The organism is Sphingobacterium sp. SGG-5 (genome assembly GCF_011043525.1).
In the GTDB taxonomy this organism is placed as follows: Bacteria; Bacteroidota; Bacteroidia; order Sphingobacteriales; family Sphingobacteriaceae; genus Sphingobacterium.
In genome coordinates this window covers 288,357-403,699 of record NZ_JAAKGO010000001.1, presented here as the reverse complement: position 1 = coordinate 403,699, position 115,343 = coordinate 288,357, and the positions used below count along the sequence as shown (strand labels likewise).

General features: G+C 42.7%; 96 protein-coding genes (1 of these 96 only partly in view). 49 read left to right on the top strand and 47 right to left on the bottom strand.

The genetic code is table 11. The features are described 5' to 3' along the window. The 20 genes from G5B30_RS01700 to G5B30_RS01605 form a co-directional block, all read right to left on the bottom strand. Positions 1-57, bottom strand: the 5' end (the start) of a protein-coding gene (locus G5B30_RS01700; RefSeq protein WP_165318219.1) for a branched-chain amino acid transaminase. It extends 834 nt beyond the left edge of the window; only the first 57 of its 891 coding nucleotides appear in the window; its start codon is at positions 55-57; its stop codon lies off the left edge, out of view. A gap of 328 nt (positions 58-385) precedes the next feature. Beyond that, positions 386-634 carry an ATP synthase F1 subunit epsilon gene (gene atpC / locus G5B30_RS01695; protein ID WP_165318218.1) on the bottom strand — a complete coding sequence of 83 codons (249 nt, stop codon included), beginning with the start codon at positions 632-634 and terminating at the stop codon, positions 386-388. 96 nt (positions 635-730) lie between these two features. Then, positions 731-2,233: a F0F1 ATP synthase subunit beta gene (gene atpD / locus G5B30_RS01690; protein WP_165318217.1), complete on the bottom strand. Its 1,503-nt coding sequence runs from the start codon at positions 2,231-2,233 to the stop codon at positions 731-733. A gap of 133 nt (positions 2,234-2,366) precedes the next feature. Then, positions 2,367-2,963 (bottom strand): hypothetical protein, encoded by a 597-nt coding sequence (locus G5B30_RS01685; RefSeq protein ID WP_165318216.1) that lies wholly within the window; start codon positions 2,961-2,963, stop codon positions 2,367-2,369. 85 nt (positions 2,964-3,048) lie between these two features. Beyond that, complete coding sequence (locus G5B30_RS01680) at positions 3,049-5,571, bottom strand: phosphocholine-specific phospholipase C (protein ID WP_165318215.1); 2,523 nt, start codon at positions 5,569-5,571, stop codon at positions 3,049-3,051. Between the two features lie 139 nt (positions 5,572-5,710). After that, entirely contained in the window at positions 5,711-6,259 is a 549-nt protein-coding gene (locus G5B30_RS01675) for a DUF488 family protein (RefSeq protein ID WP_165318214.1), read from the bottom strand. 51 nt (positions 6,260-6,310) lie between these two features. Beyond that, positions 6,311-7,507: an exo-alpha-sialidase gene (locus tag G5B30_RS01670; RefSeq protein WP_165318213.1), complete on the bottom strand. Its 1,197-nt coding sequence runs from the start codon at positions 7,505-7,507 to the stop codon at positions 6,311-6,313. Then, on the bottom strand, positions 7,504-8,748 hold the full coding sequence (locus tag G5B30_RS01665; RefSeq protein ID WP_410528437.1) for a TonB-dependent receptor domain-containing protein: 1,245 nt from the start codon (positions 8,746-8,748) through the stop codon (positions 7,504-7,506). Before G5B30_RS01665 ends, G5B30_RS01670 begins: the two co-directional genes overlap by 4 nt. A gap of 67 nt (positions 8,749-8,815) precedes the next feature. Continuing rightward, a complete protein-coding gene (locus G5B30_RS01660; protein ID WP_165318211.1) occupies positions 8,816-9,634 on the bottom strand; it encodes an endonuclease/exonuclease/phosphatase family protein in 819 nt (272 codons plus the stop codon). Positions 9,635-9,650: 16 nt separating this feature from the next. Further along, the gene (locus G5B30_RS01655; protein ID WP_165318210.1) at positions 9,651-10,523 is read right to left on the bottom strand and encodes an endonuclease/exonuclease/phosphatase family protein; all 873 of its coding nucleotides are present in this window, start codon (positions 10,521-10,523) and stop codon (positions 9,651-9,653) included. Between the two features lie 17 nt (positions 10,524-10,540). Next, positions 10,541-12,118 carry a DUF5689 domain-containing protein gene (locus tag G5B30_RS01650; RefSeq protein ID WP_165318209.1) on the bottom strand — a complete coding sequence of 526 codons (1,578 nt, stop codon included), beginning with the start codon at positions 12,116-12,118 and terminating at the stop codon, positions 10,541-10,543. A 34-nt stretch (positions 12,119-12,152) separates the two neighbouring features. Continuing rightward, entirely contained in the window at positions 12,153-13,712 is a 1,560-nt protein-coding gene (locus G5B30_RS01645) for a SusD/RagB family nutrient-binding outer membrane lipoprotein (protein ID WP_165318208.1), read from the bottom strand. Between the two features lie 8 nt (positions 13,713-13,720). Next, a complete protein-coding gene (locus tag G5B30_RS01640) occupies positions 13,721-17,173 on the bottom strand; it encodes a SusC/RagA family TonB-linked outer membrane protein (RefSeq protein ID WP_240903063.1) in 3,453 nt (1,150 codons plus the stop codon). Positions 17,174-17,340: 167 nt separating this feature from the next. Next, on the bottom strand, positions 17,341-18,537 hold the full coding sequence (locus G5B30_RS01635) for a FecR family protein (protein ID WP_165318206.1): 1,197 nt from the start codon (positions 18,535-18,537) through the stop codon (positions 17,341-17,343). A gap of 87 nt (positions 18,538-18,624) precedes the next feature. Beyond that, entirely contained in the window at positions 18,625-19,209 is a 585-nt protein-coding gene (locus G5B30_RS01630) for an RNA polymerase sigma factor (RefSeq protein WP_165318205.1), read from the bottom strand. 139 nt (positions 19,210-19,348) lie between these two features. After that, complete coding sequence (locus G5B30_RS01625) at positions 19,349-20,368, bottom strand: asparaginase (protein WP_165318204.1); 1,020 nt, start codon at positions 20,366-20,368, stop codon at positions 19,349-19,351. A gap of 4 nt (positions 20,369-20,372) precedes the next feature. Beyond that, a complete protein-coding gene (locus tag G5B30_RS01620; protein ID WP_165318203.1) occupies positions 20,373-21,152 on the bottom strand; it encodes a TatD family hydrolase in 780 nt (259 codons plus the stop codon). Between the two features lie 92 nt (positions 21,153-21,244). After that, entirely contained in the window at positions 21,245-22,225 is a 981-nt protein-coding gene (locus G5B30_RS01615) for an FKBP-type peptidyl-prolyl cis-trans isomerase (protein WP_165318202.1), read from the bottom strand. A gap of 20 nt (positions 22,226-22,245) precedes the next feature. After that, entirely contained in the window at positions 22,246-23,256 is a 1,011-nt protein-coding gene (locus tag G5B30_RS01610; protein ID WP_165318201.1) for a DHH family phosphoesterase, read from the bottom strand. 28 nt (positions 23,257-23,284) lie between these two features. Continuing rightward, entirely contained in the window at positions 23,285-25,894 is a 2,610-nt protein-coding gene (locus G5B30_RS01605; protein WP_165318200.1) for a hypothetical protein, read from the bottom strand. A gap of 132 nt (positions 25,895-26,026) precedes the next feature. Between G5B30_RS01605 and G5B30_RS01600 the strand changes: the two genes are divergently transcribed. Next, positions 26,027-26,419 carry a DUF423 domain-containing protein gene (locus G5B30_RS01600; RefSeq protein ID WP_165318199.1) on the top strand — a complete coding sequence of 131 codons (393 nt, stop codon included), beginning with the start codon at positions 26,027-26,029 and terminating at the stop codon, positions 26,417-26,419. Between the two features lie 17 nt (positions 26,420-26,436). Here G5B30_RS01600 and G5B30_RS01595 read toward each other — a convergent pair whose 3' ends face one another. From G5B30_RS01595 to G5B30_RS01585, 3 genes are all read right to left on the bottom strand, one after another. Beyond that, the gene (locus G5B30_RS01595) at positions 26,437-27,021 is read right to left on the bottom strand and encodes a DUF4136 domain-containing protein (protein WP_165318198.1); all 585 of its coding nucleotides are present in this window, start codon (positions 27,019-27,021) and stop codon (positions 26,437-26,439) included. Positions 27,022-27,098: 77 nt separating this feature from the next. Next, on the bottom strand, positions 27,099-28,748 hold the full coding sequence (locus G5B30_RS01590; protein WP_165318197.1) for an NAD+ synthase: 1,650 nt from the start codon (positions 28,746-28,748) through the stop codon (positions 27,099-27,101). A 26-nt stretch (positions 28,749-28,774) separates the two neighbouring features. Further along, complete coding sequence (locus tag G5B30_RS01585; RefSeq protein WP_165318196.1) at positions 28,775-29,446, bottom strand: porin family protein; 672 nt, start codon at positions 29,444-29,446, stop codon at positions 28,775-28,777. Positions 29,447-29,545: 99 nt separating this feature from the next. On the opposite strand from G5B30_RS01585, the gene G5B30_RS01580 reads away from it, so the two are divergent. After that, a complete protein-coding gene (locus G5B30_RS01580; RefSeq protein ID WP_317164301.1) occupies positions 29,546-30,538 on the top strand; it encodes a gliding motility lipoprotein GldB in 993 nt (330 codons plus the stop codon). A 1-nt stretch (position 30,539) separates the two neighbouring features. On the opposite strand, the gene G5B30_RS01575 is transcribed toward G5B30_RS01580, so the two are convergent. The 7 genes from G5B30_RS01575 to panC all read right to left on the bottom strand — a co-directional run bounded on the left by G5B30_RS01575 (position 30,540) and on the right by panC (position 36,847). Beyond that, entirely contained in the window at positions 30,540-31,163 is a 624-nt protein-coding gene (locus G5B30_RS01575) for an FKBP-type peptidyl-prolyl cis-trans isomerase (protein ID WP_165318194.1), read from the bottom strand. Positions 31,164-31,339: 176 nt separating this feature from the next. After that, complete coding sequence (locus G5B30_RS01570; protein WP_165318193.1) at positions 31,340-31,996, bottom strand: FKBP-type peptidyl-prolyl cis-trans isomerase; 657 nt, start codon at positions 31,994-31,996, stop codon at positions 31,340-31,342. A 94-nt stretch (positions 31,997-32,090) separates the two neighbouring features. Then, entirely contained in the window at positions 32,091-32,573 is a 483-nt protein-coding gene (locus G5B30_RS01565) for a thioredoxin family protein (RefSeq protein WP_165318192.1), read from the bottom strand. Between the two features lie 293 nt (positions 32,574-32,866). After that, on the bottom strand, positions 32,867-35,134 hold the full coding sequence (locus G5B30_RS01560) for a TonB-dependent receptor (protein WP_165318191.1): 2,268 nt from the start codon (positions 35,132-35,134) through the stop codon (positions 32,867-32,869). Between the two features lie 66 nt (positions 35,135-35,200). Then, positions 35,201-35,566 (bottom strand): hypothetical protein, encoded by a 366-nt coding sequence (locus tag G5B30_RS01555; RefSeq protein WP_165318190.1) that lies wholly within the window; start codon positions 35,564-35,566, stop codon positions 35,201-35,203. Positions 35,567-35,598: 32 nt separating this feature from the next. Further along, entirely contained in the window at positions 35,599-35,946 is a 348-nt protein-coding gene (panD, locus tag G5B30_RS01550) for an aspartate 1-decarboxylase (RefSeq protein ID WP_165318189.1), read from the bottom strand. Positions 35,947-36,001: 55 nt separating this feature from the next. Beyond that, on the bottom strand, positions 36,002-36,847 hold the full coding sequence (gene panC / locus G5B30_RS01545; protein WP_165318188.1) for a pantoate--beta-alanine ligase: 846 nt from the start codon (positions 36,845-36,847) through the stop codon (positions 36,002-36,004). A gap of 150 nt (positions 36,848-36,997) precedes the next feature. Between panC and G5B30_RS01540 the strand changes: the two genes are divergently transcribed. Beyond that, the gene (locus tag G5B30_RS01540) at positions 36,998-37,819 is read left to right on the top strand and encodes a glycogen/starch synthase (RefSeq protein ID WP_165318187.1); all 822 of its coding nucleotides are present in this window, start codon (positions 36,998-37,000) and stop codon (positions 37,817-37,819) included. 57 nt (positions 37,820-37,876) lie between these two features. Here the strand turns inward: G5B30_RS01540 and G5B30_RS01535 are convergent, their stop codons facing one another. Continuing rightward, positions 37,877-38,197: a DUF493 family protein gene (locus G5B30_RS01535; RefSeq protein ID WP_165318186.1), complete on the bottom strand. Its 321-nt coding sequence runs from the start codon at positions 38,195-38,197 to the stop codon at positions 37,877-37,879. A gap of 154 nt (positions 38,198-38,351) precedes the next feature. Here G5B30_RS01535 and G5B30_RS01530 point away from each other — a divergent pair, with 154 nt between their 5' ends. Continuing rightward, positions 38,352-39,224 (top strand): LacI family DNA-binding transcriptional regulator, encoded by an 873-nt coding sequence (locus G5B30_RS01530; RefSeq protein ID WP_165318185.1) that lies wholly within the window; start codon positions 38,352-38,354, stop codon positions 39,222-39,224. Positions 39,225-39,234: 10 nt separating this feature from the next. Here G5B30_RS01530 and G5B30_RS01525 read toward each other — a convergent pair whose 3' ends face one another. Further along, on the bottom strand, positions 39,235-39,696 hold the full coding sequence (locus G5B30_RS01525; protein WP_165318184.1) for a methionine-R-sulfoxide reductase: 462 nt from the start codon (positions 39,694-39,696) through the stop codon (positions 39,235-39,237). Positions 39,697-40,020: 324 nt separating this feature from the next. On the opposite strand from G5B30_RS01525, the gene G5B30_RS01520 reads away from it, so the two are divergent. The 16 genes from G5B30_RS01520 to G5B30_RS01445 all read left to right on the top strand — a co-directional run bounded on the left by G5B30_RS01520 (position 40,021) and on the right by G5B30_RS01445 (position 57,202). Continuing rightward, positions 40,021-41,307, top strand: a complete 1,287-nt coding sequence (locus G5B30_RS01520; protein ID WP_165318183.1) for a cytochrome c3 family protein — start codon at positions 40,021-40,023, stop codon at positions 41,305-41,307. 40 nt (positions 41,308-41,347) lie between these two features. Then, complete coding sequence (locus G5B30_RS01515; protein WP_165318182.1) at positions 41,348-44,353, top strand: TAT-variant-translocated molybdopterin oxidoreductase; 3,006 nt, start codon at positions 41,348-41,350, stop codon at positions 44,351-44,353. Between the two features lie 27 nt (positions 44,354-44,380). Beyond that, complete coding sequence (gene nrfD / locus G5B30_RS01510) at positions 44,381-45,865, top strand: NrfD/PsrC family molybdoenzyme membrane anchor subunit (protein WP_165318181.1); 1,485 nt, start codon at positions 44,381-44,383, stop codon at positions 45,863-45,865. 2 nt (positions 45,866-45,867) lie between these two features. After that, entirely contained in the window at positions 45,868-46,404 is a 537-nt protein-coding gene (locus tag G5B30_RS01505) for a DUF3341 domain-containing protein (RefSeq protein ID WP_165318180.1), read from the top strand. Beyond that, positions 46,397-47,026 carry a cytochrome c gene (locus tag G5B30_RS01500; protein WP_317164300.1) on the top strand — a complete coding sequence of 210 codons (630 nt, stop codon included), beginning with the start codon at positions 46,397-46,399 and terminating at the stop codon, positions 47,024-47,026. The genes G5B30_RS01505 and G5B30_RS01500 overlap by 8 nt, the downstream gene beginning before the upstream one ends. A gap of 20 nt (positions 47,027-47,046) precedes the next feature. Beyond that, complete coding sequence (locus tag G5B30_RS01495; RefSeq protein ID WP_165318178.1) at positions 47,047-48,282, top strand: quinol:cytochrome C oxidoreductase; 1,236 nt, start codon at positions 47,047-47,049, stop codon at positions 48,280-48,282. 41 nt (positions 48,283-48,323) lie between these two features. After that, positions 48,324-49,646 carry a cytochrome c oxidase subunit II gene (locus G5B30_RS01490; RefSeq protein WP_240903062.1) on the top strand — a complete coding sequence of 441 codons (1,323 nt, stop codon included), beginning with the start codon at positions 48,324-48,326 and terminating at the stop codon, positions 49,644-49,646. Between the two features lie 29 nt (positions 49,647-49,675). Continuing rightward, positions 49,676-51,544: a cbb3-type cytochrome c oxidase subunit I gene (locus tag G5B30_RS01485; protein ID WP_165318177.1), complete on the top strand. Its 1,869-nt coding sequence runs from the start codon at positions 49,676-49,678 to the stop codon at positions 51,542-51,544. Positions 51,545-51,556: 12 nt separating this feature from the next. Beyond that, positions 51,557-52,600 (top strand): COX15/CtaA family protein, encoded by a 1,044-nt coding sequence (locus tag G5B30_RS01480; RefSeq protein WP_165318176.1) that lies wholly within the window; start codon positions 51,557-51,559, stop codon positions 52,598-52,600. A 37-nt stretch (positions 52,601-52,637) separates the two neighbouring features. Further along, on the top strand, positions 52,638-53,549 hold the full coding sequence (cyoE, locus tag G5B30_RS01475; RefSeq protein ID WP_165318175.1) for a heme o synthase: 912 nt from the start codon (positions 52,638-52,640) through the stop codon (positions 53,547-53,549). A 45-nt stretch (positions 53,550-53,594) separates the two neighbouring features. After that, on the top strand, positions 53,595-54,197 hold the full coding sequence (locus G5B30_RS01470; protein ID WP_240903061.1) for a heme-copper oxidase subunit III: 603 nt from the start codon (positions 53,595-53,597) through the stop codon (positions 54,195-54,197). Between the two features lie 6 nt (positions 54,198-54,203). Next, positions 54,204-54,944 (top strand): cytochrome c oxidase subunit 3, encoded by a 741-nt coding sequence (locus G5B30_RS01465; RefSeq protein WP_165318174.1) that lies wholly within the window; start codon positions 54,204-54,206, stop codon positions 54,942-54,944. Between the two features lie 98 nt (positions 54,945-55,042). Continuing rightward, a complete protein-coding gene (locus G5B30_RS01460) occupies positions 55,043-55,423 on the top strand; it encodes a cytochrome C oxidase subunit IV family protein (protein WP_165318173.1) in 381 nt (126 codons plus the stop codon). Positions 55,424-55,425: 2 nt separating this feature from the next. Then, positions 55,426-56,148, top strand: a complete 723-nt coding sequence (locus tag G5B30_RS01455; RefSeq protein WP_165318172.1) for an SCO family protein — start codon at positions 55,426-55,428, stop codon at positions 56,146-56,148. After that, a complete protein-coding gene (locus tag G5B30_RS01450; RefSeq protein ID WP_165318171.1) occupies positions 56,149-56,688 on the top strand; it encodes a DUF420 domain-containing protein in 540 nt (179 codons plus the stop codon). 58 nt (positions 56,689-56,746) lie between these two features. Next, positions 56,747-57,202: an ABC transporter ATPase gene (locus G5B30_RS01445; RefSeq protein ID WP_165318170.1), complete on the top strand. Its 456-nt coding sequence runs from the start codon at positions 56,747-56,749 to the stop codon at positions 57,200-57,202. A gap of 60 nt (positions 57,203-57,262) precedes the next feature. Here G5B30_RS01445 and pckA read toward each other — a convergent pair whose 3' ends face one another. Both pckA and G5B30_RS01435 read right to left on the bottom strand, forming a co-directional pair. Continuing rightward, positions 57,263-58,876 (bottom strand): phosphoenolpyruvate carboxykinase (ATP), encoded by a 1,614-nt coding sequence (gene pckA / locus G5B30_RS01440; RefSeq protein WP_165318169.1) that lies wholly within the window; start codon positions 58,874-58,876, stop codon positions 57,263-57,265. Positions 58,877-59,121: 245 nt separating this feature from the next. Further along, complete coding sequence (locus tag G5B30_RS01435; RefSeq protein ID WP_165318168.1) at positions 59,122-60,024, bottom strand: LD-carboxypeptidase; 903 nt, start codon at positions 60,022-60,024, stop codon at positions 59,122-59,124. Between the two features lie 113 nt (positions 60,025-60,137). On the opposite strand from G5B30_RS01435, the gene metG reads away from it, so the two are divergent. Beyond that, positions 60,138-62,207, top strand: coding sequence for a methionine--tRNA ligase (gene metG / locus G5B30_RS01430; RefSeq protein WP_165318167.1), 2,070 nt, complete (start codon positions 60,138-60,140; stop codon positions 62,205-62,207). A gap of 5 nt (positions 62,208-62,212) precedes the next feature. Here metG and folP read toward each other — a convergent pair whose 3' ends face one another. From folP to G5B30_RS01415, 3 genes are read right to left on the bottom strand one after another with little or no spacing between them, the layout of a single operon-like run. Next, the gene (folP, locus tag G5B30_RS01425) at positions 62,213-63,052 is read right to left on the bottom strand and encodes a dihydropteroate synthase (RefSeq protein WP_165318166.1); all 840 of its coding nucleotides are present in this window, start codon (positions 63,050-63,052) and stop codon (positions 62,213-62,215) included. Positions 63,053-63,059: 7 nt separating this feature from the next. Then, positions 63,060-63,638 carry an L-threonylcarbamoyladenylate synthase gene (locus G5B30_RS01420; protein ID WP_165318165.1) on the bottom strand — a complete coding sequence of 193 codons (579 nt, stop codon included), beginning with the start codon at positions 63,636-63,638 and terminating at the stop codon, positions 63,060-63,062. Between the two features lie 4 nt (positions 63,639-63,642). Further along, positions 63,643-64,464 carry a 2,3,4,5-tetrahydropyridine-2,6-dicarboxylate N-succinyltransferase gene (locus tag G5B30_RS01415; protein WP_165318164.1) on the bottom strand — a complete coding sequence of 274 codons (822 nt, stop codon included), beginning with the start codon at positions 64,462-64,464 and terminating at the stop codon, positions 63,643-63,645. A 74-nt stretch (positions 64,465-64,538) separates the two neighbouring features. Between G5B30_RS01415 and G5B30_RS01410 the strand changes: the two genes are divergently transcribed. Then, complete coding sequence (locus G5B30_RS01410) at positions 64,539-64,943, top strand: RNA-binding S4 domain-containing protein (RefSeq protein ID WP_165318163.1); 405 nt, start codon at positions 64,539-64,541, stop codon at positions 64,941-64,943. A gap of 37 nt (positions 64,944-64,980) precedes the next feature. Here the strand turns inward: G5B30_RS01410 and G5B30_RS01405 are convergent, their stop codons facing one another. The 3 genes from G5B30_RS01405 to G5B30_RS01395 all read right to left on the bottom strand — a co-directional run bounded on the left by G5B30_RS01405 (position 64,981) and on the right by G5B30_RS01395 (position 67,831). After that, entirely contained in the window at positions 64,981-66,267 is a 1,287-nt protein-coding gene (locus tag G5B30_RS01405; protein ID WP_165318162.1) for a citrate synthase, read from the bottom strand. 324 nt (positions 66,268-66,591) lie between these two features. Beyond that, positions 66,592-67,155 (bottom strand): aminoacyl-tRNA hydrolase, encoded by a 564-nt coding sequence (pth, locus tag G5B30_RS01400; RefSeq protein ID WP_165318161.1) that lies wholly within the window; start codon positions 67,153-67,155, stop codon positions 66,592-66,594. A gap of 85 nt (positions 67,156-67,240) precedes the next feature. Beyond that, positions 67,241-67,831 carry a 50S ribosomal protein L25/general stress protein Ctc gene (locus G5B30_RS01395; RefSeq protein WP_165318160.1) on the bottom strand — a complete coding sequence of 197 codons (591 nt, stop codon included), beginning with the start codon at positions 67,829-67,831 and terminating at the stop codon, positions 67,241-67,243. A 315-nt stretch (positions 67,832-68,146) separates the two neighbouring features. Here G5B30_RS01395 and G5B30_RS01390 point away from each other — a divergent pair, with 315 nt between their 5' ends. From G5B30_RS01390 to G5B30_RS01365, 6 genes are all read left to right on the top strand, one after another. Continuing rightward, positions 68,147-69,394, top strand: a complete 1,248-nt coding sequence (locus tag G5B30_RS01390) for an ROK family transcriptional regulator (protein ID WP_165318159.1) — start codon at positions 68,147-68,149, stop codon at positions 69,392-69,394. 12 nt (positions 69,395-69,406) lie between these two features. Further along, positions 69,407-70,675 (top strand): Gfo/Idh/MocA family oxidoreductase, encoded by a 1,269-nt coding sequence (locus G5B30_RS01385; RefSeq protein ID WP_165318158.1) that lies wholly within the window; start codon positions 69,407-69,409, stop codon positions 70,673-70,675. A gap of 12 nt (positions 70,676-70,687) precedes the next feature. Next, the gene (locus tag G5B30_RS01380) at positions 70,688-74,092 is read left to right on the top strand and encodes a DUF1080 domain-containing protein (RefSeq protein ID WP_165318157.1); all 3,405 of its coding nucleotides are present in this window, start codon (positions 70,688-70,690) and stop codon (positions 74,090-74,092) included. A gap of 150 nt (positions 74,093-74,242) precedes the next feature. Further along, complete coding sequence (der, locus tag G5B30_RS01375) at positions 74,243-75,547, top strand: ribosome biogenesis GTPase Der (RefSeq protein ID WP_165318156.1); 1,305 nt, start codon at positions 74,243-74,245, stop codon at positions 75,545-75,547. A 48-nt stretch (positions 75,548-75,595) separates the two neighbouring features. Then, complete coding sequence (cysS, locus tag G5B30_RS01370) at positions 75,596-77,068, top strand: cysteine--tRNA ligase (protein ID WP_165318155.1); 1,473 nt, start codon at positions 75,596-75,598, stop codon at positions 77,066-77,068. A gap of 25 nt (positions 77,069-77,093) precedes the next feature. Then, complete coding sequence (locus tag G5B30_RS01365; protein ID WP_165318154.1) at positions 77,094-77,963, top strand: DUF4440 domain-containing protein; 870 nt, start codon at positions 77,094-77,096, stop codon at positions 77,961-77,963. Positions 77,964-77,970: 7 nt separating this feature from the next. Here the strand turns inward: G5B30_RS01365 and G5B30_RS01360 are convergent, their stop codons facing one another. Further along, on the bottom strand, positions 77,971-79,338 hold the full coding sequence (locus G5B30_RS01360; RefSeq protein WP_165318153.1) for a peptidylprolyl isomerase: 1,368 nt from the start codon (positions 79,336-79,338) through the stop codon (positions 77,971-77,973). Between the two features lie 325 nt (positions 79,339-79,663). Here G5B30_RS01360 and G5B30_RS01355 point away from each other — a divergent pair, with 325 nt between their 5' ends. From G5B30_RS01355 to G5B30_RS01330, 6 genes are all read left to right on the top strand, one after another. Continuing rightward, positions 79,664-80,200: an RNA polymerase sigma-70 factor gene (locus tag G5B30_RS01355; RefSeq protein WP_165318152.1), complete on the top strand. Its 537-nt coding sequence runs from the start codon at positions 79,664-79,666 to the stop codon at positions 80,198-80,200. A 47-nt stretch (positions 80,201-80,247) separates the two neighbouring features. Continuing rightward, positions 80,248-81,426: a FecR family protein gene (locus G5B30_RS01350; RefSeq protein ID WP_165318151.1), complete on the top strand. Its 1,179-nt coding sequence runs from the start codon at positions 80,248-80,250 to the stop codon at positions 81,424-81,426. A gap of 102 nt (positions 81,427-81,528) precedes the next feature. Then, the gene (locus tag G5B30_RS01345; RefSeq protein ID WP_206366972.1) at positions 81,529-85,221 is read left to right on the top strand and encodes a SusC/RagA family TonB-linked outer membrane protein; all 3,693 of its coding nucleotides are present in this window, start codon (positions 81,529-81,531) and stop codon (positions 85,219-85,221) included. Positions 85,222-85,234: 13 nt separating this feature from the next. Further along, a complete protein-coding gene (locus tag G5B30_RS01340; protein ID WP_165318150.1) occupies positions 85,235-86,731 on the top strand; it encodes a RagB/SusD family nutrient uptake outer membrane protein in 1,497 nt (498 codons plus the stop codon). Positions 86,732-86,739: 8 nt separating this feature from the next. Next, positions 86,740-88,149: a substrate import-associated zinc metallohydrolase lipoprotein gene (locus G5B30_RS01335; RefSeq protein WP_165318149.1), complete on the top strand. Its 1,410-nt coding sequence runs from the start codon at positions 86,740-86,742 to the stop codon at positions 88,147-88,149. An 11-nt stretch (positions 88,150-88,160) separates the two neighbouring features. After that, the gene (locus G5B30_RS01330) at positions 88,161-89,498 is read left to right on the top strand and encodes a DUF4302 domain-containing protein (protein ID WP_165318148.1); all 1,338 of its coding nucleotides are present in this window, start codon (positions 88,161-88,163) and stop codon (positions 89,496-89,498) included. Between the two features lie 90 nt (positions 89,499-89,588). Here the strand turns inward: G5B30_RS01330 and G5B30_RS01325 are convergent, their stop codons facing one another. The 3 genes from G5B30_RS01325 to mtgA form a co-directional block, all read right to left on the bottom strand. After that, positions 89,589-90,038 carry an RES family NAD+ phosphorylase gene (locus G5B30_RS01325; RefSeq protein WP_165318147.1) on the bottom strand — a complete coding sequence of 150 codons (450 nt, stop codon included), beginning with the start codon at positions 90,036-90,038 and terminating at the stop codon, positions 89,589-89,591. Positions 90,039-90,044: 6 nt separating this feature from the next. Beyond that, a complete protein-coding gene (locus G5B30_RS01320; RefSeq protein WP_165318146.1) occupies positions 90,045-90,518 on the bottom strand; it encodes an antitoxin Xre/MbcA/ParS toxin-binding domain-containing protein in 474 nt (157 codons plus the stop codon). A gap of 83 nt (positions 90,519-90,601) precedes the next feature. Continuing rightward, positions 90,602-91,327, bottom strand: coding sequence for a monofunctional biosynthetic peptidoglycan transglycosylase (mtgA, locus tag G5B30_RS01315; RefSeq protein ID WP_165318145.1), 726 nt, complete (start codon positions 91,325-91,327; stop codon positions 90,602-90,604). A 113-nt stretch (positions 91,328-91,440) separates the two neighbouring features. On the opposite strand from mtgA, the gene G5B30_RS01310 reads away from it, so the two are divergent. After that, the gene (locus G5B30_RS01310) at positions 91,441-92,475 is read left to right on the top strand and encodes an isoaspartyl peptidase/L-asparaginase family protein (protein WP_206366971.1); all 1,035 of its coding nucleotides are present in this window, start codon (positions 91,441-91,443) and stop codon (positions 92,473-92,475) included. Positions 92,476-92,539: 64 nt separating this feature from the next. Then, positions 92,540-95,146: a DNA mismatch repair protein MutS gene (gene mutS, locus G5B30_RS01305; protein ID WP_165318144.1), complete on the top strand. Its 2,607-nt coding sequence runs from the start codon at positions 92,540-92,542 to the stop codon at positions 95,144-95,146. 8 nt (positions 95,147-95,154) lie between these two features. Here the strand turns inward: mutS and G5B30_RS01300 are convergent, their stop codons facing one another. Both G5B30_RS01300 and G5B30_RS01295 read right to left on the bottom strand, forming a co-directional pair. Then, positions 95,155-95,592 (bottom strand): RrF2 family transcriptional regulator, encoded by a 438-nt coding sequence (locus tag G5B30_RS01300; protein WP_165318143.1) that lies wholly within the window; start codon positions 95,590-95,592, stop codon positions 95,155-95,157. Positions 95,593-95,633: 41 nt separating this feature from the next. After that, the gene (locus G5B30_RS01295) at positions 95,634-96,002 is read right to left on the bottom strand and encodes a DUF488 domain-containing protein (RefSeq protein WP_165318142.1); all 369 of its coding nucleotides are present in this window, start codon (positions 96,000-96,002) and stop codon (positions 95,634-95,636) included. Positions 96,003-96,208: 206 nt separating this feature from the next. Here G5B30_RS01295 and G5B30_RS01290 point away from each other — a divergent pair, with 206 nt between their 5' ends. Next, on the top strand, positions 96,209-96,895 hold the full coding sequence (locus G5B30_RS01290; protein WP_165318141.1) for a zinc metallopeptidase: 687 nt from the start codon (positions 96,209-96,211) through the stop codon (positions 96,893-96,895). A gap of 51 nt (positions 96,896-96,946) precedes the next feature. Here the strand turns inward: G5B30_RS01290 and G5B30_RS01285 are convergent, their stop codons facing one another. Continuing rightward, complete coding sequence (locus tag G5B30_RS01285; RefSeq protein ID WP_165318140.1) at positions 96,947-98,014, bottom strand: branched-chain amino acid aminotransferase; 1,068 nt, start codon at positions 98,012-98,014, stop codon at positions 96,947-96,949. Positions 98,015-98,328: 314 nt separating this feature from the next. On the opposite strand from G5B30_RS01285, the gene G5B30_RS01280 reads away from it, so the two are divergent. The 12 genes from G5B30_RS01280 to G5B30_RS01225 all read left to right on the top strand — a co-directional run bounded on the left by G5B30_RS01280 (position 98,329) and on the right by G5B30_RS01225 (position 115,164). Continuing rightward, positions 98,329-98,904 (top strand): RNA polymerase sigma factor, encoded by a 576-nt coding sequence (locus G5B30_RS01280; protein WP_165318139.1) that lies wholly within the window; start codon positions 98,329-98,331, stop codon positions 98,902-98,904. Between the two features lie 72 nt (positions 98,905-98,976). Beyond that, positions 98,977-100,047 (top strand): FecR family protein, encoded by a 1,071-nt coding sequence (locus tag G5B30_RS01275; RefSeq protein ID WP_165318138.1) that lies wholly within the window; start codon positions 98,977-98,979, stop codon positions 100,045-100,047. 242 nt (positions 100,048-100,289) lie between these two features. Continuing rightward, complete coding sequence (locus tag G5B30_RS01270; protein WP_165318137.1) at positions 100,290-103,685, top strand: TonB-dependent receptor; 3,396 nt, start codon at positions 100,290-100,292, stop codon at positions 103,683-103,685. Positions 103,686-103,689: 4 nt separating this feature from the next. Next, entirely contained in the window at positions 103,690-105,324 is a 1,635-nt protein-coding gene (locus G5B30_RS01265) for a RagB/SusD family nutrient uptake outer membrane protein (RefSeq protein WP_165318136.1), read from the top strand. A 10-nt stretch (positions 105,325-105,334) separates the two neighbouring features. Next, positions 105,335-106,846, top strand: coding sequence for an arylsulfatase (locus G5B30_RS01260; protein WP_165318135.1), 1,512 nt, complete (start codon positions 105,335-105,337; stop codon positions 106,844-106,846). Next, positions 106,839-108,554: a hypothetical protein gene (locus tag G5B30_RS01255; RefSeq protein WP_165318134.1), complete on the top strand. Its 1,716-nt coding sequence runs from the start codon at positions 106,839-106,841 to the stop codon at positions 108,552-108,554. Before G5B30_RS01260 ends, G5B30_RS01255 begins: the two co-directional genes overlap by 8 nt. 33 nt (positions 108,555-108,587) lie before the next feature. Continuing rightward, the gene (locus G5B30_RS01250; protein ID WP_165318133.1) at positions 108,588-108,908 is read left to right on the top strand and encodes a hypothetical protein; all 321 of its coding nucleotides are present in this window, start codon (positions 108,588-108,590) and stop codon (positions 108,906-108,908) included. Positions 108,909-108,914: 6 nt separating this feature from the next. After that, on the top strand, positions 108,915-110,366 hold the full coding sequence (locus tag G5B30_RS01245; RefSeq protein WP_165318132.1) for a Gfo/Idh/MocA family protein: 1,452 nt from the start codon (positions 108,915-108,917) through the stop codon (positions 110,364-110,366). Between the two features lie 28 nt (positions 110,367-110,394). Beyond that, a complete protein-coding gene (locus G5B30_RS01240) occupies positions 110,395-111,804 on the top strand; it encodes a sialate O-acetylesterase (protein WP_165318131.1) in 1,410 nt (469 codons plus the stop codon). Positions 111,805-111,817: 13 nt separating this feature from the next. Then, on the top strand, positions 111,818-112,375 hold the full coding sequence (locus G5B30_RS01235; RefSeq protein ID WP_165318130.1) for a hypothetical protein: 558 nt from the start codon (positions 111,818-111,820) through the stop codon (positions 112,373-112,375). Between the two features lie 32 nt (positions 112,376-112,407). After that, complete coding sequence (locus tag G5B30_RS01230; RefSeq protein ID WP_165318129.1) at positions 112,408-113,526, top strand: hypothetical protein; 1,119 nt, start codon at positions 112,408-112,410, stop codon at positions 113,524-113,526. Positions 113,527-113,556: 30 nt separating this feature from the next. After that, positions 113,557-115,164 (top strand): sulfatase family protein, encoded by a 1,608-nt coding sequence (locus tag G5B30_RS01225; RefSeq protein WP_165318128.1) that lies wholly within the window; start codon positions 113,557-113,559, stop codon positions 115,162-115,164. Positions 115,165-115,343: the final 179 nt, after the last annotated feature.

The window sequence follows — 115,343 nt, the reverse complement described above, 5'->3', positions numbered from 1 at the left end:
TGCTTTCACAAACTCGCCATTCAAGTAGATCAATGTATCCTGATTATAGTATTGCATACCTCTCCCTTTGTGGTAATAAATTATTACTTTGTTAAGTTAGCTCGATTTGCAATTCTTTACAATAGACAAACAGACTATTTTGAAAAAGTTTTTTATTTCTTTTTTGTTCGTTTAATTAGAATAATATTCTATTTTATCAAGTGTATTCGTAATATATATTTGTTGTACGTGAACTATATTTAAAATCGGTATATTTTTTCAAAAAGACTGTTTTTTGTTTTGATGCCAAAATTCTGCCTAAAAATTGATTTTTGCTTCACAAAGTTGCAAAAAAAAGCCCCTAAAACACACTGGTTTTAAGGGCTCTAAAATTTGTAATGTACTATTAGTTTGTCAGTACTCCTTCAGCCAAAACAACAATATTATTGTCTTTTGCTTCTACGACACCCCCTTTGATTCGAATAATCTCTTCGGCGTTATTTACTTTAATAATGACTTTGCCATCATCTAGCGTAGAAACAATAGCCGCGTGATCTTTCAAGATTTGAAAAGACCCTACACTTCCGGGAACAGTGACCGCAGTCACATCCCCCTCGTAGGCCAATTTATCGGGAGTAATAATTGTTAATTTCATTGTAAGTAGTATTGCGTATTGCGTATTGCGTATTGAGATATGTGTAACGTTTTCTCTTGTCGCACATCGCAATACGCATGTCGCAGATCTATCTAATTAAACAGCTTCCGCCAATAGTTTCTTGCCTTTCTCGATTGCTTCTTCAATGGTACCTACCAAGTTGAAAGCTGCTTCCGGATACTCATCTACTTCACCGTCGATGATCATATTAAATCCTTTGATGGTATCTTTGATATCCACTAGTACACCTTTCAAACCTGTAAACTGCTCCGCTACGTGGAATGGCTGTGATAAGAAACGTTGTACACGACGTGCGCGGTGTACAGTCAATTTATCTTCTTCAGAAAGTTCATCCATACCTAAAATGGCGATGATATCCTGAAGTTCTTTATAACGTTGTAAAATTTCTTTCACCCGCTGAGCTGTATTATAATGCTCGTCACCTAAGACAGCAGGCGAAAGAATACGTGATGTCGAATCCAATGGGTCCACAGCAGGGTAGATACCCAACTCTGCAATTTTACGGGACAATACGGTTGTTGCATCCAAGTGTGCGAAAGTGGTCGCAGGAGCAGGGTCAGTCAAGTCATCCGCAGGTACATATACTGCCTGTACGGAAGTGATAGAACCGTTTTTCGTGGATGTAATACGCTCTTGCATCAAACCCATCTCTGTCGCTAACGTCGGTTGGTAACCCACAGCAGAAGGCATACGTCCTAAGAGGGCGGATACTTCAGAACCAGCTTGGGTAAAACGGAAGATATTGTCGATGAAGAAGAGCACGTCACGGCCTTTTCCTTCACCATCACCATCACGGAAATATTCGGCTACAGTAAGACCTGACAAAGCTACACGTGCACGCGCCCCGGGAGGTTCGTTCATCTGTCCGAACACGAAGGTACATTTCGATTCTTTCAAGAGCTCTTGGTCAACACTTTCAGTAGGCCATTCGCCTTTTTCCATGCCTTCCATAAAATGCTCACCGTATTTGATGATACCCGATTCCAACATCTCGCGAAGCAAATCATTTCCTTCACGTGTACGCTCACCCACACCGGCAAATACAGAAAGACCACCATGCCCTTTTGCAATATTGTTGATCAATTCCTGAATCAATACAGTTTTACCTACACCAGCACCACCAAATAACCCGATCTTACCACCCTTTGCGTAGGGCTCCAACAAGTCAATAACTTTGATCCCGGTGAATAGTACTTCCGATTCAGTCGAAAGATCCTCGAATTTTGGAGGTACATTGTGGATAGGACGTCCATTTGTCGTGTCCAAAGCAGGAATACCATCAATAGGGGCACCCACTACATTGAATACACGACCTTTAATCTCTTCACCAACAGGCATTTTAATCGGAGCACCTGTATCCACTACTTGCATGCCGCGTACCAAACCTTCGGTAGCGTCCATTGCTATTGTACGAACACGTTCTTCACCTAAATGTTGTTGAACCTCTAAAACAATGCGCTGTCCATTTTCTTTCTCAATGTACAAAGCATCATAAATCTTAGGAAGACTTTCATTTTCGGCAAAGTTGACGTCAACTACTGGGCCGATAATCTGCGCTATTTTACCAATATTGGGCATATTATAAGGACTAAATTTATTATACTATTCCGCCGCCGCTTTTACCCGGTCGTATTTCGGAATGCAAAAATAAACTTTATCCATTTAAAACCAAAACATTAAAAGAAATAAATAAAAGAGGGATGCTCGGTTTTTAAGAGTTCTTCTTTAATTGTTCATCCAGTAGCTGTCTTCGAAGCAGTTGTTCCTTTTCCATTGCTTTCTTTTTAAAGGTCTGGAAATCGTTTTGCACTTCTTCCGCAGTCTTTTGATGCTCGATAGCATCTACCCGAGCTTTTTTAAATGAAATGGCCAAAATAAATAAGGCAATGGCTAATGTACATATGATCGCCCATACTATGGTGTGATAAACTCCCTTATCCATATCCGTGCCTAGAAATCCTATCGTCTGGGTCTTCGTTTTTTCCTCGGCCAGCTGTTGTTGTAAGGACGTGATCGTATCCTGCAGGTTACTAATAGTCCCCGAAGCATTGCCCGTTTTTGCCTTCAATTCGGCTATTTCTTTTTTATAGGTATGCAAACTGTCATTTACATTTTTTCGAATGATTTCCACATTGGATCTGCGAATCAGTTTGAAGTCGGCATCCTGCGATTTGGATTGCGAGAGCAGCGTAGAAAATTGTGTGTTAATATCGGACTCTGCCTGAAGCTGTTGTTGCAAGGTTAATTGCCCCTGAGAAGTAAACGTACATAGAATGAAAAAAAGAAAGAATAAAAATCTTGACATCATGGAATAGCGTAATATTAGAAATTAAAGTTCATAAATAAACTCCAAATCATCAAATATTGCGCCATTAATTTACTAACTATTTACTCTACCCGATCAAAGGATCTGTAAAGCTTTCTTTACCGGTTTCTATTCGGCCGGCAAAATGTTGTTTGAAAGCTACCTGATCGGGAGAAGTAATTGTGAAATCATACCAACCGAAAGTGTCTTCCAATGGAATAACAAACTCTTCCTTACTGTGCGCTGCAATTTCCTTGATGAACGCTTTTTGTTTTTTGTAGCCAACATCATGAAAGGCAATATGTACTGGCTTATTGCCTTTATTTCGAACTATCACCTTGGCATTACCGGTTGCCAATTTTGTGAGCCGTTTCAATTCTGGTTCTACCTCAATATGCAGCTGAGGGTCTTGAGCAGTACCCTCAAACTCCCGATAAAACCCGTTAGGCCCATGTACGCGCAGTTGGTATGTGCCATTATCAAAAGCCTTTATCGGCCACTCGTAATGAATTTCATCCCCTGCTTTTACTGCGAATGCCCAATTCCTACAAACGTCAGTGTGCCCTTTTTCGTCTGCATATCTACCCGGTGTATATACCGTAAAAGGCGATCCTGCAGCCTCGTTGCCGAATAATGATCGGTCGGCCCGCATGCGTATACGGAATTTATCAGCCTGAAGACTACCGGACACGCCCAGCTGATAAGGTAATGCACAGGAGCGCCGCTTTCCTGGTTCCTGCCGGGACATCAGTGTGGCAAAGGAGTCTGCTTTTACTGCGTTTTGGATTTCCGTGTCATTGATGGCCTTAAAATTTCCGGGTTCTTCCTTAAATTTAGCGTTGTAGATGGTTTCGACAACCTGATTACGATCTAAAAAAGGTAATTTTTCGTTCTTGGGATTGAAAGGAGCAAAGGCGGACGTTAAGTCACCGCAGATGGTTCGTCGCCAGGTACTGATATTATCCAGATGAATGTTCTTCTTATACTTTTTGTTGATAAATGTTTCCAGAAACTGCAATGTAGAAGTGTGGTCGAAAACCTGTGAACAGACTTTTCCGCCGCGGCTCCAAGGGGAAGCAATGAGCATAGGCACACGGAACCCTAGCCCGATGGGTGCTTCACGGGCCTGCTTTTTTGGTACACCATGTTGGAGTTCGTGTTTGAGGCGTACATGCTCCACTTCGGTTTCAATGCCGACAGAGCATTTACCTGTTTCAGGCTTATTGTTGTCCGGAATAGAGAAAGGAGGGATGTGATCATAGTAGCCGTCATTTTCATCGTAGGTCACGATAAAGATGGTTTTTTTCCATACTTCGGGATTTTTGGTCAGGATATCCAATACTTCGGATACATACCACGCGCCATACCAAGGGGCACTGGGATGATCGGAGAAGTTTTGAGGGCTCGCCAGCCAGGAAACGGTCGGAAGTTTTCCGTTTTGTACGTCTTCACGAAACTGATATAACAGGTCGCCTTTAGGTACAGCCAAGGTGCGTTCTGTACCTTGATTCCCATAGGTCAGCTGGTCCAGATTGCGGTAGTCAGGATCCGCTTGGTTGGTGACAAAAGCGCGTTGATATAAGTTTTTATCCGTAGCGCTTAGCTTGTCAAAGTTCGTTTTGTTCCATTTCTGCAATTCTGCCCGCGCATTGTCGAGTACGTGTTGTTTACTCCGGATGCTCTCCTGAACCTTTTTCGCCCGTTCTTCGCTGGAAGGACTTTCTTCCTGCAGTTTATTAATCTGATCGGGAAGTGTATCTACCCGCTTTTGTAAACTAGCGATGTAGCGATCTCTAAACTTGACCTGGTAAGCTGCGAAAAACTCCAACAGGTTACAGCCGAAATTGGCCAGCCACGAGCGTTCCTCCTTTTTAAAGCCACCGCCGCAACTCAATTCATTTTGATAGAAGTTCCAACTGATGCCATTGGCCTCCAACAGCTCGGGAAAAGTTTTCCAGGTCTGTTTGGCATAGGCAAAATCTGGGTTACGGATATTGGCTTTTGGTATGCCGTCTACCGTGTTTGTAATTTTTCCGGTCCAGAAAAAAGAACGGTTTGGCGTCGTGCTTGTCATGGCTGAGCAGAAATTCTGATCACATATCGTAAAGGCATCCGCCATCGCATAGTTGAAAGGGAGATCCTCCCGGCTGTAGTGCCCTAAGGTAAGAGGCATGTGGGCATATTTTTTATTACCCGATTTTTTGGCATGTAGCCACTTATCGTATTTGCCGTCGTGGTATGCATCCACTTGGCTGGCACGTGAATGTGGAAGTGATCCCATCCACGTGATTTTACTGTCTTTAATATTTAGTCGGAAAGGTGCATAGGTATTACCTGAAGCGTCGGTCTGGAACCATACCGGTTTTTTATCGGGTAGCGTGAATACACGTGGGTCGTTAAACCCCCGAACCCCAGATAGCGTTCCAAAGGCATGGTCAAACGATCTGTTTTCCTGCATCAGGATAACAACGTGCTCCGCATCTAAATAGGTGCTCCCCGGATCGGGATCGATAGCCATAGCCTTTTTTATTGATGCGGGGACGACGTTGACCATTCCGGTAGCACCGGATAGAAGGATGGTCTTCCTGATGAAATCTCTGCGGGTATCCATTTGTTTGTAATAAAAGTTGTACCCAACAAGTTAAATTTTTTGAATGGATTTTGCGTAGGATGCCGCTTAACTTTTTGTTTTGTATTGGAATTTTTACTTGTCGCCTATTTTAAATTTCTTGCTCATGATGATTTACGTTTTATGGCTTAAACAGATCTTCTTCAGCATACGATACCCCGTCGCTGGTCACGATTGCCGGCGATGTATAAGGATGTTCTTCCGCTTTACCTATCCCCATGATATGCAGCACCGTCCATCCTTTGGCTTTCAGGTAGTCGGATATTAACGCACGGTGGCAACGCCACCATACAGCTTCGGAACACATATATGCTGTTGGTGATTTCACGGCGGAGGCTTCTAACAAAGTGATACCATGCACAAATTCTTCGGTTTCCATATAATCGGCATAACCGCGGAAAGAAGCATTGCGCCAGCGGGTATTTTTAGAGTCTTTTTGCACATTTCTTCGACCACCAAGTTCTCTCAAGTGTAGATACTGTATGCCGCTTTCTTGTAATGCTGCTTCCAGATTTTCTTTATCAAACTGTGGAAACTTTCGTGAACCCGGAAACCTCCGTATATCTGCTACTGTTTTGATTCCGAAAGATTGTAGCATAGCGATAAATTCATCCAAACGATGCGTAGAATGGCCTATGGTATATAAGGTATGTTCGTTGGGTATATGCATGTACCGCGAGGATATACGTGTCAATATACAATTTTTTACGATAGGGGTCAATTAATATTTCAAATACCACACCTTCCCTTGATCTGTCCACGCCACAATGATTGTATCCCTTCCTAAAGCTGTGACTACAGGATAGGCAGCCTGTGCCTTTGAAGAGGTAACATCCCAGGTGGACTCCTGTGTATCTCCGATTTTGCGGACGACGATTTTGCTATGCAAAGAGTTGTCGCCCGACACCGTTTCGTTGTACACCAGTACGCGATCACCATTTGGCAATAACGCCAACTGTATGTGACGACCATCGGCACTGATACGTTCGCGATGAGTGGCTTGATCGCTGGCATCCAATGTACCATAATATACACCACTTTCTGCCCCGCCGGTAAACCAGGTGGCATAGGTTGCACCGGCGGTTTGTGCCACTGAAGGGCCATTATGGGGACAGCCACTCACTTGCCATCCGTCGTTACTGAAAGCGATAGGGGTAGCGAAAGACTGGCCATTGTCGATCGACCGGCTAACGGCGATATCCCGGATATTGTCGACCGTGATGTCTCGGTATAGGACAGCGATATGTCCATCGGCATCGCTGCTGATCGCTGTCCGGCAACATTCACAGGCGGAGGAGTCAATCAGGACTTCGTTCTGGAAGCCCTGATCTCCCGACGTTGCTGCAAATTTGACTGGCCTGCCCATCGAGTGGACACCTACCGGAGTGTCGAGCCAACAGGCCCCAATTTCCCCATTGCTCAGCCGTGTCAATGCTGTAAAGGACCGTTCTTTGCCAGCACTTGTATCGGCATGGACATAATGGGGCTCCGACCAGGTTTCTCCACGGTCCACAGATTGTATATAGCACACTGCCCCCGCCCACTGATTTGTGGGAGTGGGGACAGTAGTTTCATAGAGCGCCAGAAGGGTGCCGTTGCGTTTGACAGCAATCTTGGGCATACCTTCCTCGTGTATGTTGGTGTTTTGCGGAATGGGAACAGGGATAGGAGTAGAGAATTGTCCTGCCAAAGTATCAAAAAAAGCGAGATAGAACGATTTTTTTCCTTCCCGACTGGTTTCGCACCAGCTGGCAATAGGACTGTTGTTTTCATCCGCGGTCAGGTAGACGCAGGATGCTTTTTGATCCGCCGAAGAAAGCAGTGTAGGAGTAATATGTTGATCTTCCGAACGGTTGTTGTGGCATCCTTGTAGCAGAGTAATACTCAATGCGTATATAAAAAGTGTTTTTGTCATCATTTAAGATTATAAGTCAAGGACAATCCCCCATAATAATTGACACCGGCAGATGGGTTGTAAAATTGAGGGGATCCGTTAGCATCGGCATTATAGAGCAGCAGCGAACTGTAATTCGTGTCTGTCATATTGTTTATGCCGCCGAAAATATCGACCCGACAGCGTTTGATATCCTTTCTGCAACCTAACTTCATATTCAATAAGGTATAGCTATCGGAATAATAGGTGTTGGCATCGTTCAAAGGTATCCTGTCGTAGTAATACAAAAGCGTATTGAAATAAAGGCCATAGCGGGTGTGCAGGTCAACGCCGGCCGAAAGGCTATGGGGTACTACGCCGGTCACGTGATTGCCAGAATGATCGACAGTGATTACCGAAGAGGAACCCCAGTCGAAAGATTGTGTCTCGTAATCCTTGAAGATATAATTGTTGTACGTATAACTTACCCAGGGTTTTAGCAATGAAATGGCTTTTTCGGGATGGTTGAGGACAAGGAAAGAGAGAAAGGCTTCTATGCCCTGCTGACTGGTTAATCCTGCATTTTTATAGGCCATGGTGCCGTTGGGCTGTGCAACGGGGACAATAGCGTTTTTCAAATACATCTGATAGGCAGTAATATCAAAATTGAATCGCTTGTGTAGAAAATCGCCACGGATGCCGGCTTCGTAATTCAGCCCATCTTCGGGTTTGATATCCTTATTGAGTGTGCCGTCGTAATTGTTGATTTCCCAAACAGGTGGGGGAGAATAGCCGGAACTCAAACTACCGTGTACTGCGATATGATCATTGATAAGTTTAACTAACCCGATGCGGGGGGAGATTTTGTCGGGAAATTGAAGAAGTCCAGAATAATCGACATGAGCAGGATCTTTATATAGATCGAGGATATCGTATTTTAAACGCATATAGCTTGCGCCTATTGTTAAGAAGGTTTTGGCCGGTAGGTCAAACTCAGCTTGTGCAAAGAGCATATTCGAGGTGGATTTTACGATATCATTCTGATAGAGGTCGCCGGGCTCCGGCCATGTTCCGGGCTGATCGTTAATAATGGTAAAGGTATTTCCCAGCTGGTTTTGGTATTGGTATTCTCCACCTAAACTAAAGCGGCTCTTGATTGTCCCCAAAGTCGGTGCAAAGACAAACTTTGTCCGGCCTCCATACCCGGAAAGGTTTTCTTGGAGATAGCCGTTGTAATATATGCTGGACCCAAAAGGGTGATCATAGGTTTGGAAATTGCCATAGATGCTGCTGGTATTGGAGAATATGGTACAGCTGTATAAGCAACAGTTTGGATAGAGGTGGACACCGCACCTATTTTATGCACTTAAAGGTGATCTTTACTGGCCGGTGGTCGGAAGCATATGTTTCGGGGATGACTTCTATACTTTTCTGTTCCCATGGAAAATGTTTTGTTGCGATATAATCAATGGTTGACCTCGGTTTGTGTTGAGGAACAGTGGGTAGGCAGTCGTCTATACAAGTACGTTTGAAATACTTATCTAAGATTCGAATAGCTTCGGAGGTCGGCTTACTATTGAGGTCGCCACAGAGTATAATCGGCTGATGTATGGACGCCGTTTTATCCATAATGAACTGCATCTGAGCAATCCTGTTATTGTGTGATCGCGTAGCATCTAAATGAGTGTTAGCGATAGTGATCCATGTATTGTTGATTTTTACTTGTAGCAGGGCGAGGATGCGGTCTTCTGCTTTTTCGACCTGGGGCAGAGGTATAGTTTCCGGATTTCGGATAGGGAGTCGGCTCAGAATAGCTAATCCATATTCGCCTCCGTCATGGTCTATGGCTTTAAAAAAATGGTAATGCATATCGACCTTTTGAGCGATGACTTTAGCTTGGTCGATATGTCCACTTCGGTTTGTTCGTACATCCACTTCCTGAAGGGCAACAACATCGGCGTCTGATTGACGGATAACTTCGCAAATCGCGTCGATGTCAATTACATCTGGCTTTGAAGGAGGGTTGGCGTGGTGGATGTTGTAGGTCAGTATATTGAATTCCTGATTTTTAGCAGCATAGCTGCTACTTTTTTGTGTGCCACATGCTGTGTTCAATAGTAAGAACAGGATGCCAATCAAGCGGAATAGGGGTGTGATAATAGATTTTGTCATTTTATCAAGATAGAATTTAAAATTCAACGGTGGCCATTTGTGGATTATGATCTGACGGATAGACGTTGCCTCGTTGTTCCGAAATATTCACAAAATGGGTAACCCTTATTTTTTTATTGGTAAAGATATAATCAATTTTTGGTCTTTTTTCTATGGACATCAAGCCAAAATCATGGAGTGTCCAGGATGGACCGTAATATTTTTCGGCAAGCTTATTAGTGTCATAAAACCTCCGATCAGTTCCATTTCCTGAAGAGAGTATCTTATAATAGATACTCTCTTCACGGAAGTTAAAGTCTCCAACGATAAAGGCCTGAGTATCCCCAGCGATTTCGTGGACTTTTTGTAACAGAAGTTTGGCACTTTCTTCTCTTGCTGTTTTGCCTTTATGGTCGAAGTGTGTTACGAAGAGATAGACCTTACGATCACTGCCCTTTATCTCAAATGCACCCCAGGTGACCGTACGTCGTAAATTTGCATCCCAACCTACACTTTGTTGATCTGGGGTTTGTGAAAGCCAGAATGTTCCCGAATCAATGCATGTCAGCCGACTTTTTAGATAAAAGACAGCAACAGACTCTGCACCTTGCCTCCCTTCTATAGGGCCGAATGCGCCATAATCTGTGAGCAAACGCGTCATATCGCTGTATTGCGGGTAATAGGCCTCTTCGGCGCCGAGTAGATCGGGTTGATACCATTTAATCAGATCCGTCATATACTCCCGCCGAAATTGCCAATTGTTGACGCCATCGTCCTGGTAATTCATCCGTATATTGAATGTCATAATATCCAACGTTACAGCGTCATCCAGTTTTTTCTGAGCATAAGTTTCAGAAACGAGAAGATTAGTCAGGAGAATGATCAGCAAAGAAAAAAGACAGTATTTCATGAATTTTTTAAAAATTGCTACTCTACTACTTTTGTAGGGACTAGTCCCTCTGTCTCTCCGCCTCCAACGGGATACTCTGTCTCCAATTCGCTCCGTGTGGAGGTCAATGTTAGGAGTATAACCTTATCCTGTCGGGCTTTGACCCATCGACCCAAACGTATATTGTATTCTCCCCCCAGCTTATAAAAATGACCTGCTCCTCTACCTGTCCGTGTCAAGCAGATAGTATTGGATCCTTGTTTATAAAAAGGCTGCTCTTCCAATGTGACTGGATTGATAATATCATACCAGTCTGTATTAGCTATACGCAATCCTGCTTGTTGTGCAGCATTCCAAATGGATCCCCCACTGCCGTTGACGATAACATCTATAGGAATGGAAAATTTATCTACTACGGTCCCTTCGAATACGGCGATTGCATCAGTATAAGCAGTGACTCCATTGAGGAATACGTCGGTGGTTACAGCTCCAATCCCATCGCCAGGTACCGAACCTGTTTTTCGGGATACAATCCATTTGCCATCGGCGATCGAAGTAGAACCTACGCCATTGATGAGCTTAGCCGAATTTCCGACATAAAAATATTCTCCTTTACTGACCGTACCGCTAGTCAGGTCAAATTTGTAGGCGCGTTTTCCCGTTGTGCCTCCTGTTGCCCAACTATCTAAAGGTGGCCCTGTTGGTGAATAGCCGGAACTTGTATTGTGTGTAACGACCGAGAACGGCGTCACCGAGAAATCGATATCCTGTGTTGCCAAAAATTGCATATACTCACCGTCCAAATCGGTACCTTGTACATCACCGATATACCCCGAAATGACAATAGGTGCCCGGATAATAGTAGAACTTAGCACTGTAATGTCCTCTGCCTTACGGATTCGCAAATGTGGTTTATAATTCTCGTCATTGTCCATGGTATAGGCCACTACTCCAAAGAAGTTGGCCATACCGGGCAGAGGTTCATTGGCAAAAGTTGCTCCTGATTCCGTATGCAGTATGAAATTGCCAAAACCATCGTTGACAACTCTTTCACCGCTGTAGGTGTCAGTCGGCGCTGGTATAGGGTCAAATCCTCCTTTTACAATAACTAACTCGGTACTTTCATATTTGTCGGGATCTGCCAGGATATAGCTACTTGGGATTCTATTGACAGCTATCGGTCTTCCCGAAGCTATTTTGGTTACCACAGTGCCATTCAAGCCTGTTACCTGCAGAAGTCCGTCCACACGTTTTAATATTCCTCCTACCAAATTCACTGTGACCGAGTCTCCGGGAACATACTTTGTGGCATCGGCTCCGATATCAATAGCTATCCCGCGCAGTTCGTTAAGGCGCATTTTGTCTTGTACCATCAGCAAACCGGCGGGTAAATTCTTGCCGCTATGATCAGAGATGACTAATCCGGTTATTCCTCTTGCTCCTAACATGGACTCTACTGTCAATGGAAAGTCCGTTCCTCTGTAGAAGCTTCGCAAATCGTAGATAGCTATATTTGGGTTAACTTCTGCTCCGGGAAAATTCCCTGTTTGGTCGCACGAGCCTAAAATTAATAAGGCGAAAAACAGCGACATCATATTTACTATTAACCTATTCATATATCAATATTTTGTACTTATAAAATTCGATTCATTAAGGTTTCTGCCACCAAACCAAGGTGTTAATATTGTCGGCTCCCATATTGGCTACGGCTTTTTTGTAGTTAACTGAATTGGCTGACTGCACATAGATCGGATAATTAAGCCGTACAGGAAGTTTTTTGCCATTTTGTAACCCATCTCCTTTCGGCAATATCGGATGGCCAGTACGTCTGTGCTCAAACCATTGCTGAAAGTCTGTCATAAAAAGACAATAGTACTTTTGTATGTGTAGACGCTCCATCTGACTGTCACCCGTAGGAGCATCCAATGGCAGTGCATCGTTCCATTCAATATTGGCATAATCAATATAATCGGTAAACTCGTTGTCGGCAATATCTGTCGTGAATGCAGGCACCCAATAATGGATCGCATTGGCTATTCCCCGATAATAATGATCGGAAGCTGAACTGTTTATCCAATCCTTTGCCGCGGCTTCGGCCTTGATAAACTCAACCTCGGCATACGTCATAAGGATACCCGTAAGCGGGCTCTTATGGAGGGAAAAATCCGAAGTGCCAAAGGCGTAGAAATAAGCTTGTTTCTGTTCGGCCATACCAGGCTCATAGCCGCTCTCTATACCAATAAAACCACCCGAACCGGGAGCAACTCCAAGTCTATTGCGTGTGCCATTCCCGTAAGGTGCCAACATCTCGATCCGGGGGTCATGCCAATTGCTCAGTTTCAGAATGAAAAAATTGCATAGTGACGGAATGGTGAAATCTATTTCCCGTAATAGTATCGCATAAGGACTAGTAAAGGGATTAGTTGTCACCGTACCTCCTGCCCATTTTAGGACAGCAGATTCATCATTGGAAGCAAAAGTCGGATATTTAGTCGGATTGCTTTCTATGATCTCTTCGATCTTGGCAATGACATCTGTCGAGACTTCAGCCTTGCCCGATACTCTGAGCAGTAGCCTCAAGTATAAGCTATTGCCAAACTTGCGCCACAAAGACACATCCCCCTTATAGATTGGGTCACTGGATTCCACCACGCTTGCAGTACTGCCGGTCAACAGCGTATTGGCTTCTTCCAGTTTGTCGAACAAGCCCATATAAATGTCTTTTTGAGCATCAAAAGCAGGTTCAACTATCCCCTCGTTTCCTTTATTGGCTTGAGAAAAAGGTACATCTCCATAAGTATCTGTCAGCAACGAGAATCCCCAGGCCTCACATATTAAAGCGATGCCCTTATAAGAGTCATTTTGGTACTCTTCGGTAGAAGCTACTGCATAGATATCTCTAAAATTGGTTAATTGAGAATACCAACCATTCCAGGTATAATCGGCTATATTGGGTCGAAAATCGTATCTGAACACCGCATTTTCATCTTCGCTCATGGTCACTGTGACCTGCATAAGTTCATTATTGAAATTACGATTGCGTACCATATTGGTGGTTAACATATTCACCAATGCCGGAGCTAGCAATTTCTCTGGTGCGGCACTCGTGATGCTGATAGGATCGGTATTTATTTTCTCAAAATCTTTTGTGCAGGACGTGAAATACAAAGCAGTCCATACAGCTAATGTAACAGTGAATATATTTTTCATTTTTTGGATCATTTAAAACCTACTACTAAATTAAAACCATATGTACGCGTAGAAGGGAACTGTCCCACTTCAAGCCCTTGTACAATGTCTGTACCGCTCAATGTCCCAAATTCTGGATCAAACATCGGCCATGTAGACCAGATAAAGAGATTACGTCCATATATACCGATAGTTGCTCTTGACAGTTTGAGAGGAGCCAAGACTGATTTTGGTAAAGAATAATCTAACCTTGCTTCCCTGAATTTGATGAAATCAGTTTTATAGGTAGCCCCCTCGCCATTGGCAGTTCCCATCGTATAATTGTAAAAAGGAGTAATATCTTTGGTAATAGTCGTGTTTGGACTGAAAGTGCCGTCCAGATTTCGTACGACCCCATTTCCGATAATACCACTATACCTTCCGGGTAATGTAGCTGTCAGTTTGCCAAAATCTGCCAAACGACCGTGGGTATAGGAGTGTCCCACAGCGCCTTGCTGTCCGTCAAACAAAACATTTAGGCGGAATTGTTTGAATGTGAATTCACTCCCGATACTGGCTCTGTATCTGGGAACGGTATTACCTAGATAGATAGGTTCTGTAGTCATCTGCGCTAGACCAGATGTGGCATCGTAGATGACCTGTCCATCCGGTGAACGTTGGAAACCGATACCGTACATATCACCCATACTTCCGCCAACCTTAGCAACGATCTGCATTCCACCGACTGCACCTGTGCGGAGAATAACCGTGCTGTCCTGATCGGCCATAGATACGATTTTGTTCTTATTGGTAGAAAATGTGGAGAACGCTTTCCACCTGAAATTTTTGGTTTTGACCAAAGTCCCGTTCAACGCAATTTCCAATCCGGTGTTATCTATCTGTCCTGCATTGATTATCTGTCGTGTATAACCGGACGAACGATCTATAATCCTGTTCAGTATCTGGTTTTTGGTGTTGCCACTGTACCAGGCAATATCCAATCCCAAGCGGTTTTTAAACATCCGTATATCCGTTCCGATTTCAAAAGTGGTTGTTTTTAAGGGTTTTAGATCAGGGTTGGGCAAAATTGTCGGATTCTGTAAAGAGCCGTCCGGGTAAATGCCATTGGCTGCTAAGGGATAAGCATAAGCTGTCAGATAGGGAGTCGTACCACCACTACCCGTCTGTGACAAGGACAACCGTAGTTTGGCCAGATTAAATGCCTCCGGCATTTTGAAATAATCCGATGCCACAAAACTCAAACTTGCTGAAGGATAAAAGAAGCCTACATTATCTTTACGTGTAGGTGTAGCAAGGATACTGCTCCAATCCTGTCTACTTGTTATATCCAAGTAGAGGTAATCTTTATAGCCAGCGGAGAACAACCCGTACAGACTGTTGATATTGAAGCGGGCAGTGTCTGGAATGACAACAAGATCATAAGCGGCATTGTCAAAGCTATAGACATTCGGTTCGGTCAGACCATCTGCTCTTTTTTCGTCCTTATAATAACGATTGCTCAACATACTTCCTCCAATAGAGGCCGTCACCCGTATATCTTCGTTGATCTGTTTATCGTATCTCAGTAAGAAATCTCCACTAATCTCACGTATATTGATGTCTTGTGTACGATATGAGCCTAAGGGTAGACGAGCTGCTGTCCATGGACGTTTCTGATGTCTGTCATCATTAGATTTGTCTAAGGTAGCTCGTAGTTGCAGATTCCACTCTTTTGAGAAAGCGTAGTTTGCCTGTACATTACCCGTGATACCATTGCGGTTAGATCCGTTGATAAACTCATACGATATAGCATAAGGATTTTCTGGTGCCGTTGTAAAGATATCATGCAGTTCCTCATATTCCTTATCTTTTACCCAATAGTTCCGTAGCCAATTGATATCTCCATTCGGTACCCAGAATACGTACCAATACATGACGGATTGGTTGCCGTAACCCATTCCGGGCAAATTGTTGCTGAATTTATTGGTGTAATTTGCTTTCACGGACACATCCAGCTTGGACGTAACTTTACTATTGGCAGACAAAGATATATGCGTCCGCTCATAACCTGTATTGGGAATAATCCAACTGTTTTTGCCATGTGTTGCCGACAGTCTATAGTTTGTATTCTTAACGTTGCCATTTATACTCAACGAGTTGGTAAATGTCTGTCCTGTTTCAAAAAAATCACGGATCTGATTGGTATAAGGTATCCATGCTGTGGGCTCTGTTCCTGCTTTTTGCGTTTCGGGATCATATTGGATAAAAGATTGCCCATTAAATCGTGGTCCCCAGGTCAAGCTGGTGCCACTGTTGGTACCATATGTATAGGTGGCTGCACCATTCAGTCCCTGTCCATACTCGTATTGTAAATCCGGCCAGCGATTAGCTTCTTCAAACGAAAGGTTGGACGTATAAGTAATGCTCGGTATGGTGGTTTTACGCTTACTGCTACCGGATTTGGTCGTGACGATAATTGCTCCATTGGCTCCACGTTGTCCATATAGTGCCGAAGCACCTGGACCTCTTAGAACAGTGACGCTCTCGATATCTTCCGGGTTCAGATCGTTTATCCCGCTACCAAAATCTGTAGGCTGCACCCCATCTGTGGGGCCTGCTGCATCACCCCCCGTAGCTGTTCTGCGACCGCTGCTCGTATTCAGTACCACACCATCCACGACGATCAGAGCTTCATTTTCTCCAGTGAGATTATTTTCGCCACGTAAGATAACTTTATTTGATCCTGTCGGCCCACCGTTGGAGCGGATCATATTCAATCCAGGAACTTTTCCTGATAATGCATCCAGCCAGTTGCCTGAAGGAGCGTCCGTCAATTGGGTACTGTCAATCTTGGTAATAGCATAACCCAATGCCTTTTCTTCTCTTTTGATTCCTAAAGCTGTTACCACTACTTCATGAAGCTCCTGTACATCTTCCTGTAAGACAATTTGGATGGTTCTGCGATTTTTGACTGCTATAGTTATGCTTTGGAAACCCAAAGCACGAAATACAAGTTCCACATCTCGATTGCTGACATTGACCGTATATTCTCCATCTGCATTAGTTGTCGTCAATACAGATCCCCCTTTTTCGCTAATGGAGACCCCATATAAAGGTGTATTATTTTTGTCCACTACTTTACCGGAGACTTGTGTTTGTTGTACGGCGTTCGATGGTGTCGTGGATGGACGATGTGTTTTTTTTGATGGCGTTATCTCATATACCACTACCGTTTTGTCTTCGATCTGATAGGTGAGTCCCAGCGGTGGGAGGATAACATCCAATGCTTCCCGTAAGGTTTTCTGCTTCAGATTGACACGTAAGTTAGGGACGCTATTCAGCAAATCAGAATTACATAAAATCGTGTAGCTGGACTGTTTCTTCAATTCTCTGAATACGTCGACAAGTGTTATTTTTTGTCGGACAAGGTTGATACTCTGTGCATTTGTTTTGGAATGAACCTGCAGACTAGCTATAAGAATAATGAGTGTGATGAGTTTCATAATAACTAGGCTTCTACTCCATGGAAATCGTCTCGCATTTCCAAATTGAATAATGTAATTTTTCATTAACTTTGGATGGGTTAAGTTTGTAATAAAGATTAGTACACTTTGTGAAAATTTACCTTCGATCGGGGGAGCGCCAACTTCCTCGATTTTTTTATTGTCGTTTATTTGTCTTCCATAATGATTACTTTTTTTCCTTTAATATTTAGTTTTATCTTTTTATCGGTTATTTTGATGATTCGTAAAACCTTATCAAAATTTTCATATTTCGAGATACTTCCCCATATTTTTAGATCCTGAAGAGCGGGAGCAATGGAGTAATCAAAATCATACCAGCGGGATAGCTTCTGTAAGACGCTGGATAAAGATTCATTGTTGAACATGAATTCGCCATTTTTCCAAGCGATATATTCGTCCGCATTGACAGTTATTTTTTCAATCGTATTACCTTTTATAACAGCTTGACTATTTGGTGTCAGAATCTGTGTGTTTGTACGGTTACCCAGTGGGGCTACCCTTACTTTGCCCTCAGATAGTGTAACACGGGAAAGATCGACATCAGAATACGAGTTGATATTAAAATGCGTGCCTAGCACTTGGACCCGTTCTGTATTTGTGGTGACGATAAATGGTTTTTTTGCATTTGACTTTACTTCAAAGTAAGCTTCTCCGACGAGTTTCACCTCGCGTGTAGGACCTGAAAACTCTGCCGGATATTGGAGGCTACTTTCGGCATTTAGCCATACCTTACTACCGTCAGATAGCTCGACGAAATATTGTCCTCCGCGCGGTGTAGTCAGCAACATGCTTCTGTCTGTTATCTTCTCCTGTTGATCGGATAAAACTATAGTGCCATCTTGATAGGAAATGTCATTGTTGATTTTTATTCCCGACTTATCACCTTGCAGTACTATGGTTTTGCCGTCGGAGAAAGTCAGTGTTGCCCGATTAGAGCCGGGTGCTATGGTGTGCATTTCTGAGGTATGCTCCCTGTTGGAAGAAGGAGACGTATTCCACAGCCAGTAGCCTGTAAGAAGTACAAAAATAATCGCGGCAGCTGCGGTAAGTAGTGGTTTCCATAAGCTTTTATGTACAGTCTGTCTATATGAAGCTGGAGACGGATGTCGAGCGTGTATCTGTGCGATAATGCTGTCTTCGAATTGGAGAAGTTCTTTTTGAGTATATAAGATATAGTTAGAAAGAGATTTTCGAAGAGATTCCTCATCTTTAACTTCTTTCATGATATCGATAATAACGGGGTATTGTTCTATTAAGCGCTGCAATTCGGGACTGTTGGCGGGACTGATTTCGCCTCCCATATACTGTTTGAGCAAGGTTACAATAGAATCAATATTCTTCATGTTTATTCGTTTGTGGTACAAAACATGATAGAAACAGTATTTTTCCGAAAACCTTACAGAGAATTTTTTCTTTTTTAGAAGAATTGACTATTTCAGGAGGAGCAGCAAGATAATAGTGGAAATGCTGAGATCAGGATCATAAACCCGCAGTGCATTTTTTAATGCAGTCAATGCCCTTGACTTATTCGCATAGACCGCATTTGGGTGAAGGGCAAGTTTTTGACATATCTCCTCTACCGTATAGTCTTCTACATAGGTCATATAAAATATTTCGCGTTGCCGGGCGGGCAATTTTGAGACTTCTTGAAGAATTTTTTCAAATAGTTCTGCTTTTATGATTGTTTTGAAGATATCCTGATCTTGGTAAATAAGATCAAATTGATCTTCGATATTCTCCATACGAAGCTGTTGGATGGGTTTTTTGAGGAAGTTATAACATGCATTTTTTGTTGCGATGTAGAGGAATGCCTGTAATTTAGATTGTGTTTCGAAGTTGGCTCGCAGATCCCATACTTTTAAAAAAATGTCATTGACGATCTCTTCTGCAGTCTGCTTATTTTTGGTGAGTTGGTGGGCAAGGTACAGCAATGAATTTCCGTACAATTTGAAAACTGTCCGCAAAGCAATTTCGTTGCCCTGTTGTAGTTCATATATCAAATGAGGATCTTTCATCCGAACTTTTGTTTTACAAAGCTACTGTAATCGGTATAAATTGTATACAACCAATTGCATTCTTAACAATAATATAATCTATAAGGTATATCATTCTTTAGGTTCTTAAGATTATACCTTTAAAGGTAGTTAAAAAAAATCAATCATTAATAGTCAATTCGCCACGAATATCTTTTTCGACCCAGAAGGCGACAGAGTCCTGGTCTCCGAATTCGCCTTGTAAGTACATCAATTTGGTAATCGCTGCTTCGAAAGTCATATCGTAGCCATTACAGACTCCTATGGCCTTCAGTCCCTGACTGGTTTCGTAGCGGCCTAATTCTACCGAGCCGACTTTGCATTGGGAAATATTCAAGATAATCTTTCCCTTATCAATGGCTTGCTTAAGCAGGGCTAAGAAATTCGGATCTGTCGTTGTATTGCCCGACCCGAAAGTCTCCATGACAATGGAACGCACGTCCGATTCCAATATCGCTTGAATAGTCTCTAGGCGCATACCAGGGAATAATCTCAGAACCCCTACGCGATTGTCCAACTTATCATGGAAAACAAGCTCCTCCTGTTGGTTATTCAATAATGCATCAAAGTTATATTTAATATGAATACCGGCTTCGGCCAATACCGGATAATTCGGGGAACGGAAAGCTTCGAACTTGGCAGAATTGTATTTGAAAGAACGGTTGCCCCGGAAGAGCTTATTGTCAAACAAAATACAGACTTCCTGAATAACGGAGACGCCATTGTGTTTTGTAGAGGCAATTTCGAGGGCTGTCATCAAATTCTCGCGTGCATCTGTACGGAATTCACCGATAGGAAGCTGGGAGCCGGAGAGAATGACTGGTTTTTGCAGACCTTCCAATAGAAAGCTTAAAGCGGAAGCGGTGAAGGCCATGGTGTCGGAGCCGTGTAAGATGAGAAATCCATCACAACGGTCATAATTATCCCGGATGAGCTGCGCCATTTGAAGCCAAATGGCCGGTGTCATATTGGAAGAATCGATGATCGGTTCGAAGGAGTGTACCGTCAACTGATAATCTACACGGCTTAAATCGGGGATGTTTTTCTGAATCAGATCAAAATCAAAAGGTACAAAAGTGCCGTTTTCGTCTTGTACCATGCCTATGGTACCGCCGGTGTATATGATGAAAATATTCTTCATAAATCTATATACCAAATATTTCTTTTGAATTTTGAGTTGTTATTCGGGCGACCTCTTCGATACTGATCTCGTGGAGATCCGCTACTTTTTGGGCGACGTAGTGGAGATACGAGCTTTCATTCTCTTTGCCACGGAAGGGACTTGGTGCAAGATATGGGGCGTCGGTTTCTAATACAAGATGCTCTAAAGCGATCTGCCGGACGACCTCGTCCAAACCTGCTTTTTTGAATGTCACTACACCTCCGATGCCTAATTTAAACCCAAGGGCAATGGCATGTTGTGCTTGAGCCAGATTGCCCGTGAAGCAGTGGAAAATGCCAAACAGCTTGTCATCCTGTACGGAATCTAACAAGGCAAATATTTCATCAAATGCTTCCCGACAATGGATGTCGATAGGCAATCCCAGTTCTTTCGCCCAGTTGATTTGCGTGATAAATGCATCTTTTTGCCAATCCAACGTACTTTTATCCCAATAGAGATCCAGACCAATCTCGCCAATGGCATAAATTTTATTCGTCGAAATAGCCTTCTCGATATGACGAAGCTCCTCTTTGTAATTTTCTTTTACGCTGCAAGGATGTAATCCAAGCATAGGGAAACAATATTCGGGGTAGGTATCTACGGTGTCGATAACTTGTTGTATCGAATCGCTGTCGACGTTGGGAAGAAATAGGCGGTATACATGGTTGTCGTGGCACCGTTGCATCTGTTCCGCTATCTTCGGGGTGTGGACATTGTAGTAAAAATGCGTATGTGTATCCGTTAATATATAGGGAGGATTCATGACGAAGCAAATAAGTGGCTCAAAAATAAAGAAAACGCGGCCTTTTTCAAAGAGCCGCGTTTTTAATCATAGTCTTGTATGCTTTATCCGTCTTATTGCTGAGGCGTAGCAGGCTGAGGCAAAGATGGTACCGTATCTGCTGGTGCCTGAGGTTTAACAATGTCCACCAATTCAACGTCAAATATCAATGGTGCATAAGGAGGGATTTTATTTCCCGCCGGGCGATCACCATATCCAAGTGAAGAAGGGATGATGAACGTAGCCTTACCACCTTTGTTCAGTAGCTGAAGACCTTCGGTCCAACCTGCAATCACCGGATCGTTGCCAATGCTGAAACGAATAGGTTCATACGTACGCATAGGGTTAGCCAGATTGTGCTTTTTGGCCAATTCCTCGTTGTTGGTGTCGAAGATTGTACCATTTGTCAGTTTACCGGTATAGTTAACTACCACAGTGTCCCCTACGGCCGGTTTTTCGCCTTTACCTTCATCGGAGATGATGTATTGCAAGCCACTTTCTGTTTTTTGAGGTTCTAATTTGTTAGAAGAGATATAGCTTGTAATCTTGCCTTCTTCCGCATTTTTTAACCCTTCCAACTCGCCTTTAAAATAATTATCCACTTCTGCATAAAGTGCCGAGTCTGTCAACTGACCTTTCTTGAAGTGTTTTCTCACTTTGATGGTAAATGTCACGTACTTATCGCCGATTTCTGGTTTAGGCTGACTTGTTTTGGCGGCCATCGTGTCCAAGTTGAGACGGAAAACTGCACTGTCACCTTCTCCTAAAAATTTAAACATCGAGTTGTAGTCGCCGGGATAAATACCAGGTAAAGAATCCGGAGCGATGTTAACGATCTGGGGCAAGCCTAAATCATAGGTGCTGTTCAGCAAAGAGTCGTTCCGATCGGATTTGATGACCATATCCACAGACAGCAGATCACCAGCGACAGCCTTTTCAGCTCCTGCATCCTTCACGATTTTGTATTCAAGACCGCCTTCACCTTTCTGGAATTTCTGGCATGATGCAGCGACCATAAGTGTTGCTGCAGATAAAAATAGAATTGATTTCTTCATTGTTATTTGTTGCTTCTTTTTTACGTTGTTAATAGCTCTTTATATTCTGGTAATATAGATTTAAATTTATTGACTACCGTGCTTAAATCATCTGATGAGCTACCCCCCGATGCATTCAAGTGTCCTCCGCCGTTGAAATACTTCCTACATATCTCATTGCAAGGGATTTCGCCGACAGAACGCAAAGATAACTTAATTAATTCGGTTCTGTCAACTATTAATGCAGCTAATCGTATACCTTTTATCGAAAGGGCATAATTGACCAAACCTTCGGTATCTCCCGTAGTAATATCAAATTGTGTTAAATCCTCTTTGCTCACGGCAAAAACAGCGGTATTATAGTCCGGAATAACTTCAAGACAGTTGAGTAAACAGTATCCGAGGAACTTTAATCTTTTTTCTGTCGAGCTGTTGTAGATATGTTCGTGTATCTCCCAATTACGGGCTCCTGCGTCAATGAGGCTGGCTATGATATGATGTACAGCAGAGGTTGTAGACCGGAACCGGAACGAACCCGTATCGGTCATAATACCCGCATACAGGCAGGTGGCGATATCCGCATCGATTGGCTCCTCATGAGGTAATACTTCGGTAAGAAAGGTATAAACCAGCTGAGCGGTAGCCGCTGCATTGGAATCCCAATACACGAAATCCGCAAAGTCCTCCGGATCCAGGTGGTGGTCGATCATCCATTTTTGCCCTTTGGCATCGCGGATGACAGCCTCCAAGATATTGGTGCGCGATAAGGCGCTATAGTCCAGACAAAAGATAATTTCAGCCTGATCGAATAAGGTTTGACCGGCATCAGGATGTTTGGGATAGAAAATAACATCTTCCCGGCCCGGCATCCAGTCTAAAAAAGTGGGGAAATCGGAGGAAAGTATAACAGATACCGTATGACCTTGCTTTTTCAACCAATGATATAGTCCTAAAGATGATCCCAGAGCATCACCATCCGGTTTATGATGTGTGGTAATGACGATGCGCCTTGGCTGATCCAGTAGCTGTAAATTCTCTTCTCCTTTAAGCATAAAATATATAAGGGTACAAACCTACAAATTATTTTTGATGCCTAAAAGCATATAATTTGTGATCTCTTCGCATGGTGAGCAGATAATTACCACTGTTGTAATTTATTCGTCCATAGTAAAATAGCGGTAACCCCTCTACCGGAAAGCCGTCCATCACGGAGCCATCCTCTTCAAATAGGTAAATCAGATTCGTTGCCTTCGACCCTACACCCAAAACGGTTTGATTTTTCGTTGCCGTAGATGGGAAATATTGCGGCTGCTCGGTAATGTTTTTGGTGAAATTATATTCAAATCGTGATTTTATATCATCACCTATAGTGAAGACCTGAAGACGGCTATCCCCCAATACGATCATTTCCGGTTCTTGTCCGCCTGTCAACGGTTGGAAATCTACCCGATAGTCCTGACTATTGCTTTCAAAAGATTGCGCAACGGGTGTGCTCTCGGGATCTATCCGATAGACGTTATGCATCGTGTCGGTAGCGAGTACAGCAGGTTGCCCGGACAGGTTATAGACGGCTAATGGGTTTTGCGTGGCCATTCCCGGGATGACAACTTCCCGTTGGATTTTGCCTTCGAAATTGATATAGTAAATTTTACCGGAGGTGGAGGCTATAGCCAAAAGTTTTCCCGCCTGTACGATGGGGCCAACAAGGCGATCTGTAGTTTCGAAAAATGAACCGTCTTTAAGTGCTTTACCATTGAGATCAAAGGCCAGTACAGACTTGGCTGTCGGAACGAGGATGATCTTTTTGCTGTCGAAAGTCGCTAAAGTCGGGGTAGCAATAGGCTCTTCCGATAAGCCCAAAGAGAAACCCGGCAGCGGTTCCCCCGCAGTGTCGAAGCGATAGAGCCTATTTTTATCTGTTACCAACAGGATCGATCGGTCTTCGAGTTGCTGTATCTCACCGACAACCCGCCCCGAGAATACAGTAGACCACATTTTGGTGCCGGTGGGATGGATGGCGTGGACAGTATGATCCAACTCCTGTAGGAGAATAAACTGAGAGGTATCGGAATGTTCAAAAACATAGGGTGCTGTGATAGCTTTGTTGTCCAGGCTATACGTCCATTCGGGCGTTACCCCCAATGCGGATTTACTTTTGTAGACCGCATAGAGCTGCGAGGTAAATTTCCCATCGTTGCCAGACAATTGGACCGACCAGGAATAAAAGTCGGAGAAACCATAGTTGGTCGTGTTCTTATAGTTATCCTGAAACGGACGGGTGAGTGCGTTTACAATTTTTTGCTGTGCATTTTTACTGTGTATGAAAAGGGTGACATTTGCCTCATAGCTCTGTAGTTTTTCAAAATTTTTGAAACCCAGCGTTCCAATGAGCAGATTTTTCCTGTTCCAATCGTCACGGTAAGCTTTTAAGATATTGCTACTGTTGGCCAAAATAAGCACGTCACCGATGACGGTCAGATAAGGGCGTTGGAAGGGCTGAAAGACATCCCCCAGTTTTTTATAGAGCAAATCTGAAGTTTTAAAACGGAAAATCGTGTCATTCGTTTTTTCCAGGTAAGTCTGCGCGAAATCTTTCCACGTGACGGTATCTGTGAGCTGAATAAAGCCGATAGTGTTTTGATTTGCGGTCTCGATACAGGCGAACGCGTTTCCCAGAAGAAGATCGAGCTGCCGCCCCAGTTGGGTGGTGTCTACTTCTTGTGCAATGGCCTCTTTCCTCCTTTTGAACAGATCCCTGAGATCCTTTTGGAACTTTGGACGATCACTTATACTGTATTCCATATACACAGCCGTATTAGCGGGGAAGTAGTTGTAGAGCGATTGTGCTGTCTTTTGTTGGTTTTTAAACAAAGAGACATAGTTTTCCGAATACTGGTCGAGCTCGCTTTCCCCCGTTAACATAAGGGCGTCCTGTTTGAAGTTGATGTTCCATGCCGATTGCCCCTGCATGTTTTTGAACAGATCCAGAAATGTACCGCTACTACGACGCTGATAGTGGTCCACGATACGATCGTATTGCTGATGAGGAAAATATACACTTAAAGGTGTGTTGCGGGAGCTGTTCTCAATGAAAAAGTCGATCTGTTCCTCCGGAAGATGCCTTGTGCTTTTGTCTGCTATTTGCAATAGAAGCGATTGAGAAAAGGAGGAAAACAGAATATTTTGATAATAGAGCACATGCAATATGGAATCACGCGCTCCATAATTGATGTTGTAAATGGTCTGACCCAGTGTATCTATGCTCGATATTTTATATTTCTGCGGAATATGTTGTAGCAGCGTCGGAAAGACCTCAGCTGGAATGGCAGTGGATGTGGGAATAGTAAATATGGTCTCGGTTCCTTTTGCTGTAGGGTGGAATGATATATAAATTTCAGTATCTTGAAAAAAACTCCCGATTTCGTCTGCACGTAGGAGTTGATTTTTGAACTGGCCTAATAGCTGTATCTCCTCATGGCCAAGCAAGGCATCGAAAATATCAAAATCTTTGAAAATATTATCGGACACCTCATTATTATGTAGAGCGACGATAAGTATGGCATTATCCGGGAGATGTTGTAATGGTTTTGCAGCCTGATTACGGCTGTGGTCCAAGCTGCGGAAATAAAAAAGCGACGCAGCAATGACTGCTATAAACAAGATGATCGTGAATAATATCGTATTACGCATGGTACAAACCTCGGTATTTCTGTCCTAATATAAGACGAGGATAATAAAAAAGATAAAAATCCCCTTTCTTTACAGGATATTTTTTACATTTATAAACGATTCGTTGACTTAAATTATTTTTGTGTATAGTTTATGAATAAGCAGATTATTTTAACGGCTTCTTTTTTTGGACTCTTGGCCGTGATATTTGGTGCCTTCGGTGCGCATGGCTTGGAAGGTAAAATCAGTGCAGAGCATTTGGATACCTGGAAGACGGCTAATCAATATCATTTCTACCATACCTTTGCCCTATTATTTATCTCCACCTTTTCCCGGGCAAAGAGCCAATCTATACGGGTGTCGTTTATTGCCTTTACAGCAGGCATATTTCTTTTTTCGGGGTCGTTATATCTGCTCAGCGTACGTGAACTTCTCGGTCTGGGTAGCTTTACGGGCATATTAGGGCCTGTCACACCGTTGGGAGGATTGAGCTTTATGGTCGGCTGGATAGGACTATTTGTGGCCGCCGTCAAGCACAGAGCCTGATAATTGACGAATTTAATTTAGCGTTTTCTCTGCACCGGCACCGGATACTCTTTCATAATACCAGTTACGATCTCGGGCAAATCATTGATCGCCTTTTCAGGAATATCGACTTGTCCTGTTCCACGTGCCTGCCATATAACGGCATCCGTCCGGCGGTCTATCGCTTCAATGATAATGTGTCCGTAGCGGAGACGTTCCTTGCCGACAGGGTAGGAGCCACCATAGTAGCCGTAATACCCCCAAGGTCGGTACCAGCCCCAGGGACCGCCCCACCCGAATCCCCCGTAATAGGGTGAACTGTAAACTAATCGACTTTTGTTATTTACAATAGCGATATAGCGAAATAAAATATCCGGGTTTTCCTTCACATACGAAAGCCCTCTCGCTTCCAACTCTCTATTTGCGGTAGAAATAATGTTCCCTTTCGCAATATCGTTGCTAAAATAATCTTTAGATAGGGAATCTATAGGGGGCAACCATCCATACGTTCTATATTGACTAAAATCTGTTGATTGCTGACGCGTGGTGTGGTAATTGTAGGATGCACAGGATCCGAATACCAACAACGCCGTGATCGAAAGAAAAAATAATGCCCTTTTCATGACAACTCCTAAATTTAGTAAGTATTGGACTACGGATGTGTCGGATGGTTTAAAAAAAATATTTTCTCGAAATGACGTCAGAACGGAAATTTGGCAACCAGAGGAATAGATCGGCCTGGTCCGAAGGCTTTGGGACTGATGCGCAGTGTCGGGGGGGCTTGAAAACGTTTGAATTCGGCCCGGTTTACCAAGTTTACAATCCGTTGTACAAGGGCCTCTTCAAAGCCGTAATGAATAATCTCCTGGCCAGATTTCTCCATTTCGATATGCTGGTAAAGCACGGCGTCGAGTATTTCATAAGGAGGGAGTGAATCCGAATCCTTCTGGTCGGGGCGCAATTCGGCGGAAGGGGGTTTGATAATGGTATTTATCGGTATGATTTCTTTATCCCTATTGATGTATTCCGCTAACTGGAATACCTGTGTTTTGTACACATCACCGATGACACTCAGCGCCCCCGCCATATCACCATATAACGTGCCGTAGCCTACCGCGGCCTCGCTTTTGTTGGAGGTATTCAATAGAATAGGACCGAGTTTGTTCGAAACCGCCATCAATAACGTGCCCCGTATTCTTGCCTGTATATTTTCTTCCGTGGTATCGGGAGCCAGACCGGCAAATGGAATATCCAGCATTTGTTCAAAAGCAATTGCAGCTTCATGAATGGGTATGACCAAATGTTCGCACCCCGTGTTCTGCACCAGGTCCAATGCATCTTGTACGGAATGGTCACTGGAATAGACAGAGGGCATAAGTACCGCTAACACGTTTTCTGCACCTAATGCTTCAATCGCTAATGCGGCGACTACTGCTGAATCTATCCCTCCTGAAAGCCCTAATACTGCTTTTTTGAAGCCAGACTTCGCAAAATAATCTTTTAAACCTAAAGTAAGGGCCTGATGGATTAAGGCAATATCCGTGTCTTTAGGAGAGGGACCGGCAGGGAATGCCTTCGTTGCTGTGATGTCTCCGCCCGTAAATTCAACGCACCGGAAATCCTCCTCAAATTTGCTTAACTCCATAACAATATTTCCGGATCGGTCCAATGCGAGCGAACGTCCGTCGAAAATAAGATCCGTATGCGCGCCGACCTGGTTCACATAGACCAACGGTGCATTGGCTTTCAGTACACTCCGACGCAACACATTCACTCTATTGTCAAAATGGAGATAGGAGAATGGCGAAGCTGCAATATTGATAATAAGATCAGGCTTTTCAAGAGCAAGCTCTTGTATCAGGTCGCCGACGTATGAATTTTCCTGGTCATCATCCCACAGGTCTTCGCAAATGGTCAACGCCACTTTCCATTCACCGACCGTTATACAATGCAGGTTTTTGTTCGGCTCGAAATAACGATACTCATCAAAAACGTCGTAATCCGGCAATAAAGATTTGTAATAGGAGGTAACAATCTCTCCCTTTGAAATATAGGCCGCAGCATTAAAGAGCGATTTTCCCTCTTGTTGTGTATTGGGAAGAGGTACGCCGATGATGCAGTCTATGTCCGTGCAATGGGCCGCAATCTCTTCTACGGCCCGTTGACATTCTTGAATGAAAATAGTATTTCGGAGCAGGTCTTTCGCAGGGTAGCCTCCTATGGCCAGCTCTGCAAAAACAATCAGATCGGCTTTTTCAAGCACCGCTTTCTCGATAGCGGCAATCATTTTTTGTTGGTTTGCCGCAAAATTGCCGATATGATAATTTAACTGCGCTAATGCTATTTTCATGGTTGGATGTGGAATATGTTTATTCTTTAGAAGAATACGCCGACATTAAGGGCAACAAACGAAGTTTTCGGTTTGCCATCTTTAATTGCGCGTGTGAAACCATTGTTAAAGGATAAACCCGTAAGTAAAGAAAGATTATCACTTAGCCGCCACTCTGCACCACCTCCGAGCTGTAAGCCCAAACGGAACAAATCGTCCCCGTCAATATCTTCTTTTTTGGTCGATCCTTCAAATTTCTCCTTGCCCGAAACTTTAAAACCAGTAGTAAAGCCGAATTGACCATAAAAACGTCCAAGTTCGTTCTCTTCACTTTTTAGCTTAACCGTTAGTGGGATGTCCACGTATTGCAATCTGATCAAATCTCTGGGACCCGATTTAGTCGCATCAGCAGGATAGGTAGCTTTAGAAGAGATGGAGTTGATCAATAATCCCGTAGAGAAATAATAGTTTTTCGCAAAACCCAGGTCAGCTAACAATCCGTAGGAGAAGCCCATTTTTGAACTGGACTCGTAACTGTCATCGTTGTATCGATACCAGCCGATATTCGGATTGACGGATAAGCCCAAGCGGAAATTCTTTTCATCCAGGCTGTTGCCACGCTGATTGGTATAGTAATCCTGAGCAGATACCGTATTGCCGAAAAGAACGGCAGCGATCAGCACCGCCGGAGCAAATAATTTTTTAGTAAAGTTGGCCATAGTCATTTTGTTTATTAAATTATACTTTTGTACGGATAATCGAAAATAAGTATTATGCTGTACTCTTCGCTACAAAAATACCTCTTTTTTTTAATACTCGTGATAAGCGCCTGTCAACGTTCAGCTACAATTTCGAGACCAAATGTCTCCGCTATCCAGGTAAATGTAAAAATCGAACGCTTTGATCAGGAACTTGCTGCTACCCGACCTCAGGATATCCTGGAGAATAATAGGGTCTGGCAGGCGGAGTATACCTACTTTTATCCGGACTACATGACCAAAATTCTGGAAATCGGTTCGCCGAAGGACAGCCTTTACGTGCAGCACGTGCTTACCCAGGTCCTTCAAAAAAAAGACTTTCAGGATCTATCCGCTGCGGTTGCAAAAGTCTATCCGGATATGGATAAATACGAGGCAGCGTTGGAGCGGGCTATGCAATATGTCAAATATCACTTTCCCGAATATGTTGTTCCCCGATTTATCACTTTCGTGGGCGGTTTTGCGGTTCAGACCTCTGTGGGCAACGATTATGTCGGTATAGGTTTAGATATGTTTTTGGGTGCTGATTCGGAGTTTTATCCCGCATTAATCAAATCGATACCACGTTATATCTCCCGCCGTTTTACCCCGGATAATATCGTACCACGCGTGTTGGAGGCCATTTTGCGGGAAGATATTTATCCGCAGCAACATGGCGATGTCAACACCCTGGCGCACATGATTTACAATGGTAAAATCCTGTATGCGATGGATTGTGTGTTGGAGGATGTCCCCGATGAAAACAAGATAGGCTATACCGAAGCACAATTGAAATGGGCAAAGCGCTATCAAGCTGATGTTTGGGCTTGGTTTATACAGGAGAATTTACTCTACAATACCGATTACCTACGTATTCAGAAATATTTTACGGAAGCCCCTTTTACGCCGGAATTGGGAGAGAATAATGAATCCGCCCCCAAACTGGGTTCTTATATCGGGTGGATGATCGTCCGGAAATACATGGAGAAACATCCCGAGATGAGTCTTCAAGCGTTGTTTGCACACGAAGATGCACAAGAGATACTCGAAGGATCGAAGTTTAAAGGGAAATGATCTATTCTTCTTCTACAACCGTTTTGTTATCCTGAATATCCAACACGTCGATGATGAACTCTAACGGTGAGTTTGCTGGAATAGGTCCATTTGCGGTGTTCTGATAGCCCCAGTACGAAGGGGTTATGATGCGGATTTTCGCTCCCTTTTGCAGTCCTTCGGCAAATAGCCCGTTCAATTCATAGTCACCGATCGAATTGGGTGCGAATGTGTAGACCCAAGCCGGGATTATATTACTGTTAAAAGGATAGAAGTTCGTTAAAGCTGAAGTAATCTGCATATTCACACCGGTGTCGGCCTCAAATTTATCAAATACAGTTCCGCTAAGCAGTTTGCCCTGATATTTCACGCGGGTGTGGAACCAAATCTGTTTGTAGCCTAAGGTGTCTTTAAGTTTATAGGTGTAGCTTTCTGGTTCGCCCGCTTCCATAATCTCGTACCAGATACCGGTTGTTTCATCACGCGTCGCCGGTATGCCGTTTGCTGTGACATACTCGCGGATCGCAATAGAGTCAAGCCTGAATTGCTCATTGGGATCGAAGTTATCAAAATCATTATCCATACAGGACGCCAACATCAACGCGCCTATACTACCCATCAATAATGTTTGTATTAAATTTTTCATAATGTCCTCTCTTTTCTATACCGGACTAAACGCAAAAACTATGCAAATGCTACATTTCTTTTGAAAAATGTCCGAAGCTTTTCAGTTTATGTCCAATGAGCAATGTATAGGACAAAAAAAGAGATGCCCGAGGACATCTCTATAAATCATATGCTGTTATATTAGATAACGTGCATTTATTCAATTTCCAATACCTCAAACTCGTACACTAACGGAGAGTCTGCTGGGATATCAGCCTCACCGCCGGTCTTTTTGACCGAGCCGTAGGCCAGTACAGAAGGGGTAACTACTGTAATCTTATCGCCTGCTTGGAGACCATTTTCCGTAAGACCACCTACAACATAATCTTGTGCGTTGTAACGGATCGAATAGGGGAAAAACGAAAGAAACCAAGCATCGTTGAAGGCACTAAACCCTACGCTAAAATTAAACGTTCCAGCCTCCTCCGATTCGACCGGCGTGCCGTCTAATAATTTTGCAGTATATGTCAATTTTACTGTTGGAAAAACATAATTTGTTGCAGTGGAGTTGATGGTATACTTGTAATCCTCCTCCTCATTGTCTCCCGGTTCGTAGAGATACCAGATACCCCGTTTAGTCCTTTTGTCTATATAGCTGAAAGGATAATAAATAGAATCTGGTTCAGCTTCACTCAGGTTCGTAGTGACATATGCTTCAATTTCAGCTTTCTGAGCGTTCAAGATAGAATCTATGCGTAATTCTTGTTGTCTGTACTGTTCGTATAAATCATCATTATTGTCATCTTTTGCACATGAGGCGAATGTAAGAGCCGCTACTAAGCAAATTGTTCCAGTTGTAAATAGATTTTTCATAAAATATAATAAAGTGATAAAGTATAGTATACGTTAAAAAATAAGCAACGCTACATATTATTGTCCAAAGTTATCAAAAAATATATTATCTGTTCTAATCGTCTGCCTTTTTAATGATCTTGATGACTTCTGATAACTGTTTATTGCTTAATACACCTTGATGCCGGAAAAGTAGCTGATAATCTTTATCCAATACGACCCATGTCGGAAAGCTCAGCTGTTTCGAGCCATTCAGGACGAGCGCAAGTTCGTGCACACCCGTGGATACCCCCGTTGGCTTAAAAGAATATTCCTGACCACGTAGCGAAACCTTTTCTTTGCTTTCCGCATCGAACGGTACGTAATAAAACTGGTCACCCGCATGTTGGAAATCTTTATTTTTGCGGATCTGGTTTTTCTGCATTTGGCAGTATTTACACCAATCGGTAGAAAGGAGTAGGAGCACCGGCTTAGGTTCCGCAGCCATACAGCTATCCAATTGTGCTATGGCGATAGTTTGTGTTTGCGCATGAGATACAGGCGTAAGAAATAATCCCATAATGAAGACTGTACTGAAATATTTTAGGAACTTTTTCATATGTACTCTTTAATTGACAATTATAATTTCTGCCATACGCGATTACAACTAACATTACTATTGATAACTTTTCTCTTTAAGAAGAGTTAGTTAGGTATTTACAGGGAGTTCATAAGGGGCATAACCCTGTTATACCCCTATAAAACCCCTACTAACCCCCTATAAAACCTATGTCAAACTACTATTTATAATACAGTTATACATTGGTGTTATCGTCCTTTCTGCCGCTAAGCACTATGAACATCGACCAATCGCAATACCTGCCCACCGCAGGCAGGCGCCTATTGCAATACTCAATACGTATATCGCAAACCGAGGAAAGCATGTATACCTTGATTCGGGCCGTATACATAAGAAGGATCAAACGTCAGCCCATAAGGGTTTGTAGGAGAAACTATAGGTTCACCTGTTACGTCATCAAAACTACCATCCTCCCGGTCAAAGGGGTCATGTGACCGCGCAATAATGAACGGATTCCCTTTGTTTGGTGTCCAATTCAGCAGGTTTTTTATTCCTCCATAGACCTCGATCTTATCGCCGATGCTCTTGGTCAATTGGATATTCTGTATACTCCACCATGGCGAGTATTCGTTTCGTGGATCCCACTCACTCAGCAACGGCAAACGCATAGGGCCATATACGTTCCCTGTATAATCGACAGACAGTCCCAGGTTTTTGAAAGTATAACCTGCATTCCAGGTGCCTGAAAACTTCTCTGTAAATAGCTGATTTACTTTTTCTCCTTCTTCCTCACTATAGACATCTAAAAATGTTCCTCCAGCCAGGATTTTCAAGCCATTAGCAAATACCACATCAATATTTAAGGAGACACCTTGCGATATGGCGTGACCGTTTAGGTTGCCGAAACCGATCTCATTGGGATTAGTATCGTAGTCAGCGATAATTTTATTCATAAAATACGTATAAAATGCGGTGGCGTCCAAACCGATAAAGGAGCTGCCAGCAGGGATTTTTTTTACGAAGTTGATGTTTCCGTTCCACGAAGTTTCGGGTTTCAAATCCTCTTCAAATACGACTTTACGTGACCCGGTAAGCGCGGAATGATCTTCGGTAAACACATTGGCTACACGGTAGCCGTTGCCTATGCTAAGACGAAGGACATTGTTTTTGTCGATCGAATTCCACTTGTAATTTAAGCGCGGGGTAAAGATGCTTCCGTGAATAGAATTGTAGTCGTAGCGCATACCCAGAAGGAGTTTGTGTTGTGGATGAAGTGTGATCTCATCCTGCACAAACAGGGCAGGTAAGTGCGTATGGGAAGCATTCACCGTAGCCCCCGTGTCGTCATTGTAATAGGTGTAGCGATAAGCCAGCCCTGTCAAGAGGTCATGCTTGCCCAGTGTCTTGAACCAGTTCAGTTGCCCGAACCCGATGTATTGATCGGCCATAAAGGGCATATCACCGTAGTAACTGTTCTGGTCGTGCCCATTGGCGCTAAATTGGAACAAGATTTTTTCTTTGACCGGCAATTCGTAGGTTCCGAAAAACTCCCATCGGCTGGTGTATATACTCTCGCCATACACTTCATCGCTGCCGCGATGTGCTTTGCTCCAGTCCATCTCGCCACCCCATCGGTCCTCGTAAACATATCGCCCTGCTAAAGAAAATACACGGTTGTCTTTTCGGTCGAAATTCCATTTGTTGAAAATCGATATCCGGTTTTGCAGCGTTACGTCGGTGAAGTTATCGCTGTTGTTGTCTATAGGGTTTTGATAATTGAAATAATTTGCCCCAAATAAAGACTGTGCCCTTTTGCCGACGTTGAATTTAGCAGCTACATCGGTGCTGACTTCCCCCCAACTGGTTCCGTAGACATCCGCAGAAAGGACAGGTGCGTTGTTAGGCTTTTTGGTAATAATATTGATCAATCCACCCACAGCTTCACTGCCATATAAAGTGGATGCCGGGCCCTTTACGATCTCCACGCGTTCGATGAGCGCTTGTGGGATGCCGCTCAAGCCATATACGGTAGACAGGCCGCTGACGATAGGCATGCCGTCGATCAGCACCATGGTATAAGGACCTTCAAGGCCATTGATATGAATGTCACCGGTATTGCAGATGTTACAGTTCAATTGCGGACGTACGCCATTGATATTTTGTAAGGCATCAAAAATAGAAGGAGTGGGATTGGCTTTAAAGAATTTAGCTGTATATACTTCGACCGGAACCGGGCTATCCAGTTTGGACATTTCTTTCATGGTTCCGGAGACAACAACCTCTTCCAGGTTGCGGTTATCCTCCTGCAGAGCAAATGTATGCTGTTTGCTGAAATCTTCCTTGCTCAGTTTCTTTTGTAACGGTTGATAACCGACTGCGCGGATGAATAAGTTAGCTTTATCGGCGTTATAAGCAAGTGTAAATTTGCCCCATGCATCTGAAGAGGTTTTTAATGTGGTTCCTTCAATGGATATGGTGGCCGATTCGATAGGATTTCCTTTGGGGTTCTGTACAATACCCGTTATTTCCTGGGCGTACGTAGTATGGACCCCGCTTATTATATATAGGGATATAGCAATGCTATAGAATAATCTTAACATGTTGTTTTTGCGTTAAACTGTTATAAATGAGAATGTCTCCACGGCTCGTGAAGAAAAGGATAGTTACTACGCAAAAACCGGAGGCCCCCGCAGATAATAATGCTGAGGGGTGTGGGAATGATAACTGGAGTAATACGGTTTATAGAAGATGTAAGGAAACTCTTGAAATAGCGGAGTTTCAAAAACGACAAAGCTTGTTTCTATAAATGAACCGTGAAAAAGGACATTGAGATATTGTATCTCCGCATCACTCTTATGGTGATGCTTGGGTGTTTTTTGTGTAAAATCGTACGGGTGGGTGTGAACAACAATTTCCCCTGCCGACGTGACTTCCTTATGGATAAATACAATCCCACTGATAATAATGAGTGTCATCCATCCGGCGAGGAAGGAAGCAATCAATCTGCGGTATGTGGTAAATGTGTGTATCACGGTTGTCACCTATTAAAGTAGGCTATAGTCTATTAGATTAATTTATTGTTGTTGTCGGGAAAAACCAGTTTGGGCTGATAGCTTTTGGCTTCCGTTCTGTCCATAAGTGCATAGGAAATAATGATAACGATATCACCCACCTGTACTAAGCGTGCGGCAGCACCATTCAGGCAAATCGTTCCCGAGCCCCGTTGACCCGGAATGACATAAGTCTCCAGACGTGCACCGTTGTTGTTGTTAACAATCTGTACCCTTTCGTTGGCTATGATATCGGCTGCATCCATCAGATCCTCGTCAATGGTGATACTCCCCACATAATTCAGTTCGGCTTCGGTAACCCGAGCGCGGTGAATTTTCGATTTCATTACTTCGATCATCATCGTGCAAAATTAAGGCATTTTTAGGATATACTTTACATGAAAATGTAAAAGTATACTATACATACAACAGCATGTTGTCTATCAGTCGTACTCCTTCTACCCAAGCGGCAGCTATGGCAATGTATTGTTTTCCGTGCGCTATAGTGGTAGCTTTTGCCAAAGTTTGGGTTTCACAAATTGCAAAATATTCTAATTTTACATCCGGCTCTTCTTGAATGATCTGTGTGCCCTTTTGTTGCAGTACCTCAGGTGTGCTTTCCGAAAAATCATTCTTTACAGCTCGCAGAGCCTTTGAAATCACCAAGGCGCTCTTTTTCCCAGCGGGGGACAAACGTGCATTGCGGGAGCTCAAAGCTAAGCCCTCTTCATCGCGGACAATAGGGCAGATAAGGAGTTGAACGGGAAGCCTGGTTAGGTCCAGCATCCGCTGTACCACCATGATCTGTTGGAAATCTTTTTGGCCGAAGCAGGCGATGTGCGGTTTTACCGCCTGAAAGAGTTTGTAAACCACTTGTGTCACACCTTGAAAATGGCCGGGACGATGCAGACCTTCCCAGATTTTGTCCAGCTGACCTAAGTCAATGTGCCACGATTCGTTTGGATCAGGATATATTTCTTCCACATGAGGCATAAAAAGAACGTCGCAGGCTATCGACTGGAGTAATGAGATATCCTGTTCTATAGGTCGGGGGTACTTTTCCAGGTCGTTGGGATCATTAAACTGTGTAGGGTTGACAAATATACTGCAAACGACCAGATCAGCTACCTTTTGAGCTTCTCGGATCAACGATAGATGACCTTGATGAAGGGCACCCATGGTCGGCACCAATGCTATTTTCTGATGACTATGGTACGTGTCGAGGTATGCCCGGAGTTCTTTTTTTGTTGTTAAGATTTCCATAAGGAAATAGGGTCAAAATAAGGGGCAAAAGTGCATAATATATTTGGAATTAGAAAGCTATGTTTTTCCGTTAATTGTAAAATATAGATATTATTCGTACCTTTGTGAACCAAATCTAAGGAGTCACGTAAAAAATAAAAGTAATTGGAGATGGCAAAAACGAAAATATTGTTTGTTACGCATGAGATGTCGCCGTTCCTTGAAATTAGTAAGATTGCTGAGATAACACGCCACTTACCGCAAGCTATGCAAGAAAAGGGATTTGAGATCCGGATCCTGATGCCCCGTTTCGGTAATATCAATGAGCGGAGAAATCGTCTACATGAAGTAATAAGGCTGTCGGGAATGAATATCGTTGTGGACAACAATGACAATCCGTTGATTATTAAAGTAGCTTCCCTGCCTTCGGCACGTATGCAGGTGTACTTTTTAGATAACGATGAATATTTTCAACGCAAGAAGGTGTTCAGAGATGAGCAGGGTAAGTTCTTTGCGGACAACAATGAGCGCTCTCTTTTCTTCTGCAAGGGTGTGTTGGAAACTGTGAAAAAACTGGGATGGTCTCCTGATGTTGTGCATTGCCATGGTTGGTTTACTGCGATGGTGCCGATGTACCTGAAAAAAATGTATCAGGACGATCCGATGTTTAAAGACGCAAAAGTGTTCTATTCGCTTTTCGAAGAGGACTTTGGTAACGATAGTTTAGGTGATAAATATCGTGAATTACCTGCGCAGGAAGATGTTTCTCCGGAGGATTCAAAAGCATATGGTTCAGGAAGTTATGTCGATGTCTATAAAGGAGCTTTGTCCTATACCGATGTTGCCGTACTGGCAGATAAAAATATTCCTGCAGAAATCCTCCAATATATCGAGGATAATGACATACGGGTGTTTAGACCGGAAACAGATGAAGATTACGAAGCGTACTCTGTTTTATATGAAGAGTTTGCTTCCGAAGAGGTTGAGGCCTAACAGGCTATACATTAAAATTTTAAGCACAAGAGCTGTCATATTGACAGCTTTTTGTGTTTATAATAGGATGATTTTCTCTATGGAAGACGCTTTTTGGTAATATGCAATTACGTCATCAGCATCGTTTACGAAGGTCTCTACGGTTAACGCATTGTACTTGCCGGTTTTAGAATCTTTGGATTGGATCTTTGTACTCGGATGTTGAAATATTTTTTCAATTTCACGCTTAGATACCTCACTCGCGGGTATAATAAACTTGAATGTGTATACGGTCGGAAATTGTTCTACACTTTTTAGCTTTTCCCGGAAAGCGCTGTAAAAATCTTTGCTATTATCGTTTTGGATATCCTGTATTTTGATATGCCTTTTGTCTTTCATCGTTCGCTCCTTTCTTTTTTTTCGATTACCAACTGTTTAGCGTTCATGCAATCCGAATTAAACTCCGTTCAATAAATGTGCCTATTGTTCTTTTTGGCAGAGAATGGTACAGATGTTTTACTTTTTTTAGTTAGTTTAGTAGACGTCCATAAGAATGAAGAAAAAGAAATTATCGATAAGTGATGTAGCCAGGGCCACAGGCGTGTCCGTGACGACGGTTTCATTAGTCTTGAATGATAAGGGTGTAGGGCGGATCAGTCCCGGTATCATCCGTAAAGTGAAGGACTATGCGAAAAAGGTCGGATATATGCCGAATCCGCTTGTTCGGAAAAGAAATGCAAATACGTCGAGAGTATTCGGCGTGTTGGTCGAAGATATTGCCAGCTCCGTTCAAAGTGAATTTGTTTCCCACCTGGGAAAAATAATGCGGCAAAGGGGGCATCACATCGTTATTGTTAGCATGGACGGAGAGACTGCGGCCGGAGAACGTTTGCTGCTTCTTTTGCAGGAGAAGGAAATGGACGGTTATGTGCTGATGGGATTTGAACATGTGGAGCGTGCGTTGCGGCGGATCGTTGACGCCAAGAAACCCGTTGTACTCTATGATTGTCAATCTGCGGGGCTAAACCTGCCTACATACAGCACGGACCATCGCTCCGCAGTAGTGGATGCGATCCATAAACATTTTCGTACGCATCCGAATAGTCGGCTCGGTATGATCGCCTATTCGTCCAACACCTCGCGTATACGTGAGGTGTTGGCGGGGTATATGCAGGTCATGGATCTCCATTCGCACGATGTATTAATTAAGAAACTACCTGCTACATTAAACGATGCAGAGATTGAAAATCAGATCGATGGTTTTGTGCGTGACAATCGATTGGATGCGGTTTTGTTTGCTACGGAGCAACTTGCCCGAATAGGAGCAAGGATCATAAAGAAAGCGCAGATCCTCACATGGGAACAGGATACCCGTTCAATTGCCGAAAACATGACAGAAAGCCTTTTGAAACAGTTTCGACGATGATAGGAAGAAGTTACTCCTTAGGGATAAACTTCATAGATAATGAATTGACACAATGGCGGGTGTCTTTAGGTGTGAAGCCTTCCCCCAGAAACACATGTCCGAGGTGTGCCCCACATTTCGTGCACAATATCTCCGTTCTCCTACCGTCGGCATCCGTCACCCGTTTTATTGCTCCTGGGATTTCATCGTCAAAGCTTGGCCAGCCGCAATGTGATTCAAATTTGTCTTCTGACCGATACAATGGCGCGTTGCATCTTTTGCAGATATACGTGCCCTTTTCCTTATTGTTTAGTAAAGATCCAGTGAAAGGTCTCTCGGTGCCTTTAAAAACGATAATATGTTCTTCCTCGGGCGTTAATGTGTTGTAATTCGTGGTATCCATAATTGTTGTGTCTTGTGTGGTGTTATTATTTGCGCAGGCACTCAAAGCCATACCTACAAAAATAACCAAACATCCTATTACATTTGTCATAAATTCTTTAATTTACATGATTAGTGAATATACAAAAATGATGCTAATAATTATAAAATAGATCCCGCGTCACTTTTTATCATAGCTCCAATCTGCTACAGTTTATATCCCGCTTAAAATGTCCTTAGAAGATGATTTTAACCTATAAAATGTCGAAACTAATCAATTTATTTAGAATGGTTTTAAATTGATAATTTGCGTCATTAAATTGTCAGGGATTGCTTATAAAGTCCTACTTTTGTGCATTGTTAGGGGAAAAAACACATCTGACAATAAAGGGAAGTAATTTTTATATTCATAAATAAATAGTATAAAGTGCTAAATATGAGAAATATCTCATCCGTTTTGGGAAGGCTTGCGAAGTCAGTATCGGTCAGTTTGGTATTGTTATTTGCTGTTACATTGACATCACATGCGCAGGATTTAAAAGAAGGAGCTTCGCTCTTTAAGGCAAACTGTACCGCTTGTCACAAAATCGACAAGAAACTTACCGGTCCGGCCCTGGCTGGGATGACAGAACGTCATTCCGAAGAATGGTTGATCAAGTGGATTCACAACTCGAAGTTGATGGTTGATCAGGGTGATCCTGTGGCTGTTGCTCTTTTTGAGGAGTACAACAAGCTATTGATGCCGGCATTTACACAGTTTTCCGATGATCAGATTAAGAATATTATCGCTTATGTTCAGGATGAGGAGGTTAAAATGGCGCAAGCGGCAAGCGCACCAGCTGGTGGTGCTGCTGGTGGCGCAGCAAGCGATGATGCGAGCAGCTTTATGTTGATCGGGATGGCGGCGTTATTGCTGTTGGCAATAGGCGTTATCGTGGTATTGAACAGAGTAACGCGTACTTTAGAGAAAGTTATAGCCAATAATCAGACGGCCATTGAGGCGGCTCGTTTGCGCAACGAAGCACATGAAGAAAGCCGGGGTTTAAAATTTGCGCAGAAGTTCCTGAAGAATAAGAAGCTTGTTGGATTTACGGCATTACTGGTCGTGGTTCTGCTGTCTGTTGTCGGATGGCAGGGGATGTGGAATATCGGTGTGCATGAAGGATATAAACCGGTACAGCCGATTAAATTCTCCCACCAGATTCACGCCGGAGTGAACCAGATTGAGTGTCAGTATTGTCATGGTGGAGCATTTAAATCGAAGAATGCTTCTATTCCATCGGCGAATGTGTGTATGAATTGTCACAACACCATTACCGCTTCGGATCACTACAATGGTGATGTTTCGCCGGAGATATTGAAACTGTACCGTGCGGTAGATTGGGATCCGGATACACGTACGTATGGTGACAATCCACGGCCTATCGAGTGGGTGCGGATTCATAACCTACCGGATTTTGCTTACTTCAATCACTCGCAGCACGTTGTGGTGGCTGGGGTAGAATGTCAGACTTGTCACGGGCCTATTGAAACGATGGAAGAGGTGTATCAATATTCTCAGTTAACCATGAAATGGTGTATTGACTGTCACAAGACCACGGAAGTGAATGCCGATAATAAATATTACGATCAATTGATCGAGGCACATGAAAAATTGAAGAAGGGTGAGAAAATGACGGCTGCCATGATTGGTGGTTTGGAATGTGGTAAGTGTCACTATTAATAATTAATTCGCAGAACGCAATCTTATATATACAGCTTAAATGGATAGCAATAAAAAATATTGGAAAGGTTTAGAAGAGTTAAATCAAACTCCTGCTTTCGTTGAAAGTAATAAAGGGGAGTTTGCTGAACCTATTCCTGTAGAAGATGTCTTGAATGAAGCAGGTTTAAGCACAAGAGCACCTCGTCGTGATTTCTTGAAAGCTTTAGGTTTTGGTTTGGGAGCTGTAACACTGGCTGCCTGTAACCGTACCCCGGTACATAAAGCAGTGCCTTATGTGATCAAGCCGGAAGAAATTACACCGGGTATCCCGAATTTTTACGCTTCGTCGTTCAACGGACAAAGTCTTTTGGTCCGTACCCGTGAAGGACGACCTATTTCGGTAGAAGCCAACCCGAATGCCGTAGGATTGAATCAAGGTACAGATGCGACTACCGTGGCATCGGTGTTGGATTTGTACGATATGTCCAAATTGCAAAATCCACAAATCGGCGGGAAAGACGTCGAGTGGTCAAAATTGGATTCGACGGTCATTGCTGCTTTGAATAAAGCAGTTTCCGGTGGTAAGCAAGTCGTGCTCGTTTCGGATACGATAAACTCACCGTCTACATTAGCGGCTATTGCGCGATTCACCACAAAGTATCCCACGGCTTCTCATGTGCAGGTCGATGCCATTTCATACAGTGGAATAATCGAAGCGAATAAGAATACGTTTGGTAAAGCTGTCGTTCCTTCTTATCATTTTGCCAATGCACAGGTCGTTGTTTCGGTAGCTGCAGACTTCTTAGGCACATGGCTGTCCGGAGAAGAACACACACAAGATTATATTAAAAATCGTGACCATAAGTCTTTGAAAAATGGCAAGATGTCACGTCATATTCAATTTGAGTCCGGGCTATCGATGACCGGATCGAATGCGGATGTCCGTATTGCGATTAAACCTTCTGAAGAAGGTGCGGTATTGATTTCGTTGTACAATGAGATTACAGGGCAGGCTTTGGCGGGGGGGACGACCAATGCGAAAGCGCAGGTTGCGATCAAATTGGTAGCGAAAGAGCTTGTCAACGCGAAGGGTTCTTCGGTGGTTGTGGCCGGAGCGAACGACGTAAATATACAGTCGTTGGTCAATGCTATCAACACCCAGTTGGGAGCATACGGAGCTATTATTGATCTGGATAACTACTCCAAGCAATATCAAGGTTCAGACCTTGCTTTCCAACAGTTTTTGACAGCCGCAAAAGCGGGTCAGGTTGGTGTAGCCTTGTTTTTAAACAGTAACCCGGTTTACAGTTATTTTAAGTCGGAAGATGTAAAGGCCGCGTTGAGTAAAGTTGATTTCTCCTTATCGTTCTCGGATCGTGCGGATGAGACCGCTACCGAGACGAAGGCCATTGCACCAAGACCGACATATTTGGAGACTTGGGGTGATGCATCGGCTAAAGAAGGTTTGTTTACTATAATACAGCCGACTATCAATCCGGTCTTCAATACAAGACAAGTAGAACAAAGCTTGCTGGTATGGGCAGGAGATAATACGAATATTTACGATTTTGTAAAACAAAATTGGGAAACGAATATTTTGGCAGGTACCGGAAAGACCTGGAAAGATATTTTGCAACAAGGGTTTGTCTATAAAGGTACTTCTACGGGTTCTGCCTATCTTGCACAGGTCGATGTAGCAGCAGTAGCTTCTGCTATCGTAGCGGAAGCGAAGAAGATTGCAGGTGATGTCGAGTTAAAATTGTATGAGTCGACAGGAATGCGTGATGGTCGCTATGCGAACAATGCTTACTTGCAAGAGCTTCCCGACCCGATATCCAAAGTGACATGGGACAACTATGCAGCACTTAATCCAAAATTTGCAGAACAATTAGGTGTTGGGGAAAATGGTACCGTAACTGTTGAAGCCAACGGCCAATCGATTACGTTGCCGGCACTGATGCAACCCGGTCAGGCGATGGGTACGGTTTCAGTAGCCTTAGGGTACGGTCGTACAAAAGTTGGAAAGGCTGGAAATAAAGTTGGACAGAACGCCTATCCATTAGCGAGCTTGGTGAACGGTACAGTACAGTTGTCTGCAAAAGCGACCGTGTCGAAGGCATCCAACACGTATGAACTGGCACAGACACAGACACACCATACGATTGAAGGTCGTAATATTATCCGTGAAACAACCTTCGCGAAATATTTAGAAGATCCAAACTCCGAATCGGGACGTTTCTCTGATACACATAAGACATACGACTTGTGGAACAAGTTTGAACAGCCCGGACACAAATGGGTCATGGCAATCGATTTGAATGCTTGTACGGGATGTGGGGCTTGTATCGTTGCCTGTAGCGTAGAAAACAACGTTCCGGTAGTCGGGCGTGACGAGGTTCGCCGTCGTCGTGAGATGCATTGGTTGCGTATCGATCGTTACTATACCATTGAGGAGAACGGAACGAAATTTACGGAAGAGAAGGAAATTGCAAATGTTCAGGATTTCGAGAATGTAACGGTAGTACACCAGCCGATGTTGTGTCAGCACTGTGAACATGCACCTTGTGAGACGGTATGTCCGGTATTAGCAACAGTACACTCTTCGGAAGGATTGAACCACATGGCGTACAACCGTTGTTTCGGTACACGTTATTGTGCAAACAACTGTCCGTATAAAGTTCGTCGTTTCAACTGGTTCAATTACTGGAATGACTCTCGTTTTGACAATTACCTGAATAATGAGTTTACGCAGTTGGTGTTGAATCCGGATGTGACTACACGTTCACGTGGGGTCATGGAGAAATGCTCGATGTGTATACAGCGTATTCAGGCAGGTAAGCTGCAAGCGAAGATAGAGAACCGTAAAGTAAAAGACGGGGATATACAGATGGCTTGTCAAGCAGCTTGTTCAGCAAATGCTATCATTTTCGGAGATGCGAACGATCCCGAGTCAGAAGTTTCTAAAGCTCTTCGCAATGAGCGGGTTTACTATGTACTCGAGGAGATTAACGTACAGCCGAATATAGGTTATATGACGAAAGTCAGAAATACTCTTGAAGCGTAATTTTTCTATATCTGAAATAAAAAAAATATGTCATCGCATAACGAATCAATACTAAGAGAACCATTAATAACCGGCAAGAACATCACTTATGCACAAGTGACCGATGATATCTTGCTTCCGGTTGAAAACAAGCCCAACAAAGCGTGGTGGATTGGATTTATCGTTGCCGCTTTAGGCGCCATGTTGTGGGTTGTAAGTGTGGGATACACATTTTGGACAGGTATCGGTGCCTGGGGGTTAAATAAAACAGTAGGATGGGCATGGGATATCACCGACTTCGTATGGTGGGTAGGTATTGGTCACGCCGGAACCTTGATTTCAGCGGTATTGTTGATTTTTCGTCAAAACTGGCGTAACTCCATCAACCGGTCTGCAGAGGCGATGACGATCTTCGCCGTAATTTGTGCGGCTACATATGTCGTGGCCCACATGGGACGTCCTTGGTTGGCGTATTGGATTTTCCCACTTCCGAATCAGTTTGGATCGCTTTGGGTTAACTTCAACTCACCATTAGTATGGGATGCCTTTGCGATCTCGACATATTTTACGGTATCGCTGGTCTTCTGGTACTGTGGTTTGTTACCGGATATCGCTTCTATACGTGACCGTGCTAAAGGGTTAAAGCAAAAGATATATGGCATCATGTCTTTCGGATGGAACGGTTCCGTAAAGACTTGGCAGCGTTTTGAAATTGTATCGTTGATATTAGCCGGTATTTCTACACCACTTGTACTTTCGGTACACACGATCGTATCCATGGACTTTGCTACGTCGGTCATCCCGGGTTGGCATACAACGATCTTCCCTCCTTATTTTGTGGCAGGGGCGATATTTTCCGGATTTGCGATGGTACAGACCTTGTTGCTGATCCTGCGTAAGGTGTTGAATTTTGAGCATTACATCACCATGTTCCATATTGAATCCATGAATAAGATTATCATGGTAACGGGTTCCATAGTCGGTATTGCCTATTTGACGGAGTTGTTTATTGCATGGTATTCCGGATCCGAATATGAGATGTATGCTTTTGCCAATCGTATTGCAGGACCTTATGCTTGGGCGTATTGGACGATGATGACCTGTAATGTGATTTCACCACAGCTGTTTTGGTTCAAGAAAATCCGTACCAGTATTCCGATTTCCTGGGTACTGTCAATTGTGGTAAACATCGGTATGTGGTTCGAGCGTTTTGTTATTATCGTAACTTCATTGCACCGTGATTACTTACCATCATCTTGGGCGATGTTTTATCCAAGCTGGGTTGATGTTGGTGTCTTTGTGGGGTCTATCGGATTGTTCTTTACCTTGTTCCTGTTGTTCGTGCGTTTCTTGCCGAGTGTCGCTATCGCTGAGGTGAAGTTGTTGTTGAAAAGCTCCAGCTTGCAGCAGAAAACGAAACTGGTTCAGGAAGGTGCATTCCCAGCAGAACAGGTTGAACATTTCAGAACCGCGTTGAGTAGCAAATATGATTCGGTGACCAAAGAAGATATTAAGGAATTAGAAATCAAATAGCAATGAGCAATACAAAATATATATTAGGGAGCTTTGCTGATCCAGATGAGATGATGCACGGGATCGATAAGCTACAGGCCAACAACATTAGTATATACGATTGTTTTACACCGATGCCTATTCATGGTATTGAAGCAAAATTGGGTGTACGGCCGTCACGCTTACCTATCGCTGCCTTCTGTTTTGGTGCGTTGGGTACCTGTGCAGGTTTCAGCTTGTTATATTACACCATGGCTTACGATTGGCCCATGAATATCGGTGGTAAACCTTCGTTGCCTTTGCCAAACTTTGTTCCTATAACATTTGAGGTAACGATCTTATTATGTGCTTTAGGTATGGTAGCGACTTTCTTTTACCGTAACCATTTGTTTCCCGGACGTGCTCCGCGGGTGATGGACCTCAGAGCTACTGATGATCGTTTTATTATAGCAATAGATGCCCGTGAAAACAGCGATCATGCTTTGATTGATAGCTTATTGAAAGAGGCTGGTGCCGTAGACGTTAAATACAATGAAAGAAAGTATGTTAGTTATGAATAAGAAGAATTTTCTTGGAACTGTATGTGTGGCTGTAGCGCTGACGGCAGTAGTTACGGCTTGTGGAGATGGCACAACACGCAGCGCCGGTTGGGAATTTTCACGTAATATGTATGATCCGTTAGCCTATAATCCGGATCAGCCTAATCCTAATTTTGAGAATAAACAGACGGCACAGCTTCCTCCGGACGGTACGAACCCGATTGGTTTCGATCGTTATGAGTACGCCAACACGATGGAAGATTACGAGCGTGCTGGTGCAGAATTGCAGAACCCGCTGCCGGCTACTGCCGAAAACTTGGCTAAGGGAGAGCACCTGTTTTTGGTGAATTGTGCGGTATGTCACGGTAAAGAAGGTAAAGGCGACGGTTCGATCACGAAAGATCGTAGCGTGACCGATTCCAGAGGCACACGTCAGCTGGAGAACTTTCCGCCGCCGCCGTCCTATGCCCGTTCTACAGGAGCGAACTCATCACGGGGTGGTGCTATGGCTGACCTTTCAGCAGGAAAGATTTATCACACGATTTACTACGGCTTAAACGCAATGGGGTCGCACGCATCACAGCTTGATCCGGAAGAGCGTTGGCAAGTGGTCATGTATGTACAGGAATTACAAAAAAAATAATCAAACATCAATTCATATAAATGGGAACTCACAGTCATCATCACGATTATAATTTCAACGAGCAATATACCTTTGCTGGTACGGCTAAGATTGTCAGCTTAGTTGCTATCGTGTTCGGTATCGCTGCCATTGCGTTTGGTCTGCTATCCAGTGAACATATCGTTGTGGAGCGTACATATGCCAATCTATTATTGATGGGGTATTATTTTACTTGTGTATGTGCCGCGGGAGCATTTTTTGTTGCCTTACATATTGTTACACAGTCCGCTTGGTGTGCGGGAATAATGCGTATTCCTCAGGCTATGGCTAGTATATTGCCTATCGCTTCCGTTCTTCTATTGGTAATCGTTGGTTTAGGGCTCTATACACATAATCTTTATCATCACTGGCATGCGGAAGGGCTTACCGACCCTAACAGTCCGAATTACGATGCCTTGATCGCGGGTAAAGAGACTTTCTTGAATGTGCCCGGATTTTTAATTCGGCAGATTATCTTTATGGGATCATATAGTATTTTCGCTTTTATTTTAGCGAAGCTATCGTATAAAGAGGATTTAGATGGTGGATTGAATTCTTATAAGAAGAGCTTTAAGCTTTCTGCTATTTTCTTAGTAGTCTTTGGATTTACAACTCCGATATGGTCGTTTGATACGGTTATGTCACTCGAAGCGCATTGGTTTTCAACCATGTTTGGCTGGTACAATTTTGCAGCGCTATGGGTGAGCGGTCTTTGTGCAATTACCATTATTCTGGTTTTTTTGAAGAAAGCGGGTTATATGGTATGGGTGAACGAAAACCACCTGCACGATCTTGGTAAGTTAATTTTTGGTTTCTCTATTTTCTGGACATATGTATGGTTTGCTCAATTCATGTTGATTTGGTACTCCAACATTCCGGAAGAAACGGTCTATTTTTACAAACGTTGGGAGCCCGAGTATAAACCTTGGTTTTGGTTGAATATTATCATTAACTTTGTCGCTCCGCTATTATTATTGATGGATAGGGATGTAAAGCGTAAGCAAAATACCATGTTGTTTGTTTGTATTTTATTGTTGGCTGGTCATTGGTTGGATTATTATATTATGATTATGCCGGGTACAGTCGAAACACATCGCGGATTTGGTTTGATTGAGATTGGTACGGCCGCAGGTTTCTTTGGATTGTTCACCTTCCTGGTTATGAATAAACTGAGCAAACATGCGCTGGTGCCTAAAAATCATCCATTCCTTGACGAGAGTTTGCATCATCAGATTTAATAGCAGGTTTTTAGAGATTACGTTCAAACGTTTTATAAGAAATGAATTTAAAAATTAATAACAGGTTCAAATCCATAGGGGGATTACTACTTATAGCTAGCTTGTTCTTCGTTATGCCTCATGCGATCGCGCAGCAGGACTCGACGGCAGCAGCTGAGCCACAAACAGAAGCTGTAGATACGGTTTCGTCAGATGATTCAGCATCCACAGTTACCGATACCGCAGCCACTGCAGAAGCGGTGACAGCAAGTCCTGCAGCTCCAACAACAGTTACGACAGCAGCACCGGCGGCGGAAGAAGGAACGAAAATAGACCCACAAGTCTATAAGAATTTCTTCTATTACGTGCTGTTTTTTCTCGTTATCTGTACGGTAATTGCTGTTATCGGTAAGATACATTCCCTGTATGTGCTCACCAAAAAGATGAATGGCAAGTATAACCCTTTAGCGGGTAATACATTTCAGGCCGTTTTGTTGTTCTTGTTTTTACTGTTCTTCTTATGGGGAGTCTATTATTCGTATACCGTGTGGGGATCATGGGCGTGGCGTGAAGCTGCGACTGAGCATGGTAAGGAAGTAGACAAAATGTTTATTATTACAACGGTACTTATCACGATTGTCTTGGTCGTGATGCACATTCTGATTTTGACTTTTACGCTCATTTATCGGATGCGTGCTCAACGAAAGGCATATTATTACCCACATAATGACACACTGGAGAAGATATGGACGATCATTCCTGCTACTGTTTTGACCATTTTGGTGCTTTTTGGATTTTTCTCTTGGCGAAAAATTACCAATGTGCCGGAGGAATTGCAAAAATCGGCTATACAGATCGAGGTTTTAGGTGAGCAGTTTAAGTGGTCTGTTCGTTACGCCGGCACTGACGGTATTATTGGTAAGCGAAATTATAAATTGACCACGGCTACAAACCCTTATGGTATCGACTTCAACGATAAATCTTCTTGGGACGATATCCAAGGAGACGATATTGTTCTTCCGGTCGGTAAGTCCGTACGTTTTCACATCATTTCGAAAGATATTATTCATTCCTTCTATATCCCGGATTTCCGGGTACAGATGAACGCCGTTCCGGGCATGACAAACTATTTTCAGTTTACCCCTACTGTTACGACGGAGGAGATGCGTGACCGGATGAATGATCCAAGCTATGACTTTATTATGTTGTGTAATAAAATCTGTGGACAAGGACATTTTAACATGGGTAAAAAAGTCATTGTTGTCAGCGAGGCAGAATATAAAGATTGGCTGAGCAAGCAGAGTAAATATTTTACAGAAGATCTGCAGAAGGAGTTTGCACAGAATGATACGGAGATTAGTCCTCGGACAGCCGCATTAAATTAATCAAAGAAAAAGAACTTTTATAATAGAATATGTCAAGTACAGTTATATCTCACGACGCTATACATCACGATTCACATGGGCATCACCATGAGTCATTCCTAACTAAATATATATTTAGTCAGGATCACAAGATGATATCTAAACAATTCTTGATTACAGGTATCATCATGGCTGTTTTTGCCATGCTGTTATCGATCTTATTCCGGATTCAGCTTGCTTGGCCAGATACCGATTTTCCGATATTGGAGGTCTTTTTGGGTAAATGGGCTGAAGGAGGACGGATAAAACCTGACTTTTTCCTATCCTTAGTAACGATACATGGTACCATGATGGTGTTCTTTGTATTGACGGCAGGTCTGTCGGGTACGTTTAGTAACTTATTGATCCCTTATCAGTTGGGCGCCCGCGATATGGCTTCGCCACTGATGAATATGTTGTCTTACTGGTTCTTTTTTGTCGCTTGTGTGATTATGTGCGCTTCCTTCTTTGTGGAAAGTGGGCCGGCTTCCGCGGGATGGACAATTTATCCGCCATTGTCATCGGTGCCGACAGCGATATCGGGATCGGGACTGGGTATGTCATTGTGGTTGGCCAGTATGGTATTGTTTATCATCTCTCAGGTATTAGGAGGGGTTAATTATATCAGTACTATTCTTAATCTGCGTACGAAAGGTATGGGGCTATGGAGAATGCCTTTAACCATTTGGGCCTTTTTCCTGACGGCTATTGTAGGTTTGTTATCTTTCCCTGTACTGGTAGCGGCTGTTGTACTTTTGATATTTGACCGTTCTGCTGGAACATCCTTCTATCTGTCCGATCTTGTAGTGCAAGGTCAGATATTACCTAATGAAGGTGGCTCTCCGATCTTATTCCAACATTTGTTTTGGTTCTTAGGTCACCCGGAAGTATATATTGTTGTTATGCCAGCGATGGGTATTACCTCGGAGGTAATTTCGACCAACTCCCGTAAGCCGATATTTGGTTATCACGCGATGGTGTATTCCTTGGTAGGTATTACCGTACTTTCCTTTATCGTTTGGGGACACCATATGTTTGTAACAGGGATGAACCCTTTCTTAGGTGGTGTATTTATGATTACGACATTGATCATTGCCGTGCCATCAGCGGTTAAGGCATTTAATTATACAGCGACGTTATGGCGAGGTAATATTCGGTTTACACCGGCGATGCTGTTTGCTATCGGTATGGTGTCTTTCTTTATTTCAGGCGGTGTTACTGGTTTGATCGTCGGTAATGCGGTGATCGATATTCATGTACACGATACGTATTTCGTCGTTGCCCACTTCCATTTGGTTATGGGATCTGCCTCGATTTTTGGTATGCTATGTGGTGTTTACCATTGGTATCCGAAGATGTTCGGGCGGATGATGAATACCAAATTGGGTTATTTGCATTTTTGGTTGACGTTCCTCGGCGCTTATCTGGTTTTCTTCCCGATGCACTTTATGGGTATCGATGGCGTGCCACGACGGTATTATGCTTTCACGGAGTTTCCTTTTATGGAAAAATGGGTGTCGGTTAACCTGTTGATTACTTGGGCGGCGATTATTGCCGGACTTGCTCAAGTTGCTTTCTTGATTAACTTTTTCGGGTCTATTTGGAGAGGAAAGAAGGCATCACAAAATCCGTGGGGTTCGAACACCTTGGAGTGGACTACGCCGGTGAAACATATTCACGGCAACTGGCCGGGGGAAATTCCCACAGTCTATCGTTGGCCATATGACTACAGCAAGCCTGGACACGATGCTGATTTTATTCCACAGACTACTCCTTTTTCCGAAACCATGAGTTCCAATCAGATGCACGATTTTGAGGGAGATGAGGAGTCGATACGTATCCAAGAGGAGTGGAATAAGGAAAATAATAGAACAGAATAGGGTAGAAGAAAGATGTATCCGGCACCAGAGAAGCGATTTATAAAGACCAATAGATTAACAATTATTGTTTTATTTGTCGTTATTGCTGCTGGTGGAATCGTAAGAAGTACGGGATCGGGTATGGGGTGTCCCGACTGGCCGAGATGTTTCAATCGTGTGATCCCGCCTACTGATGTATCACAATTGCCCGATGGCTATGAGGAACATTATATAGAAGGGCGTGTAAAAAAGAATGAACGCTTTGCACAGATGGTTGAATTCTTTGGATATGCAGAGACCGCCGATAAAATCCGTCATGATGAATCCATTTTGGTACATGAGGAGTTTAATGTAGCGAAGACCTGGACAGAATACATAAACAGATTGGCGGGAGTTACAGCAGGGTTCTGTCTACTTTTTACAGCGATTTTTTCTTTTACTTATATTAAGTCAAAACCGTCCATTTTAGTATGGAGCGTTCTTAATCTTTTTGCGGTGATTTTTCAGGCCTGGTTTGGATCCATTGTCGTGTCTACAAACTTGATGCCTTGGACAATTACTTTACATATGCTGTTGGCTTTGGTGATTGTGGCTATTAGTATTTATACATTTTTTCTGGCTACCACCTTGCGTAACAAGGATATCCTGATCAACTTCCCACTAGTGGGCTTAAAGACGTTTGGCGTTATAGCTGTTGCTTTTACCCTTGTTCAAGTCGTTTACGGCACAGAGGTAAGGGAAATCATTGATCATTTGAACGATGACAACGTACCGCGCGCACTATGGATTGATCAGATCGGAACTGCATATACCGTTCATCGCTTGCTGGCCTATGTGACATTGCTGTTGACCGTGGGCTATTTTTTTGTGGTCAAGAGCAGATTTAGTAAGTTATCCCTGCAAAGTAAGTTTGCGTGGGTGACATTAATTTTGATTATGATACAGATGTTGTCTGGGATAATATTGGCTCGTTTTGATGTGCCTGCTTTTGCTCAGACGACGCATTTAGTAATAGCGAGTTTGTTTTTTGGCGCTCAGTTTTACCTGATGTTGCTGATGACGAAGTCCAAGATTTAGATATAACGGGGTAAGGAGAAGATGAAGTATTCATGAGATGAGAGCATTTATATCAGATTATAACAAACTTGTAAAGTTACGATTGACGTTAACTGTTGTTTTTTCGGCGTCCATATCGTTTTTGATTGGAGCTGTTCAACAGGGTGAAATTATTTGGTTCAATTGGTTGATGTTGACCCTAGGCGGCTTTTTTGTGACGGGTGCGGCGAATGGCTTCAACGAGATTATAGAGAAGGACACCGATAAACTGATGCGACGGACTATGGACAGGCCTTTGCCGGCAGGACGTATGACGACCGGACAGGCGTTGGTGTTAAGTTTGTTGATGGCAATAGGCGGAAGTTTGATCCTGGTGCAGCTTAACTTTCTGACAGGCTTATTGTCCGTTTTCTCTATATTTTTATATGCTTTTGTATACACGCCATTAAAGCAAAAATCACCCATCGCCGTATTTGTAGGTGCTTTTCCGGGAGCTTTGCCTCCTTTGATTGGGTATTACGCATCTTTTCAATCTGCCGGCTTTGGTTTTGCTTATGCGCAGGTCAGTGAAGCAGCGATCATTATCACGCCGTTTGTGCTGTTTGCTATTCAGTTTGTTTGGCAGTTTCCACACTTCTGGGCGATTGCCTGGGTGGCGGATGAAGATTATAAAAAGGCGGGTATTCGGCTGTTGCCGACAACAAAAAAGGATAAGGTGTCATCTATTGTTCTTTTTATATCCTGTGTGTTAATGATACCTGTAGGTTTTTTACCCTACTATTTTGGTTTTGGGGGGCTGACCTTTACGGGTGTGTCGTTGATAGGCGGAGCGATGTTCGCCTGGTATGGTTATAAGCATCTGCAAGAAATGTCAGATGCATCGGCAAAAAAAATTATGTATATTTCATTTGCCTATCTGCCAGTGACACAGTTGGTTTTATTGTTTGATTTTAGTCGGTTTTCCGCTTAAATTAAGGTTTTAGAGGAAGAACAGATATGAATAATTCTTTTAGGTTTGAATATAGCAATGGAGAATAATACTATTCGTAGTATAGAAGAAGAACAACGGATCAGAAAAGCGAAGAAGTTTAATCTTTGGCTGGGTATGATCGGTATGTTTATGATGTTTGCAGCTTTATCGAGCGGTTTCATTGTTTATACCGCAAGTGGTGTGGATAAGGGTATTAAAACCTTATTACCTCAGACATTTATATACAGTACGGTAGTGATCGTTATCAGTAGTTTGACTTTGCATTTGGCTTATAGGGCTGCACACGCAGCCGCTCTTGCAAAACAGAAATTCTTTTTGTTATGTACGATTGCCTTGGGTATCTTGTTTTTTGTTTTGCAGGTACATTCTTGGCAGGTACTTACCGGACAAGGTGTATTTTTTATCAATAACAATGCATCCCAATCTTTTGTGTATGTATTTACCGGACTGCATTTATTGCATATCATAGCCGGGCTGATCGTATTGTTCCGTTGCTTTGTCGGCGTGGTAAAATCTATTCCGCAGGCGAATAACATTTTTAGAATGGATCTGGCTGCTCTTTTCTGGCATTTTCTAGATCTTTTATGGATTTATATATATGTTTTCTTACTTTTGAACCAATATTAGTAAACAATGAGTACAACAACAGTATCGCAATTGGATAAGGTTAAAGACGGCCCATGGAGTGGAGGCAGGTCGCCTTGGAATTTAGAGTATGGAAAGATCATGATGTGGTTCTTTCTGGTGTCAGATGCATTTACTTTTTCGTCTTTTCTGATTTATTACGGTGCTCAGAAATATGCGCAACCCAGCTGGATTGACGCCGATAAAGTTTTTCAATCTATACCGGGAATAGCCGATTCGGGACAACCTTTGGTCTTCGTCGGTGTCATGACCTTTATTTTGATTATGTCGTCTGTAACCATGGTGCTCGCGGTTGAAGCTGGACATCGGAACGCGAAGCAGGAGGTAGTCAAATGGATGCTCTGGACAATTTTAGGTGGTTTGTTATTTGTCGGTTGTCAGGCTCTGGAGTGGTCTCACTTACATCATCAGGGGTTTTGGTTCGGAAGAAATCCGGCAACGGGGCTGGCCGATCCGGCAGCAATAGCGGCGACACTGGAACCGTATTTTACAAAAGAAATTTCCTATACCGCAGCGCTACAGTTCTCTAATCTGTTCTTTACTATTACAGGCTTCCACGGTTTCCACGTTTCTATCGGTATCCTGTTGAATATCATTGTACTTTTCATGACGTTAAACAATACGTTCGAACGCAGGGGTACTTATCTTATGATAGAGAAAGTAGGGCTTTACTGGCACTTTGTGGATCTGGTATGGGTATTTGTATTTACCTTCTTCTACCTTATATAGTAAGAGACAAGGATTAAGGAGCAAGGAATAAGGACTTGCTGATGCTTGATAATTAAACTGGGTTTTGAATTTTTACTTTTAAATTTTTACTTTTAAAAATGGCACAACACGATCATATAGCAGCTTCCCATACCGAACACGGACATGGAGAGGGTATGGATAAAAAACGTATCTGGTCCGTATTCTTTGTCCTTTTGGCATTGACGGCCTTAGAATTTTTACTGGCCTTAGGTTTTGTACATCATTGGGGTATTTTGGAGAAAGGCATGTTCCTTAATGTCATTTATATTACACTGACCTTAATAAAGGCCTATTATATTGTTGCATTCTTCATGCACTTGAAATTTGAGAAATCGGGTTTTATCATTACCTGTGCTGTCGGCTTTATCCTGATCGTTTATTTTATTGCCTTATTGCTGATAGAAGGTGACTATTTGTTGTATCATTTCCAAGAGCACCCGCTTTATCCGCATCCGTAATAATGAACGTCAGTTCTCGTAAGAAAAATATTTCTACTGTAATAATCCTGGTCATCATTTTACTGGTACCAGGATTTTTATATGTAGCGCTTAATCGTATGGGGACAAATGCTTATGTCGTCCTCCCTGTGTATGGTGAGAAGGTACTTTCGGGTAAGATGAATAAACGGATGGGCCGGGAAATACCGGATACTATTTTTCACAAGGTCTCCGCTATGCCGTTCATCGACAATCGAGGAGATTCGGTTTTGTTCATGGGTACTGATTCGATTATTAGCGTTGTTCACCTCTTTTATGCGCAAGACGACGGATTGTCTGTTGCGCTCGCACAAAATCTACAAAAGGTCGTCGAGCGGTTTAAAAATAATCATACCGTCAAATTCTATTCGATATCGGTCGATCCGAAGGATTCCTCCCGGGAATTGGGTAGCTTCGCAAAGCAATTTGATGCAGCGAATACGGGAAATTGGACGTTCGTTGGGAATTCTACTGTAGATCTATTACCCTTTTGTCGTGAACAGTTATTAATAGATGCGATGCCCGATCCTGTAGATTCGACGCGTTTTATTATCAGTCCGAACTATGTTCTTATTGATTCTAAGCATCGTATTCGTGGGTTTTATGATATTAATCTGAAAACAGAAGTGGATCGGTTGCAGGATGAAATCAAAGTACAGTTGGTCGAAGAGATTAGGAATAATCCGTTAACGATAGAGAAGAAATAGATGATGACAGCAGAGGAAAAGAAATACAAAAGTCTGGTATGGACCTTATCCATTGTCGTCCCATTGGCAGTGGCTGCACTTTTTGGCGTCAACTTGCGCCGGATGGGTTATGATGTCGCGCCTTTGTCCTTTTTGCCCCCCATCTATGCGACGATAAACGGTCTAACGGCGGTATGTCTGGTGATAGCGGTAACCGCGGTAAAACGGGGGAACCGGAAGCTACACGAGCGCTTAATAAAGCTGTGCATGGTTTTTTCTTCCTTGTTTTTGCTGATGTACGTAGCTTACCACATGACTTCCGATTCGACAACATTTGGTGGAGAAGGAATTATCCGATACTTTTATTTCTTTATCTTAATTACACATATTCTACTCTCTATTATTATCATTCCATTTGTTCTTTTTACCTTTATTCGGGGGATCGCCGGAGCATACGAACGCCATAAAAAACTGGCGCGCATCACGTATCCGATGTGGCTCTACGTCGCTGTTACGGGAGTGGTTGTGTATCTGATGATTTCGCCATACTACACGCATTAGGGCATATTGCGATATGTGGGGTTCTTGATTTTTTAATTTTGACTTTTTAATTTGAAGCATGAATAAAATCTGGATATATCAAGCGGATCGATTTTTGTCCGATAAGGAAGTCGAAGAGATAGCTGCCGAGTTATCTACCTTCGTGGCAGATTGGGCGGCACATGGCAGCGCCTTGGCGGGAAAAGGATACATCAACTATAATCTCTTTTTGATTCTTGAGGTGGATGAAACGCAGGCCGATGTAACAGGCTGTTCGATTGATTCCTCGGTTCGTTTTATCAAAGCATTGGAACAGAAGTTTAGTGTCAATTTCTTTGACCGCATGAAGGTCGCCTTCAAAGATGCTACAGGTACCGTCCGGTTGGTTGACCGAGTGGACTTTGAGCATTTGATCAGACAGGGTGATGTCACAGAAAACACTATTGTCTTCAATAACCTGATCCAACAAGGTGAAGATCTACAGACCAAATGGGAAGTGCCGTTTAAAGAGAGCTGGCATAGTAAGGTGTTTTGAATAACACATCAATATAGAAACTATGGCGTCGACGGCAATACGACGCCATAGTTTTTGCTGTCACAAACTCGTTCGCGGTGCTGCCGACAAAATAGCCGGACTTGCTTTATCCGCATACTGCTTGAAATTTTCCACGAACAGGTTAGCCAACATAAGCGCCTGTCTATCGTAAGCCTCTTTATCTTCCCAAGTGTTTCGTGGATTGAGTACCTCATCGGGAACCCATGGACAGGATTGCGGTTTCCATACACCGAAGACCGTATGGGCTTCGTAATCCACGTCATCCAGATCTCCCCGCATAGCGGCATGGATCATGGCCCGGGTATAGCGAAGACTCATACGCCGACCTACGCCATAACGTCCTCCGGTCCAGCCGGTATTCACAAGCCAGACATTTACGTCGGGGTTCTCTTCCAACTTTTTACCCAACAGCTCCGCGTAAGCAGTCGGATGAAGCGGTAAGAATACGCGCCCGAAGCATGCAGAGAATGTAGTCTGTGGTTCGGTGATACCGACTTCTGTGCCTGCTACTTTTGCCGTATAACCGGAAAGGAAGTGATACATCGCCTGTTCTTTCGTCAGCTTTGAAATAGGTGGGAGAATACCAAAAGCGTCACAGGTCAAGAAGAAAATATTTTTGGGATTACCTCCCACGGATATGGATTTAGCATGGGGTATATAATGTATAGGATAAGCCGCCCGTGTATTCTCTGTAATGCTCGAATCCGAAAAATCTACTCGGTCAGTACCCGGGAAAAAGGAAACATTTTCCAGTAAAGTCCCGGGTTGTATCGCTGCGTAGATTTCAGGTTCTTTTTCGGCACTTAGATCAATACATTTAGCATAGCATCCTCCTTCAAAATTAAACACTGCTCCTTTGGCCCAGCCATGCTCGTCGTCACCGATGAGATAACGGTTTGCATCGGCCGATAAAGTCGTCTTACCTGTTCCGCTCAGACCAAAAAATAGGGCAACGTCTTTGTCTTCGCCCTCATTTGCAGAACAATGCATAGGCAGTATCTGGTGTTCATACGGTAATAAGAAATTCAATACGCTGAAAATACCTTTTTTCATTTCCCCTGTGTAGGCACTTCCACCGATGAGAATGACTTTCTTACTGAAATTGACGATAGTGAAATTACGTTGCCGGGTGCCATCGATTTCGGGATCGGCTTCGAATTCCGGTGCCTGAAGAATTAGCCATCCTTTTTCGAATGATTCATGCTCTTCGGCGGTAGGTCGGATGAAGAGGTTGTTACAAAAAAGACTTGCCCAAGGCGTGGTATTCACGACGGTGACGTTTATCCGGTATTCGGAATGAGCTCCGGCATAACAGTTCCGTGCCCACAGCTCCCTTTCTGAAAGAAAAGCAACCATTTTGTCATACAGCCTATCATACACATCTTCACTTGTGGGGATGTTGATGTCGCCCCAGTCGATCGTATCGGAAGTCCATGAGTCTTTGACAATAAACTTGTCTTTTGGAGATCGCCCGGTAAATTTTCCCGTGCTTACACACAGTGCGCCCTGATCGTTTAAGCTACCTTGGCCTAGTTGCAGGGTTTGCCTGGTCAATGTTGCGTTATCCAGGTTCCAGTGGATAGTCGCGGTTTTGATGCCTAGTTCCGTGAGGTTTAATTTGGAACTTGTTGCCTCAATTTCATGTTGTGTCATGATTATCATAATTTAATGAGGCTAAGGTAGGAACAATATCAAAGGGGTAGGGGACGAGTTTAATTTTTACGAAACTGTCATTTATAGCGAATGAAATATAGCAAAGTCGAAATTATTTTGAATTATGTTGTTTTTGGCAATAGAGGATATTGTAATTTTTTGAAGAAATAAAAAACAAAAAAACGCCACTTTTGGGTGGCATTTGTGTTCAAAAAGTCATAAACGAAAACGATTGCGTATAATTTTTAATCCATATAATGAATGGATATGTTTGACTTTTGTACGGATAGCTGGATTTTTCGTCCCATGATCAGCGCCCGATTGTCTGTAATGTGACCCACCGGGCAACCGAAAGCCACGGGGAAATCTGCTGTATCGACCTTGTCCAGAATAATCTCTTCAACAGTTTGCCCAAATGGTGGTGTGTTGTCCCGGAGGTTGGTAAAACTACCCACAATCAGTCCGGCCAGCTTACTCAATTTGTTGGCCCGCTTTAATGTCCAGAGCATCCGATCTACATTATAATAGGCTTCACCTATGTCTTCGATAAAGAGTATCTTTCCCTTATAGTCTACGTCCGATGAAGAATTAAGAATACTATGCAATATAGCTAGATTACCTCCAGTCAGGATACCCTCTGTTTTTCCGGATCGGTGCGGAAGATCCGGTGCCTGATATTGCAGATCCGTTTCTCTACCAAAAAGTGCATTTTGTAAGGATTGCCGTGAATCGGTAGTCGCCCCCAACAGCGAGTTGACCATCGGACCATGGATCGTGGGAATGCCGGTTTGACGTTGGATGTGGCTATGCAATACCGTGATATCGCTGAAGCCGACCAGCCACTTTGGGTTTTTCTTAAAGTTGGTAAAATGAAGACGGTCTACAATCCGCACGAATCCATATCCGCCACGTCCCATAATAACAGCTTTGATTTCCGGATTGTCCAAGGCGGCCTGAAAATCATTGGCCCGCAAAGTATCATCGCCGGCAAACTGATGGTGCTGCGCATAAAAGGAATCACCGACGACAAGATCGAGATCCCAACTTCTCAATAGATCAAAAGCTTTTTCCAGATCGGCCTTGATATAACCTGCGGGACATACCAATGCAATTTTATCGCCGGCCCGGAGAAATGGAGGGATCTTCATCGTTCTTCCTTGTCTTTTTTTTCTTAGCTTTATTTATTCAGCGCAAATTGAATTATCTTTGCAAACAATTTTACGATTAATTTTTCAGTACACCCCATTAAAAATACAATATCTTGAATAATTTCTCCAAAAAACGTTATACCATTACTTCTGCTCTTCCTTATGCGAATGGGCCCTTGCATATAGGCCACCTTGCGGGGGCATATATTCCGGGCGATATTTATGTGCGCTTTCTGCGCTTGAATGATAAAGATGTCGTGTATGTTTGTGGTTCGGACGAGCATGGTGCTGCTATCACCATTAAAGCGAAGAAAGAAGGTGTGACGCCACGTGAAATTATCGATACCTACAATAAGCAGATCAAAGAATCTTTTGAAGAATTCGGTATATCGTTTGATATCTATCACCGGACTTCTGAGCAGATTCATCATCATCTGTCTCAGGAATTTTTTCTGAACCTGTATGAAAAGGGAGAGTTTATTGAAAAGTTTTCTGAACAATATTACGATGAAGAATTTCATCAGTTTTTAGCGGATCGTTATATTGTCGGGACATGCCCGCATTGTCAAAATGAAGGGGCGTATGGGGATCAATGTGAAAAATGTGGTACTTCATTGAACCCTACGGATTTAATTAGCCCGAAATCGACATTAAGCGGAAAGACACCGGTGTTGAAAGAAACCAAACACTGGTACTTACCTTTGGATAAATATCAGCCTTGGTTGGAGAAATGGCTCATCGAAGGGAAAAAGGACGTTTTGAAATCGAATGTGTTTGGGCAGTGCCAATCCTGGCTGAAGTCGGGCCTGCAGCCACGTTCCATGACGCGGGATTTGGACTGGGGGGTTGATGTTCCTTTGGAAGAGGCCAAAGGAAAAAAACTCTATGTATGGTTGGATGCGCCAATAGGCTATATTTCAGCGACGAAGCAATGGGCTTTGGATCACGGCAAAAACTGGGAAGACTATTGGAAGAAACAAGCAGATCCCGAAGAGGATTCGACCTTGGTACATTTCATCGGCAAAGATAATATCGTATTCCATTGTATTATTTTTCCGGCTATCTTGCATGCACACGGTGAATATATCCTACCGGATAATGTCCCTGCCAACGAATTTTTGAATTTGGAAGGTGATAAACTGTCGACATCACGTAACCATGCGGTTTGGCTGCATGAATATCTGGAAGAGTTTCCCGGCAAACAGGACGAATTACGTTATGTACTCACATCGATCTTGCCCGAAACTTCGGATAGTGAATTTACTTGGAAAGACTTTCAGGCACGTGTCAATAATGAACTTGTGGCTATACTCGGAAATTTTGTGAATCGAGTGATGGTGCTCTCACATAAGTATTTTAACGGTAAAGTGCTATCAGGCACGGCCTTGTCGGATACCGATAACCGGGTATTCGCGGATCTGGCTAAATATCCGGTACTTATAGAGCAATCTCTTGCTAACTACAGGTTCCGTGAGGCTTTGAATCATTTTATGAATGCGGCGCGCTTAGGTAATAAATACCTTGCTGACGAGGAGCCATGGAAAGTGATTAAGCAAGATGAGGAACGTGTAAAGACGGTGTTGAATGTGGCTACTCAAATTGTTGGGAACTTGGCTATCCTGGCGCAGCCGTTTTTGCCAAAGACGGCCACGACGTTATTTGAGATGTTGGATTTGCCTCAACAAAATTGGGCGAATGCAGGACGTCATGATCTGTTGGCCGAAGGCCATCAATTGGGTGAGGTTCAGCTGTTGTTTGAAAAAATTACCGATGAGCAAGTCGATTTTCAATTGCAAAAGTTAACCGCTGCAAAAGCCGATAACGCTGTGGTAGAGGTTGAAGCGACACCTGCGAAGGCAAATATTACGTTTGACGACTTTATGAAATTGGATATCCGTATCGGAACCATTCTGGAAGCAGAGAAAGTGGCGAAGACAAAAAAGCTGTTGAAACTGAAAATAGATACCGGTATCGATCAACGAACCGTCGTATCTGGTATCGCCGAATACTTCTCTCCAGAAGAGATCGTAGGCAAACAGGTATCGATCTTAGTCAACCTTGAACCTCGTGAGATTAAAGGTATACAGTCACAAGGTATGATACTGATGGCTGAGGATGCGGATGGACGTCTTGATTTTGTGAATCCGACTTCTGCGATACGACCGGGTAGTGTGGTGAGGTAGTCTGGCTATTTATCAAAAAACATATCGACCAGCTGCTTCGCTTCTTTCACATCGTGGACCCGCAGTATCTGAACGCCTCTTTCGAGTAGGAGGGTGTTGAGTGCTACGGTTCCATTCAACGCTTCCTCGGGGGTAATTCCCAGTTTTTTGTAGATCATGGACTTGCGGGAGATCCCGCCCAGCAGGGGTAGTCCGAAATAATGCAATTCGTCCGTCCGTAGCAGCAATTCGTAATTTTGCTCCACGGTTTTGGCAAATCCAAAGCCAGGATCCAGGATGACATCTTTGACACCCAGCGCACGTAGCTTGGCAATGCGCTCGCCCAGCTCGGTGGCTACGTCGGTGACGACATCGGTATAATCCGTGTGCTGTTGCATGGTTTCGGGGGTACCTCGCATGTGCATCAAAATATAGGGAACCTGCAACTCAGCAACTGTAGCAAACATATTTTCATCAAGATTGCCACCCGAGATATCATTGATGATATGGGCACCTGCATGTATACATGCTTTTGCTACATCAGCCCGGAATGTATCGATTGATAGGATGACGTTGGGAAATTCATTGCTGAGCTGTTCGATTACCGGAACAGAACGGTCGATTTCTTCTTGAGCCGTGATGTTTGTTGCACCTGGTCGGGAAGAGTAAGCACCGATGTCGATGATGTCAGCCCCTTCATCCACTAATTGTTGTGCATGTAAAAAGGCTTGATCGACGGTATTGTGTTGTCCGCCATCATAAAATGAATCCGGTGTAACATTCAAAATCCCCATGATTACAGGCCGTTCAAAGGTGAGTAATTTACCTTTGACCCGGATAGTCTGTGTAGGATAAGTACTAAACATGGCCGGATTATTTACGGATAAACTCAAACTTACCACTGGGATCCAGCTTCATAATAACAGATGGTCTTCCATCTCCTTTGTCTTCCTGACCGTATTGCACACTATAGTCCACGCCTTCTTTAATTTCCGAACTTATCTCATCAAAGTACCGAGCTGAAGGTGTGCCACTGATATTTGCCGAAGTGGAGATGATCGGCTTGCGGAAGCGTTGCAAAAGCTGCTGGCAGAAGGGGTGGTCAACAATGCGGATAGCTATACTTCCATCTGCAGCGATGACATTCTGGGGGAGGTTTTTTGCCTTGGAGTAAATGATTGTTAAAGGCCGGTCGGTTACCTCAATCAGTTCATACGCAATTTCGGGTATTTCCTGCACATAACTGGCCAGTTGATTATCATTGTGTAAGAGCACGATCATACTTTTATGCTGATCGCGCCCTTTTAATGCAAATATTTTTTCTACCGCTTCTGCATTGGTGGCATCGCAGCCAATACCCCAAATGGTATCGGTCGGATATAAAATGAGGCCGCCTTGTTTAAGGGTCTCTAATGCCTGATTTAGATCTGCTTTGTCGATAGTGTTTGTCATATGCTTACACCGCTACGTTATGTTCGCGTAGTGCATCATTTAGTGATGTCTTTTTATCCGTAGATTCTTTGCGCTTACCGATGATAAGTGCACACGGTACCTGATATTCACCTGCGGGAAATTTCTTTGTGTAAGATCCCGGGATGACAACAGAGCGAGCAGGTACATAACCTTTATATTCTACAGGTTCAGGGCCTGAAACATCAATGATTTTTGTGGAGGCTGTCAACACGACGTTGGCACCCAATACGGCTTCCGTCTCGACACGGATACCTTCGACGACAATAGCTCGGGAACCCACAAAGACATTATCTTCAATAATGACAGGAGCTGCTTGTACAGGTTCCAATACACCACCGATACCGACGCCACCCGATAGATGTACGTTTTTACCGATTTGTGCGCAGGAACCAACAGTAGCCCAGGTGTCTACCATCGTGCCTTCGTCAACGTAAGCACCAATATTGACATAGGAAGGCATCATAATAACGCCCTTCGCTAAATAGGCTCCATAACGGGCTGAGGCACCAGGAACCACACGGACACCCTGTGCTTTATAGTTGGTTTTTAATTTCATTTTATCGTGATAGACGAAAGGCTTATTTTCAATCTCTTTCATCTCACGAATGGGGAAATACAGAATAACGGCTTTCTTAATCCAGTCGTTCACATGCCAGCGTTCGCCCATAGGTTCTGCCACTCGAAGTTCACCAGTATCCAATCTCATGATAACTCCCTGGATAGTTTCGAAATACTCTTTATATTCCAAAAGTTGCCTGTCTTCCCAAGCTTCTTCAACGAGTTTCTTAGCTTTTTGTAAATCCATTTTGTTTTATTTCTTCTTATTTGTTATGACCTACAAACTTAGATAAATCTCCGCACAAATCCTTATTTTTGTTTATGGCAAATGAGACGGAAAAACTTCGGATAGACAAATACCTCTGGGCAATCCGTATTTTTAAAACGCGGAGTTTGGCGACGGAAGCGTGTAAAGCGGGCAAGGTAAAATTGAATGGTCAAAATGTAAAGCCTTCATATGTCGTTAAAATAGGGGAGCGTTACACGATCCAAAAAGGGATCGAGCGAAAGGAAATTTTGGTCACCGGGTTATTGGAACGCCGGATGGATGCAAAGACAGCAGTACAATTTTATGAAGATCATACACCTGTGGAAGAAACCTATGGTTTCAAGTCTGTTTTCCATGCGCCCATATTGAAGCGTGACCGAGGAACAGGCCGACCTACGAAACGAGATCGTCGTGAAATCGATGACTTAAAAAATGATTGGTGGGAAGAGGGTAAATAAAAAATGGAAACCCGACGGTTTCCATTTTTTATATCTTTTATCTTTGATCGAGCGGAACATATTGGCGTTCTGTCTCGCCGATATAAAGCTGACGCGGACGCCCGATAGGCTCTTTATTATCACGCATTTCCTTCCATTGTGCAATCCATCCCGGAAGACGGCCTAAGGCAAATAGAACTGTAAACATGTCTGATTTGAAGCCCAGCGCACGGTAGATGATGCCGGAATAAAAGTCTACATTTGGATAGAGTTTTCTATCAATGAAGTATTGATCGCTCAATGCCGCTTCTTCCAGCTGTTTGGCAATATCCAATACCGGGTCGTTGACACCTAATTTCTCTAAGACATCATCACAGGCTTTTTTAATGATCTTAGCACGAGGGTCAAAGTTCTTATAGACACGATGTCCAAATCCCATCAAGCGGAAGGGATCGTTTTTATCCTTTGCCTTCGCTATATATTTTGCGGCATCTCCACCGTCATTTTTTATATCCTCCAACATCTCAATTACCGCCTGGTTGGCGCCGCCGTGAAGCGGTCCCCATAGCGCATTGATGCCTGCAGAGACAGAGGCATATAGATTAGCATTCGACGAACCGACGATACGAACAGTTGATGTCGAGCAATTTTGCTCGTGGTCTGCATGCAAAATCAATAAGATACGCATCGCATCCAATACAGCCTCATCAAATACCTTATCACAATTGACTTCCCCAAAAATCATATTCATGAAATTGTCGATATAGCCCGAATCTTTTTTCGGGTATACCACAGGGTGACCAAGTGATTTTTTTTGTATCCAAGATACAATAGTAGGCATTTTACCAATGAGGTTGATGATAGTTTTATACTCCTCTTCTTCGGTCTGATTGGGATTTAATGATTCGGGATAGAACGCCGATAACGCACCGACAAGACATGAAAGCTGTCCCATAGGGTGGGATTTCGATGGAAATCCAGCGAAGAACATTTTCATGTCTTCATGAACCATCATTTTGGATTTGATATCAGCTCTGAATTCATCTAATACCTCTTTCGAAGGAAGATTTCCGTATATTAATAGATAAGCGACTTCTAAGAAAGTAGACTTCTCGGCCAACTCCTCGATATTATAGCCCCGGTATTTTAGAATACCTTTTTCACCATCTAAAAATGTGATAGCACTTTTCGTTGCTCCCGTGTTTTTGAAACCGGCATCTAATGTAATATAACCACTTTGATCCCTTAATTTTGCGATATCAATGGCCTTTTCATTTTCTGTTCCCGTTAATATAGGCAGTTCGAGTTCCGTATTGTCTAATTTAATAAACGCTTTTTCAGACATAATTTTCTATAGTATACTTTACACAAATATAAAAATGTGTCTCAATATACGAATTACCGCTAAATATATTTACATAACGGAGACATTTTTGCAACTTTTACTACGGATACGTTTTCGTAAGGAAGTGTGATTTTTGTGTGTTTATTCAAACGAGACGTCTGTTTGTTCAAAATGGTCGTTTCTAAAAGGTGCCGAGCAAAAATAAAGGTACCTACACACATATCAGAATACTACCATTATGTTTGAAGATAGATTGAAAATAGTTAAAACACGTTTACACACTTCAGGGGATGGTGTCTGGGTATATTCAGCAGTATTAATGTTCTACTTGGTGTTCAGATTCGTCATCGTCAGCTCGATGCCGATGTGTACAAAGCTGTGCACCATTTTCACGGCATGTGCAATTAAGGCGGGAAGTTCCCGGGCTTCGTCGGTATCAAAAGGTCCAAGTACGTAATCTACTTGTCGGCCTTTAGGATAATTGTCTCCAATTCCAAAACGAAGTCGTGGATAGTTCTGCCCGCCACAAGATGCTTCAATGGATTTCAAACCATTATGTCCGGCAGCAGAACCTTTGGGTTTGACACGTAGGGATCCGAAAGGGATAGCGAGATCATCGACGATGACCAATACGTTTTCTATAGGTACCTTTAATTGTTGCATCCAGTAGTTTACCGCCTTTCCGCTGAGATTCATATACGTAGTCGGTTTAATAACATATATCTGATGTCCACGGTGCTTAAACTCGGTATAATAGGCATGTTTGAGAATAGACCAAGATGTGCCAGCCTGATTTGCAAGCTCATCTGCGACCATAAAGCCAATATTATGGCGTGTGTCTGCATATTCTTTACCTATATTTCCAAGGCCAACAATTAAAAAATTCATGCCGTAAAAGTAAAAAGTAATCTGTCAAAATAAAAGAAAAGGCGCCAAAACAGGCGCCTCTCTCTTATTTTTTAAAGTAACTGATTTATTTCTTCGCAGCAACTTTTGCAGCTTCCTGTTCGGCTTGACGTAAAGCACGAGACATGATAACAGATACGATCGTATCGTCTGCATTGTTTAATATCGTAGCGTTTTCCACCTTCACTTGATTGACGCGGAAAGATTTACCCACTTCAAGTGATTCCATAGGAACTTCGACTTCCTGGGGAAGGTTGGCTGGTAAAGCTTTTACGCGAAGTTTACGAAGTTTCTGAACTAATTTACCACCCATTTTGACACCTGGAGAGGTACCTGTTAATTTAACAGGGATGTTAATGGCAACTTCCTTGTCGTCAAACAGCTCTAGAAAATCTACGTGTCTGACTTGGTCGGTTAAAGGATGGAATTGAGCTTCTTGAACGACTGCTCTTGCTTTTTTGCCATCGATGTCTAAGTCTACGAATACGACATCGCCGGTGTAAAGGACAGGTTTCAAATCAGCTGCGGATACAGCAAGGTGCGTCTGCTCTTTACCTCCATAAAGGACAGCAGGAACTTTTCCTTCATAACGCAATTCTTTTGCATCTCTTTTCCCTACGTTCTGTCTTACAGAACCGCTAATAGCAATTGATTTCATGATTGTATTATATATAAATTTTGAGATGCAAAGGTAAAGAAAAATATTTATTATCCAATAGTTTGGTTATAGGGTTACACAGTTACATGGTTATATAGTTGCATGGTTATACAGTTACGGCAATAGCAGGAATAGTAATCCATTGTGCCGAGGCGGCAAGCGACTGCTTAGTCATCGTAACAAATCAAATACATTTAGTCAAAATATACTATAATCGCCTGTTCTTTATTAAAAAAATAAGTAAACTTTCTCTTTTTATTAAATTATTCTTGTTTTTAGTCGGAGATGTTTTTAATTTTAGCTCAAACTTGAATTATGCGGAAGCTGGAAGAGTTACTGGAACAGATAGAAAAATCAGAATTGCCGAAAAGCAAGAAAGCTGTCCTGAATAAGGTTAAGCTTTTGCGCACCATTTTCAAAAAGGGGTTAGCAGCTGTCGGTGATCTGTCGCAGGAGATGGGACTTAGTTTTCCAACGGTTAACGCGCTAATTCTTGATCTGTTGGAAAAAGGTTTGGTTGTTGCACGGGAAAAAGGGGAGTCCATCGGAGGAAGAAGACCTGTATTATATCAGCTTAATGACGGTATCTTTCAGGTACTCTGTATCGAAATCGAACGGTTTTCCGTACGCTTGGTCGTTTTGGATAACAATAATAATGTCATATACCGGGCTAAATCGTATCCATTTGAAATTGTTGCGGATTCCTCACGGATTACGGATTTGACGTCAGTTATCAATACCTATCTCCAGGAGATAAAAGTAGATATAGCCGAAATTTCGGCCATAGGAGTCAATATGCCGGGATTGGTCAACTCAAATACGTCCACCAATGAAACTTTTTATACAGGCACTGGGTCTGATTTCAATATCAGTACATACCTGAGTGACAGGTATAACAAATATGTGGTCGTTATCAACGATGTTAAAGTTGCAGCCCTGAGTGAGCTTATTTATGGTGCAGCCCAACATAAAAAAAATGTATTGGTTATCCTGATGGATTGGGGGATTGGCTTGGGAATTATCAGCAATGGGACCGTATATATGGGAAATGATGGTTTTTCAGGAGAGATGGGGCATATGGTTTTCGTTGAAGATGGAGAGCTATGTTACTGCGGCAAACGTGGGTGCCTGGAAACCATAGCTTCTGGTATTTATTTAGTCAATCAAGCCAAAGCCGATATTCAGGCGGGTGTACCGACATTATTAAAGGGTTTAGTAGACATAGAAGACTTGCAGCCCCAACATATTATAGAAGTTGCTAATAAAGGCGATCAATATGCCATTGATTTAATTTCCGCTTTAGGAAAAAATCTGGGGAAGGCGATCTCGATGCTGATGCAGATTCTAAACCCCGAATCGGTGGTATTGAGTGGCAAATTTGCAAAAGCCGGAACGTTGATCACCATACCTATTCAGCAGAGCCTAAATACGTACACCATGAATGCTATACGTAAAAATAGCGTAGTTGAGCTTTCACCATTAGACGGCAATGGGTATGCGAAGGGCTTAGCACGTTATACTTTTGAAAAATATTTTGAACAGAATTTAGATTTATTGAACTAAAATTTTTTATACATGTTTAAACCTAATTCATCTTCCAGACGCGACTTTTTAAAGAAGTCTATGCTTGCAGCAGCGTCGTTTGCGATTGTTCCAAGGCACGTCCTTGGAAAAGGTTATCTGGCACCGAGTGATCATTTGACCAAAGGGGTAATCGGTGTCGGTTCTATGGGACGTGGACACTTTAAATATGCGGGAACAAAGACCGTGGCGATATGTGATGTCGATACCCGGCATCTAGCTATTGCGCAAAAAGCTTTAGGCGGAGGTGTCAAGGAACACCACGACTTCCGCGAACTTATCCAAAATCCCGAGGTTGATATCGTACATATCGCTACCCCGCCGCACTGGCATGGGGCTATGGCGATCGAGGCGGCTCGTTCGGGTAAGGATATCTGGTGCGAAAAGCCAATGACACGAACTATAGGCGAAGGGAAAAAAGTGAAAGAAGCGGTGGCACAGCATGGTAATATTTTCCGGCTGAACACCTGGTTCCGGTTTGATGCCAACTTCTACGGTATGGGGGTTCCTGTCAAAAAGATTAAGAAAGTGGTCGATACCGGCATGTTAGGGTGGCCATTGAAAGTAACAATCAGTAAACACACCGGTTTTGACTGGAAATTCTATTGGGTCGGTAAGGAAAACTTACCGGTGCAACAGGTTCCTAAGGAACTGGATTATGAGATGTGGCTGGGGCCGGCACCGCATAAACCGTATAACGCACATCGTGTACATACGACCTTCCGTGGTTATTGGGATTATGACGGTGGTGGATTGGGCGACATGGGGCAGCATTACCTGGATCCGGTACAATATTTTCTGGGCAAGGATAACGAAAGTCCGGTCAAGGTGGAGATCGATGCACCTCAACAGCATTCCGATGCGGTGGGGACCTGGCGTAAGATTACCTATACCTATGCCGATGGATGCCAGATTATTCTGGACGGTGCGGCTACGGAAGTCGGGAAGGCCTATATAGAAGGACCTAAGGGAAAGCTGTACCGCGGCTTTGTCTCCGATATACCGGACTTGGAAAGAAAACTTGCACAGTACCCGGATCCTGCGCCGCAGATGACGGATTTTGTGGAAGCTGTCCGCACACGGCAGAAGTTTGCGTTGAACGAACAGAACGGGTACTATTCCTGTACGTTGGTCAACCTCGGCCTGGCCGCCCTACGGCTAAACCGGACACTGCATTTCGATTCGGCGAAACAGGAATTTGTGAACGACGAAGCAGCCAATAGATTAATTTATCAACCCATGAGAGGTCCCTGGACTATCTAATCTATCTATCCCATGAAAAAGATTTTTAATACATTATCCATCTTATTTTTACTGCAGACAGTGGGATACGCTCAGCTGCCTGCGAATAGGACTACTTCTACTAAAATAGCAGACGTATTGGCGCAACAGCCTGCGGCGGAGACCTCCAAATTTTTGGAGGCTATGAAACAGCTTGAAGATTTTACGGCGGATGACATTGCGGCGCTGCTATCGGGTCTAAAGCCACAGGGTGGCAACAATGCACCGATCGAATACGCAAGCAATTCGTACGCCCTGTATGTAATGCAATCGGGAAAAGAGCAGCTGCGGGCAACTTATGTGAAAGGTCTGCTGCAGGCACTTGACGGATTGAAAGACCCAAACAATAAGGGCTATGTGCTGGAACTGTTGAAGTTCTGTGCAAAGGATGAAGCCGTGCCAGCGGTGTCGGCGTACCTTTCGGATGAATATCTGGCTGAAAAGGCTGCACGTGTTTTAAGTGGTATACATTCGGACAGTGCTGCAAAAGCACTGAATCAAGGTTTGCAGCAAGCGGCAAGTGAGCAAGTTGCTACAGTTATCGTGGGCGCCATCGGTGAGGTGGGTGCTTCAGGAGCGGAGGACAGAATACTGGAGTTGCTACAACGCTATAATTCCGACAATTTTGGACGGGTTGCTTTGACGACCTTAAGCAAGGTAGGTACGCTGAAGTCCTACGATTATTTTGTAAATAAGGCGAAGTCCGTAAACTATAAGTTGGATAACTCGAGCACTGCGGCATTGGCCTTGAATTATGCAGAGCACTTGGCCACCACAGGGCATGAAAAGGAGGCCATCAAATTAGCGACTGGCTTTTACGACGAGGCTTCGGACCCCCAGACCGTGGGAGCCAAAGTAGGTGCACTGAAACTTTTAGCTAAATTGGATCCGAGTAAGAAACAAAAAAAGGAATTGTTAAAACTTGCTGTAGGGTCGGATGCCGTCTTGCGCAATGTTGCATTGGATCTGCTCAAAGATCAGGCTTCGGTATCGGATGCTAAGAAGTTAGCGGCTTCTCTAAAAAAGGCAAGTCCAGAGGTACAGGAGGATATCCTACAGTTCTTGGCAGATCATAATGCTGTTGCCACTGTTTCGGTCGTGGAAAAGAACTATTCCTCTCTACAAAACGCTACAGCACGCATTGCTGCGGTGAAAGCGTTGTCGGCGTTATCCAACGGCAACAATACAGCTTTCCTATTGGCACAGCTGCCCACGGCTAACGGTGAAGAACAGGAGGCTATCAAAGGGATTTTGTTGAGTTCCAAAGGTACAGATGTGGTCAATCAGATCAATCAGGCTTTAGCAACGGCGGATACAAATACGCAGTTGGCGCTGCTCGATGTTTTGAGCCAACGATCGAACGAACAATCATCTAAAGTAGTATTTGAATTACTGGAAAAGACTGCAGATGCCAAGGTAAAATCAGCAGCTTACAAAGCATTGCCAACTATGGTAAATGATAATGATTTTGAAAAAGCTATTGACGTCCTCGGGAAAGCAGAAGGTAACCAGATAAAATATGCACAACAGGCTGCTGTCGGAGCATTGTTGTATGCCAAAGATCGGGATGCAAAGGTGAAACGCCTTGCGGCAAATATTTCTAAATCCGCTGCGCCTTCAGCAGCAAAATATTTTCCCATTTTTGCGGGTGAAGGAGGAAGCGTTTCGTTAAAAACTGTCGAAAACTATCTGGGTAGCAGTAATGTTTCACGTTATGACGCTATTCAGGCATTAGCTTCATGGTCGAACACATCATCATTGGAAGCGCTCACCGACTTGTTGCGGACGGAGACAGATGCGAAAAATTTCAACACGATTTTTGGTGGTTTTATTAAACAGGTTGATGCAAGTACCTTAGCGGATGAGCAGAAAGCATTGTTACTACGTGAAGCTTTTGACCTGGCCAAAACAGATGCACAGCGAAAATCTGCATTGCGGAGTTTAAAGACGACAGGAACATATCAGGCTTTGGCTTTTGCGAGTACATTGCTGGATGATGAAAAGCTGAAGAGTGTGGCAACGGATGTGGTGATGAACATCGCCATGGATAATGTGTCTTTTGTCGGGCCGGATGTCCGTGCTTGGTTATTGAAAGCGCAAAGCAATCTTGGCGGAAGCGAAAGTTCTTATCTCAGTGAAGCTATTACACGTCATTTGGCAGAAATGCCGAGTGGTGACGGATATGTGTCGATTTTTAACGGTAAAGACCTAACAGGGTGGAAAGGATTGGTTGAAAACCCAGTCAAACGCGCAAAAATGTCACCAAAAGAATTAGCTGAGAAGCAGGCGGTTGCAGACAAGGAAATGCGGGATAGCTGGTCGGTAGTGGATGGCGAACTGGTATTTGGCGGGCAGGGAAAAAACATTGCCACAGTGAAGCAATATGGTGATTTCGAAATGTTGGTGGACTGGAGACTGGACAAGAATGGTAAGGAACCCGATGCGGGGGTGTATCTGAGAGGAACGCCACAGGTGCAGATCTGGGATATTTCCCGGACGAATGTCGGAGCACAGGTGGGCTCAGGCGGTCTATACAATAATAAGGTGCATGAGTCTAAGCCATTAAAAGTCGCAGACAACCCGTTAGGCGATTGGAATACGTTTAAGATCCGGATGATCGATGATAAAGTATGGGTTTGGTTAAATGGAGAATTGGTAGTCGATAATGTGACGATGGAAAACTTCTGGGACCGAAAACAGCCTATTTTCCCGTTTGAACAGATCGAACTTCAGGCACATGGTTCAAAAGTATGGTACCGGAATGTTTTTGTCAAAGAATTACCCAGAAAACAGGTTTTTTCGTTGAGCGAACAGGAAAAAAAAGAAGGGTTTGAGATGTTGTTTGACGGAACCAACCTGAATAAGTGGACTTCTTCACCTGCTTATGCAATTGATGAGGAAGGTGCCATTCGTGCTAACCCGAATGCGAAATTTGGCAAAAACATGTATACTAAAGAAGAGTATGGTGATTTTGTCTACCGCTTTGAATTTAAATTGACCCCCGGTGCCAATAATGGCATCGGTATACGGGCTCCGTTAGAGGGGGATGCGGCCTATTTGGGCTATGAAATACAGGTATTGGACAACGATGCAGAGGTGTATAAGAAACTGAAACCGTATCAATACCACGGCTCGGTATACGGGATCATTCCTGCGAAAAGGGGGGCGTTGAAGCCTGTAGGCGAGTGGAATGAGGAGGAAATCCGTATCCAAGGCAGTAAGATCAAGGTTACTTTGAATGGTCAGGTGATTGTGGATGGTGATATTCAAGAGGCTACGAAAAATGGCCCAGCAGATAAAAAGAAGCACCCGGGTCTGGACAGGACCTCAGGGCATATCGGTTTCTTAGGTCATGGATCGGAGGTCTTTTACCGAAATATCCGGATTAAAAAACTGTAACTTCGTCATTCTTTTTGATTTTAAAGGGTTGCCATGCAGGCAACCCTTTGTTGTTTTCCCCTATTTTTACCAACTTTATTACGTAACTTTGTAGGCTTTAATAAAAAGTGTTACTCACAGTAACGCTTAAAAAGCTAACACAGAAATAACATGGCAAATATAGTAGCGATCGTAGGTCGTCCCAACGTAGGTAAATCAACTTTATTTAATAGATTGACAGAAAGTCGCAAGGCCATTGTGGATGACTTTAGTGGTGTAACCCGTGATCGTCATTATGAAACGGCAGAATGGATCGGTAAGAAGTTTACTGTTATCGATACAGGAGGATTTGTCCACGGTTCCGATGATGTTTTTGAAGAGGCTATTCGTGATCAGGTACACATCGCGATTGAGGAGGCATCTGTCATTCTTTTTATGGTCGATGTAACGACAGGTACTACCGATCTGGACGACGACATCGCAAATATTCTGCGTCGGAGTTCGAAACCGGTATACGTTGTGGCCAATAAAGTCGATCATGCTAAACTACATTATGATTCTGTCGAATTTTATGCATTTGGTCTCGGTGAGGTGTTTAATATTTCATCGGCTACCGGTTCAGGTACGGGAGAACTGTTAGATGCGGTTGTTTCTCATTTTCCGGAACCCGAGGAAGAAGAAGAAAGCACACTGCCAAAGATGACAATTGTAGGCCGTCCCAATGTCGGCAAATCGTCGCTGACGAATGCACTTTTAGGCGTAGACCGGAATATTGTAACGTCCATCGCTGGTACGACCCGGGATTCGATCCGTATACATTATAATCAGTTTGGGCATGAATTTCTATTGGTAGATACTGCTGGATTGCGTCGGAAATCCAAAGTGAATGAAGATATTGAATTCTATTCCGTCATGCGGACCATCAAAGCCTTAGAAGATTCGGATGTCGTTATACTCATGTTGGATGCGAACGACGGTATCGAGGCACAGGATATTAATATTTTCCATCTGGCGGAAAAGAATAAGAAAGGTGTTGTCATTGTTGTCAATAAGTGGGACACAATCGAAAAAGATCACAAAACGTCGAAGGAGTTTGAAGCCCGTATCAAAGAGAAAATAGCGCCTTTTACCGATGTGCCCATTATCTTTACGTCGGTAACCGAAAAGCAGCGGATTTTTAAAGTCGTAGAAGCAGCCATGGCAGTGTACGAGAATAAAACCAAACGTATTTCTACCTCCAGGCTTAACGAGACGATGCTGGAAGTAATCGAGAATTACCCCCCACCAGCCATTAAAGGAAAGTATATTAAGGTTAAATATATTACGCAGATTCCGGGAAGATCACCCATGTTTGCTTTCTTCTGTAACTTACCGCAGTATATTAAAGATCCTTACAAACGCTTTGTAGAGAACAAGCTACGGGATAATTTTGACTTTAAAGGAGTGCCTATACAACTGTTCTTTAGACAGAAGTAGGTGATAGATGTTAGACTTTAGATGATTTCATAATTCGTAATTATTTTTATGCAACATAACCTGACCGTTTATAATACATTAACACGTACAAAGGAAAAGTTTGAACCGATACACCCGAATCTCGTGGGTATGTATGTGTGTGGTCCGACCGTATATAGCGATGTACATCTGGGCAATTGCCGAACTTTTGTGTCTTTTGATTTGATATATCGTTATTTATTGCATTTAGGTTATAAAGTTCGTTATGTACGTAATATTACCGATGCTGGACATCTTGAAGGCGATAATGATGAAGGCGAGGATAAGTTCGCTAAAAAGGCGAAGATTGAGCAGTTGGAGCCTATGGAGATCGTACAGAAATATACATTGGGCTTTCATGATGTATTGCGTCTGTTCAATACGTTGCCACCCAGCATAGAGCCTACCGCAACGGGACACATTTCGGAGCAGATTGAGATGGTTAAGCAGATTATGGAAAATGGTTATGCGTATGAAGTAAACGGCACCGTATATTTTGATGTCGACAAATATATTCAGGAACACAACTATACGATTTTGACCAACAGGAAGTTGGAAGATTTGTTGAATAACACGCGTGAACTGGGCGGTCAGGATGAAAAGCGCGGCCGCTTGGATTTTGCGCTGTGGATCAAAGCAAAGCCCGAACATATCATGCGCTGGCCGGCACCCTGGAGCGTGGGTTTTCCGGGATGGCACATCGAGTGCTCAGCCATGAGCCGTAAATATTTAGGCGATCAGTTTGATATTCATGGTGGAGGTATGGATTTAGCCGCGACGCATCATACCAACGAAATTGCGCAATCGGAAGCATGCAATCATGTGCAGCCTGCAAAATATTGGATGCATACCAACATGCTTACCGTCAATGGTGCGCGGATGTCCAAGTCCGCAGGCAATGGATTTTTACCGGGAGAACTATTTACCGGAAATCATCTACTACTGAAACGGGGATACTCTCCTATGGCCGTACGTTTCTTTATGTTGCAGGCACATTATAGAAGTACGTTGGATTTCTCCAATGAGGCATTGGATGCTGCAGATAAGGGTTATAAAAGATTGATGGCGGCAATAGGTTTGTTGGACAAAATTATACCCGCGAGTCAGAATAAGATAGATGTTGATATAAAGACACTACGTGGACGTTGTTATGCGGCTATGGACGATGATTTTAACAGCCCCGTACTCATAGCTGAACTGTTTGAGCTGGTACGTCTGATTAACTCCGTTTATGATGGAAATCAACAAATCGATGCGACGACCCTGAAAATGGTTAAAGAACTCATTCAACACTTCGTTTTTGATGTGATGGGGCTCAAAGAAGAACAAGGTGGTACAGATAGCGAACAAACAGAGACATTGATGGATATTATCATTGATATTCGTAACGAAGCTAAGAAAAATAAAGATTTTACCACTTCGGATCGTATCCGTCATGAGTTGTCTGCAATAGGTATTCAGCTGAAAGATAGCAAAGACGGAACACTTTGGAATAAGATTTGATAAGTGGAATTGCAAAGTAAATAAAATGAATTTAAAAAAGCTAGTTTATATTTTATCTGCCCTTCTCTATATTACTTCCATTTACCCGCTTTATGCCCAATTGCCAGAAAAGGTTGGCGGACTGATCGCAGCCGATCGCAACGCCGCCCGCATGTCTCAACAGGAAAGCCCGCACGCCGCGTTGATGTCGATTATCGATAAGGAATCGATCTTTTATGTTCCTTCTGCCGTGAATGCATTCAATTATCTGACGAATAGACCCAATATCGCTGACGTGATGTCCTGGGAGCCTAACTTTGCGTTGGTCGCAAAAAGTCTGGATTGGGGTGTCACCTCCGGCAAGATGGAATTTCAAAAAATGGGAGCGGTCAAACGCCATGGTCAGTATCTTACCGTTTGGAAACGCGGTAAAAAGGGGGGATGGAAAGTAGCCATACGGGCAGAAGTGGAAAATTTTGGAAAAGGACAAGCTGCTGATCTGGTTTACCTGGAGCCGGATGATTCGTGGTACCTCAAACACCGCTCACGTGTACGTTTAAAGCAGCGTGAAGATATTATATTTTCGACGGATGAACTTTTCTCTACTATCCTCAAAGCAGACAATCAGGCGGGTTATCGGGAATTCCTGACAGATAACGCTCGTTTTTATTACCCTTGGCAGGAAGAGATTATCGGCAAGACAAATGTTATGGCCTTTTTGAAAAAGCAGCGGATAGATATTGTTACCGAGCCGGTATCGGTAGGCCGGGCTTATAGTGGCGAATATGCCTATTCACAAGGTACAGCTACCGTCCATACCAAGGAGAAAGCTATAAAATTTAATTATATCCGGATATGGCAGCTCAATGAAGACTTTCAGTGGAAAGTAATCTTAGAGATGTTGTTTGAAAGATAAAAAAACCTTATTTTGAGACTACCGCATTATTATCGGTGGTCCATATCTTAAGTTCGCTACAGGACATAAAATCAGGGTTAATGGCAATATATGTACTCTCCCGACGGCTCTCAAACCACTCGCTCAGCGTCCTATTGACTTTGTCTTGTCTTGCAGCTTCTTTGATCTTAGCAAAATCCTGATCCAGATTTGCCTTATGCGGGGCAATACGTGATTTTAGATAATAAATACGATAGGTTGTTTCTCCGCTGGCTTTGTCCGTATAGAGGATGGGTTTGGAGACTTCTCCCGGTTTGAGCGGGTCAATTGCATTGAATACAGCGACATCATCCAGTTGGTTGACCGGAATCAGCGTAGAGCGGTCTTCCATGTTTGTCACTACACCCCCGTTATATTTTGTATTATTATCGTCCGAGTAGAGAGATGCGGCCGTACTGAAACCGATTTTTTTATTGGATATCTGCGTAGCTATACTGTCTATCTTTAATTTAGCCCGCTCTAAGGCAGCCGCGGTTGGTTTTATCCGGATCAGAAGGTGTCTTACTTTTACCTCTTCTCCTCTTCTGTCGAGCACCTGCAAGAAATGATAACCAAACTGGGTCTCAAATACAGGTGATATTTCGCCTTCCTTCAGCTTGAACGCCTGTGCGGAGAATTCTTTTACCCAGCTGTCCCGCGTCGAATAATCCAGCTCTCCACCGAATGGAGCAGATCCATCCTCGGAATAGAAACGGGCGATAGTGCCAAAATCAGAGCCGTTTATAATTTGTGTCCGATAACCTTCCGCTTTCTCCCTAAATTGCTCCTTTTCTTCTTTTGTTAACTCTGGTTTTAGCACCAACTGGGAATACTCAATCTCCGTATCGAAATAAGGAAGGGAATCTTTATCCAAGCTTTCGAAATAATTCTTCACTTCTTGTGGGGTCACATCAATACCGGAAACCAATTGTGCTTGCATTTTGTTGCCTTTGAGCTGTTCTGCAACCATCGGTCGCATTTCTTCTTTGTGTTGGAGAATCGATCGATTTAAGAATTCCTCTAGGCGTTCCCGTCCTCCGGCGCGTTGTGTCATCACGCGGATACGCTGATTCAGGTTATCGTCGACCTCATTTTCCGAAACCTCAATTGAATCGATCGCTGCCTGTTGTGAAAGCAGCTTGGAAGTCAGCAACTGCTGCACGATATAACATTTTACCTGTTCGCTCGGTGCATTCCCACTCGCAAGGTATTGGGTGTACTCCATCTCCAGATCCGACTGCAAGATATAACTTGTACCCACGGTGGCAATTATCCGGTCTACCAGTTGCGCTTCCTGTCCGAAGGTAAAAGTAAAAGAAGCTAATACTAAAAATACAACACTACTATATTTTTTCATGAAATTGTATGCAAAAGATCTGGTGCAAAAATATTAGAATATTTTGTAATTACTTTATTTTTAATGTAAATATCCAAGTGCAACAGGATATGCTTTACGCAAAATCTGTTTTTTACGAAGATAGAATTAATCTCGAAGAGATGGCATTGTTTAACGATTTTTAACGGAAGAATACTAGGATTAACGGGAATTACAGCCACGAATGTACGGGTATCGAAGTGAATAGTTTTTTACTGTGGTTGATTCTTTTCTTTTTTTTAATCATTTTTGTTAAGGGTAGTTGAGTTTTCTACCGTGCACTTCTCTCAATTATAAGTGAATGGACGTGGTATATAGGTTAGCAGATAAAGATATCTTTGAAAGATACTACAAAGGTATGTGCTACTTCGCGTACACGCTCATCGGTGATTATGCGTTGGCTGAAGATTTTGCTCAAGATGCATTCATCGCCTATTTCAAAAAAAAGGATGAAATCTCATCGCATGAACCCATCATAAAATCCTACCTCTATTCATCTGTTAAGAATAATATTCTCAACTGGCACCGACGTAACAAAGTTCAAAAGAAATACTGGGAAACCACAGGTTTCATGGAATACGATGATGTAGATATACATAACGCTATCATCGAAACTGAAGTGATGGAGCAGATTAATCAAATCATCAACGAGCTCCCTGAAGCATGTAGATTGATATTCAAATTAAGCTATTTAGAAGGAAAGGGTAATCAAGAGATTGCGAACGAATTAAACCTCAGTGTAAACACCATTAAAACACAGAAGAGAAGAGGATTGAAATATATACAATCCAAACTAAACCCCGAGCTTTTCTTAGGCTTGATTTCTTTTTTCTTTATAAAATAAAAAAAACTTGTCATCCTTTTTTGCTGTTTCGGTTTCTTAGGTTAAATATGAGCCTGAAAACTGACAATATAGCCAATATAATCGTTAAGCATATCCAAGGGAAATGCACTGCCGAAGAAATCGATGCATTGACACGATGGTCCAAGGCTGATCCCCGTAACGAAGCATTGCTGAATGGATTGCTTGACACAACGGATATCGAGCAAAAGTTGATGGTATGGAATGCGTTTAATGAAGATAAAGCATGGCAGCAGGTCTCCTCGCATTCAAGTCCTATATATCCTATTAGACGTACATCCCGTCGCTTAAGATGGATAGCAGTCGTTGCCAGTGTGCTCTTATTATTAGTAGCAGGGCTGATCATCTATACAAATCGACTCAATTCCGCCGATAAAACTATGCCACGGATTGTGGCTTCCACCCATCCTAAGTATAAAAACGATATACTTCCCGCTGTAGAAGGCGCAACTCTTTTATTAGCAAGCGGTGAGAAAGTAGCTTTGTCCAGTGAGATAACGATAGAAGATAATGGTCATGTGCTCAATCAGGACAATGATAAGATTGCTGATTTGTCAAGATCGGAAGAAGTAGTTTACCATGAGCTCATTGTCCCTCAAACCCATTTTTTTACATTTAAGCTCCCTGATGGAACAAAGGTATGGGTTAACGCAAATTCGAAATTAAGATTTCCGTCACGCTTTTTAGGAGATACACGCCACATCCAATTGGAAGAAGGTGAAGCATATTTTGAAGTCGAGCGAAACGAAAAACAACCCTTTATTGTAGAGACTTCAGAAGCTAAGATCAAAGTTTTGGGCACGCGTTTCAATGTCAAGAATTACCAGCATGGCTTTGTCACTACATTGGCCGAAGGTAGTGTAGAGGTATATAATGATCATAGCCGTCAGAAAATTCGACCTCGGCAGAAAGCTTTTATGAGAGGTGAAGAATTGGTGGTAAGAGAAGCCGATCTGAAAAAAGACTTAGCATGGAAAAATAATATTTTCTATTTCCGGAACGACAATCTAAAGAATGTTATGCAACAGATAGAGAATTGGTATGGTGTACAGGTTGTAGTCAATAAAAGCTTGATTAACAGCACCACATATTCCGGTGAAATAGAACGAGATGTGCCGCTGTCAGAAATCCTGAATATGTTGGAATTTACATCTGGATTGAACTTTTCCCTAGAAGGGACTAAATTATATATTAAACCTAAAAAATGATAAACAATATGACATAGCAAAAAAAAACAGGAGTGTTAGCGCACCCCTGTATAATCCGATTAACCCAGTTTCTAATTTAAATTAATCCAATCATTCAAATGTATGAATAACTTTTTAGTTGTAAAAGAATTTCATGCCCGATATTCTTTATTGTTCCGATGTCTACGAGTCATGAAAATCACCGCGTTAATTTTGTTTGTTGGTATGTCGGTGGCCTTTGCTGAAAGTAAAGCCCAACATATCACGCTGAGTTTGACGGATGCTCGATTGGAAGAGGTCTTTTCTTCTATAGCATCACAGAGTCCTTATAGATTTTTTTATAGCGACAACATCCTGAACGGAGCGCCTAAGGTATCGATCGATGTCAGAGGTGCTTCTATCAAAGAGGTGATGGATAAAGTGCTGCGCGGCCAAAAATTGACCTATAAAGTGTCGTCTGAAACAGTTATGGTCACCGTGCGCGAAAATGTTCCAACCGTTGAGGCAAAGACTATTCAAAACCAAATAACAGGTGTAGTACAGGATGATGCAGGCAACCCGGTTGCTGGGGCATCAATAATCGTAAAAGGTACGTCTGCCGGTACTACGACCGACAGTAACGGTAGATTTCGTATTGCTGCTGCACCAAATTCGGTTTTGGAGATCCGATTTATAGGGTTTAGATCGGAGGAGATCAACGTCGGGAATAAGACGGAGATTACCGTGGCACTGCGTGAAGACGACACGGCTATCGAAGCTGTAGACGTTGTCGCTACGGGGTATCAGAATATCGATCGAAAGCTTTTTACAGGGTCGACGGCCAAGATAAATGCGAAAGATGCGGAACGTGCCGGTGTGCCAGATATCTCCAGGATGCTGGAAGGGCAGGCTGCTGGTGTCGCTGTACAAAATGTATCGGGTACTTTTGGCGCGGCTCCTAAGATACGTGTTCGAGGAGCAACTTCATTATCGGGGGATAATAAACCTCTTTGGGTTATTGATGGTATTATCTTGCAAGATGTCGTTAATATCTCCAATGAAGCATTATCTACAGGAGACGCCAACACACTTATTGGATCATCTGTTGCAGGACTAAATCCGGATGATATTGAATCTTTCACGATTTTGAAAGATGCCGCTGCCACGGCTATGTACGGTGCGAGAGCGATGAATGGTGTGATCGTCGTGACTACAAAGAAGGGACGTAATACCGACGGAAAGCCGAATGTCAATTATTCGGGAACTTTCACAACCTATCTCAAACCAAACTATAATCAGTTTGATATTATGAATTCAGCGGAACAGATGTCTGTGATGCTCGAGATGGAAAACAAAGGGTATTTCAATCACTCGGCAACTTCACGTAGTGCCAACGGTGGGATATTTACAAAAATGTATAATCTATTATATGACTACGATGAAGCGACCGATAGCTTTGCATTGGTGAATACCTTGGAAGATCGATTGAATTTTCTACAGCGCTATGCGCGAGCCAATACCGACTGGTTTGATGTCTTATTTAAAAATTCGCTGATGCAGGAACATTCCGTCAGTGTGTCCTCAGGTACGGCCAGATCACAAACCTATTTTTCTACAAGTGCCATGATGGACAATGGACAAACATTGGGGGACAATGCCAAACGATATACTGCCAATATCCGAAATAATTTCAAGATGAATGATCGACTTTCCGCGGAGTTTTTGGTTAATGGCTCGGTACGTGACCAACGCACGCCCGGTACGCTTCAAAGAAGTTCGGATGAGGTATTTGGCGCATATTCCAGAGATTTTGATATTAACCCCTATTCTTACGCATTGAATACATCTCGATTGATAACCCCGTACAATGAAGATGGTAGTTTGGAGTATTTCACAAGAAATTATGCTCCATTTAATATTATCAATGAACTGAATACAAATTACCTTAAGCTTACCATGTTGGATTTGAAGGTACAGGTGGGACTACGGTACAAAATAATCCCGCAGCTTACTTATTCCATTGACGGAGCTTACCGGTATGCAAAGACCGAAAGACAGCATTATGTATTGGATCAGTCCAATATGGTAGGAGCTTTCCGAGCAGCAGGTGATGCGACAATAGCGCAAGCCAATGATTTTCTGTATACAGACCCGGACTATCCTAATTCTCTACCCCAAATTGTATTGCCTGAAGGAGGATTCTATAATACAACGTTGAACAATATCAAGAATTTCTATATGCGGCATAATGTTGAATATAATGAAGTGTTTGAGAGGCACAAACTGAACCTATTCGGTTCGGCAGAGGTTATTTTCACAGATCGTCAAAATTCCAATTATGAAGGGATTGGTTATCAGTACGGTAATGGAGGTTTGGTTAATCCAAACTATCGATTTTTCAAAAAAATGATTGAAGGAAGTGATCCATACTTTGGAATGGGGTTGCAATATGACCGGTTTGTGGCGACAATGGGTAGGGCTGCTTATTCCTATAATGACCGGTACAGTGTGAATGCGACTATACGATACGATGGGTCCAATCAAATGGGAGAAACTGCTGTGGCACGATGGCTGCCTACATGGAATATTTCAGGAGCATGGGATATTGATCAAGAAAGTTTTTTCAATCCAGAAGGAGCCATCCTCTCTGCCATGCGGCTTAGAGGTACATATGGATTAGTGGCCAGCATGGGGAATGCTAATAATTCATCCACGGTGTTTTATAACCGTATAACTTACCGTCCATATGAAAATGAAAAAGAAGCGATGATTTATGTCTCTAGCCTAAAAAATACCGAATTGACTTGGGAAAAACTATATGAGCTCAATATCGGTACAGATTTAGCGCTTTTTAACAACAAAATCAATATCACCGCGGATTGGTACAGACGTAATATCTTTGACTTGATTGCTGGTATCCGCACATCGGGAATAGGAGGACAGTATACTAAACAAGCCAATGCAGGAGAGATGAAATCAAGAGGATTTGAGTTTACTGTAGCAGGCTCACCAGTCAAACGCGAAGGGGGCTTTAATTGGCGGACTCAACTGAATTTTGCCGTGAATAAGAATAAGGTAACCCGCCTGGATGTCAATCAGAATATATGGACATTGGTGCGGCCCGAAGGAGCTCCATTAGAAGGGGCCTCGCAACGAGGCCTGTATTCTATTCAGTTTGCCGGTCTCAATCCGAACTACGGATATCCTACCTATATTGATGAACGAGGGGACCAAAACACGTATCTATATTTGCAAAGTACAGATATTGATTATTTGAAATATCACGGCCCGGTCGATCCAACATTTACGGGTGGGTTTTATAATCAATTTAGATATAAGGATTTTACATTATCAACCTTGTTAACCTTTTCAACAGGAAATTTTGTTCGTATGGAGCCGACCTATACCACTTTTTACAACGATTATACATCGATGTCTAAAGGTATGGTTAATCGTTGGTTAATGCCAGGAGATGAAAATTACACAGATGTTCCGGCGATATTGGATCAGTTTACGCGGGATAATAGAGTGATCAGGGCGAACGGGACGACTATCAACCCGCGCTATACCTATAACGCTTATAACTACTCGGATGTTCAAGTAGCCAAAGGGGATTTTGTAAGGCTCAAAAATATCTCACTCACCTACCAAATTCCCGCCAGATTAGCGAAAAGATTAAGTATGTCTAATGCGCAAATTTCCTTGGTAGGCAATAATGTGGCGTTACTTTATTCGGACAAGGATTTAAAAGGTGCCGACCCGGAGTTTTTCAATAATGGAGGTGTGGCCATGCCAATTCCGCGGCAGTACACATTTTCACTTAAGATGGGATTTTAAAACCGATATGGACATGAAAAGAATTTATCATATAATAAAGACAATCGTAACTTGTTTACTGCTCGTTGTCTTCGGAAGTTGTGAAAAATATCTGGAACAAGCTCCAGATATGCGGACGGATTTATCTACCTTAGACAATATAGGCAAGCTACTGGTATCGGCCTATCCGGCAAGAGAGTATATCACATTCGCGGAAGCTGCTTCTGATAATGTGGAAGATAAATCTGCTGCACTATCCAGAAATAATGATGAACCCTATAACTCGCTTTACTTCTGGGATGAAGTGCAGGGTACCGGAGCAGGCACACCTGGCGGATACTGGAATGCTGCCTATTCGGCGATTTCTGCGGCTAACCACGCTTTAGAAGCCCTTGATAATAATTTGTACGACGATACAAAGCGGGCAGAGGTATATCGAGGAGAAGCATTAGTGGCCAGAGCCTATGCACATTTCATGTTGGTTACTTTTTTTGCTAGGGCTTATGAAATTGGCGGTGACAATGATTCGCCAGGCATACCCTATGTCACAACACCTGAAACCGTGGCTATCGCACCCTATTCGCGTGGTACTGTTCGATCAGTCTACGAGCAGATCGAGAAAGATTTAACGGAAGGGTTACCCTTGGTAACCGGAGGTGTATGGCAAGTGCCGAAATATCACTTTACACCTCAAGCTGCTCATGCTTTTGCGGCCCGATTCTATCTTTTTAAAGGAGAATGGGACAAAGTAATCGAACATGCAAGTGCAGTGCCGCCAGAAAATGATTTTAAAACCAGCATACGCCAGTACAATGGATCCTTGTATAATTTGACGTATAACGAGCACCGGATAGAATATACGAAAGCAGACAAACCTTGGAATGTTCTTCTGATTAATGCCTATTCCAGTTTTCAACGCAGTAGCGGATTTGGTTTTAACCGCTATAGTTTTGGAGAAAAAAATAAAACGGTGTTAACCAAATCGACTGTGTTTGGGGCGACTTTCAGAAATCGATATGGCATTTATTCTTCATCTCCGCCCAATTATACTACGAATAAGTTTGAAGAATATTTCTATTATACCAATGTAGCGGCGGGTACGGGTCAGCATTATATTATGCAGCCGGTATTTACCACAGATGAAGCTTTGTTGAATAGAGCTGAAGCTTATATCCATAAAGACATGCTGAGTGAAGCGATTGCGGACCTAAATACTTTTGCTAGCACACGTATTGTAAATTACAGTAGTACGTCACATGCGCTTACCTTTGATAAAGCCAAAGCATACTATAATGTTAGTGACAACAAAGAAGCGATCATGGCCGCTCTTCTAGAAACTAAACGTATCGCTTTTATGCAAGAGGGAATGCGTTGGTTCGACATATTGAGGCATAAAATAACTGTCGAACATAACCATATCGCGAGCGACGGTACCGAAACCTTTTCTTACTTAGAACCCGATGACAATAGAAGGATGTTTCAGATTCCCCAAGATGCGAAAATATCAGGTATAGAACTAAATCCAAGATAATTTGAATTATGAAAAAGTTTAAATTAATACAAATTCTAACGTTAGGCCTCTTCATGGTGGCCTGTACCAAAAATGATGAATATCTTGATGTAGATTTGAGCACTTATAATTCGGACACTTATGTGCCTACTCTAGTCGATAATTGGATTTCGGAGAATATAACAAAGCCTTATAATATCGAAGTCGTTTACCGGTTTGAGCGTAATCTGACCGATGTGTCTAAAGATATAGCTCCGGTAAAGTATGACAAGGTACAGCCTATTATGGAAGCTGTACATGATGGCTTTATCAAAGCTTACGCTAAAGTAGGAGGAGAGACTTTCATAAAGACGTATACACCGAAGCAGTTTGTACTATACGGTTCAGGTTCCTATAATACCAACGGAAGTATCACGCTGGGAACAGCTGAGGGTGGAAGAAAAATCGTTTTGTATTCTTTAAATGAAATAGATTTTGAAAATCCGGATATGTCGTTAGACGGTAGTAATACAGTGCGGAGAAGATTGCGTACCATTCATCACGAGTTTACACATATCGTGAACCAAATTGTTGCTATACCGCCTGCTTTTGAGCAGATATCCAAGGCAGACTATGAGGCAGACTGGACAAACAATGATAGTAACCCCGAGTCCGTGTCCCGTAGTTTAGGATTCATCTCACGGTATGCAAGAAGTGCGTATACCGAAGATTTTGCAGAGGTAACCGCACATTTATTGGTACAAGGACAACTATGGTATGATCAATATGCCAAAGCGTCGGGAGAGGAAGCGTACACGAAACTAAAACAGAAGGAAGCTATTGTAGTAGACTATTTCAACGAGTATTTTAATATAGACTTTAAAGAACTGCAACGGGAAGTACAACGGGTATTGCATGAAAATTATGGCGATATCACCAATCAATCGTTCGCTTATTGGCTGAAGCAAGGAAATCTCATCTCCTCTTTAGGGATATCTCCAACTAATGCTCATTATGCAAAATATGGCACATCTTCAAAGTTCGATGCCATTTTCCAATCGGCTAAGACCGCTGTTGCAGCTGTGGGGAATGCGGGGCGCACATTAAATGAGTTGGAATTTAGTTTTTTGAATGCAACGGATCTCGAAGTCATCATGTATTATAATAACACTGCAGGATCACATTACCAAGCTTTTTATTCATTCTCGATGGCAGTAGATGAGCATACTGGTGAGGTGACTTTTACGAAGGTCGCTCAGCGGGGGGCCGACGAAGGCGTATGGTCTAATGCTGAGATCGTTGCCGACGGTTTTACACCTATCCAAGATTACTTGACCTCCCATACCTTTATAGCAGATTGGCTGCCCGGGAATGTTGAAACGGAAGATTGGCTCCGGTTAGGAGGCTTTTATGTCAAGGATGAGGTGGATAATTATTTTTATGGAGGGCTAACTTTTTAAAAAGATATTTTATGAAAAATATATATTACTTAGTCTTTATGTTGATAAGCATGTCGTGTTCCAAGAAGGAAACGATAAATGTTTTTGAAGCATTGCCGGAGGAGCGTATCGGCGTGAAATTGGAAGAGCTACAAAATAAACTATTGGAATCACCGTATGGATGGAAGGTTTCCTTGCCCACCTCGGGTAGTGGAGGCTATGGATTCTATATGGATTTCCATGAAGACCAAACCGTCGACATGTTCGCTGATCTGAATATTGAAACTGCTGCGGTCAAAGGGACTTCTACATATCGGATAAAGTGGGTGATGTACCCGACCTTACTTTTTGATACCTACAATTATATAACCATGTTACAGGATCCTACCTCCGATGTGTATGGCGGTGAGTCGGGTTCGGGTCTGAAGAGTGATGTTGAATTCGAATATCTCCGTTCCACGCCTGATTCGATTATTCTCCGTGGAAAGAAATATCAAAATGAGCTGATTTTGATAAAGGCTTCTCAGGAGGATAAGACCCGATTCGAAGAAGGGAAGTATGGTGAAATTATAGAAAGCTATCAAGAGTTTTTCGTTGAGAACAAAAACAATTATATACTCATCAATAAAGACGGTGTGGATTATAAAGTTGGTGTGACTTATAACCATTCTGCAAAGACGTTTGCGTATGAAGCCTTAGAACTCGACGAATCGATATCGACAGGGGCGAGTAAGTTCGCTTATACTATTCAGGGTATAGAAATCTTGACCGATCTGACCTATGGGGGAGTCACGTTGAAACGAGGCCTGATCAAGCAAGATGGTAAATTGTATCTTTATGACGCTGATGGTAACGAGTATATGGTCTTTCAAAACGCTAACCCTTTGACTCCACTGAAGTTTTTATTTAATTATAATGGAACGTACAAGTCTATAAAAATCGAAGGCCCCGATTTACCGGCCTCTTTACCAGCAGGCGTTACGTCTTCGTTTAACACGGTTTACGATGGTATGGTGACAAGATTTTCATATAGTAATCGAGTGATTGAAAGTGTTGAGTTTTCGCTTCTAAATTCAACTACTGCAAAAGTCAATATTTGGTATTATTCTGGCACTACTCGCTTTTTAGCGGATGCGTCTTTTACGTATATATATGAAAACGGTATTATAACGTTATCAAATTATACCCCATCTGTTTCCAATTCAAACTGGAATTCGCGCATTTCTCAAATAGGAAATTTTGTAAATTGGTTGCAAAGTGGTCCTTTTAGAGTAGATTGGGTAGTGAGTAGTGACCCTTCTGTAGAAGGAATCGGAGGATTGTATAGAGTGGATGATGCGTCTTCATTTTTCTACGGCAAGCTACAGTGATTATAAGACATCATCATTGCGAGGAAACATAATGGTGCCTCGCAATGATGATTTTTAATTTTTATTCGGGTATCTTATTAATGAGAAAATCTATCGCTTAATACGCTCATCAAACACAAAAGGCTCTGTTTGTACCAGCTTGATCCTTTTGAAATCAGGATGCAGTGGGTTGATCAGGTAGTTATACTCCCTGTCTATTATGGAAGAAGGGACTTTGAGTACAGCCGTTTCCATATCGGAAATCCATCTGTCACCTATCTTTTGTGTAAGGACTATTTTATCATAATCTTTCCAATTATTATGCAGCAGGCTTGTATCTATTGTTTTGATTTTTAGGGCATCAGGTATCTCTACGATCATGGCCTTGAAAAGAGCACTTAGGCCCAACTGATTCCGGTGTACAACGTTTTCCAGGCAAGCCAACGACCGCGAGGAAGCAGTGTAGATCATCTGCACGTCATTAGAATTCCAGCGGGCCGCCCGTCCCGAAGCTTTTAGGTCTTCTGAAAACTTTGCTAATGTAATCCTGTAAACTTTCACAGGCTATTATGCTAATGCGCCGTATTCGATACGAATAAGCTCTTCTTCTATGAGATCAATACCGGTGATGGTATCCATGAGATCAAAAGGAATCTGATTGCCCAGACCAACCGAAGAGGTGTTCAGCCATTCTGTAAAAGCTTTAACAGAGCCAAAAATTTCTGTGCCTTTATGAAAGAGTGCAAAAGATTTAAGAAGTTTTTCACTTAAGGGAGCATCTAATTTTAGATCCTGTACAGCATAGTTCTGGATGGTCTTGACTGTGGTTTTGAAAGTCTCCTGAAACTCCTCGTACGTGAAGCCAGAAAGGGCAATGAAATCTAAAGCAGCCTTCGCGTTCAAACCGTGCTTAGAGTTGATCAGTAATGCTACGGGATCGTTAGATAGGACGCCATAATGCACCATGGCTTCATGTGCTAGGGCTACACTATCTTGATCAGAAGGATATGAAGTGTGTTTTTTCTTTCTTTTCTTTTCCATACACTAATGTAGGAATTTTTTCTTGGTATATAAGAATTTTTTCTACTTTTTTCGTGTCCGGCATATCTTGTATGTCTACATCGTTAAGGAATCTTATAATGCCCCATATACCGCACAATACTATTTGCTCGGCTGTTGACATAATTTGAAGGTCTCCGTGCATCCCAATTTCGGGGATTGGGAAGAATAGCAATAATTAAGGCCGCTTGCTTTTTAGAAAGGCTACGGGCAGATTTATTAAAATAATAATGTGCCGCGGCTTCGGCACCATAGACACCCTGTCCCATTTCTATGACATTGAGATAGACTTCGAGAATGCGTTTCTTGCTCCAGCATATTTCAATCAGAAACGTAAAATACGTTTCCAGTCCTTTTCTCAACCACGACCGTCCCGGCCAAAGAAATACATTTTTGGCGACCTGCTGACTAATCGTGCTTCCTCCGCGTAGCTTTTTACCCTGCCTGTTTTTTTCAAAAGCTTCCCAGATGGCGTCGGTGTCAAACCCATGATGGGTTAAGAAATGAGCATCTTCACCCGCGATAGCCGCTCTTTTCAGATTGTCCGAGAGCTCGTCATAAGACATCCAGTCCTTTTCGATTTTAAAACCTTTGCCTGCTGCCTTCCATTCAAAACCCCGCTTTATCATCAGATAAGTAATGGGGGGATGAATAAACTTCAGCGCCAGCACCCAAAATATCGTTATCCCGAAGAAAGCAAGAGTAATCCGTATGGCCCATGTTTTCCATCGGGCTGCCCATCGCGTATTACGCTTTCCTTTTCTCCTGTTTCCTTTTCGTTGGATCGCCATGCTGTATTTGATTTCTGATGCAAAAAAAGAGAATATATACGAATATGTAAAATAGACAATTGCAAATTATTTAGAATAGCCTTACTTTCGAATCACAAAACAGTTACAGCAAAATGATGTATAAGAAAATAGCAGCAATTTTTGTATTATGTATCACAGTCTATTCAAATTCGGCTATGGCGCAAAAAATATCTGACGATAAAGTAATTTTGGTTATCCATGGTGGAGCCGGAACAATAGTGAAAAAAAACATGTCAGCGGAAACGGAAGCACAGTATATCGAAGCGCTCCAAGCCTCTCTACGCGCAGGATATGCCATATTGACCGAGGGTGGATCGAGTTTAGAGGCTGTCGAACATGCGATCGCGGTGATGGAAGATTCGCCGCTGTTCAATGCCGGAAAAGGAGCAGTTTTTACACATGACGGTAAGAATGAACTGGATGCTTCTATCATGACCGGAAAGGATGGGAAGGCTGGTGCTGTAGCGGGTGTAACCACCATTAAAAATCCTATCCGCGCAGCTATTGCTGTCATGCAAAAGTCTAACCATGTGATGCTGGCAGGCAAAGGGGCAGAGCTGTTTGCGCAAAATAATGGCCTGGCGATGGTGGATCCTTCTTATTTTTATACAGAAAGGCGTTGGAAGGCTTTGCAGCGTTTGTTAAAAAAAGATTCCTTGCGTGTGGAACTCGATCATGATGAGAAGAATACCGTTATACCTCCCGTCGATATGGATTCCAAATTCGGAACGGTAGGTTGTGTGGCTTTAGATCATGCTGGAAATATTACGGCGGGAACATCCACTGGCGGGATGACCAACAAAAAATTCGGACGTGTCGGCGATTCGCCTATTATTGGTGCAGGCACATATGCCAATAAAGAAGTCGGTGTTTCCTGCACAGGATGGGGTGAGTTTTACATCCGACAGGTTGCCGCTTACGATGTGGCTGCCCTGATGAACTACAAAGGATCGACGGTGCAGGACGCAACAGCGGAGGTTATACGCAAAATCGGAGCGGCAGGAGGTGACGGAGGGATAATCGCATTGGACAGAAACGGGAATGTGGCTATGCCCTTTAATACGGCGGGCATGTACCGTGGCTATGTTACCGATAAAGGTGAAGTAGTTGTGCAGATTTATAAGTAAGGCATGACCTTGCCATTTCCCTTCAATTATCTTATTTTTACGACGCAACTAAAAACTGATACCATTGGCTAAAGCGAAGAAAGAAACTCCTTTAATGCAGCAGTATAATAGCATCAAAGCTAAATATCCGGGTGCATTATTGTTGTTCCGTGTAGGGGATTTTTATGAAACATTTGGGGAAGATGCCATTAAAGCCGCGGGAATATTGGGTATCGTGCTGACCAAACGGGGCAACGGTTCCGAATCGGAGACCGCCTTAGCCGGGTTCCCACATCATTCTCTTGAAACTTATCTTCCCAAGTTGGTTCGTGCAGGACAACGCGTAGCTATATGCGACCAGCTGGAAGATCCGAAACAAACAAAAACCATCGTTAAGCGGGGGGTCACAGAACTGGTAACACCGGGTGTGTCCTACAGTGACAATATTGTCCAGCAAAAATCAAATAACTATCTCGCATCGCTTTACATCGAGAAAAATACCGTAGGGGTATCCTTCCTTGATATATCTACCGGAGAATTTTTAGTGGCCCAAGGTCATATCAGCTATGCGGATAAATTGCTACAAGGGTTTAAGCCTACAGAGATTATCATGCCGCGTAAGCAATCCAAAGAGTTTTTAGAGCATTTCGGCAGTCAATATTATACCTACTTTTTGGACGAATGGCCCTATACGGGAGACTATGCGGAAGAGACGCTTCTCAAGCATTTTGAAGTCAACTCGATGAAGGGATTCGGTATTGAGCGCATGCCGTTGGGTATTGTGGCGGCGGGGGTGGCACTCCATTATCTAAACGAAACAGAGCACCGTAACCTGCAACATATATCGCATATCGCACGGATAGAGGAAGATCACCACATGTGGCTGGATCGTTTTACTATCCGCAACCTCGAGCTGATCGGCTCGGCCAACGAGAATGCGACGACCTTATCGGATGTTTTGGATGAAACTTCCTCTCCGATGGGTGCGCGGTTACTGAAGCGATGGATTGTTATGCCCCTAAAGGATGCGGCATCGATTCAGGAACGTTTGAATGTCGTCGATTATTTCTATCAACATAAATCCTTGCGCGAGGAACTGATCCGGGAAATCAAACATGTGGGGGACCTGGAAAGGTTGATTAGTAAAATAGGTCTGCAAAAAGCCAACCCCAGGGAAATCATACAGCTCAAGAGGGCGCTGCATGCCATCGAAAAACTGAAAGAGTTGACATACGCCACCGAGTCGGAGTCTTTGCGTATAATAGCCGAACAGCTGAACCCGTGTGTCCTCATACGGGAGAAGATGGAAAAAACGATACAACCCGAACCGCCGGTTGCGTTGAACAAAGGAAATGTCATCGCGGAAGGGGTAGATGAAGAACTGGATAAGTTGCGAAAGGTCGCCTTCGGCGGTAAAGGCTATCTGTTGGAAATCCAGCGTCGCGAATCGGAAGCTACAGGCATTCCCTCCTTGAAGATCGCATTTAACAATGTGTTTGGGTATTACCTCGAGGTGACGAATACCCATAAGGATAAAGTGCCTGAAGGGTGGATACGTAAGCAGACACTGGTCAATGCGGAACGGTATATCACGGAGGAGCTGAAAGAATATGAAGAACAGATATTAGGTGCTGAGGAAAAGATACAGGTTATTGAGAACCGTATCTATGGGGAACTTTTGGTCGCGATTGCGGAATATATCAAACCGATACAGCTCAATGCGCAGCTCATCGCCAAATTAGATGTGTTGCTCAATTTTGCAGTCATCGCCGAAAAAAACTATTATGTCAAACCTGAGGTCTCGGCTACCAAAATTATCGATATTAAAGGCGGACGTCATCCGGTTATCGAGCGCAACCTGCCTATAGGAGAGGATTATATCACGAACGATACTTATCTCGATCCCGAAAGTCAACAGATCATCATTATTACCGGACCCAATATGGCGGGTAAGTCGGCACTATTACGGCAGACCGGCTTAATTGTGCTTATGATGCAGATCGGATCGTTTGTTCCTGCTAAAGAAGCCCGCATTGGCCTGGTCGATAAAATCTTTACCCGAGTGGGGGCTTCAGACAACCTGTCCTCCGGCGAATCGACGTTCATGGTGGAGATGAACGAGACGGCCAGTATTATGAATAACCTCTCCGACCGAAGCCTGATCTTATTGGATGAGATCGGAAGGGGAACCAGCACGTATGATGGGATATCCATTGCCTGGGCTATTGCTGAGTTTTTGCATAATCATCCCACGGCGCGAGCGAAAACATTGTTTGCCACGCATTACCATGAGCTGAATGAGCTCTGTAATTCGATGACCCGCATCAAAAACTTCAATGTCACCGTGAAGGAAGTCAATAATAAAGTGATTTTTTTACGCAAATTAGTACCCGGCGGATCGGAACATAGCTTCGGTATTCATGTGGCCAAGTTGGCGGGGATGCCGGCCAAGCTTATAGGAAGGGCCTCGGAAATACTGACACGATTGGAACAAGAGCGTACCGGTGGCGAAAAGATTAAAGACAGCATGCGTAAAATTCAAAAGCAAGCCTATCAATTGCAGATGTTTGCCATAGACGATCCTATTTTGGAAAAAATCCGGGATATGCTGAATAATCTGGATGTCAACACCTTGACTCCGGTAGAGGCCTTGATGAAACTGGACGAAATTCAGCGGGTCTTGAAGAACTAAGCTTCATGCTATTTGTGAAGCGACAAGGTGCCCAGAAGGAGCTCTTGGTTGAACTGGCCGATATTCGTCTCCCTTAACATGCGTGTAAGCTCATTCCGGATCTTTTTGAATTCATGGTGGAGCGGGCAAGGTTGTTTCTCGGAACAAAATTCCAGACCTAAACCGCAGCCTTCGAATATTTTGTTCCCGTCAATGGCTTCTACCACATCCGATAAAGGGCGCTTCAGGCTGACGGCGTCCATGAAGAAGCCGCCGTTTGGACCTTTGGCCGATTGAATAATACCTACTCTGCTCAGTTGTTGTAATATTTTTCCCAGAAAGGCTTGTGGCGATTTGATGTTTTCTGCAATCTCCACGATACTTACGCGCCTTCCCTCGTGTGTACTTTGGGCAATATAAAAGACAGCACGTAAAGCATATTCACAAGTTTTGGAAAAAACACCCATTTTTAGCGTCGTTAGAAATTGTGGTATAAAGATAGCACATCCTATCTACTCTTATAGCAATCTTGCAGATATTTTTGTAAGACGAGTACGTGCGCATGCTCCTCGTCTTTCGCCGCATAGAGGAGGGTGATAAGTGGCTGCTCTTCCCATTTATCCAGATAGTGGGGAATGCTTTCATTCTGCTTTAACTCGCTCAGGTATTGCCCTTTGAACTTTTCCCAACGCTCGGGTATATGGCCGTATGCCGTGCGGATTTCGGTCGATGGAGCAATATCCTTAGCCCATTCATCGATATGCGCCTTTTCCTTTTTTATACCTCGGGGCCACAATCGGTCCACAAGGACACGAAAGCCGTCTTTTTTATCTGCGGCTTCATATATACGTTTGATGTTGATTTTAGGTGTAGCCATCGTGATAGGTTAACAAAGTTAGGCAATATTAGTTTTAGGAAGAAGTAACCTGTCGCACAGCCATTTTGTCACAAAAATGATTGTTTTTGAATTTTGATAAAGTCATTTTGACTATTTTGAATATCTTTATAACGCATGATTGGCACTATCTCACGAATGGAACAATATTTGGCGATAGATTAAGAAAGAAAAAAAAGAGAAAATATATGACTATTTGGTTTTTGTTGATCGGGATTGGTATCATCAGTATGATCGTCCAGACAAGATTTAAGAACAAGTTTAAAAAATATTCGGAAATGCCGTTGACATCGGGACTATCCGGTGCAGAAATTGCACAGAAGATGTTGCACGACAATGGGATATACGACGTGAATATTATTTCGGTAGAAGGTCAGCTCACCGATCACTACAATCCAGCCAACAGGACGGTAAACTTGAGCCCTGAGGTGTATCATGGACGTAGTGTTGCGGCCGCTGCTGTTGCGGCTCACGAATGTGGACATGCCGTGCAACATGCGGCAGCTTATAGCTGGTTGCAATTTCGTTCGGCGATGGTGCCGATGGTAAGTTTTGCTTCGAAGATTACGTCGTTTACGCTAATGATCGGTGTGATGTTGGCGATTTTTTCGCAAAGCTATTTTCTGCTGACTATCGGTGTAGGTGCTCTGGCCGTAACGACGCTGTTTAGTTTTATAACCTTGCCGGTCGAATTTGACGCATCGAAGCGTGCACTTGCTTGGCTCAACACCGCGAATATTACCCATTCGTCTACGGAACATGATGGTGCTAAAGATGCCTTGAAATGGGCAGCAATGACCTATATCGTAGCCGCACTGTCCGCACTGGTAACCTTATTGTATTACGCCAGTCTTTTGTTGGGTAGAAGAGATTAAGAAAAATAAAGACATAAAAAAAGCTGCATTTCGCAGCTTTTTTTATGTCGTTTACACGATAAAATTCCAGCCAAAAGGATCATCCACCTTTCCGTAACGGAGCTGGTTAAGATAATCCAATACTTTATTAGAAAATTCACGACCTTCTACCGGCGGAAGGGTATAGTCTTGTCCTTCGTACCCGATGCGGTCTATATGTGTTACCGTTGCAGCCGTTCCAGCGGCAAAAGCTTCGGATACTGTACCGTTTTTAATGCCGTCGATTAACTCCTGTACAGATACCCTGCGTTGTTCTGCCTTGTATCCCCACTGTTCGGCAAGCTCCATAATCGTACGGCGGGTTACACCGTGAAGAATAGTATCGCCATGCGGTGTGATGATCGTATCGCCGATGCGGAAGACCAGGTTAGCCGTACCCGCTTCTTCGATATAGATATGTTCTTTGGCATCCGTCCACATGATCTGATCATACCCCTCATTATTTGCCAGTTGGGTCGGGTATAGCGACAAAGCATAATTCCCCGCATTCTTCGAAAATCCTACACCACCTTCTGCCGCACGTGTATAATGGGTCTCCACTTTCAAGCTGATCGGTTTGCTGTAATAAGCACCTACCGGACAGGTGATGATCAAAAATTTATAAGAAGCCGATGGATGTACACCCAATGCCGACTCGGTGGCAAACATAAAAGGGCGAATATACAGCGATGTGCCTTCTCGGGAAGGGACCCAATTCCGATCTACGTCCAACAGCTGCTTTAAACCATCCATAAAAATCTCTTTCGGCACTTCCGGCATTTGCAGACGTACAGCGGATTTATTAAAACGCTCCCAGTTTTTGTCCGGGCGAAAGATGCTCACAGTACCGTCGGCAAACTTGTAACCTTTTATGCCTTCGAAGATAGCCTGTCCATAGTGCAGTGCAGACATAGAAGGACTAATGGACAGTTCGCCATAAGGTACAATGCTCACATCCACCCATTGGCCGTTGTTGTATTCTGCCACAAGCATGTGGTCAGACATGATCTGTCCAAATTTTAAGTTGTTAAAGTCTACCTGCGAGAGTCTTGATTGTCGTGTTGGCTCTACGCGAATTGAAAGTTGATCTGTCGCGCTCATTTCTGTATGTATATTAAGACCTGCAATTTAGGAAAAAAGATCAAGAGCCGGCTGAAAATCATTAATAATTTTCTTCAGGTCATTTTTAAGAGATTTCCTTGTGTATTTATTATAATTTATTTTGGTCAATCGTTTGCGTACTTTAATTTTATTTTTTCTTACTACATTGGACTGAAAAATTGCGTACAGATTATAAATATTTTATATTCTTTTTGTCGCAGCAGTCGTTTAATTTTACGTGACTTGGACTATTAGGGGAGGTTTAGAGGGGGACTGATAGACCTTGGCATTACAAAGACCAAAAGACCCACTTAATGACAAATTATAAACAGCTTACAGATTATGAATTGTTTGGTTTGCTAAAACTAGATGATAGGAGAGCTTTTACAGAAATATACGGTCGTTATAAGGAACCATTATATATCCATGCTTTCCACAAGCTTCGTGATAAGGAAGAGGTTAGGGATATATTGCAGCAACTCTTTTCCGTGCTTTGGATGAAAAGAAATGAAATCGTATTAAACGCAAACTTATCTGGCTATTTATACGCCTCTATTAGAAACAGAATATTTAAAATTATTGCACGTAAAAGCTTAGAGTCTAGTTATATATCTTCCTTACAGCAATCTATTTCTTCCTCTGAGGCGATTACAGATTATCTGGTTAGGGAGAATCAAATGAAACAGATTATCGATCGTGAAATTGGATTGCTTCCCAAAAAAATGAAAAAAGTGTTTCTGTTAAGCAGAAGAACACATCTGTCTCACAAAGAAATCTCGAAACAATTAGGTATTTCTGAACAGACTGTTTCCAAACAGATGACGAACGCTTTAAAGATCCTTCGTACTAAATTAAGCCTATTTCTCTATATCATTCTTTTAATCCAATAAAAAAATATCTACCTGTTAGCACGAAGTTAGGGGTCTATATTCTAAAATGGCCAAATAAGCCTTTTAGAATATATGAACAAACATCAAATAAAAGAGCTTTTACGTAAATATGAAAATGGTACTTGTTCCGATTTAGAAAAGGCACAGTTGGAAACTTGGTATCTGCGACAACCGATTCCAGATAAGTTATATTTGTCGGCTTCTGAATTAGATACCGAGCTGAGTAAAATTTGGGATAGTTTGGAGCAAGAGTACAATGCAGATAAGGGAATCCCATGGAAAAAGATGGTAATTGCTGCTAGTATCCTTTTCATATTTAGTATAGGGTTTTATTACTACATAGGTGATAATATAAAAAAAACATCGATTGCAAGAGAAGAGACAATAGTTGCCGATATTGAGCCGGGGGAGAATAAAGCTATCTATACGGCCCCTTCAGGAAAGCAGCGGGTACTTCAAGATGGAGTATTTGTAGCTCCCTTGCCGAATGAAAATTCTCCGTCCTCCGATGCCGGGTATAATACAATCACTACTCCGCGAGGAGGGCAATATGAAGTTGTGCTTGCGGACGGAACGCATGTTTGGCTAAATGCGGCTTCTAGCCTAAAATATTCCAATACATTTAATGATGTGGAGAGGACGGTAGAATTAACTGGAGAGGCCTATTTTGAGGTAAAACACATGCCCGATAAACCATTCAAGGTTATTAGTCAAAATCAGACGGTAAAGGTATTGGGTACACATTTTAATGTAAATAGTTATGAGAAAGAACCTGATATTAAAACGACTCTTTTAGAAGGGGCTGTAGAAGTAAGTAATGACAAAGGTGAGTTGATTCGATTGAAACCCGGGGAGCAATCTGTAAACACAGCCGATATGATTTCCAAGAGAAAAGTTAGTGTCGATGAAGTACTTGCGTGGAAAAGCGGTTTTTTTCATTTTGAAAATGCTTCACTAGAAACTGTTTTAAACCAGCTTTCGTTATGGTATGATGTGGAAGTAGACATCAAAAAAATACCGCGTAGAAAATTTAACGGTATTTTGCCTAGACATGTTAAACTATCGCAGATTTTCATCATGATGGAAAAAACAAGCGGACTAAAATTTAAGGTAGAAGAGAGGAGGATTTTAATGGACAACTAAACAGCGCAAAGTAACAGAGCTGGGGATAAAAGTAACCCCTTCCTAAAGAAAGGGGGAAGAAAAGGTGCTGATACATCTTTTTCTTCTTAAGGCTCATGTTTTAAAATATTACCGACTAAAGTAATTTTTCCAACCTTAATTTATACAAATGTATGAATAATCATATTCATGACAATGAGGGTTATTGTATATTTTCTAAATATAGCGAAAACCTAAAAAATTTACCGAAAATTCTATTAGCTATGAAGCTTACGGTGTTACTCATCTTAATTGCCTGCCTGCATCTGCAGGCATCGGTTTACTCCCAACAGATAAATCTGTCGTTAAAAGAAGCTTCGTTGGAAAGTGTAATTAAAGAGATAAGAAAACAAACCGGCTATGCTTTTTTTTATGACGCGGAATACTTACAACGAGCCGCTCCCATCAGTGTCAATGTAAAAAAAGCATCTATAGAAAAAACTTTGAGCGACGTTTTCAAAGGACAGAAATTTACCTGGGAAATTTTAGACAAAACGATACTGATAAAACCTATACTTCGAGATACCGAAAGTGTGAGTTCGAAAGCTATACGACAAACGTTTGCTATTCAAGGTAAAGTTACGAAAAGCAATGGAGAGCCATTAGCGGGTGTAAATGTTCGAGTGAAAGGAACTACTACAGGTACCGTGTCCGATGCAATGGGGAACTATTTGATTAAAGTAGCGAATGAGGAAGCTATTTTGGTTTTTTCATTTTTAGGTTTTGTTGTGCAGGAAGTCAAAGTAGCGGAAAACAAGATTATAGATGTCTCGCTGCAGCAGGATGTTACGGCATTAAATCAGGTAGTTGTTGTGGGCTATGATGCGATCGAAAGAAAGGATTTAACAGGTTCGGTATCTAGTATACAGGCTGACGAGATAGCGCAAAGCCAGTCGTTAACTTTTCAGGAGGCATTGCAGGGTAAGATGGCGGGCGTACAGATATCATCATCGTCAGGCGAGCCGGGAACGGCAATGAATATTTCCATCAGAGGTTCCAACACGATCTATGGTGGTACGAGCCCACTATATGTGATTGATGATGTGCCATACGATGTAAATGCCGACGAGGTAGCATCTGCAAAGATCGATGATAATTACGGTGGATATGTTGCCGGAAATCCGCTTGCAGGCCTGAATCCACAGGATATTGAGTCTATAAATGTATTAAAAGATGCTTCAGCAACTGCCATCTATGGTTCTAGAGGTGCTAATGGTGTCATCATTATTACAACAAAATCGGGTAAAGCCGGTCGTATGAATATCGAATATAACGGAACATCCGGGTTTTCAGAACCGATTAAGAAACTCTCCGTTTTAGACCCGACAGATTATATCGACTATCGACAAGTCGTTACACCAAACTCTTCATTGTTCTATATTGATACAAACGGAGACGGTCTTTTTAACGAATTGGATGCACCTCGCGACCCGTATGCTATACCTTTTCACAACTGGCAGGATGAGATCTTACGAACTGGTTTCTCCCATACGCATAATCTTTCTTTTTCGGGCGGAAGAGAAGGTACAACTTATTCGGGCTCGGCAGGATATGCGAATCAGCAAACCATTTTGATGAATAATGAATATAACCGCTATAATGTCAGGTTAAGGGTGGACCACTCCCATAAGAGATTTAAAATAGGCATCAATTTGAAAATGGGGTATACCGTGACAGAAGGAGCCACAAATCTGGGAATTATTCAAAACCTTTCTTTTGCCAGGCCCCTGGAATATTACAATGAAGGGATAGATTTAATTGATAGGTATATCTCGCCTATTTCAATGATTGACGCCTCTTATAGAGAAACATCTCTCTTAAGAGATGATATCAGTACTTACGCCAGTTACAAACTCAATAACAACTTTACATTAAAAAATACATTGGGCGGATTTTTATCGGCTTCGAAAGGAAAAGAGTTTTATAGCAGTGAAACCACGCAGGGACGGGCGTATAACGGAGTAGGGATTCTGCAGGATAAAAAGACATATTCTTGGTTCAATACAACACAGCTGAATTACACAAAGAGATTTAACAAGGATCATGTGTTGCAAGGAATGGCTGCCTTCGAGCTTACGAGATATAATTACGAAGACTTTCATTTAAGAAATACCAATTTTTTAGATGAAAGTACTGGAGTTGATGATATCAGTAAAGGGTCTGTAATGAATAATATTGGATCAAACCGCGATATCAGCAATCGTATTTCTTATTTTGGCCGGCTTAATTATACCTTGCTTAACCGGCATCTATTTACGACTACTTTCAGGACAGATGGCTCCGATAAGTTTGGGGGGGGCAACCGTTTTGGATATTTCCCGTCTTTCGCTTATGCGTGGCGACTTTCAGAAGAGAGGTTTGTTGAAAAATGGAATATATTCAGTGATCTGAAAATGCGTTTAAGTTATGGAGAAACCGGTAATGAGAGAATTCCATCTTTTAGATATCTAGCGACTTTAGAAAATACATATTATAATGGAGAGCTTGGTCTTGCTCCGGCTTCTATGGCAAACCGGGATTTGAAATGGGAAACTACGGTCCAATATAATGCGGGATTAGATATTGGTTTTGCGGCTAATCGCATTCTATTGAACGTCGATTTCTATAATAAACAAACGAAGGACATGCTTCTGCCTGCATACGTACCTACCCGAACAGGTTTTGTGCAGCAATGGCAAAATTTCGGACAGGTGGACAATAAGGGAATTGAGTTTGCCCTAACTACGGTTAATGTCGATAAACAAGATTTTAAATGGACGACAAATTTTAATATCTCCACAAATAAAAATCAAGTACGAAGAATTGGCGATGTTGGTTTCATCACGGTAAATATACCCGGCGAATTAGTACGAGATCAGGGACGAGTAATGGAAGGGGGGGCGATAGGAGATTTTTATGGGTATATTTTTGATGGTGTTTACCAAATAAATGATTTTACATGGCAGGATAATAGTGATCCAAATATCCCCCATTTGGATCGGACATATACGCTGAGAGAAGGAGTTGTGAATCAAACTGGTGTAAATGTTCAGCCCGGATCGTTTAAGTTTAAGGATTTAAACACTGATGGTGTGATCGATCTGGACAATGACCGGAGGATTATAGGTCGTAGTTTTCCGAAGCATTTTGGAGGGCTCAATAATACCATAAACTACAAGAATTTCGACTTGAATGTTTTTTTTGATTGGTCTTATGGCAATCAACTGTTTAATTTATCGAAATATCGATTAGAAGGAGGGGTATATAGTACATGGCAAAATATTTTGCAGGATTTTTGGTTTAACAGATGGACTCCCGACAACCCAACCCATTCGTATGGAGATATCGCAAGTTATAATGCGCCTGCACAATTTTCGTCCAGCTATTATGTGGAAGACGCATCGTGGCTGCGGTTGAGAAATGTTTCCTTGGGATATCGCTTTAACTCAGCGTCTTTTGTAAATGCGATAGGCATCAGTAATTTACGTTTATTTTTTACGGGAACGAACCTTATTACCTGGACAAAATATTCCGGTTATGACCCAGAGGTAAGCAGCAATAATCCCCTGTTGCCAGGTGTAGACCGAATTTCATACCCACGTACAAAAAGCTTTTTATTTGGTTTAAATGCTACATTTTAATAAAATGAAAAAGATATTATTTGCTATTATTCCGATGATCTTGGTGTCTTGCTCCAAGATGTTGGATACACAGCCGTATTCATTTGGAACGGTCGAAAATTTTTACAAAACTGCCAAAGATGCAGAATTAGGTCTTACCGGATGTTATAGTATTTTAAATACAAATCAGGTGCAGAGTGTGTCCGGCCCAAGAGCTGGAGTAACATTCAGGAAGAGTATGCATGTGCTGCTAAATGCTGGTGTGGACGAATTAATCCCCAATCCAAATAACGGTTTGCGACCAGATGTTGGACCTTTTGCCCTTCATGAAGTTTTCAGTCAGAATGAAATCATTCAATACAATTTTTTCTTTTGGTTTGCAGGGATAAACCGTACCAATTATTTATTGAATAAGATTGATGATGTGGAGATGAACGACGATAGAAAAAATGAAATTAAAGGTGAAGCACATTTTCTCAGAGGTTTCTTTTACACCTATCTTGCCATGATGTATGGCGGTGTACCCGTATATACAACTCCAGAGCATAATCCGCATGCGCAACGGGAGTCTTTGCAGAAAGTCTACGAATTAATTATCAGCGATTTTAAATATGCCTACGAAATCTTGCCAAACCGGGCGTCTACTATGGGGAGAGCGAATAAATGGTCTGCGGCAGGCTATCTGGCAAAAGTATATACCTATTTGGCCAGCTGTGGGCATAACAATGTAGGTAGTGACTTAGGATTTCAACTCAACAGTTTCGATTGGGTGGACTGGCAGGATATGTATGCAGAAGCACTGACCGTAACACAGGATATTGTGGATAACAGCGGATATGAATTGATCGTTAACTATGATTATCTGTTTAGGGAAACTACAGATTCTTACAAGGATCAAGAATGTCTCTTTTATATCCTATCAAGTACCAATTCAGTAAGCGGCAACTATAATCAATGGAATGAATTTCTTATTCCCGGCGGTAATCGGAATTTGGTTGGTGGCGGAACCGCTATATTAAGACCGACGGGTGAGTTGTGGGCGTTATATAATGCCGTAGACGAACGAAGATCTCACAATCTGGTATTTCAACTTCGGGCGACTGAACCTGTGGAGGTTATAGATGGAGTAGCCTATTATATTCCAAGAGAAGCTACTGCGCCTACCTTTGGAACGTATTGTGTAGGTAAGTTTAGGTATATGGATCCGGTACCAAAACTCATAGACAATCAGTTGTCTTTAGGTGCGACGCCTATTCTAAGGTATGCTGATATATTGCTTTTACATGCCGAAGCATTGTATTATACAGGAGATGAGCCACAAGCTAGAGATTTTTTATTAGCGGTGAGAAAAAGAGCAGTATCTAACGACGATGTACAAGCGGGGCTATTGGCTAGCGATTATTATAGAAGCGACTTCGTACAAGAATTGTTGGATGAAAGAAGTCGTGAGTTATGTTTTGAAGCATGGCGAAGAATAGACCTTATCAGGTTTGGACGGATCGCACAGGCCATTGCAGATCTAGATCCTGATTACGGCGCATTTAATGCTCTGGCATCGCAGATGCAGGCCAATTGGGCATCGTATAAAATATGGTATCCAATTCCGACAGCAGAAATAGATTTAAGCAAAATAGAACCCAATCCCGGTTACACAAATTAAAAATTAAAGAATGAATTTACACAAATTAGCTTTTGTTTCGTTATTTTTTTGTTCGTTATGGAACTCGCTTCTTGCACAAGATCAAGAAGCACAGCGGCCCAACGTTATTTACATCTATGCAGATGATCTAGGTTATGGCGAGCTGGGTAGTTACGGACAGGAAAAGATAAAGACCCCCCATCTTGATAAAATAGCAGAAGAAGGAATGCGATTCACCCAACACTATTCCAGTTCTCCCGTATGCGCCCCTGCCCGGTGCATGTTGCTGACCGGAAAACATGCCGGGCATGCTTATATACGGAGTAATTCCGAACTAGGTGGGTTTACTGATGATGAAGAAAAGGGGCAGATGCCATTATACGAAAATGCATTTACACTCGGGCATTTATTCAAAAATGCTGGTTACACAACGGCGGCGATAGGCAAATGGGGGCTTGGCATGGCCAATACTACGGGAAGCCCGTTAAAACAGGGGTTTGATTATTTTTATGGATACCTTGACCAAAAACAGGCCCATAATTATTATCCTACTCATTTATGGGAAAATGATAAATGGGATACGCTCAGAAACCCCGTTATTGATGTCCATAAAAAGTTAGACGCTACAACGGCTACTGATAGCGATTTCGCATATTATAAGGGAGAAGATTATTCCATAACCAAAATGATGGAAAAGGCGATAGGCTTTGTCCGGGAAAATAAAAACAATCCTTTTTTCTTGTATCTCCCCTTTACCATCCCACACGCATCGTTACAAGCGCCTGATGAGTACATTAAGCAATATGTCGGTATGTTTGGTGAGAAACCTTATTACGGTGAGCAAAGATACGCGCCTACAAAATATCCGCTGTCGACCTATGCGGCTATGATTACCTATATGGACGCTCAAGTAGGTGTCATTCTAGAAGAAATAAAGAAGTTGGGGATTGATGATAACACTATTATTCTGTTTTCCAGCGATAATGGGGCAACCTTTAACGGAGGCGTAAATGCTTCTTTTTTTAATAGCGTGTCTGGATTGAACGGTCTCAAAATGGATGTGTATGAAGGTGGGATTCGGGTGCCCTTTATTGCGAGATGGCCTGGGAAAATTGAGGCAAATGCAGTTTCTGATTTGCCGTCCGTTCAGTATGACATGATGGCAACTTTTGCAGAACTAACGAATCAAACTGCTCCTGATAATACGGATGGTATATCTATTTTGCCGACACTCCTCGGAGACAATACGAATCAGCAGAAACATGATTTTCTTTATTTTGAATTTCCGGGCAAAGGCGGACAGATGGCTGTAAGAATTGGGGATTGGAAAGCCGTGAAACTAAATGTGGCGCGTAAACCAGACACCCCTTGGAAATTGTTTAATCTCAAAACAGATCGAAATGAAACGGAAGATGTAGCATCTGAAAACCAAAAAATCATAGAAAGAATCAATAAAATTGTTCTTAAGCAGCATCAGCCAGCTCATATCAAGGAATGGGATTTTATAGATGCAAAATATTTCAAAGGAGGGAATCATGAATAGAGTTTTCATCTTGTTGCTGGTGTTACTTTCCGTAAAAGTCCATGCGCAAGCTATTGCGCAGCGATCTGTAGCACATCCAGGAATTACACCTTATATAAATTACAATGCATTCGATAGAAACAAGGATCATCTTTTATCGTCTCCTCATGTAAAAAATGTTTTGGTCATATTTCATTGGCGTGATCTGGAGCCTACACCTGGAGGCTTTGTCTTTGAAGAAGCTATTGGGCATCTATTGAAGGAAACAAAAAAAGCAGGTGTTGGTCTGGCATTAAAGTTTTGGGTAGGCCCCAGTTCTCCAGAATGGTTGTATGAAAATGGTGTGCCACTTGTTGAGGTCACCGGAGGGGCTGATTGGAAATATCCCTATTATTTTTCGAAAGAATACGAGAGATACTTTTATCGGTTTATAGACGAGTTTGGCAAGTATGCTAAAAAGCTGTCTGCTGAAGATCTAAAACATATCCATTTTCTTCAGGTATGTGAGGGCTCGACAGGTGATACGGGACCCTACCAGGGCGCTAGTAAGCCCATAAATGAAGCGTATGAAATTGAAAAGGAAGATTGGATGGATTACCGTATGGAGGTTTGGGAAAAATATCGAACCGCTATGTGGAAAGACGGCCGAACAGTTTTGCCCATGCTCTTTACCGATGATGGCAATACCGATAGGGAGCGTGATTGGCAATTGGCCAACCTGTCCGAATTTGGCGTGAAGAAGGGACAGTTTGCACATGGATACAATCATAATTATTTTTTAAGATTGATGGATCCCTGGCAGAACTTACAGGATAAAGCAAGGCAGAAGGGCGTGTTGTTGATGGCCCGAGGAGAATTTGATAATATCCTATTGAGGCAAGATTGGGTGAAAGAAGATCTGGCTTTAGTATTCTATTGGTCGGCCCTGTCGGCATTATTTCATGACATCAATTATTGGAATCCGGCCATTTCTATTATAAAAGATCCGGAACTTTTTCTGGATGGTTTGGATATGTATAACACGCACGTAAGCTCATTGGGCGATCCCTTCCAAGCACCATTGGCTTTTTGTGCTATGCGCCGGATGTTGGACGCCGCCGATACCGAGACTTTCCCGGAGAATATTTATGGAAAAGCCAACCCTAAGAATGAAGATCGGTTTAAGAAGATACTATCCGGATTCGCTTCGAAAGGAGCAAAAATTGGAGATGATACCAAACTAGGAGTAGGTCCGATAGTAAGTCGTACGCGTAAATCTGATAATGATATAGGATGGATGGTGTATCGTGGTAATTTTTTCAAGCATTTGGAGCAGATTGAACCAGAAACAACCAGCGAAGCTTATTGGAATGTAGATACCACCAAATATGGACGTTTTGTGAGAGCGTTTAAAAAAGATTCACACAGCCAGATGTATTTTTCATTGGATAAGCAGTTTTTCCAAAGTGAAGAACCACAAGGTGTCTGTATTTCCGTCATCTATAAAGATTCAGGAAATGGAAACTGGGAGCTGTTGTATAACAATGGTCAGAAAGTGGCAAGTGCCGGGAAAATAGAAAATGCAGGTACAGACAAATGGGTAGAAAAGGTATTTACGATACAGGATGCCGTATTTAATGGTAAACTTGATAAAAGTGCAGATTTGATACTAAAGCATATTGGGGGTGATAATACGTTTTTTCATCTTATAGAATTAGAAAGAACCGGAAATGTTATTAAATCAAATTAAAAATCAAACAGTACATCTTAAAATTAAATTGCTATGAAAAAGTTATTTTTAGCGTTGACGATGCTGATATGTATGTATAGTGTTGGCCAAACAAACCAGGAAAAATTAACTCCAATGACAGGGATTACCATGACAAAAGAGCAACGAACAAAAATCCAGACTGTGAATAAAAATGTCGTCGCGGAGATCAAAGCATTGAAAGAAAATACTGCTTTGCATAATAGAGAAAGATTTCTAAAAATAAAAGAGGTGAGAGAGAAACAAGAAATGGATATAAAAGAGATACTAACCGCAGAACAATATTCGCAGCGACGTGAAAATATAGAAAAAATCAGAAACCAAAATAAGCAATAAATCAGTATGGAAAAGAAACGCAGAGATTTTATAAAAACAGGAAGTTTATTGGGGTTAGGCGCTTTGTTGCAGCCGTCCAAGTTGTTTGCAAATAGTCAGAATATTGCTCATGCAAATGCTTCTCCAACAGTTGACAAGGGCCGGCCTGTTTTCAATATGTGTGGTTATAGTGCACCAAAGATCGACAATGTGCGTATAGGTTTTGTCGGTGTTGGAACCCGTGGACAGGCTGCTGTATATCGTATGAGCCAAATCGAAAATGTAACGATCGCCGCGTTATGCGATTTACAGCCGGATAAAATAGATTTTGCACTCAACCGTATTAAAAACTCGGGGCAAAAGCCAAAGATCTATACTGGGGAGGAAGATTGGAAAGCCGTTTGCGAACGAGACGATATCGATCTGATATATATATGCACCCATTGGGCTTTACATACACCTGTAGCGGTGTACGCAATGCAGCAGGGAAAGCACGTTTGTGTAGAAGTACCTGCGGCCACGACCATAGACGAATGCTGGCAATTGGTAGAAACTTCTGAGGCAACTAAAAGACATTGTATGATGGTTGAAAACTGTTGTTACGATTTTTTTGAATTACTCACGCTGAATATGGCTAGACAAGGTTTTTTTGGTGAAATTATCCATTGCGAAGGAGCCTATATCCATGAATTAACGGAAAACTTTACCCGCAAGAATTTCAAATGGGATATGTGGCGGCTCAAGGAAAACTATGAGCGGAAAGGTAATTTATATCCTACTCATGGCTTAGGACCAATCTGTCAAGTGATGAATATAAATAGGGGAGATCAATTGGATTATATGGTGTCGATGTCTTCTGCCGACTTTGTGCTCGGTCAGCGGGTGGAAGAGTTGGCAAAGGAAAACGATTTGTATAAACCTTTTGCGGGTAAAGACTATCGTGGGAATATGAACACCTCTATTATTAAAACGCATAAAGGCAAAACGATCATGCTGCAGCATGATGTGAGTTCGTTGCGCCCTTATTCGCGTATCCACCTGATAAGCGGCACCAAAGGTATAGCACAAAAATACCCTTTGCCCGGTCGTATATCTACCCATCACAGAAATTGGTTTACCGAAGAACAGATGAAAGAGGTAGAAGAAAAATACCAACCAGCTATCGTAAAGAAAATCGGCGAATTGGCTAAGAAGGTGGGAGGCCACGGCGGAATGGACTTTTTAATGGATTGGCGAACGATAGATTGTCTGCGTAATGGCTTGCCATTAGACCAGGATGTTTACGACGCAGCTTTATGGAGCTGTATATTTCCGCTGAGCGAGACTTCGGTCAACAACCGTTCCCAAGCGGTAGATATACCCGATTTTACAAGGGGGGGCTGGAAAAAGAATACACCAGTCGATATTTCACTTAGTACAGGTGGAAATACGGGTGTTAAGGATATCAGAAAACCTCTAAAAGAGGATTTTGAATTGTAAGGAGTATGAAACCGAGAAAAACAGATAGATGAAAAAAAATAGTGTATTACTTGTATTGCTTCTTTCTTCTCTTTACTCATTTTCTAAGGTCAATTTGCCGTCGATACTAGGAGATAACGCTGTTTTGCAACGAAATAGTAAGGTGAAGCTATGGGGAAGTGCAAATGCAGGGGCTATGGTTACCATAACAACGTCATGGGATAACACGCAAATTAATACAAAGGTAGATCGTGAAGGGAAATGGCTGACAGCTATCCACACGCCGGAAGCAGGTGGTCCCTATCGTATCATCTATAACGATGGCGAGGAAACCATTACGAAAAATATAGCCATTGGCGAGGTTTGGTTTTGTTCCGGGCAGTCTAATATGCAAATGTTGTTGAGGGGAGCGATGAATCAACCCATACTTCATTCAGCCGACTTAATAGCTAATGCAACGAATAAGCAGCTTCGGCTTTTTAAGGTACCCACTGCCCTGTCTGCTCAGCCCGTTGAAGATTTGGATAATACTGCCTGGAACGTTTCAACTCCAAAAAGTGCTGCGGTTTTCAGTGCTTTGGCATTTCAGTTCGGGAAAATGCTGCAAGAACATCTGGATATCCCCATAGGCATTATTGTTTCGGCATATGGAGGCACTCCCGTTCGAGGTTGGATGGCCTCTGAATACCTGAAAGAATTTCCAGTGATGGCGAAAGACACCACAACCCGTATAAATCACTGGGGACCTTCATACCTCTACAATGCAATGGTTTATCCGTTACGTAATTTTAGTATAAGAGGATTCTTATGGTATCAGGGCGAAAGGGATGTCAGTACACCTTTTCTATATGAAAAGATGTTGCCGGCTATGGTAAAGAACTGGAGGGCACTTTGGGATGGGGGAGACAAATTTCCGTTTTATTACGTGCAGCTGGCTCCCTGGACGTATTCAAACGCTTCTGGATTTAAGGGGGCGTATATGAGAGAAGCGCAGCTAAAAGCCAGAGCAATGATTCCCAACTCCGGTATTATAACAACAGTGGACGTTGGTTCCAATCACAGTATTCACCCGCCCGATAAAACCACCGTAGCAAAGCGCTTACTTTATCAAGCTTTGGCCCAGACTTATAACGTGAAGGGTATTCCCTACACGTTTCCCGAATATAAAGAGATGGAAATACAGGGGAGCACAATATTATTAAGGTTTAACAATGCCCCAATAGGACTGTCCTTACATGAAAAACTTACCGAAGGATTAGAGATAGCCGGTGAAGATAAAAAGTTTTATCCGGTTACGGAAGCAAAGATTATTGGCGCAAAAGGAATACAGGTAAGCAGCAATCAGGTCAATAAGCCGATTGCGGTACGATACTGTTTCAGGAATTATCGCAAAGGTAATCTGTACGACAACTTTGGAATGCCTGTTTTCCCTTTCCGAACAGATGATTGGAATGAATAAGAAAAATAGATGTATGAGATTAATTTATGTCGCCCTTTTTACACTGATCTGGAATGCAGCAACTTCGCAAAATATTTCACCAAGAGGTATTCGAAATCCAGGAATCGCTCCTTACCTACATTATGGCTCCTATAATCTTCATAGCGAAGCATTGCTAAAGTCGCCACATGTAAGGAGTTTGTATATCATCTATACGTGGAAAGATTTGCAGCCTGAACCGGGAAGATATGCGTTTGAAGAAATTATTGGGCGCTGTCTTGCTGATGCAAAGAAAGCTGGATTAGGGATTGGTTTCCAGATATGGTTTGGCCCGAGTGCACCCGATTGGATATATGAACATGGTGTACTTAAGGTGCAGGTAAAACCTGTAGGTGATTACAGCTATCCCGATAGGGAATATCCCTATTATTTTGCTAAAGAATATCTGAAATACTTCTATGCATTTATCGATGCTTTTAGCAACTATATTAAAAAACTACCGGAGGAAGATGTAAATCGTTTATTGTATTATCATGTTTCAGAAGGCTTTACGGGGATACAGGACCCTATCAGGGAGCAAATAAACCGATAGATAAACAATATGATATTCCGCGCGAAAAGTGGATGGATTTCCGAATGGAGGTGTGGGAATATTATCGCAAATCTCTTTGGCGGGATGGAAGAACTATCATACCATTAATGTTTACGGATGATGCTAATACGGATCGCGAACGAAACTGGCAGTTGAAACATCTTACAGCGTTTGGGGCGAAAAAAGGACAGTTTCCCGCCGGCTACAATCATAATTACAATTTGCGATTATTGGGGCCTTGGCGAGAATTTCACCAAAAGGCTGCGGCGGCCAGTAAGACACTTTTTGCCCGTGGAGAATTCGATAATATTTTGCTTGGACAGCCTTGGGTGAAGAAAAATCCTTCACTGGTGTTCTATTGGGGAGCTATTGCTTCACTTTTTTACGATATAGATTATTGGAATCCGCAGGTCAACATTATCAAACAATCCAAACCATTTTTAGAGGGGCTTGAGTTTTACAATCGACATGTAAGTTCTTTGCATAATCCTTCTAAAGCAGAATATGCATTTTGTGCCATGCATCGCATGATGGACGCATCAGATACCGAAACTTTTCCAGAACGTATTTATGGGAAAGCTACGCGATTGAATATGGCGAGATACCATAAAATTATAGCCGAATTTGCATCGAAAGGAGCAAAAATTGGTGATGAGATAAAATTGTGGGCGGGGCCAATAGTATGTCGTAAGCGAAAAGATGATAACGATATTGGCTGGATGGTAGACCGTGGTAATTTTTTCAAGCATTTAGAACAGATAGATCCCGAAACAACAAGTGATGCATATTGGAACGTGGATACAACCATATATGGTCGTTTTGCGAGGGCCTTCAAACCAGCTACCGATAGCAAAATGTATTTTTCGTTGGATAAAAACTTTTTCAATAACGCCCAACAGCAAAAAATAAGTCTATCGATAACTTATAAAGATACGGGCACCGGAAGCTGGGAATTATTGTATTATAATGGTCAGAAAATGATTAGTGCAGCGAAGATAAAAAATACCGCAACAGATAAGTGGGTGAAGAATGTATTTACTATTAATGATGCGGTATTCGCTAAGGCACTAGAAAAACAATCTGATTTTATAATTAGATATATCGGTGGTGACAATACCTTTTTCCATTTGTTGGATTTAAAAAGGGAGTAAAATCACTCTTAAAAAGCAAACTATAGACAGATGAAAAATAAGATTTTTAATATAGCGGTAGTAATCTTCGGTATCACGACAATCAGCTGCCAAAAAAATAATCAGGACCTGCCCAATATTATCGTTGTATATGTAGATGATCTTGGTTATGGCGACTTGAGTTCGTATGGTGCAACGCATATCAAAACCCCTAATGTTGACAGGCTTGCCGAAGAGGGCTTGCTGTTTACCAATGCCTATGCGACGGCTTCCATCTGTACGCCGTCCAGATATTCTTTTTTAACGGGGAAATACCACTGGAGAAATACAACGACCTGGAGTGTTGGTAATATTAAAGATGTGAGTATCGCGCCGGGAGATGCCGGATTGACTATTGATACCTCCCAAACAACGGTAGCGAAGGAGTTAAAGCAAAACGGCTATGCGACGGGAGTGGTCGGAAAATGGCATTTGGGACTGGGGCCTACTGGTGGTCCGGATTGGAATGGTGAGATCATGTTGGGACCTGGAGATATCGGGTTTGATTACATATTCATCATGCCCGCTACTGCGGATAGAGTCCCCTGTGTTTTTGTGGAGAACCGGCAAGTGGTTGGACTTGACCCATCAGATCCCATTCAGGTAAGCTATGGAGATCCTATTGGCGATACTTCTACAATATACAATCTCGAGGTTGAAACCGGTACTGTGGTAAGCTATGATAGTAGGACACGACGAAAAAACGATGTTGTCAGCATGCATCCAAGTTTTGGACACGACCAAACCATCATTAATGGCATACCCCGTATAGGCTATATGACGGGAGGAAAAGCTGCCCTCTGGCAAGATGACCAGATCGCGGAAACCTTAACCCAAAAAGCGCTGGATTACATCGACCGGAATAAAGAAAATCCTTTCTTCCTTTATTTCGCTACACATGACCTGCATGTACCGCGTGTACCGGGAGAGACCTTTGTTGGTAAAAGCAGACTTGGCGTGTATGGCGACGTCCTGCTGCAGATGGACTGGACTGTTGGGCAAATATTAGATAAACTGGATGAACTTAAGCTAACCGAAAACACCATCATTATTTTTACCAGCGATAACGGACCGGTAATGGATGATGGTTATCTTGATGGCTCTTACGAAAATCTAGGTGGCCATACACCATCGGGAAGTCTTAGGGAAGGAAAATACAGTGCTTACGAAGGAGGCACAAGAGTTCCATTTATCGTTCGTTGGCCTAAGAACATAAAAGCAGGTACATCAAAGGCTCTTTTTAGTCAGGTTGACTTGCTTGCGACATTAGCAGCGTTAACCGGAAATACGAATGCAGATAAGTTGGCTATGGATAGTCGAAACTATAGTTCTGTTCTGCTTGGAGAAACCTCTAAGGGACGCCAGCATGTAGTTCAGCAGAATATGAGCAGTACCTTGTCTCTTGTAAAAGATGGCTGGAAATATATAGAACCGACAGATAAGCCACAGTTTAACGTTTACACATATCCGAAAACCGATATGGGAAATAATACGGAACCTCAGCTCTATAATATCGATAGCGATTTACGTGAACAAGAAAATTTAGCAGAAACATATCCAGATAAATTAAAAGAACTGGAAATGTTGCTAAATCAAATTAAAAATCAGACTGCGAAATAAACACGACAGCGTTCATTTTTTCTGTACTACGTAACATGCGTACAAAGTGATTTACTTTTGTCTTAAAATGTAATGTATTTATTCTGACTACAACGTCCATTATTCCAGAGGTGATGGCCTTAGAACCGTTGTTTTTACCGTTTCATGTCAATTGCTTACCCGTTGTAAACATGTTCCCC

Coding starts and splice junctions, on each gene's coding strand:
- atpC (WP_165318218.1), bottom strand. CDS start 634: ATGAAATTAACAATTATTACTCCCGATAAATTGGCCTACGAGGGGGAT.
- atpD (WP_165318217.1), bottom strand. CDS start 2,233: ATGCCCAATATTGGTAAAATAGCGCAGATTATCGGCCCAGTAGTTGAC.
- G5B30_RS01685 (WP_165318216.1), bottom strand. CDS start 2,963: ATGATGTCAAGATTTTTATTCTTTCTTTTTTTCATTCTATGTACGTTT.
- G5B30_RS01680 (WP_165318215.1), bottom strand. CDS start 5,571: ATGGATACCCGCAGAGATTTCATCAGGAAGACCATCCTTCTATCCGGT.
- G5B30_RS01675 (WP_165318214.1), bottom strand. CDS start 6,259: ATGCATATACCCAACGAACATACCTTATATACCATAGGCCATTCTACG.
- G5B30_RS01670 (WP_165318213.1), bottom strand. CDS start 7,507: ATGATGACAAAAACACTTTTTATATACGCATTGAGTATTACTCTGCTA.
- G5B30_RS01660 (WP_165318211.1), bottom strand. CDS start 9,634: ATGACAAAATCTATTATCACACCCCTATTCCGCTTGATTGGCATCCTG.
- G5B30_RS01655 (WP_165318210.1), bottom strand. CDS start 10,523: ATGAAATACTGTCTTTTTTCTTTGCTGATCATTCTCCTGACTAATCTT.
- G5B30_RS01650 (WP_165318209.1), bottom strand. CDS start 12,118: ATGAATAGGTTAATAGTAAATATGATGTCGCTGTTTTTCGCCTTATTA.
- G5B30_RS01645 (WP_165318208.1), bottom strand. CDS start 13,712: ATGAAAAATATATTCACTGTTACATTAGCTGTATGGACTGCTTTGTAT.
- G5B30_RS01640 (WP_240903063.1), bottom strand. CDS start 17,173: ATGAAACTCATCACACTCATTATTCTTATAGCTAGTCTGCAGGTTCAT.
- G5B30_RS01635 (WP_165318206.1), bottom strand. CDS start 18,537: ATGAAGAATATTGATTCTATTGTAACCTTGCTCAAACAGTATATGGGA.
- G5B30_RS01630 (WP_165318205.1), bottom strand. CDS start 19,209: ATGAAAGATCCTCATTTGATATATGAACTACAACAGGGCAACGAAATT.
- G5B30_RS01625 (WP_165318204.1), bottom strand. CDS start 20,368: ATGAAGAATATTTTCATCATATACACCGGCGGTACCATAGGCATGGTA.
- G5B30_RS01620 (WP_165318203.1), bottom strand. CDS start 21,152: ATGAATCCTCCCTATATATTAACGGATACACATACGCATTTTTACTAC.
- G5B30_RS01615 (WP_165318202.1), bottom strand. CDS start 22,225: ATGAAGAAATCAATTCTATTTTTATCTGCAGCAACACTTATGGTCGCT.
- G5B30_RS01610 (WP_165318201.1), bottom strand. CDS start 23,256: ATGCTTAAAGGAGAAGAGAATTTACAGCTACTGGATCAGCCAAGGCGC.
- G5B30_RS01605 (WP_165318200.1), bottom strand. CDS start 25,894: ATGCGTAATACGATATTATTCACGATCATCTTGTTTATAGCAGTCATT.
- G5B30_RS01600 (WP_165318199.1), top strand. CDS start 26,027: ATGAATAAGCAGATTATTTTAACGGCTTCTTTTTTTGGACTCTTGGCC.
- G5B30_RS01595 (WP_165318198.1), bottom strand. CDS start 27,021: ATGAAAAGGGCATTATTTTTTCTTTCGATCACGGCGTTGTTGGTATTC.
- G5B30_RS01590 (WP_165318197.1), bottom strand. CDS start 28,748: ATGAAAATAGCATTAGCGCAGTTAAATTATCATATCGGCAATTTTGCG.
- G5B30_RS01585 (WP_165318196.1), bottom strand. CDS start 29,446: ATGGCCAACTTTACTAAAAAATTATTTGCTCCGGCGGTGCTGATCGCT.
- G5B30_RS01575 (WP_165318194.1), bottom strand. CDS start 31,163: ATGAAAAATTTAATACAAACATTATTGATGGGTAGTATAGGCGCGTTG.
- G5B30_RS01570 (WP_165318193.1), bottom strand. CDS start 31,996: ATGAAAAATCTATTTACAACTGGAACAATTTGCTTAGTAGCGGCTCTT.
- G5B30_RS01565 (WP_165318192.1), bottom strand. CDS start 32,573: ATGAAAAAGTTCCTAAAATATTTCAGTACAGTCTTCATTATGGGATTA.
- G5B30_RS01560 (WP_165318191.1), bottom strand. CDS start 35,134: ATGTTAAGATTATTCTATAGCATTGCTATATCCCTATATATAATAAGC.
- panD (WP_165318189.1), bottom strand. CDS start 35,946: ATGATGATCGAAGTAATGAAATCGAAAATTCACCGCGCTCGGGTTACC.
- panC (WP_165318188.1), bottom strand. CDS start 36,847: ATGGAAATCTTAACAACAAAAAAAGAACTCCGGGCATACCTCGACACG.
- G5B30_RS01540 (WP_165318187.1), top strand. CDS start 36,998: ATGGCAAAAACGAAAATATTGTTTGTTACGCATGAGATGTCGCCGTTC.
- G5B30_RS01535 (WP_165318186.1), bottom strand. CDS start 38,197: ATGAAAGACAAAAGGCATATCAAAATACAGGATATCCAAAACGATAAT.
- G5B30_RS01530 (WP_165318185.1), top strand. CDS start 38,352: ATGAAGAAAAAGAAATTATCGATAAGTGATGTAGCCAGGGCCACAGGC.
- G5B30_RS01525 (WP_165318184.1), bottom strand. CDS start 39,696: ATGACAAATGTAATAGGATGTTTGGTTATTTTTGTAGGTATGGCTTTG.
- G5B30_RS01520 (WP_165318183.1), top strand. CDS start 40,021: ATGAGAAATATCTCATCCGTTTTGGGAAGGCTTGCGAAGTCAGTATCG.
- G5B30_RS01515 (WP_165318182.1), top strand. CDS start 41,348: ATGGATAGCAATAAAAAATATTGGAAAGGTTTAGAAGAGTTAAATCAA.
- nrfD (WP_165318181.1), top strand. CDS start 44,381: ATGTCATCGCATAACGAATCAATACTAAGAGAACCATTAATAACCGGC.
- G5B30_RS01505 (WP_165318180.1), top strand. CDS start 45,868: ATGAGCAATACAAAATATATATTAGGGAGCTTTGCTGATCCAGATGAG.
- G5B30_RS01500 (WP_317164300.1), top strand. CDS start 46,397: ATGAATAAGAAGAATTTTCTTGGAACTGTATGTGTGGCTGTAGCGCTG.
- G5B30_RS01495 (WP_165318178.1), top strand. CDS start 47,047: ATGGGAACTCACAGTCATCATCACGATTATAATTTCAACGAGCAATAT.
- G5B30_RS01490 (WP_240903062.1), top strand. CDS start 48,324: ATGAATTTAAAAATTAATAACAGGTTCAAATCCATAGGGGGATTACTA.
- G5B30_RS01485 (WP_165318177.1), top strand. CDS start 49,676: ATGTCAAGTACAGTTATATCTCACGACGCTATACATCACGATTCACAT.
- G5B30_RS01480 (WP_165318176.1), top strand. CDS start 51,557: ATGTATCCGGCACCAGAGAAGCGATTTATAAAGACCAATAGATTAACA.
- cyoE (WP_165318175.1), top strand. CDS start 52,638: ATGAGAGCATTTATATCAGATTATAACAAACTTGTAAAGTTACGATTG.
- G5B30_RS01465 (WP_165318174.1), top strand. CDS start 54,204: ATGAGTACAACAACAGTATCGCAATTGGATAAGGTTAAAGACGGCCCA.
- G5B30_RS01460 (WP_165318173.1), top strand. CDS start 55,043: ATGGCACAACACGATCATATAGCAGCTTCCCATACCGAACACGGACAT.
- G5B30_RS01455 (WP_165318172.1), top strand. CDS start 55,426: ATGAACGTCAGTTCTCGTAAGAAAAATATTTCTACTGTAATAATCCTG.
- G5B30_RS01450 (WP_165318171.1), top strand. CDS start 56,149: ATGATGACAGCAGAGGAAAAGAAATACAAAAGTCTGGTATGGACCTTA.
- G5B30_RS01445 (WP_165318170.1), top strand. CDS start 56,747: ATGAATAAAATCTGGATATATCAAGCGGATCGATTTTTGTCCGATAAG.
- pckA (WP_165318169.1), bottom strand. CDS start 58,876: ATGACACAACATGAAATTGAGGCAACAAGTTCCAAATTAAACCTCACG.
- G5B30_RS01435 (WP_165318168.1), bottom strand. CDS start 60,024: ATGAAGATCCCTCCATTTCTCCGGGCCGGCGATAAAATTGCATTGGTA.
- folP (WP_165318166.1), bottom strand. CDS start 63,052: ATGTTTAGTACTTATCCTACACAGACTATCCGGGTCAAAGGTAAATTA.
- G5B30_RS01420 (WP_165318165.1), bottom strand. CDS start 63,638: ATGACAAACACTATCGACAAAGCAGATCTAAATCAGGCATTAGAGACC.
- G5B30_RS01415 (WP_165318164.1), bottom strand. CDS start 64,464: ATGGATTTACAAAAAGCTAAGAAACTCGTTGAAGAAGCTTGGGAAGAC.
- G5B30_RS01410 (WP_165318163.1), top strand. CDS start 64,539: ATGGCAAATGAGACGGAAAAACTTCGGATAGACAAATACCTCTGGGCA.
- G5B30_RS01405 (WP_165318162.1), bottom strand. CDS start 66,267: ATGTCTGAAAAAGCGTTTATTAAATTAGACAATACGGAACTCGAACTG.
- pth (WP_165318161.1), bottom strand. CDS start 67,155: ATGAATTTTTTAATTGTTGGCCTTGGAAATATAGGTAAAGAATATGCA.
- G5B30_RS01395 (WP_165318160.1), bottom strand. CDS start 67,831: ATGAAATCAATTGCTATTAGCGGTTCTGTAAGACAGAACGTAGGGAAA.
- G5B30_RS01390 (WP_165318159.1), top strand. CDS start 68,147: ATGCGGAAGCTGGAAGAGTTACTGGAACAGATAGAAAAATCAGAATTG.
- G5B30_RS01385 (WP_165318158.1), top strand. CDS start 69,407: ATGTTTAAACCTAATTCATCTTCCAGACGCGACTTTTTAAAGAAGTCT.
- G5B30_RS01380 (WP_165318157.1), top strand. CDS start 70,688: ATGAAAAAGATTTTTAATACATTATCCATCTTATTTTTACTGCAGACA.
- der (WP_165318156.1), top strand. CDS start 74,243: ATGGCAAATATAGTAGCGATCGTAGGTCGTCCCAACGTAGGTAAATCA.
- cysS (WP_165318155.1), top strand. CDS start 75,596: ATGCAACATAACCTGACCGTTTATAATACATTAACACGTACAAAGGAA.
- G5B30_RS01365 (WP_165318154.1), top strand. CDS start 77,094: ATGAATTTAAAAAAGCTAGTTTATATTTTATCTGCCCTTCTCTATATT.
- G5B30_RS01360 (WP_165318153.1), bottom strand. CDS start 79,338: ATGAAAAAATATAGTAGTGTTGTATTTTTAGTATTAGCTTCTTTTACT.
- G5B30_RS01350 (WP_165318151.1), top strand. CDS start 80,248: ATGAGCCTGAAAACTGACAATATAGCCAATATAATCGTTAAGCATATC.
- G5B30_RS01345 (WP_206366972.1), top strand. CDS start 81,529: ATGAATAACTTTTTAGTTGTAAAAGAATTTCATGCCCGATATTCTTTA.
- G5B30_RS01340 (WP_165318150.1), top strand. CDS start 85,235: ATGAAAAGAATTTATCATATAATAAAGACAATCGTAACTTGTTTACTG.
- G5B30_RS01335 (WP_165318149.1), top strand. CDS start 86,740: ATGAAAAAGTTTAAATTAATACAAATTCTAACGTTAGGCCTCTTCATG.
- G5B30_RS01330 (WP_165318148.1), top strand. CDS start 88,161: ATGAAAAATATATATTACTTAGTCTTTATGTTGATAAGCATGTCGTGT.
- G5B30_RS01320 (WP_165318146.1), bottom strand. CDS start 90,518: ATGGAAAAGAAAAGAAAGAAAAAACACACTTCATATCCTTCTGATCAA.
- mtgA (WP_165318145.1), bottom strand. CDS start 91,327: ATGGCGATCCAACGAAAAGGAAACAGGAGAAAAGGAAAGCGTAATACG.
- G5B30_RS01310 (WP_206366971.1), top strand. CDS start 91,441: ATGATGTATAAGAAAATAGCAGCAATTTTTGTATTATGTATCACAGTC.
- G5B30_RS01300 (WP_165318143.1), bottom strand. CDS start 95,592: ATGGGTGTTTTTTCCAAAACTTGTGAATATGCTTTACGTGCTGTCTTT.
- G5B30_RS01295 (WP_165318142.1), bottom strand. CDS start 96,002: ATGGCTACACCTAAAATCAACATCAAACGTATATATGAAGCCGCAGAT.
- G5B30_RS01290 (WP_165318141.1), top strand. CDS start 96,209: ATGACTATTTGGTTTTTGTTGATCGGGATTGGTATCATCAGTATGATC.
- G5B30_RS01285 (WP_165318140.1), bottom strand. CDS start 98,014: ATGAGCGCGACAGATCAACTTTCAATTCGCGTAGAGCCAACACGACAA.
- G5B30_RS01280 (WP_165318139.1), top strand. CDS start 98,329: ATGACAAATTATAAACAGCTTACAGATTATGAATTGTTTGGTTTGCTA.
- G5B30_RS01275 (WP_165318138.1), top strand. CDS start 98,977: ATGAACAAACATCAAATAAAAGAGCTTTTACGTAAATATGAAAATGGT.
- G5B30_RS01270 (WP_165318137.1), top strand. CDS start 100,290: ATGAAGCTTACGGTGTTACTCATCTTAATTGCCTGCCTGCATCTGCAG.
- G5B30_RS01265 (WP_165318136.1), top strand. CDS start 103,690: ATGAAAAAGATATTATTTGCTATTATTCCGATGATCTTGGTGTCTTGC.
- G5B30_RS01260 (WP_165318135.1), top strand. CDS start 105,335: ATGAATTTACACAAATTAGCTTTTGTTTCGTTATTTTTTTGTTCGTTA.
- G5B30_RS01255 (WP_165318134.1), top strand. CDS start 106,839: ATGAATAGAGTTTTCATCTTGTTGCTGGTGTTACTTTCCGTAAAAGTC.
- G5B30_RS01250 (WP_165318133.1), top strand. CDS start 108,588: ATGAAAAAGTTATTTTTAGCGTTGACGATGCTGATATGTATGTATAGT.
- G5B30_RS01245 (WP_165318132.1), top strand. CDS start 108,915: ATGGAAAAGAAACGCAGAGATTTTATAAAAACAGGAAGTTTATTGGGG.
- G5B30_RS01240 (WP_165318131.1), top strand. CDS start 110,395: ATGAAAAAAAATAGTGTATTACTTGTATTGCTTCTTTCTTCTCTTTAC.
- G5B30_RS01235 (WP_165318130.1), top strand. CDS start 111,818: ATGAGATTAATTTATGTCGCCCTTTTTACACTGATCTGGAATGCAGCA.
- G5B30_RS01230 (WP_165318129.1), top strand. CDS start 112,408: ATGGATTTCCGAATGGAGGTGTGGGAATATTATCGCAAATCTCTTTGG.
- G5B30_RS01225 (WP_165318128.1), top strand. CDS start 113,557: ATGAAAAATAAGATTTTTAATATAGCGGTAGTAATCTTCGGTATCACG.